Raw genomic sequence first — 115,343 nt, 5'->3', positions numbered from 1 at the left:
GGCGGCAAGGCCTCCGACCGCGAAGCCATCGTGCGCGCGCTTGAAAAAGCCGACTACCCCTCGGTGCGCGGCAGCTTCACTTACGGCAAGAACCACTATCCCATCCAGTCTTATTACCTGCGTGTCGTCGACAAGGACGGCAGCGGCCGCATTACCAACAAGCTGGTGGGCAAGGTGTTCGACAAGTACCAGGACGTCTACGTCGGCGAATGTAAGCTGTAGAGGGAAAGACCCACCCCCGAAGCGCTGCGCGCTTCCCCCTCAAGGGGGCATGCCTGCGGACCGGCGAAGCCGGCTCCGCGGCATCCGGGTCGGGTGACACCGCTGCATGCGCCGTGCCTGGTGCGCGGACGCGATGCGCAATCAGATGGCTCTATTGATTAGGCCGCGAACCAGGCCATCGGCACTTCGCGGCAGGGGGAAGTCTTCATGACGTTTACGCTGATCGTCGAGCAATTGCTGAACGGTCTGCAGTTTGGGTTGATGTTGTTTCTGATCGCGGCCGGGCTGACCCTGGTGTTCGGCATCATGGACATCATGAATCTGGCTCACGGCTCGCTCTACATGGCCGGCGCCTATGTCGCCGCCGAAACCATGCAGCGCACAGGTTCATTCACCGCTGCCGTCCTGGTGGCGGCAGTCGCCACCGGCATCGTCGGCGTGGTGCTGGAACTCACGCTGATCCGCCGCCTGGCGCTGCGCGACCACCTGGCCCAGGTGCTGGGCACCTATGCCGTCATCCTCATCGCCAACGATCTGGTCAAGATGATCTGGGGGCCGGCCCCCGTCATGCTGAACATGCCGGCCGCGCTGTCCGGCCCGGTCCGGCTGCTGCCCGATCTGCTCTATCCCGCCTACCGCCTGATGATCATCGTGTTCGGTGTGGCCGCCGCCGCGGGCCTGTACTGGTTCGTGACGCGCACCCGTGCGGGCGTGCTGGTGCGGGCAGGGGCGTCCAACCGCCAGATGGCCACCCTGATGGGCGTGCGCGTGCCGCTGCTGTTCCTGGGCGTATTCGTGCTGGGCGCCATGCTGGCCGCCGTGGCCGGCGCCTTGCTCGGCCCGATCACGTCGGTACAGGTGGGCATGGGCGAGGAAATCCTGATCCTGGTGCTGGTATGCATCGTGATCGGCGGCATCGGATCGATTCGCGGCGCCTTTGTCGGCGCACTGTTGGTGGGCATGGTGGATACGGCGGGGCGGGCCTTCCTGCCCATGCTGCTGCGCCAGGTCTTTTCCCCGGCCGTGGCCTCCAGCGTCGGACCGACGCTGGCCGCCATCGCCATTTATGTATTGATGGCGGCAGTGCTGGTGTTCCGGCCCTCCGGCTTGTTTCCGGCGCGGGGTTGAGCATGAAATCCATGATCTGGACCGTGGTCCTGCTGGCCGCGCTGGCCGTATTCCCCCTGGTCGCGCCGGCGTTGGGCCTGGACTTTTACATTTCCTTCGTGCGGCGCGTGCTGATCTATGCGCTGGCCGCGACCAGCCTGAACCTGATCCTGGGCTATGGCGGCATGGTGGCGCTGGGACACGCGGCGTTCTTCGGCGCGGGCGCGTACGCGGTCGGCATCCTGGCCATGTCGGGCGTGACGTCCGCCCTGATCGTCTGGCCCGTGGCCATGCTGCTGGCGGCGGTGCTGGCCTGCATCACGGGGGCGATTTCGCTGCGCACCCGCGGCGTGTACTTCATCATGATCACGCTGGCCTTCGCGCAGATGCTGTTCTACATCTTCATCTCGCTGCGGCAGTACGGCGGCGAGGACGGGCTGAACCTGCCGGGCTACTCCAGCCTGCCGGGCATCGACCTGGCCAATGACGTCAGCTTCTATTACCTGGTGCTGGCGCTGTTCGCGCTGATCATGTGGGTGTTCGGCCGCGTGGTGACCTCGCGCTTTGGCACCGCCCTGCAAGGCATACGCGAAAACGAATCGCGCATGGAATCCATGGGTTATCCGGTCTATCGCATCAAGCTGATGGCCTTCACGCTGAGCGGCGCGGTGGCCGGCCTGGCCGGCGCGTTGCTGGCCAACCATAATCTCTTCATCTCGCCCAGCCTGATGCACTGGACCCAGTCGGCCAACCTGCTGATCATGGTGCTGGTGGGCGGCATCGGCCTGCGCTATGGCGGCGTGGCGGGCGCCGTGGTCATGCTGACCCTGGAGGAAGTGCTGCGCCTGTGGACCGAATATTGGCACCTGCCCCTGGGCGTGCTGCTGCTGTGCGTGGTGTTCGGCGCGCCGCGCGGCCTGGTCGGGCTGTTCGGCCCCTTGTTCAGCGGCCGCGCCGCTGCCACCCAATCCGGCAAGGCGGGATCATGAACGCAGCTGTAACGCCGGCCCTGCAGGCCACGGGACTGGTGCGCCGCTTCGGCGCGCTGGTCGCCACCGACAATGTGTCGCTGTCCCTGAACCCGGGCGAGATCCATGCCCTCATCGGCCCCAATGGCGCGGGCAAGTCGACGCTGATCCATCTGCTGTCCGGCACGTTGACGGCTGACTCGGGCAAGCTGACGGTAGGCGGACGCGACGTCACCAGCATGAACGCCCATCAGCGAGTGGCTGCCGGGCTGTCGCGGTCGTACCAGATCACCAATATCTTCAAGCAATCCTCCGTGCTGGACAACCTGGTGCTGGCGGTGCAGGCGCATGCCGGCAGCAGCTTCCGCTTCTGGAAGCCGCGCGCCGCCGAATCGGCCCTGTACGAGCAGGCGCGCGAGCTGGCCCGGGAATGCGCCATCGACGCCAGCCTGCTGGAACGCCCGGCCGGCACCCTGCCGCACGGCGAACAGCGCAAGGTCGAATTCGCGCTGGCCCTGGCCGCACGGCCTGCCGTCCTGCTGCTGGACGAACCCATGGCGGGCATGGGGCCCGACGAAACCGTGCGCCTGACCGAATTGATCGAATCCATGCGGGGCCGAGCCGCCATGCTGCTGGTCGAACACGACATGCAGGCGGTGTTCCGCCTGGCCGACCGCCTGTCGGTGCTGGTCTACGGTCGCGTCATCGCGACCGGCACCCCCGACGAAATCCGCGCCAACCCGGAAGTGCGGCAAGCCTACCTGGGCGACGAGGAGACCGCGTGATGCTGACCATCGAATCCGCCAAGAGCGGTTACGGCGCCAGCCAGGTGCTGTTCGGCGTGGACCTGCAAATCGGCGCGGGTCAGGTCGTGACCTTGCTGGGCCGCAATGGCATGGGCAAGACCACGCTGCTGCGCACCTTGTTCGGCCAGTTGCCCCTGCGCGGCGGCAAGATCCAGTTCGCGGGCCAGGACATCAGCGGCTGGAGTCCGGACCGCATCGCCCGGGTCGGCATGGCCATCGTGCCGGAAGGGCGGCAGTGCTTCCCGAACCTGACGGTGCGCGAGCACCTGACGGCCTTCGTTGCCGCCCGCAACCCGGACATCGGCGAACCCTGGACGCCGGAGCGCGTTTTCGAACTCTTTCCCCGCCTGCACGAACGCGCCCGCAACATGGGTAACCAGCTCTCGGGCGGCGAACAGCAGATGCTGGCCATCGGCCGGGCGCTGGTCACCAATCCGCGGCTGCTGATCCTGGACGAGGCCACCGAAGGCCTGGCGCCCAAGATCCGCGAGGAAATCTGGAATTGCCTGGCGCGCCTGCGCCAGGCCGGGCAGACTATCCTGGTCATCGACAAATACGTCGAACGGCTGCTGAGCCTGGCGGACCGCCACGTGATCCTGGAGCGCGGCAAGGTGGTGTGGACCGGGGACTCCCAGGCCCTGGACGCCGATCGCGGCCTCTGGGAGCGCTATCTGGGCGTGTAGCAAGAAAGCTGCAATGTAAACAGGCAAACGCTGCCAGTCGTGAAATAAAAAGCAATAAATCGACATTTACATTGCAGTAGTGCAACTTAGGACGCCCGAGCGTCTTACAAGCGTTTGCTCCTGTTTCAATTGGATCCACTGTTCTCTACACTTGTCGCGCCGGACGTGCCTCGAGGGTACGCCTGCAACAGGCTCATGGCTGGACAAGCGGGGCAAGCGCGCGGCGAAACATCGTTACACAACGAAAGTCTGCCCATGCGTCCCCTTCACGCACGTTACGTCTTATCAGGCAGTAAGGAAGACTTTGCATGGCGAAATGGGGTTTGCGCAGAAAATCGTTGATGGCGCTGTTGCTGGCGTGCCTGGTTGCCCTGGCGCCGGCGGCCCTGATCGGCTGGCAGGTGCTGGACGGGGTCAGGGAGCACTTCGGACGGGCTTTCTCCGACAACTTCACGCAATTGAACCGCCAGCGCATCCTGGCGCCGGTGTCCCGTGAACTGGCCCTGTCGCAGCGGTTGGCGGATAGCGAGGTCACTCGCCGCTGGCTGCGGCACGAAAGCGATCCGGCCGCGCGCGAGCTGTTCTTTCGCGAAGCCGACGGCTACCGCCGCGATCTGCTGGGACGCGCCTACTTCATTGCCAGCGCCGCCTCGGGCAATTATTACTTCAACGACGACCAGCCCCTGTCCGAGACGCCGCGCTACACGCTGAGCAAAAGCGCTGCCGACGACGCCTGGTTCTACCTGACGCTGGCGTCGCCCGCCAAATACAACATCAACGTCAACCCGGACCTGAAGCTCAAGACCACCAAGGTCTGGATCAACGTCCAGGTGCGCGACGGCGACCGGGTCATCGGCCTGACCGGTTCCGGTCTGGACGTAGGCGGATTCCTGCGTGAATTCGTCAACAGCGGCCAGCCCGGGGTCACGCCCATCATCGTCGACGAGGAAGGCGCGATCCAGGCCCACATGGACGCCTCGCTCATTGCCTACAACTCGGGCGCGGGCGGCGCTGCCCGCGGCACGGTGTTCAACCTGCTGGACGGCGGCGAGGGCCGCGCCGAGCTGGCCGCGGCCATGAAGGCGGCGCGGACCGACCCGCAGTCGGTGCAATCCGCCTGGGTCAAGATGGACGGCATCCGGCAGCTGGTGTCCGTAGCCTACATGCCGGAACTGCATTGGCACGTGCTGACGGTGGTGGACCTGGGCGCGGCCCGGGTACTGGACACGGATTGGCTCTGGCCCGCGGCGATCGGCCTGGTGGTGCTGTTCGCGGCCATGTTGCTGTGCTTCGGCTACGCCATCGAGCGCCTGATGCTGCGCCCCTTGCGCCGCCTGCAGCAGTCGGCGCGCGCCATCGCCGACGGCAGCTACGACGTGCGCCTGCCTCCGGGCGGCCAGGACGAAATCGGCGACCTCAGCCGCGCGTTCGGCGTGATGGCGGACAAGGTGCGCCAGCACACGGCTGAACTCGAAACCAAGGTGCGCGAGCGCACCTCCGAACTCGAGGACGCCAATCGCGCCATGGCCGCCGCGCACAAGAAAATCGACGACTCCATCGATTACGCCAGCCTGATCCAGCGCGCCATTCTGCCGGATCGCCAGCTTACCCAGTCCCTGGGCGCGCATCATTTCGTGCTGTGGAAGCCGCGCGACGTGGTGGGCGGCGACTTCTACGTATTCCGCTCCGACGGCGCCAACTGCCTGCTGGGCATCATGGATTGCGCCGGCCACGGCGTGCCCGGCGCATTGATGACCATGCTGGCCCGCGCCGCCATAGATCTGGCGATCACCGAGGCCGGCCCGGCCGACCCCGCCGCCATTCTGACCCGCACCGACAACGCCATCCGCGCCATGCTTGCCGACGCGCAATTGCCCCGTGCGCTGGCCACGAACACGGATGCGGCCCTGGTTTATATTGACCGCCAGGGCGGCCGGTTGCGCTATGCGGGCGCCAAGATCAGCCTGTACGCGAGCAACGGCGAGGAACTGCGCGAGGTGCCCGGCGGCAAGCGGGCGCTGGGCGACAAGCGCACCGAGACCTACGAAAACATCGAACTGCGGATGGAGCCCGGCTGGACCTACTACCTGGTCACGGACGGGTTCCTGGACCAGGCGGGAGGCGAACACGGCTTTGGCTTTGGCAATACCCGGTTCGCGGAAATGCTCAAGACGCACGCGCGCCGGCCGTTAACCGAACAGGCGGCCGCCTTTACCCAGGCGCTGGCAGAGTACCAAGGCGGGCGGCCGCAGCGTGATGACATCACCTTGCTGTCGTTCCGTTTCGAATAAACGTTATCAGGGCGGTTACCCCCATGAATGCCTCCGATCTTTACGCATTGGGCGAACGGTTCAACCAGAATCGCACTCTGTTGTGCTTCAACGGACCGACTTCCCGCAGCCTGATCGAGGAAATCGGCAATGCGCTCAAGAACTATCTGAACGCGGAGCACGCGCGGCCGGCCGAGGCCATGGACGTTTTCTCCGTCTACATAGAGATGATCCAGAACATCCGCCAGTACGCCGCGCTGCATGACGACCTGGACGCCTCGGCCACCGTGGTGATCGGCCGCCGCGATGAAAGCCGCTACGTGGTGTCGGCGGGCAACCTGGTCAAGGCGGAGGACGGCGAGGCGCTGGTCGCCCGCATCCAGGAACTGGCCGCGCTGGACAAGGCGGCGCTGAAGGCCGAGTACAAGGCGCAGCTGCACAAGCCGCGCGCCCAGGGCGTCGCCTCGGGCGCCGGCCTGGGGCTGATCGATATCGCCCGCCGCGCTGGCGCGCCGCTGGAGGCCAGCCTGACGCCCGCCGCAGCGCCCGGGCAGGCCTTCTTCAGCCTGAGCGTCGTGATCTGAAGGCGTGCCGGGCCAAGAATATATTTGGAGCAACTAATGAACGATTTGAACATTCCCGGGACCCAGTCCACGCCCGCCATCACCGCCGACACCGCTGCCGGCGTGCTGGCGATGCGCGGCGACTCCTATCCCGAGAATTCCTTCGAGCTGTTCGGTCCCGTCATCGAATGGGTCGAAGCCTATCTGCTGAGCAGCGCCGCGCCCCTGAAGCTGGAGCTGGAACTGCTCTACCTGAACACCAGCAGCATCAAGTCCGTCATGGACATCTTCGATCTGCTGGAGGCTGCCCACAACAAGGGCCGCGAGGTCAGCGTCACCTGGTTCTACGACATGCGCAATGAGCGCGTCGGCGAACTGGCCGAGGAATTCAAGGAAGACTGCACGTTTCCCTTTTCCGTTGTCGGCCGCCAATGAAATCCGACGCCGCCCAGCTGGACAAGCGCATCGCCGAATTGCTGGCGGATCCGGTCTATCAGGGCCATCCGTTGCATGAAGCGCTGGACGCGCTCTGGCGGCATACGGCCGAACAGATGGCGCGCATCGAGCGCGTGACCCAACTGTCGGACGCCTACCAGAGCATGGCGCACGAACGCGAGCTGGGCCTATGCGACCGTTTCGACCGGCAACTGCGCCGGCTGACCCGCATCGCGCGCATCTCGGACCACTACCAGAACATGATGCGGGACCTGAACTCCGCATTGCAGGAAACCTCCAATCGCGATCCCTTGACCGGCCTCTTGAACCGGCGCGCCTTGATGGAAATGATCAAGCAGGAGGTCTTGCGCGTGTCTCGCGGCGGATCGACCTTCGTGGTGGCGATGCTGGACGTGGATCATTTCAAGTCGGTCAACGACCGCTATGGCCATGAAACAGGCGACCGCGCGCTGGTCGAGCTGGCCGGCGCGTTGGGCGACAACTTGCGCGAATACGATCTATGCGGCCGCTGGGGCGGCGAGGAATTCCTGGTGCTGCTGCCCAGCACCCAGCCCGAGGACGCCCAGCGCGTCATGGACCGGCTGGTGGGCGCGGTGCGCGCCTTGGCAATCACGGTGGGAGATGGCGTGTTGAGATTGACGGTCAGCATAGGCATGGCATATCACCAGTTGGGAGAAACTTTCTCTGAAACGCTCAGCCGTGCGGACCAGGCCTTGTACCTGGCCAAGCAGGACGGACGCGACCGCGTCGAACTCGGGTTTCCGAAGCGCAGATGAAACCGGATCAGCTGTTATCCGGCATGGAGCCCCATATGCTTGATTCTTATCCAGGCGTTACCGACGAGCGCCCTCAAGGCGCCGCGTGGCACTCCGCCACCTATCTGGCGTCCATGGATCGGGCGCTGCTGCTGTTCGATTTTGATCCGGCTGGCTCCTTGTTGAACGCCAACGCGAATTTTCTCGCCCTGGTCGGCCATGCCCGCGAAGAGGCCCTGGAGCTGCGCCATGACATGCTTTGCGACAGCATGGACGAAGGCAAGGGCATCGTCGGCGGCGAGCAGGTCTGGGCCCGGCTGCTGGGCGGCAAGCACTTCACCGGCACCTGCCGCTATCGCAAGAAGGACGGCGGCTTCGTCTGGATCGAAGCCACCTACATGCCCATCGCCGGCGAAGCCGGCGATGTCGTACGCATTTCCGTCATCTCCCGCAAATCCATCGCGGATGCCGACCGCCAGGAAGAGATCCGGCTCCTGTTGCTGGGCATCAACGAAACCGGCAATGCCGTCGCGGTGTCGGGCAAGGACGGCCGCATCCTCTACGTGAACGACGGCTTCCAGCGCATGCTGGGCTTTTCCCGCGGCGACGCCGTCAACCAGGAGCTGGGCGAACTGCTGGCCGGAGGCAGGCCGGACGGCGGCACGCGCGAAGAGCTGGGCCGCCGCATCGCCTGCCGCGAGGGCTACCACAAGGACGTGCTGGTCTACGATCGCGCCGGCCGCCCGCTGTGGGTGTCGGTGATGGCCAACTCCGTGTTCGACGAACGCGGCGCCCTGGTCAATATCGTGGACGTGCTGACGGACATCACGCCCACCAAGGTGCACGAAGTCTTGCAGCGCCGCGTGCTGCAAGCCATGGTCAATGAGGCCTCGGTGGTCGAGGTCATGAACATGGTGTGCCGCGAGGTCGAACGTCTGGCGCCCGAAGTCGCGGCCAGCGTCCTGCGGGTGGACGATGCCGGGCTGCTGCGGCCGCTGGCCGCGCCCAGCCTGCCGCAAGCCTACACCGACGCCTTGGACGGCGTGGCCATCGGGCCGCAGGCGGGCGCTTGCGGCACCTCTGCCTTCCTGGGCCGGCCGGTGATCGTGCCGGACATCTCCACCGATCCGCTGTGGGACGACTATCGACACCTGCCGCTGCCGGACGACGTGAAGGCCTGCTGGTCGTCGCCGATCAAGTCCAGCGATGGCCGGGTCATAGGCACCTTCGGTTTTTATTTCCGCGAGCGGCGTCTGCCCGACGATTTCCATCACCGGCTGGTGGACGTGTGCGTGTACTTGTGCGCGCTGGCGCTGGAGCGCGAGGAGGCCCGCGCGCGTATCCGCCAGTTGGCGTTCTATGACGAACTGACCGGCTTGCCCAACCGGAACCTGCTGCTGGCGCAGGCCGAGCAGGCCATCGCGCGCGCTGAACCCGAGCGCAAGCGTGTCGCCATTCTGTTCCTGGATCTGGATCGCTTCAAGCAGGTCAACGATACGCTGGGCCATCCCATAGGCGATGCGTTGCTGCGCGACGTGGCGCAGCGCTTGCGCCGCCTGGCGCGCGCGACCGACATCGTGGGCCGCTTGTCGGGCGACGAGTTCGTGATGCTGATGCCGGACTTTGAACACGGTCGACTGACGACGGCGGCGGAGCATGTGCTGGTCGCCTTGGCTCAGCCGTTCTCGGTGGGCGGCATCACGCTCAATCCCTCGGTCAGCATCGGCATCAGCGTGTTCCCCGAGAACGGACGCGACATGGATACGTTGCTGCGCCATGCCGACATGGCGATGTACCAGGCCAAGACGGCGGGGCGCAACCGCATCTCTTTCTTCAGCGCCGAAATGAACCGGCAGGCGCAGGAGCGCCTGGCGCTGGAGGCCGCCTTGCGCGATGCGCTGGAGGCGAAGGCTTTGCGGTTGCACTATCAACCGCAGGTGGGGTTGAAGAACGGTCAGCTGTACGGGGTCGAGGCGCTGGCGCGCTGGCGTCATCCGACGCTGGGCGATATCTCGCCGGCGCGCTTTGTGCCGCTGGCCGAGGAATGCGGGTTGATCGGCGACCTGGGCGACTGGGCGGTGCACGAGGCTTGTTCGCAGTTGGCGGTCTGGCGGGCGAAGGGCCTGCGGGTGCCGTCGGTGTCGGTGAACCTGTCTGCGACGAATTTCCACAATCTGAATCTGCCGCGGTTGATCGAGGCGACGCTGGCCGAGTTCGGGCTGGCGGCGGCGGATCTGATGCTGGAGATCACGGAAGGCGTGGTGCTGGATGCGACGGCGGGTACGTTGCGGACGATCGCGGAGCTGCATCGCTTGGGGGTGCGGTTGTCGATGGACGATTTCGGGACTGGCTATTCCAGCCTGGGGCATTTGCGGCGACTGATCGTGGATGAACTGAAGCTGGATCGCAGTTTCGTGCAGGGGCTGGAGAGCGATGACGCGGCTCGGGCGTTGACGAGCGCGGTGATTCGTATCGGCGAGAGCCTGAGTCTGCCTGTGGTGGCCGAGGGCGTCGAGAACGAAGAGCAGCGGCGGTTTTTGATCGAGCAGGGGTGTGCGGCGGGGCAGGGGTTCTTGTTTTCGCCGCCGTTGCCGGCTGCTGATCTTGAGGAGTGGCTGCGGGGGCGGCCGTAGGTTCTTTGGCTGCTGCTGCTTTCGCCGCTTCTGTGGTTTCTGTGGCTTCCGTTGGTTCTTAAGGCGCCAGTCGCTTCGGCGGCCTGGCGTGCGCGGGGCAACGATTGCGGTCCGGAGCGTTCGCTCCGGACTTCCCCTTCGTCATCGTCGTCCAGGCCTTCGGCCTTCCCTTCCGATTCCCTCGGGCTTATCGACGCCCCGCGCACGCCAGGCCGCCGAAGCGACTGGCTCGGCTGGTTGAATCTTTACGGGTGTTGGGGCGGGTGGTTTGCTTGGCGTTCTTGGCGCCGGTGGCGGATGGTGGAAGATCTTGCGGGGCCCGCCCCAGGTCGGCCGCGCGGGCGGCCGACCTGGGGCATACGCTTGGTATTGCGACTGCGACTGTGACTGCGGTCGCGGTTGCTGTCGCAGGCGCTGCGCGCTTGGCGCCACGGGCCGCCGTGTCTTGCCCGTGGCGCGCCTGCCTCTTACTTCGATGCCACCGTTTCCGGCGGCACCGGATTCTCCCAGCCGCCGCCAATTGCGCGGATCAGGCCTACGGCCGAGCGCGCTTGTTCGCCGCTGAGCTGCACGGCGACGCGTTGCTGCAGCAGGACGCTGCGGTCGGCTTCGATGACGTCCAGGTAGCTGATGGAGCCTTCGCGGTACTGCGTGTGCGAGAGCTTGGCGGCGCGGGCGGCTGCGTCGACGGCTGCGTCTTGCGCCTTGGTCTGGTCGGCCAGGATGCGCAGGTTGGCCAGGTTGTCTTCCACTTCGCGGAACGCGTTCAGCACGGTCTGGCGGTAGACGGCGACGTCTTCCTCGTAGACGGCGCGGGCGCGGTCCAGGCCGGCCTGGCGGCGGCCGCCGTCGAAGATGGGCATGGACAGCGCGGCGCCGACCAGCGGACCCAGCAGGAAGGTGCGGCTGGACCACTGGAACAGGTTGCCCAGGTCCGAGGACTCGTAGCCGAAGGCGCCGGTGATGTCCAGGCGCGGGAAGAACGCGGACTTGGCAGCGCCGATGCGGGCGTTGGCGGCGGCCATGGCGCGTTCGGCGGCGGCGATGTCGGGGCGGCGTTCCAGCAGCGTGGATGGCAGGCCGGCGGGGATCGACAGCGCGACCTTCTGGATGGGCTGCTCGGGCATGGCGAAGTCTGACGGGGCGCGGCCCAGCAGCACGGCCAGCGCGTGCTCGGAGGCGGCGCGGCGGCGGTCGATGCCCAGGGCTTCGGATTGCGCGCTGGCAAGTTCGGCCTTGGCGCGGGCCAGGTCGAGTTCGCTGATGTCGCCGGCGTCGTAGCGGCGCTGGATCAGTTGCAGGGTGTCGGTGCGCAGCTTGACCGTCTGGCGGTAGAGCTGCGATTCGGCGTCCTGTTCGCGCACCAGGAAGTAGGTGGTGGCGACGTCGGCCTGCAGGGCCAGCAGCACGGAACGGTACAGGGCCTCGCTTTGCTGGGCGTCGGCGCTGGCGGCGTCGTAGGTGGAGGCGACGCGGCCGAACAGGTCGGCTTCGTAGGAAACGGCGCCTTGGGCGCGCCAAGTCGTGACCGGGCTGGTCGAGGTGCCGTCGGGCAGGCCCTGCGACACGGCCGAGGGGCGCTGGCGGTTGGGGCCGAAGGCGGCGTCCAGGTTGGGGAAGAAGCCGGCGCGGGCTTCGCGTTGCAGCGCGCGCGATTGGGTCAGGCGGGCGGCGGCGGCCTGCAGGTTCTGGTTGGCCTTTTGGGCTTCTTCCTGCAGCTGGTTCAGCCCTTCGTCGCCGAACACTTTCCACCAGGCGCCGCGCAGCGCGTCTTCCGACGGTTCGGCGGTCTTCCAGGTGCCGGCCTCGGATGCGGGCAGGGCGGCTTCCTTGAAGGCCGCGGGCACCGCGGCCGAGGGGCGTTCGTAGGTGGGGCCCACCGCGCAGCCGGCCAGCACGAGCAGGACGGCAAGCAGGGCGGAACCGCGGGTCAGTCTTTTGATCATGATGACTATTCTCTTGTGGGCGCCTTCCGCCTAGGGGGCGGAAGGCGCTGTCTAGCTACTGTGGTGAGCCGGCTCAGGCGTGATGTTGCTGGGCGGGTTGCGCGTTCGGGGCCACGTGCGGGACGCACACGGGAGCCTCGTGCGGCGCGGCGGAGTGCAGCGTCTTGCCGCCCAGCGTGCGCAGCAGCACGTAGAACACGGGGGTCAGGAACAGGCCGAACAGGGTCACGCCCAGCATGCCGAAGAACACCGCGATGCCCATGGCCTGGCGCATTTCAGAACCCGCGCCCGAGGACAGCACCAGCGGCACCACGCCCATGATGAACGCGATGGACGTCATCAGGATGGGGCGCAGGCGCAGGCGGCTGGCCTCGATGGCGGCGTCCAGCGGACTGCGGCCGTTCATTTCCAGTTCGCGGGCGAATTCCACGATCAGGATCGCGTTCTTCGCCGACAGGCCCACCAGCACCATCAGGCCGATCTGCGTGAAGATGTTGTTGTCGTTGCCGGTCAGGTAGACGCCCGTCAGCGCGGCCAGGATGCTCATCGGCACGATCAGGATCACGGCCAGCGGCAGGGTCAGGCTTTCGTACAACGCGGCCAGCACCAGGAACACCAGCAGCACGCTGATCGGGAACACCCACAGGCCCGCGTTGCCCGCCAGGATCTGCTGGTAGGTCAGGTCGGTCCACTCCATCTTCATGCCGCGCGGCAGGGTCTCGGCGGCGATGCGCTCGGCCGCGGCCTGGGCCTGGTCGGACGAGTAGCCGGGCGCCGGACCGCCGTTGATGTCGGCGGCGGTGTAGCCGTTGTAGCGCACCACCATTTCCGGGCCGAAGGTCTGGTTGACGGTGACGAGCGAGGACAACGGCACCATTTCGCCGGCGACGTTGCGGGTCTTCAGTTGCAGGATGTCGTCGGCGTGCGCGCGGAATTGCGCGTCGGCTTGCGCCCGCACCTGGAAGACGCGGCCGAAACGGTTGAAGTCGTTGACATACATCGAGCCCAGGTAGATCTGCATGGTGTCGAAGACTTCCGTCACCGGCACGCCCAGTTGCTTGGCCTTGACGCGGTCCAGGTCCACGTCCAGCTGCGGCACGTTGATCTCATAGCTGGAGAAGGCGGGGCCCAGTTCCGGCGTCTGGCGCGCCTTTTCCAGGAAGGCTTGCTTGGCCTTGTCCAGTGCGGCGTAGCCGGCGGCGCTGCGGTCTTCGATCTGGAACTTGAAACCGCCCAGCGTGCCCAGGCCCATCACGGGCGGGGGCGGGAACACGGCGATGAACGAGTCCTGGATGGCCGCGAACTTCTGGTTGAGCGAGCCCGCGATGGCGTCGCCCGACAGCGCGGCGTTCTTGCGCTCTTCGAAGGGCTTGAGCATGACGAACACGATGCCGGCGCTCGAACTATTGGTGAAGCCGTTGATCGACAGGCCGGGGAAGGCGATGGTGCTCTGTACGCCGGGTTCCTTCAGGGCGATGTCGCTCATGCGGCGGATCACCGCGTCCGTGCGGTCCAGCGAGGCGCCGTTGGGCAGCTGCGTGAAGGCGATCAGGTACTGCTTGTCCTGCGCGGGCACGAAGCCGCCGGGCACCAGATAGGAGACGCCGACGGTGGCGGCCACCAGCACGGCGTACACGCCCATGGCGCTGGCCTTGCGGCGGATCACTTTGGTGACGCCCGTGCCGTACGACTCGGACGCGCGGCCGAACATATTGTTGAACCAGTTGAAGAAGCGGCCGAAGACGCGGTTCATGCCACGGGTCAGCCAGTCGGGCTTGTCGTGGTGGCTCTTGAGCAGGATGGCCGACAGCGCGGGCGACAGGGTCAGCGAGTTGAAGGCCGAGATCACCGTCGAGATGGCGATGGTCATGGCGAACTGCTTGTAGAACTGGCCGGTCAGGCCCGTCATGAAGGCCAGCGGCACGAACACCGCGCACAGCGTCAGCGCAATGGCGATGATGGGGCCGCTGACCTCACGCATGGCGCGATAGGTCGCGTCGCGCGGACTCAGGCCCGCGGCGATGTTGCGCTCCACGTTTTCCACCACCACGATGGCGTCGTCCACCACGATGCCGATGGCCAGCACCATGCCGAACAGCGACAGCGCGTTGATGGAATAGCCGAACATCAGCAGCAGGGCGAAGGTCCCCACGATGGACACGGGCACCGCCAGCAGCGGGATGATGGACGCGCGCCAGGTCTGCAGGAACAGGATCACCACCAGCACCACCAGGGCGATCGCTTCCAGCAGCGTGGTCACCACGGCTTTGATGCTGGCGCGCACGAATTGGGTGGGGTCGTATTCGATGCGGTATTCCACGCCCGGCGGGAAGTCCTGCGACAGCTCGGCCATGGCGGCGCGCACCTGGCTGGACACGTCCAGCGCGTTGGCGCCGGGCGACTGCATGATGCCCATGCCCACCGCCTGCTTGTTGTCCAGCAGCGACCGCAAGCCGTATTCCTGCGCGTCCAGTTCCACGCGGGCCACGTCCGACAGGTAGGTCACGGCGCCATCGGGCGAGGTCTTCAGGATGATGTCGCGGAATTCCTCTTCGGTCTGCAGGCGGCCGCGGGCATTCACGTTCAGTTGCAGCGGCACGTCGCCCAGCGTGGGGGACGCGCCGATGACGCCGGCGGCGACCTGCACGTTCTGTTCGCGGATGGCGGCGACCACTTCGCTCGCGGTCATGCCGCGCTGGGCGACTTTCTGCGGGTCCAGCCAGACGCGCATGGAATAGTTGCCCGAGCCCCACACCGTCACTTCGCCCACGCCGGTGATGCGGGCGAGGCGGTCCTTGACGTTCAGGATCGCGTAGTTGCGCAGGTAGGTGATGTCGTAGCGGTCATTGGGCGAGATCAGGTGCACCACCAGCGTCAGCGTGGGCGAGCTCTTGGCCGTGGTCACGCCCAGGCGCTGCACGTCCGGCGGCAGGCGCGGCAGCGCTTGCGACACGCGGTTCTGCACCAGCTGCTGCGCCTTGTCCGGGTCCACGCCCAGCTTGAAGTTGACCGTCAGGGTCAGGTTGCCGTCGCTGTTGGCCTGCGACTGCATGTACAGCATGTCCTCGACGCCGTTGATGGATTCCTCCAGCGGCGAGGCCACGGTTTCGGCGATGACCTTGGGGTTGGCGCCTGGATACTGCGCGCGCACGACCACGGACGGCGGCACCACTTCCGGATACTCGGAGATGGGCAGCTGGAACATGGCCAGCAGGCCCGCCAGCAGCACCAGGACCGACAGCACGCCGGCGAAGATCGGCCGGTCGATGAAGAATTTCGAGATATTCATGGACGTTCTCGTTAGACGCGCCGGCTCAGTTCAGGGTGGCCGAGGCGGTCTTGACCGGGTTGCGTTGGGCCGCAACCATGGGGACGACGGTGGGGGTCACGGCATCGCCGGGACGGATGCGCTGCAGGCCGTTGACGACGATGCGTTCGCCGGCGGCCAGGCCCGAATCGACCACGCGCAGGCCTTCCTGGTTGGCGCCCAGCTTGACCTGGCGGTAGACGGCATGGTTCTTGTCGTCCAGCACCAGCACGTAGCGCTTGTCCTGGTCGGTGCCGATGGCCTTTTCGTCGATCAGCACGGCCTGGCGCGGTTCGCTGCCGCCCAGGCGGACGCGGGCGTACAGGCCAGGCAGCAGCTGGCCGTCGGCGTTGTCGAACTCGGCGCGCACGCGGATCGTGCCGGAGGTGGTGTCCAGGCGGTTGTCCACGGACTGCACGACGCCGGTGCGCGAATAGCCTTCCTCGTTGGCCAGGCCCAGCTCCACCGGCACGGCGCCGGCGCGGCCGCCGCGCGCAGGGTTCACATAGCGCAGGAAGGTTTGTTCATCCACGTCGAACGATGCGTACATCTTGGACACCGACACCAGGCGGGTCAGCGGCACGGAGCCGGCGCCAGCCGCCACCACGTTGCCCACCGTGACCTCGGCGCGCGACACGCGGCCGTCCACCGGGGCTTCGATGCGGGTGTAGCCGAGGTTCAGCTTGGCATAGTCCAGCGCCGCCTGGGCGCCTTGCAGGTTGGCGGCGGCTTCGCGTGCGGCGTTCTGCTTTTCCTCGAAATCGCGGCGGGCGATGGCGTTGTCCGTCAGCAGGCGCTGGCCGCGGGCCAGTTCGCTGGCGGTATACGAGGCGCGGGCCTTCGCGGCGGTCAGGGCGGCGGCGGCGCGGTCCACCTCGGCCGCGTAGGGACGCGGGTCGATGGTGAAGAGCACGTCGCCCTTCTTGACGATGCTGCCGTCCTGGAAGTGCACGGCGGTCAGGGTGCCCGACACCAGGGGACGGATGTCGACGCGGTCGATGGCTTCCAGGCGGCCGGAGTAGCGCTGCCAGTCCACGATGGTCTTGTTCAGGACCTCGGCCACTTCGACTGGCGGCGCCGTGGGGGCAGTCTGCGCCTGCGCCGCATTGGCGCCAGCGGGAGCGCGGAAGAGGGCATAACCACCGCCAGCGGCGACGATGGCGGCAAAGACGGCGAGCACAGCAATACGATTGCGCGAAACCATGGTGTTTCCTTGAGAGATGATGGGGCGAAAGCGCGCTTGCCTGGATGAGCCTGGGGGCGGAGGCGGCTGCGGCGGCCTGGGGCAGGCCTGTCCTCGGGATCCGGCGGAAATGCTGCAATGCAACATGCAATGCTGCTGCGCATCCCAGGCAAAGGCGCCTGATCGGGGCGGGTCTTTGCGGGTGCCGGAATCTGAGGATAGGCTTGCCCTTTGATGGCGCCTGGCGGCAAGGGCACTTCAAGATGGTTTGCATTCTGAGCGGTTTAGGGGGTCGGATAAACCCTGATGTTTCGGCAACACTAGTCGTAAGGATCGACTAATCAACGCCGAAATCGGGTTATGCTCCGTCCACACCGACTATTTCCCCTAAAGGACACCGTCGCCATGGACCGTTTTCAGGCTATGCAGGTGTTTGTGCGCGTCGTGGACGCCAATAGCTTCACCCGGGCGGCCGACAGCCTCTCGCTTCCGCGCACCACCGTCACCACCATCATCCAGAACCTCGAACGCCTCTTGGGCGTGCGCCTGCTCAATCGCACCACGCGCCGTATCGGCCTGACGCCCGACGGCGCGGGCTATTACCAGCACTGCGTGCGCATTCTGGCCGACGTCGAGGAAACCGAGGCCTGCTTCCAGGAAGCGGCCCTGCGCCTGAAGGGCAGGCTGCGCATCGATGCCCCAACCTGCATCGGGCGGCTGATCCTGATCCCCTCATTGTGTGATTTCCACGACAAATACCCCGACGTGGAGCTGGTGCTGGGCCTGGGCGACCGCCCAGTCGACATGGTGCAGGAGGCCGTGGATTGCGTGATCCGCGCCGGCGACCTGGAGGATTCCAGCCTGGTCGCGCGCCGCATCGGCACGCTGCAGAGCGTGACCTGCGCCTCGCCCACCTATGTGGCGCGCCATGGCTTGCCGCAGAGCATCGACGAACTGCGCGACCATCACGCCGTGCACTATTTCTCCAGCCGTACCGGCCGCAATTGCGCCTGGGATTTCCGGGTCGACGGCAAGCACCAGGAAGTCGAAATGAAGGGCGTGGTGTCGGTGAACGAATCCGGCGCCTACCTGGATTGCGGGCTCAAGGGCTTCGGCTTGATCCAGACACCGCGTTACATGGCGCTGCCGCACCTGCAATCGGGCGAACTCATCGAGGTGCTGCCGCAATGGAAGCCCAGCCCCACCGCGATTTCGGTGCTGTATCCGCAAAGCCGCCAGCTGTCGCCCAAGGTGCGCGCCTTCACCGACTGGGCCGCTGAATTGTTCGCCAGCTGCCCGCTACTGAGCGGCCGCGACGAGACCGATCCGGCCGCGGCCAGCTGCAGCGTCTACGCCCGCGGGGCTGGCCAGGCGAACGCCGCGCCGTCCGCCGCGCCCAGGCCTGCGCTGGAGGAATACCTGCCGCCGCGCCGCCGTACCGCGCGCGAAGAGGCCGCGGAGTACGCGTTGTAAGCGCATGGCGTGGGGGGCGGATCCGCCCTCCACCTGGGGAATCACGGGAAACCCCGTAGTAAATACAGACCTTGCGTCCCTCGAATTGCATGAAACGTCTGTATAGTCCGACAGTCAAAGCCTACAACGTCCTTACTGTCGATCCGCTCCATGCAGCCTGTACTACCCGCTTACCTGATCGCCCGTTGGCTTTTGTTGCTCGTGCTGTTGGCGGGGGTGTACTTCCTCAGCGGTTTCCTGGTCCCCGCGCTCGCCGCACTCATCATCGGCCTGGCCAGCTGGCCCTTGTACCAGCGGCTGGTCGCGCGCTGCGGCGGCCGCAACGCGCTGGCAGCCTCGCTGGCGCTGCTGGTGGTGATCGTCGTGCTGATCGTGCCGATGTCGTTCGCGCTGTCCTACGCCATCAAGGAAGCCAGTACCTTCTTCGCCTGGGCCATCGCCGCCAACCGCCATGGCGTGGCCGTGCCCAACTGGATCACCTCCATGCCTGTAGTGGGCGAGCGCCTGAGCCAGTACTGGGAATCCTATATCGGCCAGCCCCATGCGCTGGGCGCCCTGGTCGAGGCCGTCAGCGGCGAGCATCTGGGCAATATCTACCGCATGGTCCTGGCGGCCACGGGCAATGTGTTCCAGTTGCTGCTGACCGTGCTGTTCATGCTGATCACGCTGTTCTTCGTCTACAAGGACGGCATCCGCATGGTGGCCCAGCTGGACGTGCTGGGCGAACGCATCCTGCCTGCCCGCTGGCAGCGCTTTTCGCGCGTGGTGCCGGCCACCATCAACTCTACCGTCACCGGCATGGGCCTGATCGCCCTGGGCGAGGGCGTGGTGCTGGGCATCGCCTACTGGGTGGCGGGCGTGCCGTCGCCCGTGCTGCTGGGCGTGGTCACCGGCTTCATGGCGCTGATACCCGGCGGCGCGCCGCTGTCGTTCACGCTGGTGTCGCTCTATCTGGTCGGCTCGGGCCATCTGGTGGCGGGCATCGCGCTGATGGTGTGGGGCAGCGTGGAACTCTTCATCGTCGACAAGACCCTGCGTCCGCGGCTGGTGGGCGGGCCGGTCAAGCTGCCTTTCCTGCCGACCTTCTTCGGGTTGGTGGGGGGCGTGAAGACGATGGGCATCGTCGGGCTGTTCGTCGGCCCCGTGCTGATGGCCCTGCTGGTGGCGGTGTGGCGCGAATGGGTGCACCATGAGGTGCAGGAACGCGATGCCGCCCGCATCAATCCTCCCGCCCAACCCCCTGCTGCTTGAATGCCATGTTGTTGCCTGATGACCAGATAGCCGTCCTGCGCGAGCAGGGCTTCGTGGTGGCGCGCCAGTTCGCCAGCCCGGAACAGGTGGCGGCGCTGCGCGCCGTTGCCGAACGCCATTTGCGCGACCACGTCGCGCCCATCGAATACGAAGCCGACCTGCGCTATCCCGGCGCGCCCGAGTCGCGCGCGGCCGAAGGCGGGCTGACCGTGCGGCGCCTGCTCGGCGCCTATGGCCGCGACCCCTTGTTCGCGCAATGGGCCGCCGATTCCCGCATCGGCCAGTGGCTGGGACGCTACTTCGGCGAAACGCCGGTGCTGTCCACCGTGCATCACAACTGCGTGATGACCAAGCATCCGGCCTATGGCAGCCTGACCGGCTGGCACCAGGACATCCGCTATTGGTCGTTTTCCGACACCGATCTGGTGTCCACCTGGCTGGCGCTGGGCCCGGAAACGCGCGCCAACGGCGGCCTGTCCTTCATCCCGGGTTCACACGCGGCCGCCTTCGCGCCGGAACAGTTCGACCAGCAGAAGTTCTTCCGCGACGACGCGCCCCAGAACGCCGCGTGGATCGCCCGCGCGGTCTGCCCCGAACTGCAGGCGGGCGACGTGGTGTTCTTCCATTGCCGCACCCTGCATGCCGCCCAGGGCAACGCCAGCGACCGCGTGAAGCTGTCGCTGGTGCATACCTACCATCCACAGTCCTGTCATCCGCTGCCGGGCACGCGCTCGGCCAGCCAGCCGGGCGTGCCGCTGACGGTCCCGGCCGCCTGATGCTCTGAGTCAGCGCCGCATTCTGCGGCGCTGTTCCTTTCTCGATCAGCCGCCACTGCGGCCCGTGCTGTCCGCCTGAAATCTCTCCGGGCGCGGCCCCGCATGCGCCGACTTTCCCGGTCCGGGTTCGTGTCCTGACGGGATCTTCCCCCCTTGATTGTCGACCACTGCGCCCGCTCGCTGGCGGGCTCGGCTGCGGGCGCTTTTTCCGGTGCTGAAAGGGCCTGCGCCAAAAAATGGGCCTAGTCCTATGTCTTGCCCGGATCGGAGAGGACTAGCCCGATGGGCGGCCTGCGCCGCGAAATCTACGATGCAGTTGTTGAGTACGCGAACTGAAAAGACCTGTCCCCAACGGTCCCTCAAGCACTAGCGCACGCAGCAAAGATCCGCCCGCAAAGGCGATTTCCCTCACCTCAAAACCCAACTCAAAAGACTCATCATGAAAAAGACCCTCCTGACCGCTGCTCTGGCCATCGCCGGCCTCGCCTCTTTCGCCAGCGCCCACGCCGCCGACGGCACCATCGAATTCACCGGCAACATCACCGCCAACACCTGCGTCATCAACGGCGGCAACGGCGGCGAGAACTTCACCGTGGCCCTGCCCACCGTGTCGGCCAAGACGCTGGAAACCGCAGGCGCCACCGCCGGCCGTACGCCGTTCAAGATCGCGCTGAGCAGCTGCACCTCCGACCAGCCGGTTTCGGTCCACTTCGAAGGCGGCCCCACCGTTTCGCAAACCACCGGCCGTCTGATCGTTGACGCCGGCGGCGCCGAGAAAGTCGAACTGGGCCTGCTGAACAACTCGTTCGGCGAAATCATGGCCGGCGCGGCCATCGGCCAGCAGAACTCGCAGACCGTGACGCTGTCCGGCGGCAAGGCTGACCTGGACTACTTCGTCGAGTACCACTCGCTGGGCAACGCCACCGCCGGCGCCGCCAACTCGCGCGTGCAGTACTCGATCTCCTACGAGTAATGCGCCGACTCGGCGGCTGCCTCCCCGGGGCCGCCGAGTCAGGTGTTTCCCTGCAAGCCGTCTCACCCCGCTCCCCGAGACGGCTTGGAAGGAAACCGACCATAGACGCAGCATCCACCACCAAGGGCTACATCATGAAAACTCTACGCCGCACCCTGATGGCCGCCGCAACGCTTGCCGCGGGCTGTTTTGCACTCCAGGCGCAGGCCAGCGTCGTTATTGCCAGCACGCGCGTGATCTATCCGGCGCAAGAACGCGAAGTCACCATCAAGCTGAGCAACGACGGCCGTACGCCTGCCCTGGTTCAGTCGTGGCTGGACGACGGCAGCATCACCGACGCGCCGGAAACGCTGAAGGTTCCTTTCGTGCTGACGCCCGCCATCTTCCGCGTGGATCCCGGCAAGGGGCAGACCCTGCGTCTGATCCACACCAAGGAATCGATGCCGCAGGATAAGGAAAGCATGTACTGGCTCAACGTGCTGGAAGTCCCGCCCAAGGCTCAGGCCGGCGAAGACGCCAATCGCCTGCAGCTTGCCTTTCGCACGCGCATCAAGGTGATGTATCGCCCGCAAGGCCTGCCGGGCCAGGCAGACGAGGCGCCGGCGCAGCTGCGTTGGGAGGTCGCTCCCGCCGCGGCCGGCAAAGGCTATGCGCTGAAAGCCAGCAATCCCACGCCCTATGTCGTGAACCTGGGCAAGATCAGCCTGCAGTCTGGCGGCCAGACCTTCGATGCCGGAGCCGGTTACGTCAAGCCGGGCGACTCCACGTTGTTTCCCCTCGCGGGAATGACATCGGCGCCGGCAGGCGGTGCCCAGGTCAAGTTCAACAGCATCAACGACTGGGGCGCGAACGTCGAAGGCTCCCTGCCGCTGATGTCGGGACCCGCGTCCTCCCTGCGCTAGGTCACCAGGCCGCGCAAGCGCGCGGCGCCCATCTCACCAAACTCCCTTAGTGATGGATGCCGGCAACGGCATCCGCGGGGAGAGTGTTGTCCAGCGTTTTCACCGAATCCACTCTTTCAGCTCCGCCGTCATGAAGAAAACCCTTTCAAAGCTCCTGCATACGCGAGATAGCGTCAGTCTGCGTCTGACCCCTCTTTGCGCGGCACTGCTGCTGGCCCTGGTTGCGCATGAGCGGGTGGCGCAGGCCGCCGAGGCCGACGCATCCGGAACGATGGTGGCTTCGGTGGAATTCGAGGATGCCTTCCTGATGGGCGGCTCGGGCCAGCGCACCGACCTGTCGCGCTTCGCCAAGGGAAACATGGCCGCGCCCGGCAACTATTCGGTGGACTTGTTCATCAACCAAAGCTATGTGGGCCGCGTCGATGTGCCGTTCGCGGCGGTTGCCGGCGAGGCGGCGGCGCAGCCCGTGTTCGACCGTCAGCTGTTGCAGCGCATCGGCGTCGACCTGGGCAAGCTGCCCGCCGAGGCGACCGCAAAGCTGGCGCAAGACGCCAGCCTGCGCCTGGACGAGATCGCCGCGGACGCCAGCAGCGATTTCGACTTCGGCGACCAGCGCCTGGACCTCAGCATTCCCCAGGCCGCCATGAGCCGCCACGCCCGCGGTTACGTCAGTCCGGAACTATGGGACTCAGGCGTCAACGCGGCCATGGTCGATTACGACTTCAACCTGTACAACTACCGCAACAAGGCGTTTGGCGGCACGCAGCGGCAGGGCTATCTGGGCTTGCGCGCGGGCGTCAACCTGGGTGATTGGCGTCTGCGCCACAACGGCTCCTATTCTTTCGATTCCCAGGGCCAGCGCCAGTACCAGAACATCTCGACTTACGCGCAGCGCGAGATCGTTGCGCTGTCGTCCCAACTCACCTTGGGCGAAGCCTATACCAGCGGCGAACTGTTCGAGTCCACGCCCTTCAAGGGCGTGCGCCTGGCCAGCGACGATCGCATGCTGCCCGACTCGATGCGCGGCTACGCGCCCGTGGTGCGCGGCATGGCCAACAGCAACGCGCGGGTCACCATCCGGCAGAACTCGGTCGTTATTTACGAAACCACGGTGGCGCCGGGGGCCTTTGAAATCACCGACCTGTACGCCACCGGCTACGGCGGAGACCTGGATGTGTCGGTGCAGGAAGCCGACGGCAGCGTGCGCAGGTTTTCGGTGCCCTACGCCGCCGTGCCGATGTCGCTGCGCCCGGGCGTGAGCCGCTATAGCGTGGTCGGCGGCGCCGTGCGCAACAAGCAATTGTCGAAAAGCCCGCATTTCCTGCAGGCTACCTACCAACGCGGCCTGTCCAATCTGGTCACGGGTTATGCCGGCGCCACGGTGGCGCAAAACTACACCTCGGTCTTGTTGGGCGGGGCCCTGAATACGTCGGCCGGAGCGTTCGGCCTGGACGCGACCCAGTCGCGCCTGTCGCAGGCAGACGCTACGCATACCGGCACCAGCATGCGCGCCAGCTATGCAAAGAACCTGCCCAACACTGGCACCAACGTCTCCATCGCGGCGTACCGCTATTCCACCAGCGGCTTCTACGGCCTGAACGAAGCCATGAATTCGCTCTACGGCTATGGCCAGTACCGTTATACCGGCAGCATGGTGCGCGAGCGCAACCGCGCCTCGATCATGCTGAGCCAGCAGTTGGGCGGGCAGCGCGGCAGCATCAACCTGACCGCCTCGGGCGTGGACCATTGGAACCGCGACGGCCGCGACGTGAACTACAGCATCGCCTATGCGAACCGGTACAAGACCGTGGGCTACAACATCAGCGTCCAGCGTCAGCGCGACAGCCGGCAGCAGATGGGCACCGCGGTCTACGCGACCATCAGCATTCCGCTGGGCAAGAGCAATCCGCTCAGCCTGTCGACCAATGCCGGACGCGACTCCGACGGCCGCTTGCGGGTGCAAAGCACGTTGTCCGGCTCCACGGGCGAGGACAATGATCTGTCCTACAGCCTTAGCGCCGACCATGCTTCCGGCGGTTCGGGTGACAGCATGAACGGCGGCAGCGCCAGCATGCTCTACCGCGCGCCGGTCGCCGAATTCACGGGCAGCGCAGGCGTGGGTACGGGCTATTCGCAAAGCTCGGTAGGCGTGCGCGGGGCGCTCGTCGCGCATCCGGGCGGCCTTACGCTGTCGCAGCCGCTTTCGGAAACCTTCGGCATCGTTGAAGCGCCCGACGCCGAAGGCGCACGTCTGCTCAATGCCTCGGGCGTGCGCGTCAACAGCCGTGGATATGCCGTCGTGCCGCATCTGACGCCGTATCGCATGAACACGGTGGAAATCGATCCCAAGGGGCTGTCCACCGATGTGGAACTGCAGGTCACCAGCCAGCAGGTGGCGCCGCGCGCCGGTGCGGTCGCGATGCTGCGGTACGCCACGGTCTCGGGGCGGTCGGCCATGCTGCAGGTGCTGAAAGCCGATGGCAAGCCGCTGCCGTTCGGCGCCAGCGTGGTGGATGAGCATGGTGTGGAAGTCGGTCTGGTCGGGCAGGCAAGCCGTGTACTGGCGCGCGGCCTGCAGGACCGCGGCCAATTGACCGTCAAGTGGGGCGAACTGCCTGGCGATGTATGCCGCATGGATTATGAACTTCCGGCCACGGAAAAAGGCATGGGTCCGGACAGCTATCGGCAGATCGAAACCCGCTGCAGCTAGATATCTCTCAATTTACCTTCGACCGGAATCGCAAGATGAATACGTTTCGAATACTGTTTTTGCTTGGCGCGACGTTGCTGTCGCTGGTCTACTCCCCCGCCAACGCTGCCGGCGATCAATTTCCGTGCGAGCAACCCCATTTTTTGGGGATCGTCCTTCCTGCCACGATCGAGCTTAATGCCGACGTGGGTGTCGGTCAGGTGATGTGGTCCGGTACGGTGGGCACCCGAGCGCTTATACCTGGTAGATGTGCGTCCGAAGAGTCTCCCCCGGGCGCTTTGCTTATCTACCTAGACGTATATGAACAGAATGGGGTCTTTAATACTGGCATTCCCGGGGTAGGCGCTCGCATCAAGTCCCGGTACAGGTCCTGCGTCTCCAATTATTGGCCGACGGAATGCGAGACCGTAGTGGAAGGGACCCCTCCGAAGGTAACGATCGAGTATGAACTGATCAAGACTGGGAATGTGGGTTCTGGATCCTTTGGGTGTTGCGAGGATATCGCCTTTTGGACCTTCGGAAGTACCCAGAACACCTATGCTCGGTTCCGGTACGCCGGGACGACCACCGTACGAGTGAGAAGGCCGCCGACTTGTTCCTTTTCGTCGAATGACACCATCCATACCTCGCTGGGCGTGGTTTCCAAGACGGTTTTCAAGGGTATCGGCTCGACGTCGGCTGAGCGCCCTTTCAAGATCGATCTGAGTTGCAAGGGAGGGGATGGCCTGAGCTCGCTGGATGTGTACGCCACGTTGACGGACGCCACCAAGCCAGGCAACCGCTCCAAGGTGCTGAACTTGTCGCCCGGGTCCGGCGCCACGGGCGTCGGGGTCGAAATATTGAATGGCACCACGGTGCTGGGATATGGCGCGGACTCGAACGTGCTTGGCAACCCTGGCCAATGGAAGGCAGGCACCGTGTCGCCCGGAGCCAGTGTCTTTTCCATCCCGTTGACGGCGCGCTACGTGCAAACCGACGAGGTCGTGACTGTCGGAACCGCCAATGCGCGGGCCACGTTCACGATGAGCTATCAGTAGCGGCGCCCCAGCCGCCACAACAGAATCGTCGCGATCAGGATCGCGGCGACATTGAACTGCATGGCGTTGGCAAAAGCGCTGGCATGACGTTCGGCCGCGCCCGCAGCGGCATGCGCATCGAGTGCGCCGGCGTACAGCATGCCCGCCGCCGACACGCCCAGCGCCGCGCCCACCTGCTGCAAGGTCGACACCACGCCGGCCGCCATGCCAGCGTGGCGGTCGTCGACGAAGCCCAGCGCCAGATTCACCAGCGGCGTGTTGACGGCGCCCTGGGCCGCGCCCAGCCACACCAGCGCCGGCAACAGCGACCACGGCGCCAGGCTCGCGCCGGCCGCGTCCACCTGCAGCATCAAGGTTGCCGTGGCGCCGCCATACAGCAGGGCGGCCAGTGCGATGGCGAGCGTGCCGAAGCGCGCCACCAGCCGCGGCGCCGCCATCGATCCGGCCACGAAGCCCACGCTGGCGGGGGCGAAGATCAGGCCGGCCGTCAGCGCGTCCAGGCCGAAGCCAGTCTGCACCAGCAGCGCATAGCAGAGGAACATGGCGCTGGCGGTGGAGAACACCAGCATGACCAGCAGACAACCCGCCGCGAAGCGCGGCTGCGCCAGCAAGGCCATGTCAACTAGCGGCGCGCCGCCGCGGGCCGCGACACGCCGCTGCATGCGCACGAACAGCGCCAGCGCGATCAGCGCCGCCACGCCGCAGGCCACCGTCCACACGGGCCAGCGGCGCGCGGGACCTTCTATCAGCGCCAGCAGCAGCAGGGCCAGTCCTGCGCCCACCAGCGCCGAACCGGGCCAGTCCATGCTGGCGGCCGAGGGCTCGCGCGATTCCGGGATATGGCGTGCCAGCCGCCACGCCAACAGGCCCAGCGGCACGTTGAGCAGGAAGATGCTGCGCCATGCCAGCCCGAACAGGTCGGCATGCACGATCCAGCCGCCCAGCACCTGTCCGGCGATGGCCGCCAGTCCCAGCGTCATGCCCAGCAAGCCGAAGGCGCGCTGCCGTTCCTGGCCCTGATAGCTGACTCGGATCAACGCATACACCTGCGGAAACAGCATGGCCGCGGCCATGCCTTGCAGGATGCGCGCGGCGATCAGCGTGTCGGCCGTGGGCGCCAGGCCGCACAGCGCCGAGGCCAGCGCAAACCCCGCCATGCCCAGCATGAACAGGCGCCGCCGGCCATGGCGGTCGCCCAGCCGGCTGCCCGCGATCAGCAGCACGCCATAGGCCAGCTCGTAGGCGGCGATGATGAAGCTGATCTGCGCGAAGCTGGCGGACAAGGTGGATTGCATGCTGGGAATGGCGACGTTCACCACGAACAGATCGAAGATCGTGATGAAGCCGCCAGACAGCAGCACGGCCAGGCCCAGGCGGCCCAAGGCGGGCTGCGGCGCGGCGTGCGCGCCAGGGCAGGGGAGTGTGGAAGAAGACATGGAAAGCGCCATCGGAGTCAGGATGGGCGCTATTCTGGAGAGGCTTTTAGCCTTATACAATTTAGCTGTTTATGCTATTACCAGGTGCAATGGACTCATGACCGCAACCGCAGCCCCCAAGCGCCTGGAGCGCACCCGCGCCGATCTGTCGGAATTTCTGCGGCTGCGCCGCGAACGGCTCAGTCCTGCCGAGCTGGGGCTGCCCGCGGGAGGCCGCCGGCGCACGCCGGGATTGCGGCGCGAGGAAGTGGCCGCGTTGGCCGGCGTGGGCCTGGCCTGGTACACCTGGTTCGAACAAGGGCGCAACATCAGCGTGTCGGCAGGCTTCCTGGAAAACCTGGCGCGCGTGCTGAAGCTGGACGCGGCCGAACGCCGTCATCTCTACCTGCTGGCGCACCAGCGTCCGCCATCGGAACCGGGGCGCACCTGGTGCACGGTGCCCGCACAGGTGCGCCGCCTGATGGACGACCTGCCCGCGCGCCCGGCCTACATCCTCAATCTGCGCTGGGACGTAGTGGCGTGGAATGCGGCCGCGGACCGCGTGTTCAATTTTTCAACGCAGGCGCCGGGCCGCAGGAACCTGTTGTGGATGCTGTTCGCGGATCCGGCGATGCGCGAACTGTTCGTGGACTGGCCAGCGCAAGCGCCCGCCATGCTGTCCACATTCCGGCGCGACTTCGCCAGCGCGGGCCAGGCGCCGGACGTCGGAGAGCTGGTGGATGAACTGGAGCGCGTATCGCCGGACTTCAAGAGCTGGTGGCGCGAACACGATGTGCACGGGTCCTGCATGGGCCTGCGCAGCCTCTGCCTGCCAGCCCTGGGCGCGCTGGCGTTCGAGCATTCCACCTTGTCGGTGGACGAGAGCCGGCACCTGCGGCTGGTGGTTTACGCGCCCGCGCCCGACGAACCCAAGGCGGCGGCGTTCGAGCGTTGGCTCGCGGGGCGCGTAGCGGCCCGATCCAAGCCCGCACGTGGCACCAGGGAATAGGCGCGCCGTGGGTCTACGGAGCCGTGGCGGGCGGCTCCTATAGTCGGGGCATCTTCATACCGCCGCGTCCTCGCGGATGCTTCCGCCGGCCATGTCCACCACTGCGCTTTCCCGCCGCCACGCCTTGCTGCTGCTGGGCGTGGTGGTGCTGGCCTGGGGCTTCACCTGGATCGTCAACAAGCTGCTGTTGCAGTACATGACGCCTATCTGGGCAGCGGCCGCGCGCAGCATCGCGGGCACCGTCGCATTGCTGTTGCTGGGTCTCGCGCTGCGCCGCGTGGCCCGGCCGGTCAAGGCCGACCTTCCGGTGATTTTCAGCGTGGGGCTGCTGCACATGGGGGCGTTTGCCGCGCTGGTCAGCCTGGGCATGCTGTACGTGCCGGCGGGCCGCTCGGCCGTGCTGGCCTACACCACGCCTTTGTGGGTGATACCGGGCGCCTGGCTGTTCCTGAGGGAGTCAGTGGGGCCAGCCCGGCGGGCCGGGCTGGCGCTGGGCCTCCTGGGGCTGGTTGTCATCTTCAATCCGCTGGCTTTTGACTGGACCAATCGCGATGCCCTGTTGGGCAATGGCCTGATCCTGCTGGCGGCGCTGTGCTGGGCGGCCAATATCGTCTACGTGCGCGCACACCGCTGGGTTACGCCGCCCTTCGAACTCGCGCTGTGGCAGGCCCTGTTGGCTTCGGCCGTACTGTCGGCCGTGGCGTACGCAACCGAAGGTCCGCCGCAAGTGGCGTGGAGCGCCGACCTGGCATGGCTGCTGGGCTATGCCGGTGTCTTCGGCATCGCGGTGGCGCACTGGGCTGCCGTGAATGTAAATCGTGCCTTGCCCGCGGGCGTGACTTCCGTCGGATTGTTGGGGGTACCCGTGTTCGGCTTGCTGTGCTCGGCCCTGTTCCTGCACGAGCCGGTCAGCGTTTCGCTGCTGTTGGGCATGGCGCTCATCGTGGGAGGGATCGCGGCAGGGGTGATCGAACGTCGCGCTTGACGGCCGGACTATCGCAGGTATATCGTAAGATATATGTCGTAAGATATAACTCGTACGATAGACACCGGAGGTAAACCATGCGTGACGCCCAATTCCTTACCGCATTCGTGCGCCGAGCCCGCCAGAAGCCGCAGGGCCGCCACGGTCATTCCCATTCCCATCATCCCCATGCGCACCATCGCCACCACGGCGAAGGCCATGGCCACCACCAGCGCCACGCCGCCGCGGGCGGGGACTGGTTCTCCGGTCCGGCCGACGAGCGCGGCGAAGGCGGCGGCTTCGGCGGCGGTTTCGGCGACGACGGCCGCGGCTGGACCCGCAGCCGCAAAGTCAGCGCCGACGACCTGCAGCTGATGCTGCTGGGCCTGCTGGAAAAGAATCCCAGCCATGGCTACGAGCTGATCAAGGCGCTGGGTGCGCTCAGCAACGGTTTCTACACGCCCAGCCCCGGCATGGTGTATCCCGCGCTGACCTACCTGGAAGAGCTGGGCTACGCCACCGTCGAGCAAGAGGGCGCGAAGAAGCGCTATCACCTGGCGGAACCGGGCCATGCGCACCTGGACGGCAATCGCGAACGCCTGGCGCTGATGTTCAACAAGCTCAAGCACGTGGCGCGCAAGATGGACTGGATGCGCCAGGCCTGGAGCGGCCAGCCGCGCAACGTCGGCCCCGAAGGCGAAGACACCGCCACCGGCTGGCTGCCGGAGTTCGTGGCCGCGCGCCAGGCGCTCAAGCGCGCGCTGCTGGACCGCACCGACGCCTCGCCCGCCGAGCAGCGGCGCATCGCGGCCATCCTGGCCCGCGCCACTGCCGACATCACGGAACAGAGCTGTTCCTGAAGACCTCATTCCTGGAGTATCCATGACCCGCAACGACCTGAATGTCGAACGCGTCCGCCACAACCTGAAGATGCGCACGCTGACCGTGGCCAGCGTCGAACGCGTCGCAGGCCTGATGGCCCGCGTCACCTTCACCGGCGACGAACTGCAGGACTTCGTGTCCGCCTCGTTCGACGACCACGTCAAACTGTTCTTTCCCGCCGATCCTTCCCTGCCGCCAGCGCTGCCGGCGGTGACACCGGACGGCATCAAGTTCCCGGAGGACATGCCCAAGCCCGCCGCCCGCGACTACACGCCGCGCTTTTTCGACGCGGCGCGCAAGGAGCTCGTCATCGACTTCGTGCTGCACGGCGACGGCCCCGCGTCCACCTGGGCCGAACAGGCCAAGCCGGGCCAGTTGCTGGGCATAGGCGGGCCGCGCGGCTCCTTCGTCGTACCCACGGGCTTCGACTGGCATGTGCTGATCGGAGATGAAACCGCCTTGCCCGCCATCGCCCGCCGACTGGAAGAGCTGCCGGCCAGCGCGCAGGCGCTGGTGCTGATCGAAGTGCCGGATGCTTCCAACGAAATCCCGCTGGCTACCGCAGCGCAAGCCTCGGTGCGCTGGCTGCACCGCAACGGCACCGCGGCGGGCTACAGCACCCTGTTGCTGGAAGCCGCGCGCGAGCTGACGCTGCCGCCGGGCGAAGGCTATGCCTGGGTGGCCGCGGAATCGGCCGCGGCCAAGGCCGTGCGGGAAATCATGGTTGCGCAGCACGGCGTCGACAAGAGCCGCATCCGTGCGGCCAGCTACTGGAAACGCGGCGCCGTGGCTGTGCACGAATCGCACGAAGGCTGAATCGTCGGCTGGCGATGGAGTAAAGATCTTCAGCCGCCGGCCAACGCCAGCAGATTGCGCACCCGCCCGCCCGCGCCTTCTTCGCGCACAGCCAGGCCCAGCACCGCGCGCGGCCAGTCCAGCGCGAAAGGGCGGTACACCACGCCGTCGGGGCGCAGATGGCGCAGCGATTCCGGTACGATGGCCACGCCCATGCCCGCCGCTACCAGGTTCACCGCCGACGACAGTTGCGGCGCGCGCTGGCCGATCTGCGGATTCAGTCCATGCTGGCGGCAGGCGGCCATGATGTCGGCGCTGAGTCCATAGCCGGATTTGCGCGAATACAGGATGAAGCGTTCCTGCTCCAGATCGGAGGGTGCCAGCCGCTTGCGCCGCGCCAGCGCGTGGCCCAGCGGCAGCGCCACCACCAGCGGTTCCTGCGCCAGTTGCGTGAATGCCAGGCCGCCGTCCAGCGCGAAGGGCGGGCGCACGAAGGCCGCGTCGATCGCGCCGCTGCGCAGTTGCGTCACCAGCGTTTCGCTATCGCCCTGCGACAGCGTCATCTCCACGTCCGGATAGCGCTGCCGGTACTGCCGTATCAGTTCCGTCACCACGCCGCTGAAGGACGCGGATTCCGTGAATCCCAATGTCAGTTCGCCGACTTCGCCGCGCGCGGCCCGCTGCGCCGTGCGCACGGCGGCGTCAGCCCGCTGCAGGATGTCTTGCGCGCAGACCAGGAAGGCGCGTCCGGCATCGTTCAGCGCAACGCCACGCCCGGTGCGATCGAACAGCGGCGTGCCGACTTCCTGCTCCAGTTGGCGGATCTGCTGCGACAGCGGCGGCTGCGCCATGCCCAGCTGCTCGGCCGCGCGTGTGAAGTGCTGGGCCTCGGCGGTGGCGACGAAGTAACGCAGGTGGCGCAGTTCCATATTGGTACTTTGAAAGTATTGATTATGAATTTTCCATATATTGGACATTCTATTGCGACGGGCCGATCATGCATACATCGACGACACCCGCAAAGGAATCCGCATGACTGCCCCCATCAAACCCAGCACCCTGTTGCGCCAGCGCCTGGCCCGCGACATCGTCGTGGCGCCCGGCGCCTATGACGGCATGTCGGCCCGGCTGGTGGCCGCGGCCGGCTTTTCCGCCGTCTACGCCAGCGGCGGCGCCATCGCGCGCGCAGCCGGCTATCCGGACATCGGCCTGCTCAGCTTCACCGAGGTCATGGACCGCGTGGAAAAGATCGTGGACGCCAGCGGCCTGCCGGTGGTGGCCGATGCCGACACCGGCTTTGGCGGTTCGGCCAACGTGGAGCGCACCGTGCGCATCATGGAACGCGCCGGCGTGGCGGCCTTCCATATCGAAGACCAGTCCTTCCCCAAGCGCTGCGGCCACCTGGACGACAAGAGCCTGGTGGACGCCGAGGAAATGTGCCGCAAGGTGCACATCGCGCGCCAGACGCTGAGCGACCCCGATGCGCTGGTGATCGCGCGCACCGACGCCATTGCGGTCGAAGGTTTCGAGGCCGCGCTTTCGCGCGCCGAGCGCTATCTGAAGGCGGGCGCGGACATGATCTTCGTGGAAGCGCCCGAGACGCTGGAGCAGATCCGCGCCATCGCCGAACGCCTGCCGGGCCTGAAGCTGATCAACATGTTCTACGGCGGCAAGACGCCGCTCACGCCGCTGGCCGACCTGGCGGCCATGGGCTACCGCCTGGCGATCATCCCATCGGACCTGCAGCGCGCCGCCATCCACGCCATGCAGGCCACGCTTGCGGCCATCAAGCAGACAGGCGACAGCAGCGCGCTGGCCGATCAGCTCACCAGCTTCAAGGAGCGGGAGGAGATCGTGCAGACGCGCCGCTACCTGGCGCTGGACACGCAGTAAGCGCGCGACGCTAGCGGGGGCAGCGGCTCGGCAGGCTCAGCGGCCACAGCCGCTGGTTGTGCGAGCCGTACAGCGTGCGCATGCCGCATTCCATTTCCACGCGCGCCACCTGTTTGCCGGAGGGATCGATGATCATCGATTGCTCCAGCGTGGATACCACCGCGCGGCCCTTGCTGAATGGCGCGACCACCCGGTAATCCGCGGCGATCGCGAGTTTGCCCTGCGCATCTACGTAGCCGTAGCCGCTATCGATGCCGACCGGCGCCAGGCCTTCGCGCAGCGGGCCCAGCGCGTCGAATGCCGGGCCGGACAGCGCGCCCTTGCCGTCCAGCGCGCGCATGCCGCGGTTGGACACGCGCGTTACCGCGCGCCCTTCGGAATAGGCTGACGCAAGACCCTCGACGGAAAGCCGCTTCTTGCCGTCCAGGCCGGTGTAGTCGGTCATCTCCCGGTTGCCCGCGTAGTAATGCCGCAGCAGCATGTCGGAGCCCAGCGGCCAGCGCCATTCGCCGGCGGGCAACGCGGTCACGGTCTTGCCCTGGTCGTCGATCAGGCGCGGACCGTCTTCGCCCGTCAGCAGGGCGCGGGCGGGGGCGCCGCGGAAGGCGCCGGCGACGGCCGAGGACGGCGCGATCTGCCATTGCCCCTGGCTGTCCAGATAGCCTTGGCGCGGCTGGCGGCGCAACACCGTCCAGTCGCCCATGCGCACGTAGTCCGCGTCTTCCATGTCCACCGCTTGCGAGCCGTCAGGCGCAATGGTCCAGCGGTGCTTGTCGTCGCTGGCTGCGATTGAGCCTTCGCTGTCCACGCCGACCGAGAGCTTGGGCCGGAAGGCGGTCAGCGCGCGGCCCTCGGCGTTGAAGACGGCGGTGGGACGTTCGTACTCTTCCTGCTGCGGGCCGGCCTGGCGCAGCTTCCAGATCTTGGCGGTGATGCGTTCCGCGCTGTGGTGGCTGGGCGGCACGATCCACTTGCCCTTAAGGTCGATGATCCCGACGCGATCCTGGCCCAGCGAGGCGACGGCCTGGCCGTCCTGGAAGAGGCCGATGTCCTGGAACGCGGGCGCGGCGATTTCCTTGCCGGCGACGAAGTCGTACAGGCCCCAGGGCGAGCCCTCGGCTGCGGTCTTGAGGAAACGGACCACGCCGGGGGCGACGATCTGCGCTTCGAAGAAGTCGCGGGGCAGGTCGTAGGTCTTGCCACTGCGGTCCAGCATGCGGCTCACGCCATCGGCGTAGGCCGGTGCGTAACCATGGCGGAACGGCCCGATGTGCTGCTGCGCGGGCAGATCCATGGGCTTGCCCACGGCATCGAGCAGCAGCAGGCCTGCGGCGGTCTGGGCTGCGTAGCGCAGCTGCTCCGCCTTGAGTCCGGCGGCTTCCGCATCCGCCTGCACGCCGTAATCCTCGTCGGATCCGTCCAGCGGGATGATGCTGCGCCAGGCCGGGTCGGAGGCAATGCCGCCGTCGGCCAGCAGCAGGCCGGCGCCGTCCTCGGTGCATTGGCAGTGGTCCTGGGCCAGCAGGCCCAGTGCGCTGCCGGGTATGTCCAGCGGCAGCTCCTTGAGCGAGCGGCTCTTGGCGGCTTCCACCGTTTCGGGCTTGAGCAGCAGGCGGCCTTCATCGTCCAGCACGTTGAGCAGTTCGCCTTCCTGCTTGAAGAGCCACAGCTTGCCCTGGCTGACCACCATCCTGCCGGTGTCCTTGAGCCAGGCGGGCGCCGTTTCGCCGTGCAGCCAGTTGCCCATCGGCGTCAACAGGCCAACCGGTACGCGGTCTTCGTTCGAGAACAGCACGTAGCCGTTCTGGTCTTCGGCCACGAACAGGCCCGCGCCCAGCGTCAGCGGCTCCGCGCGCCCCGGAACCAGCGCCATCTGCTTGCCGCCCGAGGGGTAGACGATGGCGTCGCCGTGGCGCTGCGATTCCTGCGCTTCGGCGGACTTGAGCGTAACGACGGGCTTGCCGCCGCTATCCAGCACCACATAGGAACCGCGGCCGAGCTCGGCGCTCCAGAATGCCTTGGTCACGGGCATCAGGCTGCGATAGCCCTGGTCAGCGCCCACGGGCTTGCCATCGAGGTCCAGCAGCAGCGCACCGCCGTCGGCATAGGCGACGGCCATCGAGCCGTCTTCGCCCGGCACCGAGATGTCCTGATAGTCGGGCTCGAGCACCCACTTCCAGTCCCGGTCCACCAGGCCGTACCGGCCTTCCTTGTTGGTGGCGATGTACAGGCCGTTGCCATAGGACTTGATGATGCTGACGCCGGCATCGCTGTAACGGCGTTCGCCGGTGCTGGAGCGGTACTCCGGCTTGTATTCCACCGTCGCCAGCGCCGGCACGCCCGCGCCCACGTGCAAGGACTGCACGCCTTCGTCCAACGGTGCGCCCACCGGCTGGCCCTTGCGGTCTATCAATAGATAGCGGCCGTCCAGTATGGCCACGGTCAGGCCGATCTCGGCGTAGTCCTGCACGGCGTCATAGCGCGGCGGCACCGCCATCCGGCCTTTGGTGTCGATGAAGCCCCACTTGCCTTTCCATTTCACCGCGGCCAGGCCGTGACGGAAATCGCCCACCGCTTCGAAGATGGGCGAAATCGCCAGCCGGCCGTTCTGGTCCAGGAAACCCCAGGCATGGCGGCGCAGCGAATGATCGCGCGGCACGCGGTCGATGTTCACCAGCGCGGAGGGCAGCAGCACTGCGGCGCGTTGGTCCGCCAGCGTGCGGATGCAGCCGTTGGCGTAGGGACTGATGTCGTCGTCGGCTGCGACGCTGTAGGGCTTTTCCTCGATGCAGTACGAGTATTGCGCATGCGCCGACAGGGACGCGCCCAGCGCGGCCAGGGCGCAGGCAAGGCGGGTGGTGCGTATCGCGCGTGACTTCATGGTTGTTTCGCTTTGGCGTTGTCGGGGGCGAGTTCGAACTTGTCGGCCACGGGGCAATCCATTTTCTGCTGCGGCCAGGTGATCCTGCCCTGGTCGTCCAGGATGGTCACCGTGTCGCATACCTCGGTGAACGTGGCGATGGGCACGCCCTTGGTATCGATGTACTGCGTGTTCCGGCCCTGGTGGTTGCTGCGGACCAGCGCGCGTTCTTCGCTGAAGTTTCCGGCCCAGGTAAAGACGGGCGGAATCGCATAGCGTCCCGTCAAGTCGATGTAGCCATATAGCGTGCCGGAATACTGCAGGCGGCGCGCCACCGCCAGGCCGTTGTTCAGCGGGCCCAGCGTGTCGAAGTGCGGTCCCACGATGCGCTTGCCGTTGGCATCGATGAAGCCGTGCCTGCCGTTGCCCGAGCGGCTGCGATAGGGGGCCACGCCTTCGTTGGCGCTGCGGTCTTCCACGCTGTAGGTGCCGTCGATGCGCGTGATCTCGCGGCCCTGCAGGTCCGTCATGATGCTGACGGAATTTTCCGAGTCGTGGAACACGATGCGCTGCATGGTTGCCAGCGGCGAGCCGTCGCCCAGCTTGCCCAGCACGGTCTTGCCGTCCTGGTCGATCACGCGGTAGTCGGAGCCGTTGTAGGCGCGCGCCAGCCCCTCGGGCTGCGCGAAGAAGGGATTGAACTCGCCGTAGATGGCGGGGACCTTCATGTTGCCGCGGGCATCGATGGCGCCCTCGCGGTCGTCATGTTCGATGTAGAGCCAGTGCTGGTAGAGCTCCGTGCGCTTGGCTCGGCCGTCGGAGACTCGCGTGGCGCCGCCCTTGGCGTCGAACAACATGGTTCCGCCGCCCGCCAGCGCGGCCAGGTAGCGTCCGTCCTTCAGGCGCTCAGGTTTGCCGGTCACGGGCTCGCTGGGCTTGCCGGTGCGCAGGTTCACCAGGCGGTAGGTGGTGTCGAAAGAGCTGCGGGAGCGTTGTCCGGGAGCGTTGTCCTCGACCAGCATGAGGCCGTTGCCCAGGTATTCGAGTTTGTACGAGCTGTCCTGCGTGGCGGGCACCACCCATTTGCCCTCGCGGTTCATGACGCCCCAGCGGTCCTGGTGCTGGACCTTGGTCCAATCGTCTTCGAACTTCTCCATGCTTTCGTACACCGGCTTGACGGCGGGCGCACCCTTGGCGACATTCCAGATGCCCCAGCGGTTCTCGCGGTTTTCGTCCGGCGCGCGGTACTGGATCAGTTCGCCGTCGAAATACCTGGCGCCGTCCAGTATCTCGGCAGGGACCGCGACGGCCTTGCCTCGGGCGTCGATCAACTGGTCGCCGTCGCTGCGGCTGCGCCCCGCGCCCGCCTGTGCGTAGCCGCCGCGGAACGGATGGATGACGCTGTAGCGCGGCTGCACAGCCCAGTTGCCGTCGGCGTCGATGGCGCCATACTTGCCGTTGGCGGCGCGCACCGGCAAGGGCATGGTCACGTCGTAGCTGGACATGTCCTCCCAGTCCGGGTTGGTCACGATCTTGCCCTTGGACGTCAGTATGCCGAGAGGCTGCGTGTAGTCCAGGGGCCGCAACAGGGCCAGCGGCAAGCTGTCCGCGAAGGCCCGGCCGTGTGCGGACTCGCGCGCGGAAAAGGCCCTGATGTCGTAGTCCTGCAGGCGTGCGACGGTGTCGGCGTCCAGCAGCGGCTTGCCTTCGCGCGTATAGATCTGCAGCAGGCCGCCGCCGGTGTCGGGCGCGGCATCCGCGCTTGTCGCTTGCGCGGCGGCGTCCACTGCGGCGGCGGCTACGTCCATTGCGGCAGGCGTGGCGACGTCGACGGCCACGGTCTCGGCTTCCGAGGCCGCGGCTGCCGCGGCGACCGCCTCCTGCGCCGCAACAGCGGCGTCGGCCGAGGCCTCCACCGCCTTTCCGGGACCGTCGTCAGGGACCGCGGCGGCGCCGGCCGCTGCGGCATCGGCTGCCACTGCCGCGGCCTCGGCCGCGTCGACCGCCATATCCACGGCGCGCGGCGGCAGGGAAGCCGTCACCCAGGCCTGCCCGTTGCTCAGCTGCACGCGGCCATGGCGCGCGTCTATCTTGCGGAAATTGCCGGCGGGATCGATCAGCAGCACGGCTTCGTCATCGATCATGACGCGCCAGCCCTCGCGTTCATCCAGGCCGATGTAATTGCCCTTGAATGCATGCTGGACGCCGAGCTTGGCGTTCAACAGCAGCGCCTTGCCCGCGCCTTTCTGCTTGACCAGCCATAGCCCAGGCCCCGCCAGTTGCACGTGCTCATAGCGCTGCTTGTGGATGGTCTTGCCGCGCGGATCCACGAACGTCCAGCCTGCGTCGCGGCTCACCGCCAGCACGTCGCCGTCGCGCAATGCGGGCTCGCGGGCGCGCAACACGTCCGGCGCGATCGCCCAGCGGGCCTGCTCGTCCAGCAGCCCCCACCAGCCGCTGTAGCGCGAATCGCGCAACTGGGCGGGCAGGTAGCCGCCGCTGGGCGCGGCCAGCGCCATGACGCCGGCAGGCAGCGTCGCCGCCTTGCCGGTTGCGGTATTGAACAGGCGCGGCGGCATGGGCATCTCCATCGATGCCAGCTTCTGCCCCCGCTGGAAGCCCCACGAGCGCGTGCCCAGCTCGAAGGTCTTGATGATGTTGCCCTTGCGGTCGATCAGCACATCGTGCCCGTCTTCCTCGGCCAGTGCGGAACCCTCGGCGTTAAAGCCCGTCGCCTCGGAAAAGCGCGGCTTGATCGCCCATTGCCCTTGCGTATCGATATAGCCCCATAGCCCATCCTGGTTCACGGCGGCCAGGCCGTTCTGAAAGGACTTGGCCTCCTGGAAGGACGGCGCGATGGCCATGCGGCCTCGCTTGTCGAGATAGCCCCAGCGGCCGGCGTCGTCATCGGCCGATCCGGTCAGCACGGCGGCCAGCCCTTCGTGGAAGGCCTGCTGGCATTCCAGGTTGGCGCCGTTGTATTCGTTGTAGCCAGGGGCGCACTGGTCGATCCAGTTGGACCTGGCCTGCGCCGCGCCGGGCACGGCGGGCAGGGCGGCCAGCGCCACGGCCAGCGCCAGGGGTTTGAGGGCGAGCGGGGTTTTCATTGTGCAGCGGCGCGGGCTGCAACCGCGCAAGCGTAAAGGCCGGGCTGGGCGTGCCACATGGTCGTATGCCTGCCAAGAATGATGGGAAAGGCAGCACTGTAACCAGCGTCAGCGGGCAATTGCGCGGCAAATGTAACTTTAGAAAACAAACCGTTAACAACACTGCCGCCGCTGTCCGGAAAGGGGCAGCGCTGGCATTCCCGCCATGCATGCAGCGGACAAAAAATAATCGGTTGATGCGCGCGTCCTGCGGCCCTGTAATGGACGCCGGTGCCTGCTCGCACGCAGGCGACGTTCCACTGCCGAGGTCCGCCATGCCCGTCCTGCGCAAGTCTTCACTGGATGCTTCTCAGCTATTGCTGCTGGTGCTGGCCGGCGGCGTCATCATGGGCCTGGCGCTGGGCGTGCGCCACGTGCAGGGCCTGTTCCTCCTGCCCGTCACGATGGACCGGGGCTGGAGCCGCGAGACCTTCGCCATGGCGCTGGCGGTGCAGAACCTGACCTGGGGCGTGGTCCAGCCCTTTACCGGCATGATTGCCGACCGCTACGGCTCGGCCAAGGTGATCGCGGGCGGGCTGGTGTTCTATGCGCTGGGGTTGGTAGGCATGGCGCATGCCACTACGCCCGCCGGGTTCCTGTGGACCGCCGGGGTATGCATAGGCATTGCGCTGTCCGGCACTGCATTTGCCGCGATCTACGGCGCGCTCAGCCGGCTGGTGGCCCCCGAGCGCCGCAGCTGGGCGCTGGGCGTGGCGGGCGCCGTGGGCGGCCTGGGCCAGTTCACCATGGTGCCGGCCGCCCAATGGCTGATCAGCGGCTGGGGCTGGATCGCGGCCCTGCTGTCGTTCGCGCTGGCGTTGGCCGTGCTGCTGCCCCTGGCTTGGCCGCTGCGGGAGTCTCCCGGCCGGGAGCAGGGCGCGTCCGCGGGCGAGGCGGGGCTGTCCATGTCCGCGGCCATACGCGAGGCCTTCGCCCAACCCGGCTTCTGGTTGCTGAACCTGGGTTTCCTGGCCTGCGGTTTCCAGCTGGCCTTCATCGGCACGCATTTGCCCGCCTACCTGATGGACAAAGGCCTGCGCGCGTCCGACGCGGTGGCGGCGTTGGCCATCATCGCGCTGACCAACGTCATGGGCACTTATGTCTGCGGCGTCCTGGGCGGACGCCACCGCCGCAAGTACCTGCTGGCCGGCATCTACCTGCTGCGCACGGCCGCCATCGCGCTGTTCGTGCTGCTGCCGCTGTCGTCGTGGACCGTATATGTGTTCGCGGCGGTCATGGGCTTTGTCTGGCTGGGCACGGTGCCGCTCACCAACGGGCTGATATCCCAGGTGTTCGGCGTGCGCTACATCACGACCCTGTTCGGCTTCGTGTTCTTCGGCCACCAGCTCGGTTCCTTCCTGGGCGTGTGGCTGGGCGGCGTGGTGTTCGAGGCCACGGGGTCCTACGACCTGATCTGGCTGGGCGCGATGGCGCTGGGCGTGCTGTCGGCGGCGCTGCATTGGCCGATAGACGACCGCGAGATTCCCCGCGTCCGCACCGCGGGCGCGCCCGGATAGCGGGTGGCCTACAGCGGCCGGTGCTGCGTGCCCGCGCCCATGGTGATGTGCAGCATGCGGCAGGGACCGGCCACCTTGAGCGTGTGCCAGATGCCCTTGGGGACCACATAGGCGTCGCCCGCCTGCATCCGCACGGCCTGCTCGCCCGTCGGCCATTCCAGCCGCAATTCCGCGGCGCCTTCGATCAGGCGCAAGACCTCGTCGGCCTGCGGGTGCATTTCCCATTGCGGCCAGTCCTTTTCGAAGGCGTATTCGGACACCAGCCAGCCGCGGCCGAACCGCTCCAGTTCCTCTTCGGGCTGCGACCAGAAGGCGTTGCCGCCTTCGACGGCACTACAGGCGCCTGAGGCGTCCAGCAGGAGATAGTGCGACGACAGATTGGTAGTCATGTTGCGCTTCCTGGGGTGAGGAGTGTCGGGCCAGTGTAAAGCGATATCATGTGCATCTTCATCGGCTATAACAGGAGAGGGCGATGCGCCAGGGATTCGACGGGGTCAGGCCCGCGTCCGAGTCTTCCATCGAGATCGGCTTCTTCTATGAAGGCCGGCATTGCGTCGAACGCATCCGGGCCAAGCCCACCGCCGCCAACCTCAAGCGCGCCGCCGACAGGCGGGCCGCCATTCTCGAGGCCATCGCGCGCGGCGAATTCGACTACGACGCCGAGTTTCCCAAGCGCGGCGGCGCGACCAAGCCACCACAGGGTTCCGCATGACGAGCGACAAGCAGCTGGACATCAACGATCTGACGCCGGACGCCTTCAGGGCCTACGGTTGGATGCTGGGCAAGCCCATGCCGGACGGCAATGGCGTGCCGCTGTTCTCCAATCCGGATACTGACTTCTGGCAGGAGCATCTGTTCAACACCGGCGCCGGCGGCGACGCCGAGCTGCTGTGGGTCAACTACCGCAGCCAGTCCTTTGAAATCTCCAGCCTGGAAAAGCATCTGCTGACGCAGCAGGCCATCGTGCCGCTGACGGGCGAGATCATCCAGGTCGTGGCGCGCAGCGCGGCTGACGGCAGTCCGGACCTGGCCACGCTCGCGGCATTCCGCGTGCCGCAGGGGCAGGGCGTCTGCATGCGCCCGGGCTGCTGGCACGCCACGCGCGTCACGGACGAGGAAGTCACCTGCCTGATGCTGACCCGCCGTTCCACCACAGTGGACCTGATCCAGCACCTGACCACGGATGCTTCCGCCAGCGAAAGCGCCATTGTCGCGATTCCGGTCCAACGGCTCGAAGCCCAGGCCCAGGCCGCCTAAACGCTGATCTTCGCCGCTAGTCGCGGCGTATTCCCGCTTACCGGCAGGCAGGCGGGATGGCAAACTGCCGCCTCCGGTCATAGCAACCCAAGAATTCCCCCATGAGTGAAGTATCGATCGAGGCGCTGAGACGAAATCTCGCAGCCAAGATAAAGCAGGCCACCCAAACACCCAATCCGCCGCCCACCCGCTGGCAGCGCCTGCGCCAGCGCTTCCTGACTCGCGATCCCAAGGCCCGCGGCCTGCGTGTCCTGACCGTGGTCACGCTGCTGTATCTCTACATCGAATTCAGCTTCAGCGCCTGGCTGCTGGACGTGATGTCTGAAAACGCCAGCAACCGCGTGGACACGGCCGAGGCATGGGGACGCCTGATTTCGGGCTTTGCCGTGGCCCTGCTGGTCTGGCCCGTCATTTTCGCGCGCACCCGCCGATGGCGGATCACGGTGCCGTTGTTGATCGTTGTGTCGCTGGCCATCATCACCGCGGTGTATCAGGGGGAGCGCAAGCTGATCGACTCCCTGGTGGACAGCTCCACCGCTGAAAGCCGCGCCGCCGCCGTTACTGGCGCCTTGCTGCGTCAAGGGCTGGCCACCGGCACCGTAAGCGCCAGCATGCTCGATGGGCTATGGGCCGACGAGAACGCACAGTCGGTGGCCGGCAAGGCTTTCGTGGGCGTGGTGTCCTACATGGCCGCGCAATCCGACGCGGCGCGCCGGCAGACCATGGCGATCGCGCCCGAGGTGGTGCGCGCCGTGATCGAACAGAACGTGGGCGGGCGGGACGCGGAGTACCAGCGTTTCGTCGACAGCCAGGAAGATATCCGCGGCCGCCACAAATACTTCTACGAGCGCGGCATCCAGAACCACCAGAAAGAACTGGCGCGAATCCCGGCGCGCGCCGAGCGCGATTGGGAACACTACCTGGACCGGCTGGACGCCAAGAACCGCAAGTGGGGCCGCGCCCGCCTGCGCGACCGCAGCGGCGAGCTGGTACCCGGCTTCGTGGCGCCGCGCGTGCGGGACGAAGTGCGCAAGATGGGGCTGGACGTGCCCGATTCCTGGCGCACCGGCGACAAAGCCTACTTCGTGCGCCTGGCGCAGCAGAAGTACCGCAAGCAGATGGACGAGGCGCTGCAACGCGAACTGGAAGGCATGCCGCCCAACCTGGGGCTGGAGGCGTTTGCCGCGCATCCGGTCGTGCAGAAGAAATGGCGCATAAGCCTGGGCTATCCGGACAAGGTGGCGCGCCTGACGCTGGCCGTGATCTCGGCGGACGAATTCAACAAGCGCTACTACCAGCCGGTGCTGGCCGGCCGCACCATGGACCGCCTGCAGGACTACCGCAGCCAGGCCCGCGACTACGGCGCCGGCGGCAAGCGCGAGGCCGAAGGAAAAAAGGCCTATGAAGCCATGATCGCGCCCGTGTTCGCCCTGACGCTGTCGCTGCTGGGCGCCCTGGTCCACATCGGCAAGACCAGCCTGCTGCTGGCGCAGCTTGCGAGCGGCTGGCGCTTCAGGAGTCCGCTGGTCAAGGCGGGGGCGCTATTGGCCGCGGTGCTGCTGGTCTGCCTGCTGGCGCGCGCGGCCATCAGCACGCCGCTGACCTCGCATCCCACCTACCAGGCGTGGACGCAAGCCGCGGGCGGGCAGCCGGTGTTGACGGCGGTGCTGGACACCATGATCAAGATGCAGTCGCTGGCCTACCCCGTGTTCGACGTGGCCAGGCAGGGGCTGGAATTCGTGGCGGGCAAGGCGTCCCGCTAGAGTGCGGAGCCACCCTCGCCGTCAATCCGCTTCGCTGTATTCGTAGCCCAGGCGGGCGAACAGCGGCCACTTGTTGCGGTAGTTGGCTGTCCAGCACATGCCGTAGTAGGCCTCGAATGGCTCTTCCACCTTGCGGACCTGGATCCGCGCGGCCGCCTCGGCGTCCGCGGGGCTGAAAGCCTGGCCCGGTGTCGGGTATAGATCGCCCTCCCATATCGGCTTGCCGCAGTGGGCGCAAAAGTTGGTCCATTGCCCTTGGTTGTCGGGGTTCTGGCGGTAGTGGGGAGACAGTGCCTGCATGGCCTGCGCCACCGCGGGCGACAGCAGCCCGGTCTGGGAAATCAGCGCGGGATCGGCAATATCCAGCCATTGCGGCGGGCTGAACAGCCACGTGCTGAAATCCGTGGGGCTCAGCCCGGGGCTGTCGGCATCGGCTTCGTCCAGCTCGATGTCGGCTTCCGTGCATTGATGGCCGGGCGGCACCGCCAGGGCGTGCACCGGCGTTTCTTCGCCGCAGCGCGTGCACGCATGCGTCGCCTGCAGCACGAAGTAAGAGGACGCGCGTATGTTCATCTGCGGGTATTCCGCGGCCGGATCTTGCGTATGCATGGGTTGGTGCTGTTCCTGTTCTGGCTCGCTGTTTCTTCTACATCGCCAGGAAATATGCCAGAATTCCCCGGACTTTACGCTTTGAATGCGATGCCGGCCGCATGGGCGTCGCCAACCTCACGCAGTGTTGTGTTGGAGCACCGGATGCGCGATAGCCAGAGTAGCACTGGATTTTCCTCCAAGGTCCGCGGCAGCGGTCCCGCGCTGATGGCGGCGCGCCTGATGGTCGCGGCCGCGCTGGCGGGCGGACTGGCGGGATGCGCCTTCAACTCCCATGATTCGAGCGGTTCGCAATCGGTAGGCATCGACGGCGTCACCGCGCAGCAGGCGCGCGCCATCGCCCGCGAAGCCTATCTCTACGGCACGCCCATGGTCGCAAGCTACCAGACCATGCATGCCTTCAGCATCGACAAGAACAACCCCCAGTACAAAGGTCCGTTCAATACGGTCAACAACGTCGCGCGCGTCTTCACGCCCGAAGACACCGCCTTCGTCACGCCCAACGCCGACACGCCGTACACCTTCGCGGTGCTGGACCTGCGCGCCGAACCCGTGGTCATCACCGTGCCCGCCATGGAGCCGCGCCGCTACTTCGTGCTGCAGCTGATGGACCTGTACACCTACAACTTCGCCTACATCGGCAGCCGCAGCACGGGCAATGGCGGCGGCCGGTTCCTGGTGGCCGGCCCGCGCTGGAAGGGCAAGGCGCCGGCAGGCATCACCAAGGTAATCCGGTCGGAGACCGATCTGGTCAATCTGGTCGGGCGCACCCAGCTCTTTAATGCGGGCGACCTGCCCAACGTCAAGCGCATCCAGTCACGCTACAAGATCCAGACGCTGTCCGCCTACCGCAAGCAGCGCGCGCCGGAACCGGCGCCGGCGGTGGACTGGATAGCGCCCGAGCCGCCCGCGCAGATGCGCAGTTCGCTGGAGTTCTACAACCAGCTTGCCTTCCTGCTGCAGTTCGCGCCGACCCATTCTTCGGAACAATCATTGCGCGAACGCTTTGCCAGCATCGGCCTGGAACCCGGCCGGGAGTTCGACTTCAACAGCATGAACCCCGCGTTGCGCCGCGCCTTGCAGGAAGGCATGCACGACGGCCAGAACGATATCGACAAGAACCGCGAGGCCCTGAATGGCAAGACCGATCGGCTCTTCGGGGACCGCAATACGCTGAAGAACGATTACCTCGCACGCGCCACCGGCACGCAGGTCGGCATCGGCGGCAACAGCCGCGAGGAAGCGCTCTATCCCGTGCTGGAAAACGACAGCACAGGCCAGCCGCTGGACGGCCGCAACAAATACACCTTGCGCTTCGCCCCGCGCAGCCTGCCGCCCGTCAACGCATTCTGGTCCATGACCATGTATCGCCTGCCCGAACAGCTGCTGGCGTCCAATCCGCTCAAGCGGTACCTGATCAATTCGTCCATGCTGCCGTCGCTCAAACGCGATCGCGATGGCGGCATCACGATCTACATCCAGTCGGAGTCGCCCGGCAAGGGCAAGGAGTCCAACTGGCTGCCCGCGCCGGCGGGGCCCTTCATGGTCACGTTGCGGTACTACTGGCCCAAGCCCGCGCTGCTGGAAGGAAAGTGGACTTCGCCGCAGATTGAACGGGCCAGACAGGCGCCGCAGGCGCGGTCCGCGCCTTCCCCGCTTCAGGTTCGACACTAGCGGCGGTCTGGGCTACAAGAAGGCCTCGCGCAGGCCGGCCATCGACGTCCGGCCGGGCGCAGTCGGGCAACCGACCACCCAGGGAGGCTCGCGCCGCATGAAGCGCAATTTCAATATTCACGACCTGCGCATTTTCTACGCGGTGGTCATGACCGGATCGACCCGGCAGGCCGCGCAGTCCATGCACCTGACGCAGCCGGCGGTCAGCCACGCGATATCCCGCCTGGAAGGCGCGACCGGCGTGCAGCTGTTTGACCGGTCCCACAAGACCTTGCGTCCGACCGAGGCCGGACAGTACCTGTACAGCGAGGCCAAGTTCGTGCTGGACGAGCTGGTCCGCATCGACGAGGCCCTGCACAGCATCGAACAATTCGGCGGGCGCGGCCTGCGCATCGCGTCTTCGCCCGCGCTGGCGCTGGGCTACGCGCCCGACGCGGTGCGGCGCTATCTGGACGCCAACGGCACCCGGCCTTTTTCCATCGACATCGAATCATCCGTGCAGGCCATCAGCGCGGTCGAAACCATGCGCGCGGACTTCGGCCTGGGCGCGGTGGAGCGCGACAGCGCCCGCCTGGCGTTCACGCCGTTTCTGCGCGCCGACGTCATGGCCATCGCGCATCGCGACCACCCCTTGGCCGGGCGCGACACCATCGCGGCGGCCGATATACCGCCAGACACCTATGTGAAGCCCTTGTGGTCCGACTATGTAGTGGCCCAGGGCGACATCGCGGATACGCTGCTGCTTAGCTCGGGCATGCGGGCGCACATGTCGCTGCTGCCCGGCACGGTGCGGGCGGTCCGGGGCATCAGCCTGGTCAATGCGCTCTCTGCCTGGGACATCGTGGCGGCCTATCCCGATCTGGTCGCCCGGCCCCTGGCGTCGCGGCAGTGGTTCGATTTCTACCTCATCACCCGCAAGGAAGAGCGCGGCCAGGACCTGGCCGAGCGGCTGCTGGACGCCCTGCGCGCCACGGCTCAGGACCGCCGCCAGGGCGTCTATGCGCATACGGTCCAGTTGCTGGAGTAGACGGCGGCCTTACTCCGCCGGCGGCTGCCAGGGCAGCGATTGCAGGTCGCCGTCTATGCTGATCGCCTGCCCGCTGATCATCGCTCCGAACGGGCTGGCCAGGAACAAAGCCATGTTGGCGATGTCGGCGGCCCGCACGAACTGCCGCAGGCTGACGCCGGCCAACTCCAGCCGGGTCTCTTCTTCCACGGTCAGGCCCATGTTCCGGGCACGCGCCTCGATCACGCGGTCGATCCGCGGCCCCGCCACCAGTCCGGGCAGCAGCGCGTTGACGCGGATGCCATGGCCGCCCAGTTCGACCGCGAGCGAACGCGTCAAGCCCACCACGCCCCATTTGGTCGCTGCGTAGGGCGTGCGCATGGGGATGCCCATGCGGCCCGCCACCGAACTGATGTTGATGATGCTGCCGCCGCCCGACGTACGCAGCGCCGGCAGCGCATGCCGCACCGTGTGGAATTGCGATGCCAGGTTGATGTCCAGCGTGGCGTCCAGTTCCTGCGGCTGGATGTCCGCGATCCCTGCCGTGGGGCCGGCGATGCCGGCGTTGTTGACCAGCACGTCCAGGCCGCCCAGCTGCGCCAGCGCTTCCTGCATATAGCGGTCGATCTCTTCGCGCCGGCTCACGTCGGCGCGCGACCAGGGGTGAGGGCAGGCCGCCAGCGCCTGCTCATCCACATCGCAGACGTGCACCTTGGCGCCGCGGTCCGCGAATGCGGCGGCGATTGCCGCGCCGATACCGGCGGCGCCCGCGGTCACGATGACGCGCTTGCCGGACAGATCCACGGGCAACGCGGAAATGTCCCCTGGAACAACGTTCTTCATAGTCATGCCAGATCCTTGCCGTTACGGCTCAGGGCTTCATCAAACGGCAGGTCGATTCCGCCGGCGAGGTATAGACCTGATCGCCCGGCACGCGGGCCACCAGCTTGTAGTAGTCCCAGGGCGCCTTCGACTCCGACGGGCTCTTCACCTGCATCAGGAACATGTCGTGCACCATCAGGCCGTCGGCGCGGATCTTTCCGTCCTTCACGAAGAAGTCATTGACCGGATTCGCCTTCAGCCATTTCATGATGGTGTCGCCATCGGTGCTCTTGGTGGCTTCCACTGCCTTCAGATAGGTCGTGGCGGCGGAATAGTCGCCGGCTTGCAGCATCGACGGCTTTTTCTTCATGGTGGCTTCGAAGCGCGCGGCCCACTTGCGCGAGGCGTCGTCCTGGTCCCAGTACCAGGCCGTGGTCAGATACATGTTCTGCGCGGCTTGCAGTCCCAGCGCGTGCACGTCCGTAATCAATACCAGCAGGCCCGCGATCTTCATCTTGGGCGTCAGGCCGAATTCATTGGCTGCCTTGACGGCATTGCTGGTGTCGCTGGCCGAGTTCGCCAGCCCCAGCACCGATGCGCCGGATGCCTGCGCCTGCAGGATGAAGGAAGAGAAATCCGCCGCGTTCAGCGGGTGCCGGACCCGCCCCTTGACGTTGCCGCCGTCGGCCTGCACCACCGCTGAGGCATCGCGCTCCAGCGCGTGTCCAAAGGCGTGGTCCACCGTCAGGAAGTACCAGTCCTTGTTGCCTTCCTTCATCATCGCGCGGGCCGTGCCGCGCGCCAGCGAAACCGTGTCGTACACATAGTGCACGGTGTAGGGCGTGCATTGCGAATTCGTCAGCTCGGAGGCGCCCGCGCTCACCACGAAGAACGGCGTCTTCTTTTCTTCGGCCACTTTCGCCATCGCCAGCGCTGCCGCGGAATTGGCGCCCGCAATCAGCATGTTCACGCCCTTCTGGTCCAGCCATTCGCGCGCCCTGGACGAGGCGATGTCGGCCCGGTTCTGGTGGTCTGCCACCAGCACCTCGACCTTTTTCCCCGCCACCACGCCGCCCAGGTCCGCCACCGCCATTTTGATCGCCTCTGCTCCGCCCGGGCCGTCGGCATCCGCCGACAGGCCGGACATGTCGGTGATGAAGCCGATGCGGATCACGCCGTCGTCGGCCTGCGCCATGCCGGCCGTCCCCAACAGCGTCGCGAGCGCGGCTGCGCACAATGTCTTTTTCATGTCTGTCTCCCCACTGAATGGATCTGGTTCAGAACGCGACGTTGTCGCGGCCCTTCAATTGCAGCGTTTCGCGCGCCTCGTCGGGCGTGGCAATCTGTAGCGAAAGGTCTTCCAGGATGCGGCGGATGCGCCGCACCTGGTCCGCGTTCGAGTGCGCCAATTCTCCCGGCCCGTCCCAAAGCGAGTCCTCCAGGCCCACGCGCACGTTGCCGCCCAGGGTGGCCGCCATGGTCGCCAGCGGCGTCTGCTTGCGTCCGGCGGCCAGCACCGACCAGATGTAGTCGTCGCCGAACAGGCGGTCCGCGGTGCGCTTCATCATCATTACGTCTTCGGGATGCGTGCCGATGCCGCCGCGTATGCCGAACACGGACTGGATCAGGAAGGGCGGCTTGAGCAGCTTGCGGTCGACGAAATGCGCCGCCGTATACAGGTGCCCGATGTCGTAGCACTCGATCTCGAAGCGTGTGCCGTTGTCGCCGCACGAGGTCAGGATGCGCTCGATGTCCTTGAAGGTGTTCTTGAAGATCAGGTCATTGCTGCCTTCGAGATACGGACGTTCCCAGGCGTGCTTGAACTCCTTGAATCGCTCCAGCAGTTCATACATGCCGAAGTTCATCGAACCCATGTTCAGCGAGGCCACCTCGGGCTTGAATTGCAGCGCGGGCGCCATGCGGTCGGCAAGCGGCAGCACGGGCGAGCCGCCCGTGGTGATGTTGATCACCACGTCCGAAGCGTTCTTGATGCGGGGCAGGAACTGCGCATACAGCGCGGGGTCCTGGGTAGGCTGCCCGGTATCGGGCTGGCGCGCATGCAGATGCACGATGGCGGCGCCGGCCTTGGCCGCATCCAACGCGGACTGCGCGATCTCATCGGGCGTGACGGGCAGATGGGGCGACATCGACGGCGTATGGACCGATCCGGTGATGGCGCAGGTAATGATGACCTTGTTCCTGGACTTTTTCATGGGCCTCGGGCTGCGCGCTTGCGCATGCGTTCTTGATGGTTTTCATGGCCCCGGTTGTCTCCTCCGGGTGTGGGCCATTCTGTCCCACGCCCGCGGCCCGTGTCACCTGAACAGAAATAATCAATTGATAGGATTTCCGGTGCTGCGGTGCAGCGACGCTGGACGCCAGCGCTGCGCGCCAGCCCTGACAGGACTACAATTTGCCTATGCCGGAACGCCCGTTCCGACGGCCATCCGATCACGCAGAAGCCGCCTCCCATGCTTGATATCCAGACCCTCCGCCCGCTGCGGGCCATGCAGCCCGGGCGCGGCCAGATCCGCCTGATGCAGGTGCCGGCATGAGCTACGTCCTGGCAGTGGATCTGGGTGGCACGCGCTTTCGCGCCGCGTTGGTGGACGATCGCGGCGGCATCGCGCATTCGTGCTTCATCGAAAGTCCGGCGCGTGCCAGCCCCGCCGCTCATCCTGGCTGGGACGAGATCGACGCCGATGCCTGGTGGAACGGGCTGCAAGCCCTGACCGATGCGCTGGGGGCGCAGGCGGACGCCGCTTTCAGTGCGGTAGAGGCCATCGCGATCTGCGGCGTCACGCGCACGCAGGTCTTCATCGATGCGCACGGCGCTGCCATCCGGCCGGCGATCACCTGGCGCGATACGCGCGCGGCGGCGGACGTGGGCGCGTGGCTCGCGTCCATGCCGTCCTCCCATCCCGAGCATGGACAGATCAACGCCTTCCATCCCTGGGCGCGCGTGGCCTGGCTGTTGCACGCAGAGCCAGAGCACGCGGCGCGGGTGCGGCTGGTGCTGGAACCCAAGGATTATCTGAATTTCCGCCTGACCGGACGCACCGTGAGCGACACCGTGTCGATGGCGCGCCTGGCGGCGGCCGCCACGGCCGGACCGGACTGCGCCGACCTGCTGACGGCGGTGGGGGCCAATCCGGCCTGGGTACCGCGTCTGCTCGATCCGCTGGAGGTCGTCGGCGTCGTGCAAAAGGGTCTATCGGGCGCGTTGGCGCGTCTGTCGGGACGTCCTGTCGTGGCTTGCGCCAACGACACCTGGGCGGCCGTGGCCGGCCTGGGCGCACTGCGGCCGGGTTACGCCTACAACATCTCCGGCACCACCGAAGTTTTCGGCGCCGTGGGCGCCGAGCCGGTGCAGGCGCAAGGCCTGATGACGGTGGACTGGGGCGGCGGACATCATCAGATCGGCGGGCCAGGCCAGAATGGCGCGGATACGGTGGCGTGGCTCTTGCCGCTGCTGGGCCGCCTGGGCGACGAAGGCATGGCCGGGGTGGGCGAGGCCATGGACGCCTTGCTCGATGCGCCGCGCGATCCGCAACCGGCGCTGTTCCTGCCCTATCTGCAAGGCGAACGGGTGCCGTATTGGGATCCGCACCTGCGCGGCGCTTTTCTGGGCTTGAACCGTCGCCACGGCCCCGGCGACTTGGCCTGGGCCGTGCTGGAAGGCGTGGCCTTTCTCAACCGCATCGTGCTGGAGCGCGCCGAAAGCGCGCTGGGCAGTCCCGTGGAAGAAATCCGCTTCGGCGGCGGCGCGGCGTCCAATGCCCAGTGGTGCCAGGTCAAGGCCGATATCTGCGAACGCGCTCTGGTGGTCGGCCAGGCCGAACAGCCCGGCGTACTGGGCGCGGCGGTCGCCGCCTGGACGGGCCTGGGACGCTACGGCAGCTTCGCGGCCGCCCAGGACGCGCTGGTGCGCGTGGCGCAACGCTATGAACCCCAGGCCGAGCGGGCGCACGCCTATCGCCGCATGTACCGCCAGTTCCGCGCCGCGGAAGCCGCGCTGGCGCCAGTATCGCGCGCGCTGGCCGGCATCGACATGGGCTGATGGCCCAGGTATAAACTACCTCGCCATCAGCGGGGCGCAGCGACGCGCCCACATAACAAGCAAAACGCAGCAAGGGTTGAGTCGATGCGCGGCATCCTGGAAAAGTACGGCACGGCAATCGCGGGATTGGTCCTGGTGGTTTTCTTCGCGTTGGCAGCCCCGAATTTCGCGGCGCCCAATAATCTTCTGAACATCGCCAAGGAAACCAGCTTCCTGGCCATCATTGCCATCGGCTTCACGCTGGCGCTGGTCACGGCCGAACTGGACCTGTCGGTGGCCGACGTCGCCAGCCTCGCGGCGGTCGTCACGGGCGCCCTGGTGCATACCGGCCAGCCGGTGCTCCTGGCCATAGGCGCGGGCCTGGGCGTAGGCCTGCTGTGCGGCCTCGTGAACGGCATCGCCGTCACGCGGCTGCGCGTGCCCTCGCTGATCGCGACGCTGGGCATGGCAGCCATGGCGCGCGGTTTCGCCTTCATGCTGACCGACGGCGTGTCCTATGTGGGCCGTTGGCCCGCCGCCTTCACCGACCTGGCGCGCGGCAAGCCCTTCGGCATTCCTGCCCTGGTGCTGTGGATGCTGGGCGCCGTGCTGCTGGCGTTCTTCCTGGTGAAATGGACCCGCACCGGGGCCCGCATGACCGCTACCGGCGAGGCCGGCGAATCCGCGCGGCTGGCCGGCATCAACATACGTGCCATGAAAAGCATAGGCCTGGCGCTTTCCGGCCTGTGCGCGGGACTGGCGGCCGTGCTGCTCACGTCCAGCCTGTCTTCGGCCGCGCCCAATATGGCTGGTGACTACTTCCTGTACGCCATCGCCGCGGTGCTGCTGGGCATGACCATGTTCAACCCCGGCCATGCCAACATACCCGGCACGCTGGTCGCCGCGCTGATCCTCAAGGTGCTGGGCAACGGCCTGGTCCTCATGGGTGCGCCGTATTACGTGCAGGACATCGTTCTGGGCTTCATCATCATCGCGTCCGTCGCGGTGTCATCGGCCGTGCTGAAGAAAGCGGCCTTCAAATTCTGATCGGAAGGGGAAGAGAACCATGCGTAAATCCTTGATGCGCAATCTGCTGTTGGCCGCGTTTTCGGTGCCGGCCCTGGCCATGGGCGCGGCGGCGCACGCCTTCGACGTGGGCATCGTCGCGTTCCAGATGTCTTCGGAAACCCACGCGCGCGTCGCCAACGCCGCTGCCGAAGCCGCCCGCTCCAAGGGCTGGACCGTGACCCAGCTGAACGCCGAAGGCTCGCTGCCCAAGCTGGCCGAACAGCTCGACACCCTGGTCAACAAGAAGGTCGACGCCATCGTCATCGCCATGGGCAAGCCCGTGGAAACCGACGCGCAGCTGCAGGCCGCCAAGGAGAAGGGCATACCCGTCGTCGGCGTGATGTCCGGCGCCAGCCCCCACATGCTGTTCGACGTCGAGGTCAACGAATACGCCACTGGCGCCCAGTCCGTCCTCTATATGCTGGGCAAGATGGGCTACCAGGGCAACATTCTGTCCGCCCGCTTCGACGGCAACTCCGGCACCCGCATCCGCGGCAAGATGCTGGACGCCGTCCTGACCGAGAACACCGCCGTCAAGGACCTGGCCAAGTTCAGCATGGCCCGCACCCAGAGCTGGCGCGACGATGTGCGCAACGGCATGCAGGCGCTGCTGCTGCGCCATCAGGGCCAGTTCAAGGGTATCTGGGCCTCGTTCGACGGCCAGGCCTATGTCATCGACGATCTGCTGCAGGCCCAGGGCATGAAAAAGGGCGACATCACGCTCGTGTCCGTCGACGGCAGCCCGGAGACCTACCGCCGTATCGCCGATCCCAACAGTCTCATCACCGCGACCATGATGATTCCCTTCGAGCAGATGGGCACCAAGGCCATCTACGCCATCGACCGGATCGTCGTAAAGAAGGAACCCAGGGAAAGCATCGCCGCCGGGCCCTACCTCTTCATGGACTCCGTCCTGGTCGACGCCAGCAATGTCCAGAAATTCCTGCAACCCGCCAAGTAAGAGCCAAGAGCCATGACCGCCGCGTTGTCGCTACGCCAGATCAAGAAGTCGTATGGCGCCGTCGAAGCCCTGAAGGGCGTGGACCTGGACGTGCCCCAGGGCAAGGTCATGGCCATCTGCGGCGACAACGGCGCGGGCAAGTCCACGCTCATCCGCATCATCTCAGGCGCGCAGGAACCCAGCGCCGGCGCGATGAGCCTGAACGGGCAGCAGGTCGCGTTCGGATCGCCCCACGACGCCCTGGTGCAAGGCATCGCCACCATCTACCAGGATCTGGCGCTGGCTCCGCGCTTGTCGATCTGGGAAAACATCTTCATGGGCGCCGAACTGGTGCGGCGCGTGGGGCCGCTCAGCATCCTGGATAAACGCCGCATGGCCGAGGATGCGCGCGGCTACCTGCAACGCCTGTCCGTGCCCATCGATGACATGGACCGGCCCGTGGAGCGCATGTCCGGCGGCCAGCGCCAGGCCGTCGCCATCGCCCGCGCCCTGCGCTGGGACGCCCGCGTCGTCATCATGGATGAACCCACCGCCGCGCTGGGCGTCAAGGAAACGGCGCTGGTTCTGAACCTGGTGCGCAAGCTGCGCGAAGAGGGCCGCACTGTGATCCTCATCAGCCACAACATGGCCGACGTGGTGGCGCTGGCGGACAGGGTGGCGATCCTGAAGAGCGGAACCAAGGTCATCGAGCGCGACGTGGCCGGGCTGGATGCGGACGCGTTGGCGCATATGGTGATGACGGGCAAAGAGTAAGGCCGCGCTTGGCCCCAGCGGCCATGCGAATGAAAAAGGCCGCCGCCAGCGATAGACCGGGCGGCGGCCTTTTTTTCATGTGGCGGCAGAGTCAGACCGGCGCTTCATCCGCGTTATAGCTGAACAGCCATTCATAGCGTTCACGCACGCGCGTTTCGTTCCACTCGCGGTCCACGTAGTCGGCGGCGCCTTGCGCGTGTGCCAGTGCCGGATTGTGGAAGCGCCGAGCGTTCTCGGCCGAACCGCGCACCACGCGAGATGCCCGTTCCACGCGCGCCGCTTCGTAGCGTTTGAATGCCTGGGGAACATCGTCCGGCTGCGCCTCCAATGCGCGCGCCAGTACATAGCCGTCCTCGATTGCCATCGCCGCGCCCGAGGCCAGCATGGGCAGCGTCGGATGGCAGGCGTCTCCCAGCAGCGTCACGCGGCCCTGCGACCACTCAGGCAGCGGTTCGCGCAGCATCAGCGCCCATTTGTAGGGTTCGTCCAGCGCCTGGATCAGTGTCTGCACATCCTCATGCCAGCCCGCGAAATCCCGCGCGCATTCCGCTACGCTACCGCGCTCGGTCCAGGACTCCACCTGCCAATCGTCGCGCTCCAGGATGCCCACGAAGTTCACCAGTTTTCCCTGCCGCAGCGGATAGTGGATGACGTGGGCGCCCGGGCCTACCCAGTTGCAGGCATAGGGCTCGCGCAGATGCGCGGGCAACTTTTCGGCCGGGATCACGCCGCGCCAGGCGACGGTGCCAGAAAACGCCGCGGCGTCCGCGCCGAACAGCGCGGCGCGCACGCGCGAGTGCACGCCGTCGGCGCCGATGAGCGCCGCGCCTTCGATTTTTTCGCCCGACTCCAGTACGGCGGTGACGCCTGTGTCGTCCTGCGTGAACCTGGTGACCTTGGCGCCCAGCGTGATGGCTCGCGGGTCATTGGCCTGCACCGCCTGCGCCAGAATCCGGTGCAGGTCGGCGCGATAGATCGTCAGGTACGGATAACCATAGCGGGCCACCGATTCCGCACCCAGGTCGAACAGTGGCCAGGTTCGTCCGCTGGACCACAAGCGGATACGCTTTCCGGCCGTTGGGCGTGCGACCTCCGTCAGGGCGTGTTCCAGACCCAGTTGATACAGCACGCGGTTGGCGTTGGCGCTAAGTTGGATGCCCGCGCCGACTTCGCGCAGCTCCTGTGCCTGCTCCAGCACGCGCACGCGCAAGCCGCGCCGCTGCAGGGCCAGCGCGGCGGTCAGGCCGCCCAGGCCGGCGCCGGCGATGAGATATAGGGGGGAAGCGTTGTGAGACATATGTTGCGGGGGTGTGGGTTAGTCAGGCTTGATGCCGGCTTGCTTGACGACCTGGGTCCATTTGTCCAGGTCCGTGCGGATCGATTGCGCGAATTGCTCCGGCGTATCGCCCACAGGCTCCAGGCCCAGGTCGGCCAGCTGGCGCTTGACCTCGGGATCGCGCGCTGCGGCGGCCAGCGCCTTGGTCAGGCGCTCGATCACCGGCTGCGGCGTGTGGGCGGGCGCCATGAGACCGAACCAGGAATAGGCTTCGAAAGGTTTGCCCAGCACTTCAGCCACGGTGGGAACGTTGGGCAGTTGCGGGTAGCGCTGCGCGCCGGTAACGGCATAGGCGCGCAGCTTCTGCGCCGCGATCTGCGGATACAGCAGAGTCACCGTGTCGAACAACAGATCAACTTGGCCCCCAAGCACGTCGCTGAGCGCCGGCGCGCCGCCGCGGTAAGGAATGTGCAGAATGTCCACGTTCGCGCTGCGATCGAACAGTTCGGCCGTGAGATGGCCGACCGAACCCGTGCCGGCCGAGGCCACCGTCAGCGGCTGGCGCCGAGCAAGGTCGAGCAGCGCCTTGAGGTCAGCACTGGGCAGGGCGGGGCGGCTCACCAGGATTAGCGGGCCGCGCACCGCCATGCCGATGGGGGTGAAGGAGGCGTTGGGGTCATAGTCCAGCTTGGGATAGAGCGCGGGCGCCACCACCATGCTGCTGGTGCCGCCCCATAGCAGCGTGTAGCCGTCAGGCTGTTCGCGCGTTACCGACGTGGTGCCCACCGAGCCGCCCGCGCCTGCACGGTTCTCCACGATGACCGGTTGGCCCAGCTGTTCGGCCATGGTCTTGCTGAAGAGGCGCGCGCTCGTGTCGGTCGGGCCACCGGGCGGAAATGGCACCACTAGCCTGATCGGCTTCTCGGGGAAGTCCGCAGCCTGGACGGCGGGCGCCGGCGCAAGGGCCGCGCACGCGATGGCGAATGCCGAGGCAATTCGCAGGGGGAATCGGAACATGCTTGTCTCCTGTAGGCGCATTTGCGCTTTTGTTCTGGGCCCATCCGGACGGAAGGCAGCGCATTTCGCAATTGCAACGCAAACGGATAAACAAGTAAAACTGCGTTATCTTGTCTATTAACAAAGAAGTTTTATTAATTATCTGGTAGTCCACGCGTGAATTTCTCCCTGCGCCAACTGCGCGGCTTCCTTGCCGTAGCCGAACATGCCAGCTTCACCAAGGCCGCGGCCCAACTGCACCTGACGCAGGCCGGCCTGAGCGCCATGGTGCGCGAATTCGAACAGAGCATAGGCAGCCGCCTGTTCGAACGCAGCACCCGCGCCGTGTTGCTCACCGATGCGGGACGAACGCTCCTGCCCGTCGCCCAGCGCATGGTCGATGAACTGGGCGGCACGCTGAGTCAACTGGCCGCCGCCAGTACGCCGCAGGCACGCGTGCTGCGCGTGGGCGTCACCCCGCTCATCGCCAGCAGCATCCTGCCGCAGGTGCTGCGCGCCTGCTCGGCAGCACAGCCGGAATGGCGTGTCGAAGTGGCCGACATGGACCGCAGCCTGATCCAACAGGGTGTCGAAGACGGAACCCTGGACGCCGGTTTCGGCGCCTTCTTCCAGAAGGCGGCTGGCCTGCGCCGCCGCGGGTTGTTCCCCGCCGAACTGGTGCTGGCGCAATCGGCCGAACATGCCGCCCGGACCCGCCGCGCTCCCTTGCCCTGGCAGCGGCTCGATCCCGCCAGTCTCATCGTGCTGCCTTCCAGCAACCCCATCCAGCAACTGATAGACCGGCACGTTCCTCGCATGCCCGATGTCGCGAACCTCCCGCCGCGCCGCGTCTACAGCCACCTGGAAACTATCCTGGCCATGGTCGAGTCCGGGCTGGGCCAAGCCGTCGTACCCTCGTTTGCCGCCTTGACCGGCACGCGCTGGCGCGTGCAGCTCCGGGCCCTTACGCCCCGCGTCGCGCTGGACTACGCCATCGTCACCCGCAGTGGCCGCCGTGACAGCGCCGGATTGACCGCGTTCGTGGACTGCCTGAGAGCGGCGGCCCAGATGCGCGAGCCATAAAGAAAGCCGCCGCCAGTTGCCTGGCGGCGGCTTTCTTTGAGACTGCTGCTGGACTTAGTCCTTGCGGCTGGTCACTTCAACCAGGTGGTAGCCGAACTGGGTCTTCACCGGACCCTGGACCTCGCCGACCGGGGCGCTGAACACCACGGTGTCGAATTCCTTGACCATCTGGCCCGGACCGAACGTACCCAGGTTGCCGCCGTCGCGCGAGGACGGGCAGCTGGAGTTTTCCTTGGCCAGCTGAGCGAAGTCGGCGCCGTTCTCGATGGCGGTCTTCAGTTCGTTGGCCTTGGCTTCGGTGGAGACGAGGATGTGGCGGGCGGAGGCTTGTGCCATTTGGGGCTCCTTGCGGACTTGAATTGGGGAGGGGGAGAGTAACGCATTCAGCGGACTGGCGCTGGCTAGGCTAGGGTAACTCGCGGATGATGAACCACTGACGACTGTTGTGTATCCCTTCAATACAAGACGTCCGGGGGCCAGCGTTCCGGAAATTTTGTCACATATCGATCGGCCACTTTGGCCTAGGAATATGTTTATACGGCAGGTTCCTCTGGTCCAGCGTCGCCGACCCCGGCGCATCCGCAAAGATCACATGCCGCGCTACTTTCGAGAACGACGCCTGGAAATGCTGCGCCGACTTCACCACGATCAGCGCCTTCTCCTCCAGCCGGCACCCCAACTGCGTGAACACATCGATATCCATGGCCTGGGCCCGCACCGTGATCAGCACGATCTCGATACCATCTGCTTCGACCAGGGCGGAATTCCCCACGACAGCCGGCGATCCGGACAACCCCGTCATGACCATGTCCGGCGTCAGCGCCTTGACCGTACACATCAAGTCCAGCGGTTCCCCTGACAGGGGGCTGATCTTGCCCCCGATGCGCAAGGGCAAGCGCGCGCCGACGCCAGCGCTGAAAGCGATGCGGACGGCGATGGGATCCCACATGGGGCCTATCGCCGCATTGCGCACGCCCCGTTCCAGCAGGCGGCGCAGCAGGAAGGTGGAGTCGCCCGCCCCCCCACCGCCGGGATTGTCAGCGGCATCGGCAATGACGATAGGCGTTGCGCCATATGCCAGAGCCTGGTCGATAGCTTCGTCCGGTTTGGGGTAGATGGGCGTCAACACTTCGCGCATGCCTATGAGCTCGTCGGCCAGGCGCCGCGCAAGCTGCTGGGCGGCCTGGGCGTTGCCGTCGGCATAGACCAGCAGCTTGGTCCCCATGTCGGGCACGTCGCCCCAGGCGAAGCTGTGCACCACGGAAATGGAGAGTATGCCGTCGCTGCCTTCCAGCGCGCTGATGCGGTCGATATAGCTGCGCGCCGGTTCCTGTGGCGTGCGGATGGTGACGACCATCTCGCAGTCGGCCACGGCGGCAACCGGGGCGATGCGCCGATCGACGATTGCCGCGCAGAAGTCCACCAGTTCCAGCGCGCGTTCGCGGATGTCGGTGTGGGGATATTCCTTGTAGGCGACCAGCATGTCGGCGTTCGCCACCATGGCGTCCGACAGATGGCAATGCGGATCCAGCTCCGCGCCCACGACAACCTCGGGGCCGACGATGCCGCGGACGCGCGCCAGCAGATCGCCTTCGCAGTCTTCGTAGCCGTCGGCCACCATGGCTCCATGCAGGCCCAGCACCACCATGTCGACGGGCAAGGCCTGTCGCAGGTCGCGCAGCAGTTCATCGCGCAAAGTCTCGTAGGCATGGCGCGTGGTAATGCCGCCGGGTTGGGCGCCGGCGGCCATGCCTTCGATCACGGTCCAGCCGTGTTGCGCGCCGCGCTGGCGCGCTGCCCACAGAGGTCCGCTGAAGATGGTCATCTCGGGAGGATGGGTGCCTGCGGGGTAGTAGCCCCGGTCGGCAAAATCATCCAGCGAGGTGGGCAGCGGAGCGAACGTATTGGTTTCCGTGGACAGCGAACCGGTGAAAACGCGCATGGTACGAGTGCTTAGTCTGCGGTGGCGCCAGAGGCCTTGACGACGTCGGCGTACTTGGCGATTTCGGAGGCGACGTGCTGGCGCAGTTCTTCCGTCGTGCCGCCGCCGGGCGTGGCGACCATGCCGGCGAGCTTCTCCTGGATTTCCTTCTCTGCCAGGATCGCGTTGACTTCCTTGTTCAGCTTTTCCACGATGCCGGCGGGCGTGCCGGCAGGCGTGAACAGCGCGTACCAGGACGTCATCTCGTAACCCTTGACGGTGGCGTCGATGGTGGGGATCTCGGGCGCAAAGGGCTGGACGGTAGCGCTGGTGACGCCCAGTGCGCGCAGCTTGCCGCCCTGGATGAGCTGCATGACCGAAGGCGCGGTGTCGAACATCACCTGGATGCGGCCGGCCATCAGGTCGGTGAGGGCGGGTGCGCTGCCCTTGTACTGCACGTGTTCCATTTCCACGCCCGTCATCATCTTGAACAGTTCAGCCGACAGGCGGGTCGACGAGCCTGCGCCGGACGAGGCGAAGAAAATGTTCTTGGGGTTGGCTTTGGCGTAGGTGATGAACTCCTGCACCGTCTTGGCCGGCACGGTGTTGTTCACCACCATGATGTTGGGAAAGCGCGTCAGCAGCGCCACCGGCGCGAAGTCCTTCTGGAAGTCGAAGGACAGTTCCTTGTACAGCGACACGTTGATGGTGCTGGCGTTCGAGCCCAGCAGGATGGTGTAGCCGTCGTTGGGCGAGCGCGCCACGGTCGCGGCGGCGATGTTGCTGGCGGCGCCGGGACGGTTCTCGACCACGAAGGTCTGGCCCAGCTTGTCCGACAGGCGGCCGGCGATCAGCCGCGCCACGGCGTCGGACGAGCCGCCCGGCGCGTAGCCGACCACGACCTTGACGGGCTTGCTCGGGTAGGCAGCTTCCGGCGAGGCGAAAGCGGCCTGTTGACTGAATACGCTCAGGGTTGCGGCAGCGAGGATCGAAGCGAAGAGTTTCATGCTTAAAGGCTCGAAATGGGCGTTACCTCGCATTGCCGCCGCCGCTGGCTTCCAGCTTGCGGCTCGCAACCGAGCGGATTTGAAAGTACGCGCATTATTCGCAATCGCAGCCCTGTAAATCAATGTAAGCTGCGAGGGATTTTGTTGCCAAAAAGGCAACGATTTAGAGAAATCGTAGAAAAAGGGGACAAGCATGGACGGAGGACTGAGCGCGCGGCGCCTGCAATACTTCTTCGAGGCGGTGACGACCGGATCGGTGCGCGGCGCCGCCGAGCGCCTGGGGGTGGAGCCTTCCATCGTCAGCCGTCAGATCCAGTTGCTGGAGACGGAGCTGGGCGTGGCGCTGCTGGAGCGCAAGGGCCGGGGCATCGTGCCCACCGACATGGCCTCGATTGTGATGGACCACTGCCGCGACCGGCAGGCCAGCGAGCAGGCCTTGCGGGCCCGGCTGGACGAGGTCAATGGTTTGCAACGCGGCGATATCCAGATCGTCACCAGCGAGGGCTTCGTCGATATCCTGATGAGCGGCGTGGTGGATGAATTCTGCCGGCAGCATCCTGGCGTGCGGGTTTCGCTGAAAGTGGCCGGCGCTTCCGACGCGGTGCGCGCCGTGGTGCACGACGACGCCCATATTGGCGTGGTGTTCGGCGCGCCGGCGGACCCCGGCATACGCGTGGTTCACACGCGCAACCATCCTCTGTGCGTGATCGCGTGGCCGGATCATCCGCTGGCGCGGCAGCGCAAGCGGCCGACGCTGAAGGACGTGGCGCGCTATCCGATTGCGCTGATGGGGCCGGGCTTCGGCTTGCGCCAGCTGATCGAGATGGCGGAACTATCGGAGAACATCGTGCTGTCGCCCAGCTTCATCGCCAACTCGGTGGTGACGCTCAAGCGCTATGTGGAAAGCCGCCTGGGGCTGACCTTCACGTCGGCGAACTCGGTGGTGAAGGAGGTGGCTCGGGGTGAGTTGGTGGCGCTGCGCACCACTAATCCCATCTTCGAGGCGGCGCAGACGCGCTTGATCGTGCGGGCGAATCGACCGTTGACCAGCGCGGCTAGAGGCATGCTGGAAAGAATCCAGGCATCGCCGCTGTTCCACGGCGCGAAGCCGTAGCGGGCGATGCCTGGCGTGGTCCTGCTGTGACTTTAACGCACCGGCCAGCCGTACATCAGCCCGCCATCGCGGTACGAAGCGTTCAGGCCGCGCGGCAGCTTCAGCGGGCTGCTGGGGCCGAGGTTCTTCTCAAAGCTCTCGCCGTAGTTGCCGATGTTCTTGATGATGTTGTAGGCCCACTTGTCGTCCACGCCCAGGTTCTTGCCCATGCCCGGCGTCACGCCCAGGAGGCGCTGCACGTTGGGGTTGGTGCTCTTGAGCATTTCGTCGACGTTCTTGGACGTGATGCCGTATTCCTCGGCTTCCAGCATGGCGAACATGGTCCAGCGCACGACGTTGAACCATTGTTCGTCGCCTTGGCGGACCATGGGGCCCAGCGGCTCCTTGGAGAAGTTCTCCGGCAGGATGTCGTACTTTTCCGGGTTCTCCAGGTTGCTGCGCGCCGCGGCTAGCTGCGACTTGTCGCCGGTGAAGGCGTCGCAACGGCCCACTGCGAAAGCGCGGATGATCTCGTCCAGGCGCTCGACGACCACGGGCTTGAAGACGATGTTCTGCGAGCGGAACCAGTCGGCCAGGTTCAGTTCGGTGGTGGTGCCGGGCTGCACGCAGACCGTGGCGCCGTCCAGCTCCTTGGCGCTTTTCACGTTCAGGGACTTGTTCACCATGATGCCCTGGCTGTCGTAGTAGTTCACGCCCACGCCGATCAGGCCCAGCGTGGTGTCGCGGGTCAGCGAGAGCGTGGTGTTGCGGGGCAGCACGTCGACTTCGCCGGACTGCAGGGCGGTGAAGCGTTGCAGCGCGCTGACCGCCATGATTTTGGCCTTGGAGGCGTCGCCGAACATGGTGATGGCCAGTGCGCGGCACAGGTCCACGTCCAGGCCGATCCAGCCGCCCTTGCTGTCGTTCACCGAGAAGCCGGCGACGCCGGTGGACACGCCGCATTGGACGAAGCCCTTGTTCTTGACCGCCTCGAAAGTCGCGCCAGCGTGGGCGGTCAAGGACGAAATGAGTAAGGCGGTGCCTGCCGCGGCCAGTTTGAGTGCTTTCATGGGTGTCTCCGCGCCATCCGGCGCATTTGTAGCGATCAGCCGAAGGCTGAGGTGCGGCGAATGGTAGCCAGCGGGCCGGAGCGGGAGTATCAGGGAATTCCCGTTAAATCCATGAGGCGGAATTTACGCGTCGCGAGCCGCCGGGAATAGCGCGGCATGCACGGCTTCAGGAGTGAAAGGCGCTTCGTAGAAGCGCAGCCCCGTCGCGTCGAATAGCGCATTGGCAATCGCCGCGGGGCCGGGAACCGACGCGGATTCGCCGGCGCCCATGGGCGGCTCGTCCTGGCGCGGCATCAGCAGCACGTCGATGGCAGGCAGGTTCTTGAAGCCGATGATGGGGTATCCGCCCCATTCCCGGCAGGCCACGCCGGCGTCGTCGAAAACGACCTTCTCCAACAGGCTGCGGCTTAGCGTCTGATTGACGTTGCCATGGATCTGGTGGCGGACGCCGTCGGGATTGACGACCATGCCGGTATCCTGGCCGACGACGATGCGCTCGACCTCAATGCGCCCGCTTGCCGGATCCACGCTCAGGTCGATGACCCATGCGGCCCAGGCGGCGCCGAAACCGGGGAACTTGCTATGCACGTAGCGCGCATAGGCGACGCCCCGGCCATGCAAGCGGCCATCGGCGCCGGGGCGGCCCCGGCTGCCTGGCGTCATCGGGCGCCACTGCGCGCGGGCGGCCGTGGCTTGCAGCAACGCGATGGCGCGCTGATCCTCCAGATGGCGCAGTCGGTACTCGACAGGATCAGCGCCGGCCGCGTGCGCCAGTTCGTCGATCATGCACTCATGGGCAAAGGAGTTGGGCAGGGCCGACACCCCGCGCAACCACGATGCGCGTACCAGCGGCGCCATGTCGTGGCAGACGATGCGCCGGTTGGGATAACGATAGGGCGGCGCGGCCGTGCGGTCGCCCATTTCGAGCGTGCGAGGTTCGGCGGGAATGGCGCCAGTCAGCAGCAGCGCCAGCAATGGCGCGTCGTTGGAGGGGTAGCGGACGCCGAAGTCATAGGCCAGCAGTTCGCCGTCGGCATCGATCGCGGCGCTCACGTCCATCAATTGGCCTGTGCCCTTGGGTTCCCACTGATGCTCCTGTTCGCGCGTGAGCTGTACGCGGACCGGGGCGCCGACGGCGATCGACAGCAGCGCTGCGTCGGCGCAGACGTCGTCCGCGCAGTTGCGGCCATAGCAGCCCGCGGCCTCCAGGCGGATCAGGTCTATCCGATCCTCGCCCAGCTTGAGCAAGCGGTTCAAGTCGGCGCGCAGCATGTGGGGATTCTGCGTGCCGGTCCAGACCGTCAGGCGGCCGCCGCTGAAGTCGGCGACAGCGCAAGACGGGCCGATGGAGGCATGCATTTGATAGGGCCAGACATAGCTGCGGCGCAGATGCGTGGCGGCGCGGGCGCAGGCCGTATCGATGTTGCCTTCCTCGATCAGCGGCCGGGCGGTCGATGGATTGGCGCGGATGGCTTGCTCGAGATCATCCAGGCGCGGCGCGGGCGGAACAGGCTTCCAGCGTACTTTCAGCGCACGCATGGCGGCGATCGCCTGTTCCTCGCGATCCGCGACCACGCCGATGAAATCGCCCTGCGCCACCACCTGCACGTTGCCCGGCAGGTGGGCGACGGAGTCGCGGTCCAGATCGGCCAGGCAACGGCCGATGAAGCTGCCGGCGTCGCGCCCCGGATGGGGAGGGCGGATCACGCGGCCATGGCGCATGCCGGGCACGCGCACGTCGTGCACGAAGCTGAGTTCGCCGGTGGCCTTGGCGGGAATGTCGACGCGGGCGACGCCCTGTCCCACGATCTTGTATTCGTGGGCGGGCTTGAGGCGGACCTCCTGGTCAGGGGGCGCCAGGAGCAGCCGTATGTGCTGGCCGCGCAGCAGCTGTCCATAGTGCAGCTGCCGCGGGTCGTTGGCGTCGGCGGGCCGGATGACGCCCTCGCGCACCCGCAAGGCATCGCGCGGGATGTCCCATTGCCGAGCCGCGAGCATCAGCAGATGTTCGCGGGCCTGGGCCGCGGCGCGTCGCAGCGGTACCGCCGATATCTGGATGCTGGCGCTGGCGATGGTGGGCCCCTGGTTCGGAGCGGCATTGGTGTGCCCCAGCACCATCTCCAGGCGCGACAAGGGAACCTCGAGTTCTTCCGCGACGATCTGGGCCAGCGAAGTGCGGATGCCGGTGCCCAGGTCCACGTGGCCGTTGAAGGCGAGCACGCGCCAGTCGGCGGACGCGGTGTCCTGGAATGGCTGGCCGCTGTCGCCCAGCAACGCAATGAAGATCTCCGGCGTAGCCTGGACATAGTCCGACGCGACACCGGGCTGGCCGGGCGCGGGGCGCGGCGGGGCCGTGGGTTCGCGCACGACCAGCAAGGCGTCGGTATGGGCGAGCAGCGCGCCAGGCATTTCTTCAGGTTGAGGCAGGTTCATGGGGCTGACAGAGTCCGGGCCGGTGGATGATTATGCCGGCATTACCGGACGCCAAGGGCTGGGCCGCCGTTCATGGCCGCGTGTCGGTTATCGCCTGGTCCATGGGCATGACGGCGGCGTACTTCTGCGCCATGTCGAACAGGTTGGCCTCGTGCGGCCCCAGCGCGCGGTCGCCGCAGCAATCGGACACGACCAGCGGCCGGAACCCCGCCTGCATGGCGTCCACCACGCTGGCCCGCACGCAGCCGCTGGTGACGCAGCCCGCAACCAGCAGGGTCTGAACGCCGCGCTGCGCCAGCCATGGCGCCAGCATGGTGCCGAAGAAGGCGGACGGGGTGCTCTTGCGCACCACATACTCGCCGGCGGCAGGGGCCAGTTCCGGCACGATGGCGCTGTTGTGGCTGTGTTCTTTCAGCGCCAGCATGGCCGGTACCTTCAGGCAGAAGATATTGCTGTCGGCATCGTCGTCCGAGAACACGATGCGGCTGTGCGCTACCGGCCAGCCTTGCGCGCGGGCGTGGGCCAACAGATGGCGCGTCTGCGAGATGGCTTCGGGGATGTTGCCGCCGCCCAGAACGGCCGGGTCGGCGAAGCCGTTGACGAAGTCGATGATCAGCAGCCCATAGGGGGCTTTGAGCGGCAGCGGAGTGCCGAAACCCTGCCGCGCATAAGCGGAGATGTCGCCGGCTGTGTCATCGATGCGGGCGGGTTGCTGGGGCGCGTTCATTTGAGCTCTCCTCGGCGCGCAGCGCGGGCCAGTCCCGGGGCATCCTGCACGACTCCGTTAATTACGACTGGCTGGCCGTCCAGGGCGACGCTGCAGCGGCGCATCGGGATGTCGATGTGGCAGGCGGTAGTGCGGCTGCCGCCAGCTTCGTTGTTGGGGCCCATGGACCACAGGAAATTGCCTTCGAAGGCGCGGGCGTCCATGCCGATATGGGCTTCCTTGTTGTAGTGGGCCAGCATGGACCACTGGGCGCGCGGCTGCAGGCCCCAGCCTATGTGGGATACGGCATAGGCCTCGGGATCTTCATACGCGGCCATGTATTCCTTGAGAATGTCGGCCTGCAGCCCGCCATTGATGCGGGTGACGTAGCCATTTTCGACCACGAGCTCGATCGGATCGGTCACGTAATCCTTCATAGGCAGCAGGATGTCTCCGCGGTCCAGTACTACGCGGCCTTGGCTATGGCCCTCGTTGGGCCAGGTCAGCACGAAGCCGCTGGGCCAATGATCCCAACGGCCGGGCTGGTCCACGAAACCATATTCGGAAATGGCGGGGAAGTCGCCCAACTGGCAGCGCAGATCGGTGCCGGCCGCCGACGTGATGTGCATCTGGCGCGATGCTTCGATCAGGCGGGCGGCGGCCTGCACGCGGGCGCGGTCCGCCTCGCTCGGCACCAGCCGGCACAGCACTTCGGGCGGCTCGATCGCCAGCAGGATCTTGGTGCCGGTCTGCAGGATCTCGTGTTGTTCGGGGGAGAACAGCAGCGTCATCAGGTCCAGCACCAGGTCGCTGGCGGTCAGCGCCGCGATGGCCGCGGCATTGCCGGTCAGTGGCGTAGCGCCCAGATACGCCAGGGCGTCGCGGCTGATGGACTTGTCGGCGTTGACGGGCGGCAGGTCCAGCCGGGTGACGCGCGCGCCCATGTCGGTGGCTGCGGCGATGGCGCAGCGTAGGGTCTGCGGATGCGTGTCGGCGCCGGTAAGCACGGTGACAATCTGGCCGGCTTCCAGCCGGGAGAGGGTGAGCACCTGTTTCCAGGCATGGATCAGATCGGTATCGCTGACGGACATGAGGGTTCCTTGAAGCGGCTGAATGGAGGCGTGCAGGTCCCGTGCGCGGTATCAGTCCACGGCGTGGCCAAGGAAATCGCCGAAGGCGGCGTAGAAGCCGGCTTCGTTGTCCCACGGAATCATGTGGCCGGCGCCCGACACCCGGACGTGCTGCGTCTGCGGCGCCAGGCCTTGCCATTCGGCGACGTCCTCATCGCTCACGACGCCGCCCCGTTCGGCGGTCATCAGCAGTAGGGGCAAGGCGATGCCAGGCAGGTCGGCGTGTATGTCGTCGCGGCCGAAATCCTCGAAGCTCTGGACGATGGCGGGTTCATGGCAGGTGTGCAGCCACTGGGCGCGCAACTGGCGTTGCGGTTCGGTCCAGGTCGGGCAGAACGCCCGCATGTCTTCGGCGGTCATGCCGCGCGTCGCTTGCCGGATGGAGTCCACGTACCACGCCAGGTTGGCGGGGTAGGCGCGGCGGCCCGGGCCCGAGACGGGCGGGTCGACGATGACCAGGCGCGCCAGCCCCTGCGGCTTCTTGCCCGCGGCGCGCACGGCGATGCGGCCGCCCATGGAATGGCCGACCAGCGCATAGCGCTCCAGTCCCAGCGCCTGCGCGAACCCCGTCACGTCGGCCGCTTGCGCGTCCAGGCCATAGTCCAGGTCAGGCCCGGACGCCGACAGCCCGCGTCCGCGCACGTCCAGCACATAGGTGTCGAATTGGCGGCCCAGGCGTTCGGCCACGAAGCCCCAGGTGACGGCGGGGCTGGTGATGCCGGGAATGATGATGACCGCGAGGCGTTCGGCGCGTTCGCCCTCAGGGCCGCCATAGCGCAGGTAGTGCTGGCGGATGCCATTCGCATGGACCTGGCCGCCGTAGAGATAGGTGCTGGAGTTCGTCGTCATGGGGGTGCCTTGAGAATCGGACCTAGGGTTTCCGATAAATTCAAAATAAAGTGTATACGCTCTATTCTTGCAAAGAGTGAGGCCGGTAGCCAACCTGGTTTTAGTAGTGGTTTTCACCTAATAAGGTGAAAAACATACGATATTTTTGATTTTGATTTTCGGAATTGCGAGCGAGTTGAGATTCTTGATATCAAAAAATAAAGCGTGTACTTCATAAATTTCCAACTCCAGCGCCTGGCGGCAGCATCTTCGTAAGCCGGCCGGCAACGCGTTCGCGCAATCACTTGTCCAGTCATTCATCATTCAGCAAGGAGTAGCCCCCGTGTCCAAATCCCCTCGTATCGCCATTGTTGGCGCCGGTCTTGGCGGCGCCGCAACCGCTGCGCTGCTGCTCAAGGAAGGACTGAACGTCCGTGTCTACGAGCAGGCGTCGGGGTTTTCGCGGCTAGGGGCTGGCATCCATGTGGGGCCGAACGTCATGAAGATCCTGCGGCGGATCGGCGTCGAAGATGCGCTGAATGCCCAAGGCTCCCACCCGGACTACTGGTATAGCCGCCATTGGGAGACGGGCGATATCCTGGCGCAGATCCCGCTGGGCGACTACGCCGTCAAGAACTACGGCGCGTCCTATCTCACCGTGCATCGGGGCGACTTCCACGCGCTGCTGATCGATGCCTTGCCGAAAAGCGCCGTCGCCTACGGCAAATCGCTGACCAAGGTCGAGGACCGGGGCGATGTGGTGGTGATGCACTTTGCCGACGGTACGTCCGAAGAGGCCGATATCGTGATCGGCGCCGACGGCGTGAACTCCCGCATCCGCGAAGAGTTGCTGGGGCCGGAACTGCCTAAGTACGCGGGCTATCTGGCGCACCGCGCGGTGTTCCCCACGCCGCCGGTCAAGAACGGCATGCTGCCCTTCGATTCCTGCGTCAAGTGGTGGAGCGACGACCGCCACATGATGGTCTATTTCGTGACAGGAAAGGCCGACGAGCTCTATTACGTGACCGGCGTGCCGGTAGAACACTGGGACTTGAACGACCGCTGGCTGCCCAGCAGCAAGGATGAAATGCGCGAGGCATTCAACGGCTGGCATCCCACGGTGCAGGCGCTGATCGACGCCACCGTCGAAGTGACCAAATGGTCGTTGCTGGAACGCGATCCGCTGCCGCTGTGGAGCCGCGGGCGCATGGTGCTGTTGGGCGACGCCTGCCATCCGATGAAGCCGCACATGGCGCAGGGCGCAGCCATGGCGATCGAGGACGGCGCAATGCTGGCGCGCTGCTTCCGGGAAGTAGGCGTAGATAAGCATGAACTGGCGTTTGCACTGTATGAGGCGAACCGCGCGGAACGCGCCAGCAAGGTGCAGCGCATTTCGCACGACAACACCTGGCTGCGCACCAATGAAGACCCTTCGTGGTGCTTCGGCTATGACGTGTTCAACGAACCGTTGGTCGAACCCAAGGCGCGAGCCGTGGCGTAAGGGTTTGCGCTGCGTGGGGAAAAATGGACTTGATCCCCGGCCTGCGTAGCGGCAACCTTCCTACCTTTCAAACTCAGCCACGTGCCACGCCCATGGGATCCACCGTCTATCCAAGCAGCGCCCCGCAGCCGATCCGTCTGATGGTGAATGGATGCGCGCACGATGTGCCGGCTGCGCCCGGCACGGCGCTGCTGCACGTGCTGCGCAATGATCTCGAACTCAATGGCCCGAAGTACGGCTGTGGCCTGGGTGAGTGCGGGGCCTGCACGGTGTTGATAGATGGCGTGGCGGCGCGGTCCTGCGTGATTCCGGTCAAGGCCGCGCTTGGACGTGCGGTCACCACGCTGGAGGGCCTGGGTACACGGCAACGGCCCGGGCCAACCCAGCAAGCTTTCATCGAGTGTCAGGCGGCGCAATGCGGTTACTGCCTGAACGGGATGATCATGACGGTGGAGGCGCTGCTGCGGCGCAATCCCTGCCCCACTGAAGCAGCATTGCGCAGCGAGTTGCACCACAACCTGTGCCGCTGCGGCACCCATGTAGAGATCATGCAGGCGGCCGTGCGCGCCGTGCAATTGCGCACGGCTGGCGTCGCGGACGATCCCGCCCCATGAGCGCGCACGTTTTCGGGGCCCCGCTGGCAAATGGCGGCCTGCCGACGGTTTTGCCCGCCGACGTATTGCATGGCATTGCGCTGCGGCCGCCTGAACTGGCGTGGGACGGCGTGCGCTACCGCGGGAGCCGGCTGCTGAGCGCGAGACTGGCAGAGGCCGGAGCCCTGGCTGGCGTGGTGGCGACGACGCAGCGTGCGCAGTTCATCGGCGTGGTTGCGGTGACCCTGCTGTATGCCCGGCAAGCCGCGGCAGAGTTGGCCCCCGTGTGGCAATCGGCTGATGCGGGCGAGATACCACGCATGTCCACGTCCGGCTCGGAGCAGATCCGTTACGGCTTGCGCCTGCCGTCGGCCGAGCCGCAAGCCGGCGTTCGCGTCACGGCTTGGAGCGTCGATGGGTATGCAGGCGTATGGCTGCCGGCGTGTGCGCCTGGCGTGCAGCATATTCTGCGGCGTGAGCTCGCGGCCTTGCTACAGCTGCCCGAGGCGGCGATACGGCTGAACATTGTTGACGCCAACGGTGCGACCGCAGTCCACCAGAACATGCCGCATCCGCTGGATCTGATGGATGCAGCTGCGGACGCTGCCTTGCTGTCGCAGGCCGTGGGCCGGCCTGTGTGCGTGGCCTGCCGCGCAGAGGCTGCGGACGAACTGGTGTTGCAAGCCCCTCAACCAGCGGTAGCGCCGGAACCTGCCTCGAACCCGCATGCAACGACGCCTGGCGTCGAGAGCACTCGCGATCAGCCCGCGATCCTGTGGGCGGACGCATCCTGGGCCATGCGCCCGAGCCTGGCGCGCTTGTTGAGCCAGCCCGGGCACGCGCGCGCGTCCGCCCAAGCGACGGTGCGCAGCGATTTCGCCGTGCAGGCCGGTACTCGGGCGGCGCTCCCCCTGCGCGCCAGCGTGGACGAGTTGAATGCGGCGCAAGTGTTTGCCCAGGAAAGCCTGTGGCATGAGCAGGCTTTGGCCCGCGGCGAGGAACCGCTCGCGTGGCGCCTGCGGCATTTGCCCGAAGGACCGGGGCTGGAACTCGCGCGCCAGGTGGTGGAGCGGGCGGAGCTGTCCAGGGACGACAACGACGCGCCGCGCATCGGCGCGTTGCGCGGCACAGGCTTCGCCACGGCGCAGGTGCAGTGCGAGGACGAGACGGGCGCCGCGCGGACGGTATGGAGCGCCTGGGTGGCCGAGGTCACCGTACAGCCTCTTACCGGTCAGGTCGATGTGACGCGGGTGGTCGCCGGGCATGACAGCCAGCACTTGCAGCAGGCCCAAGGCGCGCAGATACGTGCGGCGATCGAGCATCAGACGCCCCGGCTGCTGGCCAATGCCCGTCGCCTGCTGGCGGGGCCGCCAGTCTTCGATGACTGGCGCAGTCCAGCGCCGGATGCCGAAGACGAACAGCACGGCGCATTGAGCCTATACGAAGGACACGATGGCCTGTCGCGCCGTGATGCAACCGAGGACGGCGTGTTGGTCCAGGGACAATTGGGCATGGATGGCGTGGTTACGCTGCCCGCCGCAGCCGCCATTGCCAACGCCATCCAGGACGCAACGGGCGTGCGCCTGCGGCAGGCGCCTTTCGATTCCGAGCAGTTGCGGCTGGCGCTCGCCAGCCGTCGCCGCGAGCGCATGCGCAATCCGCTGAGGCGCGGCTGGGTCTGGCTGGCGGCAGGCATGGCGGGCGTCGCCGGCATGGCCGCCGCGCTCTGGCCTGTCAAACCGGCGCTGCCGTTGACGGCCGGTCCCGACGTGTCGCTGTATTCGTCACGCGCGATCGAGCGCGGTCGCCTGGTGGCGGCGGCGGGCGATTGCATTGCCTGCCACACCGCGCCGGGCGGCAAGGCCAATGCCGGCGGCCTGGCGCTGGACACGCCATTCGGCACGATCTACACCACCAATATCACGCCTGACAACGAGACAGGCATCGGCCGGTGGTCATACACGGCGTTCGAGCGCGCCATGCGCCAAGGCGTGCATCAGGACGGGCGCCAGCTGTACCCGGCCTTTCCGTACACGGCCTACGCCAAGCTGAGCGACGCCGACATGCAGGCGCTGTACGGCTATCTGATGTCGCAGCCCGCCGTGCGCGCCGAGCCGCCAAAGACGCAGCTGGCCTTCCCCTTCAGTTTCCGTCCCTTGCTGGCAGGCTGGAATGCGTTGTTTCACGACGCCACGCCGTTCACACCCGATGCGTCGCGCAGCGCGGAGTGGCTGCGGGGAGCCTATCTGGTGCAGGGGGCCGGACACTGCGCGGCATGCCACTCGCCGCGCAACCGCCTGGGGGCGGAAAAGACGGGCGTGCATTACCTGGCTGGCGGCGAGGCCGAGGGCTGGACCGCGCCCGCGCTGAACCAATTGGCTGCGGGCTCGCGGGCCTGGACGGGAGAGGAACTGTTCCAGTATCTGCGTACGGGGTACTCGCCCCGCCACGGTGTGGCGGCGGGTCCGATGGCGCCGGTGATCCAGGGGTTGGCCGAGCTGCCGGACAGCGACGTAAGGGCCATCACCACGTATTTGCTGGATCTGCCGCAAGCGGCGGGCTCTGCCGGGGCCAAAGCTGCTGAGGCCTCGCCGGTTCCCGCGCCGATCGCAGCCACGATCCAATCCCTACAGGGCCGGCGGGCAAACGGCGAACGCGTCTACCAGAACGCATGCGCGGTCTGCCACGAGGCAGGCAGCGGCCCGACGCTGTTTGGCGTGAAACCCCAATTGAACGCGAACACCAATCTGCACGCCGCTACGCCCGACAACCTGATCCAGGTGATTCTCAACGGCATCCAGAATCCGGCCAATGACGAGCTGGGCTACATGCCGGGATTCAAGGACAGCCTTGACGACAGACAGATCGCGGACCTGGTCGGTTATTTGCGGGAACGCCACGCGCCAGGGAAAGACGCCTGGCCAGACACGACGAACATGATTAGCAAGCTGCGCGAGCACGCGGAGCTGAACTAAAGGAAGCGCGGCCACAACGCGTGCGGCAGTTTGTGTTGATCACAACAAGGGGTTTCATCTATGTCAGCTTCATTGGTTTCAGTGGACAAGGCCATTTTGGTGGCCGGCGTCGGCAAGTTCCAGTATCGGCTATTCGTGATTTTTGGCCTGGTCTGGATGGCCGATGCCATGCAGGTGCTGTCGATCGGCTTCAGCGCGCCGTCGATCGCCAAGACCTTTGGCATTACGGTGCCGCAGGCACTGCAAAGCGGCACGTTCTTCTTCATCGGCATGCTGATTGGCGCGTTCGTGTTCGGACGCATGGCCGACCGCATTGGCCGCCGCCCTGTCCTGATGATTGCGGTGATCATCGACGCTTGCGCCGGCGTGGCGTCGGCCTTTGCGCCTGAATTCACCTGGCTGCTGTTCCTGCGCTTCCTGACCGGCATCGGCGTGGGCGGCACGCTACCGGTGGACTACACGATGATGGCCGAGTTCCTGCCCAGCGACCGCCGCGGCCGCTGGCTGGTGCTGCTGGAATCGTTCTGGGCCGTGGGCACCATTCTTCTCGCGCTGCTGGCGCTGGCGGCGACGTCGTGGGGCGACGATGCATGGCGCGTGATCTTCTTCGTGACCGGCCTGCCGGCGCTGGTCGGGGTGGCCTTGCGCTTCTATATCCCCGAATCTCCCATGTACTTGAACCGCAACGGCAAGTCGGACCGGGCGCGCAAGGTGCTGGAAAGGGTGGCGCGGGTCAACCGCCGCGATGTGGACATGCCCCACTTGCAGCCCGAAACGCCGGTGCATAAGTCCATGTTCGCGCTGTTCTCGGGCAACTATCGGCGCCGCAGTATCGGGCTGTTCCTTGCATGGGCGCTGATCTCCATCGCGTACTACGGCGTTTTCGTCTATCTGCCGGTGAAGCTCAGCACTGAAGGCTTCGCATTCATGCGCGGGCAGGAGTTCCTGGTGGTGCTGGCGCTGGTGCAACTGCCCGGCTTCGCGCTGTCCGCCTACGGCGTGGAGCGCTGGGGACGCAAGCCCACGCTGGTCGGATTCCTGTTGCTGAGCGCGGTGGGATGCATGCTGTACAGCCTGGGCACGTCGCCGTTCGTGGTGATCGGATCTACCCTGCTGATGAGTTTCTCGCTGCTGGGAACGTGGGGCGCCTTGTACGCGTTCACGCCGGAGGTGTATCCGACCGACCTGCGTGCCAGCGGCATGGGCATGGCGGGAGCCGTGGCGCGTTTCGGCGGACTTTTCGCGCCGGCCATCATCGCGCCCATCATGGCCAGCCACTTCACGCTGTCCTTGGCCGTGCTGTCCAGCATGCTGGTCGCAGGCGCCATCGCGATCTGGTCGGTCGACGTGGAATCGCGCAACCGCGCGCTGGACTGACCTTTGCCTGACGGACGGCGGCGAACAGTCAACCCTGTTCGTCGCCGTTCAGCATTTTCGTCAATAGATAGTTCAACGCCAGGCGTTCGGCAGGGTTCAGGTTGCCGTACGTGCTTTCCGTGATCTGCTTGGCGAACGGCTCCATCTGCTGCACCAGTTCCTGGCCGATGGGCGTCAGGTTGATGACGACTTTGCGGCGGTCGACGGGGTCATGGTCCACCTGGACCAGTTCACGCTGCTTGAGCCTGTCGACCACGCCGCGCACAGTGGCCTGGTCGATGACCGTGGCCTTGACCAGATCGGCCAGCGAGCTCGCGCCCTTGTCCCGCACCGAACACAGCACGACGAACTGCGCCGCGGTGAGTTGGGAATCGGGAATGTACTGCTGGAATAGGGCGGTATGTCGCTGGTACACGCGCCGCAGCAGGTGACCGACTTGATCAGAAAACAAATAGCCATCCGTATTGGACGAGGACTTGCCTTTTATATTGCGCATAAGCCTATCCGAAGCAATGCAATGAGCATCATGATTTTTGTCAACGGCACACGCATTGGACGTGCTGAACGTACGGACTGAGCACGGATTTTACTGTGATGCCGCCGGTTGGGCGTCCTTGCCGCCTCTATCCACATTGCAGCCAGGCGGCGACAATGGCAAGCATGGAATTTCCCATCGGGCCTGTACATGAACAATAGCGATGAGCCGCAGGGCGGCGGCGGCCGTCCCGATTCCTGGCGTTCATTCGCCTTTGCAAAAGCGCGCCTTTTGGGCGTGTGGCGCGAACTGATCCGGGTCAACGCCAGCGACCGGCCCTGGGAAATGCCCTTGGCCGCGGCCCTGTCCTCTGGGCTGCCCTTGCTGGTGGGTGCCTATTTCGGCCGCATGGACTACGGCCTGATGTCGAGCCTGGGCGGCATGGTGTTCCTAAGCCTGCCCAATTCCTCGCTACAGCACCGCATGATGATGCTGTTGGCGGCGTCCTTCGGCATGGTGGCCTGCTATGCGGTGGGCGCGCTGACGCAGTTCTGGCCTGCCGTCATGCTGGTGGCGTTGACCTTCATCGCCATGGTGGTGAACATGGTCTGCCGCTGCTACCGGCTGGGGCCGCCGGGCAGCCTGTTCTACATCATGGCGACTGCGATCGCGGCCTACACGCCGGGGAGCGTGGAAGAAATCCCCACACGCGTCGGCATGGTGGCCTTGGGCAGCCTGGTCGCGTGCCTGGTGGCGTTTGTGTATTCCCTGCACATGACGCGGGTCGCGCCGCCGCCGCCCGAAACCGCGTTGCCCAGGCCCACGTTCGATTTCGTGGTCTACGACTCCGTGATCATCGGCCTGTTCGTGGGTGTGTCCCTGTTGGTGGCCGAGTTGCTGCAACTGCCGCGCCCCTACTGGGTGCCCGTCAGCTGTTTGGCGATCATTCAGGGCGCGACCCTGATGGCGGCCTGGAACCGTCAGCTGCATCGCATCCTGGGCACCGCCGTGGGCTTGTGCGTGGCATGGGCCTTGTTGAGCCTGCCGCTGAACGTATGGACCTTGAGCCTGGTGATGATGGCGCTGTCGTTCGGCATAGAAACGCTGGTGGTGCGCCATTACGCCAGCGCCGTGGTGCTGATCACGCCCTTGACGATCTTCCTGGCCGAGGCGCCGCACCTGGGACAGGGCTATCCCGCGGCCGTCATCGAGGCTCGCTTCCTGGATACGGTGGTCGGCGCGTTCATCGGCGCCGTGGGCGCCGTGCTGCTGCACAACCAGCGCATCCGGCCGCGCCTGTCGCGCTGGATGCGGGCGGTGCTGCCCAAGCGCGTGAACTGAAAAGGGCTATCGAGCCGGCCGCTTGACCAGCACCACCAACGCGATGCCGAGCAGGATCAGCACCGACGCCGTCACCAGGATTCCGGTCACGGGCTCATCCAGGAAAAGGGTCCCGCCAAATGCCGTCAACACCGGCACGCTGAGCTGCACGGTGGCGGCGTGAGTCACTTTCAGGCCTTTGAGCGCCGCATACCAGAAGACATAGCCCAGGCCCGAGGTCACCGCGCCGGAAGCCACGGCATATGCCACGCCCGCAGCGTCGTAGTCCACGCGCGAGCTCAGCCCGTGCAGCAGGAATAGCAACAATGCGACAGGCGTGGCGCGGATGAAGTTGCCCGCCGTCGCCGACGCCGCGTCCCTGGCGCTGCGGCCCAGCAGCGAATAGGCGCCCCACGCGACGCCGGCCGCGATCATCAGCAAGGCGTGGAACAACGGCGGGGCGCTGACGCTGGGCAACATCAGGATCACCAGGCCCGCCACCGCCAGGCCTATGCCCAGCCCCTGCGTGATGCTCAGCCTCTCGCCGATGAAGAATCCATACAGGATCATGCTGATCTGGATCGACGCGAACAGCAGCAAGGCACCAGTTCCTGCCGGGATCTGGGTGTAGGCATAGGCGAAGGCCACGGCATAGGCCAGCAGCGCCAACGCACCATGCCAGTTGCCTTCCAGCGCCTTCGTCGGCTTGCGCAGGCGCAACACCAGCCACAGCACCAATGCGCCGGAAGCGATGCGGATGGCCACGAAGGTGGCTGGATCGATCGCGGTCTGCTTGAGCGCAAGGCGGCACAGCAGCGAGTTGCCGGCGAAGGCAAGCATGGAGAGCAGGGTGAGCGCGTACAGGCGGGGTGTCATGGCGCGGTGTTTCCCTTGGGCAGCGCTTCGGCGATCGTGTCCGGAAAAAGCGGGATGGAACGATGATCAGATCGTAGCGCGGAGTTTCGGCTGGCGGTTGGGATACGCGTGCGATTCGTCTCAGTGGGTACGTACTTTGGCCGAAGCTTTTGAGCTGAGGGCATGGGCGGCATGCTGCCACAGCGCGCCCACTGCCGCGGATTGCCGTCCAGCGGCAGAGCGCACCAGCCCGAACTCCCGGCGCGCCGCCGGGCTCAGCGGCAAGGCGCGCAACTGGCGCATGTCCGCGGGCAGCGTGGACTCGGGAACCACCGCGACCCCCATGCCCTCGCGCACCAACGCGCAGGCGCTGGCCCAATCGCGGACCGTAACGCGGATGTCGTTGAGCTCCAGCCCGGCCTTGCGCGCAAGGCTCAGGCCATTCACAGCACAGCCGCCGGTCGCCAGAATGAACGGCTCATCGGCCAAGTCGGCCAGCGCAATGCCCCGCGACGACGCGCGGCGGCTGAATGGGTGTGCGCCGGGCAGCAGCGCCATCCAGCGGTCGCGGCCCAGGATCAGGGCTTGCCTTTGCGTTGCGGGGTTCATCACCACGCCCAGATCGATGGCGCCGCGCGACAGCCAATCCTCGACCTCTTCATCCGTACCTTCCAAGGCTACCACCTCGATGCCGGGGTGGCGCTGCCGGAAGCTATGCAGCAGGGAGGGCAGCAGCGTCGAGATGACCGAAGGAAAGCTGCCCAGGCGGATGCGGCCCTGGCTCAGTCCCTGGCTGTCGTCGGCCAGGGCGCGGATGGACTCCAGGTGAGACAGCATCGCGCGGGCGTGATCGATGACCTGTTCGCCCAGCGCCGTTACCGCCACTTCCTTGCGGGAACGGGTGAAGACCTGGAGCCCCAGCGACGCTTCCAGCTGCGCAATGGCCTGGCTGGCGCCGGACTGGGTGATGCCCACGCGCTCGGCGGCGCGGGAGATGTTGCCTGTGTCGGCCGTCGCGACGAGCAGGCGCCAATGCCCCAGGTTCAACATATTAAGTAGCTGAGCTAATGATAAGAGAATGGAGCATTAATTTTACCTGTGTGTCGCGGCGCGAGAGACTGCTCCCCTGTTGTTCCCTGGAGATGTCATGAAACTCTACTACGCCCCGCATACCTGCTCGCTGTCGCCGCACATCGTCTTGCGCGAACTTGAATTGCCCTTCGAACTGGTCAAGGTGAACAACCAAACCAAGCAGACCGCGGACGGCCGCGATTTCAGCACCATCAATCCCAAAGGCTATGTCGCCGCGCTGGAGCTGGTAGATGGCGATGTGCTCACTGAAGGGCCGGCTATCGTCCAGTACCTGGCCGACCTGCGTCCTGGCATGCAGCTGGCGCCACCCAATGGCACGCGCGAACGCACGCGGCTGCAGGAATGGCTGAACTTCCTAACCAGCGAGATCCACGCAGGATCGGCGCCCTTGTTCCAGTCGGCCTTGCCCGAAGCCGCCAAGGCGCATTTCCGCGAACGGCTCTTCAAGCGCTTCGACTACCTGGACGGCACCCTGGCCGAAAGCACCTACTTGATGGGCGAGCAGTTCAGCGTGGCCGATGCCTATCTGTTTACCGTGCTGGGGTGGTGCAGGTTCTTCGCGATCGACCTGGATCGCTGGCCTTCCCTGGCGGCATACGCCGCGCGCATCGGAGAGCGCCCTGCGGTGCAGGCCGCGCTGCGCGCGGAGGCGCAGCGCTGAACGTCATACGGTCACGGCACCGGATGCCTCACGCTTGCTGGCGCGTGGCCGCCAGCACGATTTCACGCACGCACACGCCGTCAGGCTGTGCATAGGCGTAGTGGATGGCGTTGGCCACGTCCTCGGCGGCCAGCACCTTGCCGCCCATCTCGGCCTTCCAGGCCTCGTAGCCCGTCTTGATGTCCGCATCGGTGGTATGGCCCAGCAGCTCGGTTTCCACGGCGCCCGGCGCGATGGTGGTCACGCGCACGTTGTGCGCCGACAGTTCCTCGCGCAGGTTTTCCGAGAGGCCGTGCACGGCGAACTTGGTGCCCACGTAAGCCACGTGATTGGGAAAGGTCTTGCGCCCGGCCACTGAACTGATGTTGATGATGCTGCCGCGCTTGCGTTGGACCATGCCCGCCGCGACCGCATGCACGCCGTTCAGCACGCCTTTGACGTTCACGTCCAGCATCCGGTCCCATTGGTCCGGGTCCTGGCGCGTGATGTCGCCCAACAGCATGACGCCCGCATTGTTGATGAGCGCATCGGCCGGCCCGAAGCGCGCTTCGCCTTCCTGCACGGCGGCGGCCAGCGCGGCGCGGTCGGTCACGTCCACGGACAGCGCCAGGGTGTCGGGCAGGTTCAGCGCCTGCATTTTTTCCAGCCGGCGGGCCAGCAGCAGTAGCGGGTGGCCGTGAGCCGAGAACAGGCGGGCGGTGGCCAGGCCGATGCCGGAGCTGGCGCCCGTGATGATGACAAGGGGTTTTTTCAAGGTAGACATGGTGGATTCCTGATATCGGTTTTATGTATGCTTGAGTGATCGGAAATCATTCTATTCCCGGGGATTCTCCCTGAGAAATGGTTTATTCCTTTGGAAGAAATCGGAAAATCTTATGGATAGCCGCCAGCTCAAGGCCTTTGTCGCTGTCTTCGAAGAGCGCAACATCACGGCCGCCGCCCGTCGCCTGCACCTGAGCCAGCCGGCTCTGTCCGGCACGATCAAGAGCCTGGAGGACTTGCTGGGCACGCAATTGTTCGCACGCCAGGCGCGGGGCGTGGCCGTGACGGAGGACGCCCGCATCCTGTATCCACAGGCGCGGCGCATCCTGTCGCAGACGGACTCGATGACGCATCAGTTCCGCCATGGTTCGTCTGCGTCGCGCATCGAGATCGGCGTGGAGGCGGATATCGCAGGGCCGGACATCGCGGCCTTCATGCGCGCGGCACAGGAAGTCGTGCCGGGGCTTTTCGTGAATCTGCTTGAAGGATGCCAGGGCGATGCCCGACTGGCGACCGAAGACGAGCGTTGCGAGGACGAGCTGTTCTTGCCGCTGTCCGTCGACCCCTATGTGCTGGCCCTGCCCGCGGGCAGCGGCGCCGACGCGGCATTGCCGTGGGTTGTGTGCCCGAGCCACCCGACGCATCAGCGCCTGCTGCCCTTCTATGGCGCCGGTGCAAATACGCCGGCCGCGCACGCCGGATCGTTGCGCCTGGCCTTGGCGTTGACGGCCGCCGGCGCGGGCATGTGCGTGGCGCCGGAATCCCTCGCCCGCAGCCAGGCCGGCGTGGCGATCAGGCCGCTGGAAGGACTGGAGATGTCGCGGCGCATCGGACTTTGCTATGCAGTGCAATCGTTGGACAAGTCGGTGGTGGCAACGCTGGTGGAGCGGCTCGGGGATCCTGCGGTCCGGGCCAGGCATACAACATAGAGAAACCTTTCAACGCCATCGATAGGCTGGGCCAGCCTGCAACTTCACTCGTTAAGTTGTAGTCTTGCGCCTTTCGCCAATAAACATGGCCGCGCTGCGGCCGATCAGGGAGGAGATAACTATGACAACGCGATCCGGCGCCAAGCTGGGCAAGGCGGTACTGGGGATGACGCTGGCTGCCGTGGCGTTTACCGCATCGGTTTCCAATGCGCAGGCGGATGACTACCCTTCGCAGCCGATCAAGTTGATCGTGCCCTTCGCCGCCGGAGGCGGCAATGACGGGATTGCGCGTCTTCTGGGGCAGCTGCTGTCCGATGGCCTGAAGCAGCCCGTAGTGGTGGAGAACCGCCCCGGCGCAGGCGGCAAGCTGGGTGTGGAGCAGGGCCTGAAGGCAGCACCCGATGGCTACACCCTGACCTTGATTTCCAACAGCTATTCCGTCAACCCCAGCCTGTACAAGCTGCCGTTCGATCCGGTCGAGGACATGACCCCGATCGGCATGATCGCGCGTGCACCGTTCTTCGTATCGGTCAATCCCAGCGTGCCGGCGGACAGCCTCGGTGATCTGGTGGCTCTGGCCAAGAAGAAGCCCGGCGGGTTGACTTATGCATCGTCCGGCACGGGCGGCATATCGCATCTGGCGATGGAGGCCTTCTTGAAGACGGCCGGTATCACCATGGTCCATATCCCGTACAAAGGGTCCGCGCCGGCTCTGACGGACACGGTCTCAGGCCAGGTCAACGCGATGCTGACCACGGCCGGCTCGACCCTGCCTTACCGCGAGGACAAGCGCCTGAAGGTGCTGGCCGTGACCTTGCCGCAGCGCGTGTCCTCGGCGCCGGACATCCCGACGGTGCGCGAGGCTGGCGTGCCGTATGACGTGACGGTGTGGTACGGCATCATCGCGCCCAAGGGCGTGCCGCCGCAGGTGCAGGCCAAGCTGAACGCCGCGATCAATGCGGCTGTCGTGAAGCCCGAGATGGCCGATCGTTTGAAGGCGACCGGGGAAGAGGCTGCGCCGAGTAGCCCGCAGGATTTTCGCGATCAGATCGTGAAGGAGATTTCCTTGTGGGGCGATGTGGTGCGTGAGGCGGGTGTGACGGTTAATTGATTGTCTCGCGGGGAACTGGGCTCAGGACTGTCAGCACCCCAAGATTTTTTACAGCAGTCCGTGCCTAAGTTGGACATGAAAAAGCCGTTGACGGTAAACGTCAACGGCTTTTTGAATTCTGGTGCCCGAGGCCGGAATCGAACCGGCACGCCTTGCGGCGGGGGGATTTTGAGTCGGTGATTTACAGTGTTTCTACAGGGAAATAGGGCGAAATCTAGCGTAGATTGAAATAGGTAAAACCAGTTTCAAATCAGTAGGTTAGCGTATTTTAGCTGAATTGGTGAAAACTGGTCACTGTACTTGTACTGTACCGAAAATATGCTCCATGCATAGCGCCTGTACTTTGGACCGGCTCGGCGGATACTCGCTCTCCGGTGTGTGTCGGTACCCCGATTAGATACGTTAGCGGTGGAGATCGAGTCAGAACACGGTCATGGCACAGTACTTACTTCTGACCCTTCATTCATCAACAAACCTAGTGAGATATGACTTAGATAGCCTGCGTGCTTCGACAGGAGAATTGACAAGCTGCCGTGCGCACTCAGCAAACAGTTCTGTCGACGGAAGTTGTGATTCGCACAACTGTGTGAGGAGTGTGCGCGCGTCCGAAATCAAAGAGGTAAGCTTTTCATAAGTCAGAGCGTAGGAATCTGTTGCCGCCGCAGCCTTGGTGGCTACGCTCCTTGCATGGACGGACACGCGCTGGCAGTGCGCCCCTTTGTAGTGTTTTCGGAACCACTCTTCAGCCACGAGCAATTGCCCATGCTCCTCTTTTGTGAGGGCCTTTGTTCCGCTCTTACGACTTTTTGCTTCGATCACCCATGCTTCGGCGTCTGGCAGCAACCATAATACGTCTGGGCCTTGTCCGTTGGAGTCATGGCGTTCCGTCGAGATGCCGATCATCGTGCCAAGCTCTCCAAGTGCTTGTTCGAATTGATTGGCGGACGCTTCGGCATGTAGGTGAGAAATCACTTCCTCGAAGCGCTGGAGAAAACCCCGTCGCATGCGATAGCTGCTGATCGCATCCGCGATTGCGCTGGCCTGGGCGCCGGGAACGGGAAGTGCTTTATACGGGGAGGGGACCTTCGGTCGTACGAGGTTCCGATTGTTTGCGTAGGCCTCCCGCTGAAAATCCTCCGCGCGGTCCCGCTGCCCCCACTGATCCGCAACGCGTGCTGCAAATTGCTGCAACCATCCGCGCGTTTGAGCGTCCATGCTTTTCGATTCAGAGAGCATCCGCTCAATGCGGCTTAGGGATTTTTGATGGTAGCCGTCGTGCCAAAGGTTGAAAGCCTTGCGTTCGTCGGCAGCCTGAGAAAAACGTTCAGAATCAGCTTGCTCGGCCTCCACGTTTTCGGCCAGGGTTTCTGCGTGATATTCAACCCAATCGGAGTTACGGTCATAGCTTTTGCTAATAGTGCCAGCGAGCTCTTTAAGGCTATTCACCGCTTTGCTAACCGTCGATCCCATGTCAAGCTGGGCACGGGTCGCGCTGGTCAGCAGTTTGAAGTTGGCATCTTTAGCGACCCAACTCGCCAAGCTTGCGCCCATTAGTAGCACCACACAATGATCGCCGGAACCACGTGCGCCCCGACCAATCCCTTGTTCAATTCGTTGTGCAAGCATGCGAGAAATCGTGGCGCCGCCGTACAAGGCACTAGCGCGAAAGAGTTCGTAATCAGACGTTCCCGCCGGCAAACCATCCATGATCAATAGCCGACAAGAGTCTGCGGGCAAGTCGATTCCGTCGTAGCGACTAGCGAACACGACGGGCCCGCGCGACGATCCGTCTTGCAGACTGCTGACTTGCTCTTGAACTTCCTTCGAACCTTTAGCTACCGTTGCCACATCCGCCCATCGTTCCGCTGCTGCATCAGATGGAACAAGAACCACGGCGCCGCAATCCTTCTTCTCTGTCGTCCAGCTCAATAACTTGTCCGCTGCCTTCCGGGCATCGAACTTGAACGGCATGAGGTCCGGAATAAGGATCATGCGTTCGCTGATGCCCGCCAGGGACCTCGAGGTAAGCGCTTCATTAACTAACTTCGGGTCGGCGTCAAAGGTTCTAACTATCTCGCTGTCATCGGCAATGGTGGCGGACATGTAGATCCTCCGGGGCGCCTCGGAGAATGTGGGGAAGAGATTCACCAAAGGGAGCGCCGGTGTGATCGTAAATGCGTCCTTGCTGATCAACGCGTGGCATAGATGCAGATTGTCTCGTAGCAGAGGCCAAGTTAGAGCATACTTGCTCGCATCGGAGCGAAGTTGTTCACGCACCGCGTCGAGCTGGTCATTCCAGGCCGAATACGGTACCTCTAGCACGCCGTAGCTCAAACCGGACAACGTATCATCAAAGGTTCCGAGTCGATCCATGTCGCGAAACGCTTTGCGAAACAGCCCTGTCAGTTCCTTATAGCGTGCTCGCTCGTCCTCGGCTGTGACTTCAAGTGTGAAGGTGTCACGCACAACGGAAAATGCTACATGAGCATCATCGAGAATAATCGCAGCTGTTTTCAATGGGGGCTGCGCTCCTCCTCGGACGCCGAACTTGCTTAGCCCATTAAAAAGGGCTTTGTAAGTTGCGACCATGACAGCTTTCCCATTGACGAATTTGTCGTCGAGTGACACCCCCCTTTGATATGGAACCGCTGCGATTCCAAGCGATTTGGCTTTCTCAAGCGTCTGACTGACCAACTGTGTCGTCGGAGCCAAATAGAGAACCGGCTCGTTCGTCTCGTTAATGGTCGATTGCGCCATTAGTAGACCGACAAGCGTCTTGCCGCCACCAGTGTGGAGTTTCAAAACAATGTCGCGCTGTTTGCGCCGTTGGTACCATGTGTCCAATACTTCGGCTTGACTGGTATAGAGATCATTGATTCCGGGAGGCTTGGGCAGCCGACGGAATATCTCCAACGGTTCTGTCTGTGTTGCTTTCTTCTTCTGTGTTCTGAGCTGTGCGAAATCAACCATCGGTTTTTTTCCTCTTTGATCTGACTTGCGGCGATGCATCTGCTCCTTGCACCGCCACCGACACTGTCGCTTGCTCCCATGCTGTGCGGTCGGAAGACTGGGGTAAATGGGATGGCCGGCTGACGATGAGTACGTCGGCAACGCCTGGCACTGTGATGAGCGCATGGCGTGTGGTCTCATGTTCCTGGACACTGCAGGAGTCGTCATAGATGAACACTAATACCTGCCTGTAGCGCTCCGGCGACCTTAGATAGGGAACTATGTCCTCGAGCACCTGCTTCTCGATCTCCTTGAACTCTGTCGCCGATCTCGCAAACTTCACTTCGATGAGCAGCCCGAGGCTGGGAATACCTAAATCAGCACGATAGGTGGAGTGGCCGAACTTCGGTAGCGTGTCTTCGTCTTCCAGGTCGGGAAACATACTCCGAAGGATGATCCAGAGAATGTCCTGCACCTCACGCTCGCTGCGGATTAGCCAACGGACCGGCACTTTCAGATCAGCGGAATCCCAGCGCCAGCGGCGTAAGCTGCTTTCAAACTGGCCGAGGATGTGCGTCACCGTAGACGTAGATTGAAGCAGTGATCCGCTGCCGTCGGCGACTGCAGCTCTCAGCGCACGCCATAGTAACGCCGCCTGATGTGCTGACCGATGGCCCGTGAACTCCGCCAGTGCGCGTTCCACTAGCGCGGCGCGCAAATTCTGTCGCTGTTGCACATTGAGGAACGGTTCGGCTTCCGCATGGTCGCACCACCAGTCGACCGCCGCGCAGTAGTCGAGTGGTGCATGCAAGTCGAAATGTGGCCGGCCAATGCGAGCCCCCGCCAACTGAGCCGCGTAAGCAAGTAGAGGGTCAATACGAACAGTCGCCGCATTCGCGATTGCGCTTACGGCCCGAGCACACCAGGCGAGATACTGCGGGTTGCCATTGTGTAGCATGCGGGCGGCAAGGATAAGCCCGATCAAAACTGCCGGGTCATGTAGAGCGTCACCCTGTCTCGCTATGCTTGGATCTCGGGCACTCGCCCGCTGAAGACCTTCCTCAAGCAAAGTGCCGTATCGTAGCCCCGATTGATACGTGGCCGTGTACCCAAGCGCGGCGACACTGGGAAGACTCGAGGGGTCATAGCTTTTTTGAAGCCAGTTTTCATCGCAGTCCACGTCCCAAGTTACTTCGAGGCGTGGATCGCCGCCGACTATGTGTCGCGCTAGCAAGCCTTCGACGTTCCCTCTAATGTTCGCTGTCGTGATGTCCGACCTACATCGTTGAAGCAACTCTGAGAGTGGGCGTTCCATCATAAGAACCACCTGCTCTCTTTCAGTTTGGTGATCAAAATGTCTGGATTAAAGTTCTGAATCAGTCGGAGGTTGGCAAGCAAATCTACAACTAGATTAGGATAGGCGATAGAAACCGGGTGTGTCGAAGGCATAAATGTGCGCCATGACATGAAGGTCAGGTCAAAAACCTGTTTGGCAATGTAGTCGAGACTGCTGAATGTTGAATTGGGATGAACACTCACTAGCATGGGACTCGGACATCCCTGTAGATCGGTCTTCAGTTGCTGCGGCCCAGTAAGGGTAACCAGGGCCGCGCGTGGTCCAAGCGGGACGATCTGACCGCGCTCTGGCACGGCGATACCTTTGCGGGACTGCCGATATACGGCTCCCTGTGACGATGCGTCGAATAATTTCCAATCGTGATCTCCGCTGACCTGCACGAAGGCATACTCAACTTCGAATTCTCTGAGTTCATTGACTAGGCTTTCCACCGCCTGCGCCTCGGTTTCTTTGTAGCGCTTGAACGCCTGATGGAAGATGATGCGCAGTTTGTCACCTGCTCGCCAGCCGAAGCGCCGTTTTAGCTCATCCAGCGACACTCGCAAGGAGTTAAGCAGAGCCACCTGATACTGATCGGCTGTTGCCTCGGTCGTGGCATTGCCCAACAAATAGTTCCCGTCACCACTGAAGACTGTGGTAATTCCGACTAAGCGTTCACGCTCGGACAACCGGTCAAAGCCAATCCGGGCGCTGCCAATACCAACGACGATCTCGTGGACCAAACGCTGTTGCACCGATAGGGTCCACGGAATGCCCCCCAATTTTGCGTATAGGCCCAGCGCCAGATTATTCAGGCTATAGGCAACGTTGTTCTGCAGGATTGTCGATAAGCGCACTGCCTGGACTGGCACTCCTTGTGACATAAGCACCGCCTTGGCGGTGAAGTATGGACTCTGGGCCCCAAGGAGAAGGCGGTCCTCGTCCGTGATCACGACTAAGGCCACGTCGACGTTGCGTTGGACTGCGGCCAAAGCGGCCTGACGATATGCCGGTGCTTTTTCTCCTCCTCGAGTGTCAACCTCGACAAACTCGAAGTCTAGGCTCTGAAGGCGGTACTTGCGTACCATGCCTTGCTGCATGGGGGTGTTTCCATTTTGGGACGGTACGCCATCTCGCAACTGCGCGGCAAACCGCTGGACATGCCCCTTCTGGTCAATTGGAAACAACACTGCAACTCGGGGTTGTTTGTGTTCAAAGCTGTCCGCGTCGAAGGGGCCATTGGCATCGAGTTTGGGATCGACTGGCCACGGAACCGTGATAGAGCCACCAGGCCGAAGGCTGCACTGTGGAGTGTGTAACTTGCGTGAAAGTCCGACGCCGATGCCTTGGCTAACCTCGGTTAGATGCCCGTCTAGGGAGATCGATAACCCGACGCAGCAAGGAAGTTCACCTTGCAAGTCCTTGAATGTGCCAACGATCTGCTCGAGCCGCGCTAGTTGTTTCTGAGCCGCCGAAACTTCGTGCAAGCGGGGCAGCATTTGGCGCTGAAAGGCTTCATAGGCTGAGCCAAGAAGCTTACGTCCCACGCGCTCGAAGTTTAACCGGCTGGGCTCAACATGCGCCTGACTGAGGGCAACACGCTCTTGCCTAGCGTCGGCCAAGATGGCGTCGTCGCCGTCGATTCGCTCGATGCGACCGACAAGCCGACGATTAAACATTGGCAGGATATACGGGTCATCCACATCGTTCTCGCCTACCACGTACAACCCGACTGGATCGAGTCCGCGGTCAATTAGCTGCGCGACGCTGGGCATGATCAGCAACCTCGCGCCAAAGTTGACAAGGACGCCGTTGACGAAAGTGCCCTCCTGGGGTGCGAGCGGTCGCACATCAAAGGAATACTCGGGGAATACTGCGAATGTGTCTGCGCCTTTACCCGAGAGAAGGTTGGAATTCTCTCGTACGATCCTAACAGGTCTGACTCCTGAGATGCTCCGACCTCGAACGAAGAAGGACCGGAGCAAGGCCTGTCGCGCTAAGGCATTAGCGACTGAATGGTCGGCCGTTATGTCGAACTGGATGGTCTGCCCTTCGGTCTTCGCACCGCGTTCATAGGGGAAAAGAAGAATGTCGTCGCCAGCACGCAGAACAAAGTGGGTTCGGACCAGGCGATGACGGAGGGTACGGAGATGGTCGCTGCTCTGGTATTGAATGCGGAAACCAGAGAATCTCTGTGCCGAAAACGTGATCGGTAAGTGATTTAGCTGCATGTTTCCCTCGTCTCCTCTAAACCATATATGTGCCGGACCATTAACGGATGTAAGGCTATGCGCAGAGCTTCAGCGATCGCTTGGTTTATCGTAGGCCTCAGAAAATCCTGTGCGCTTTTAGCGGACCGATAAACCGGTGCTCAAAAGCGGTAGTCGTTGGGACTAGTAACGGGAGAATGCATACGAATGAATATGCCCCGCATGTGACAAAAACCGGCGACAGCCTATCCTGCACTAGTCCCCAAATCCTAAATTTCTTCGTCATGACGAAGACTTTGGGAGCGTTAACGCGTCAGCGCGCGGCTGCACAAACTCTTGCAGGCTGATCTGACTATCGATGAAACGCTGGGCGTGGGCCTCATCTGCTTCACTGAGCGAGAAACCTTCTAGACTGACGGAGGCCCGCGCGTAGTTAACAGCCGATTGGCGTCGACCGCGTTCGGCATCTGATATGGTTTTGTGGGGCTGTAACCCGCATTTATCTTCGCCAGCCATGGTGTCCCCTTGCTGTAGGTAACTCGATTTTACAAGAGGTGCGAGTATTTTGGTTTAGGTAGACGCAACCTCCAGGGCGCTGCGCTGAAATTGTCTTGTTTTACTTGCTATGGATCGCCTGTATTGGCCGCGTACTAGCCTGCGTCGTAGTTTCCAAAGAGGCTTTGCCTCTCTGGACTCTCCACCCTCGCCGGCGGGAGCCTCGGGGGCAGGGGTTGCGGGCCCTTGGCCCGGAACTCCTGCCCCCGGGCATAGCGTGGGGCGCTCCTGCCGCGTCAAGGGGCCGTGTCCTCGCCCTGTGGGCTGCGGGCCGCACCAACCCCTTGACCCGTCATCCGCTCGACGGCACTGCTACTGACGTCGTTCGGCCGGAAGAGGCGTCAAGGGCGGGACCGGAAGCCGCAGCCCGAAGCGCAGCGCAGGGAACGGGTGAGGATCCCGGGCGAAGCCTTCACCCTTTATGCCTCTGGGAGCCATGCAGCCTGTTGGCCGGGGGAGGAACAAGGCGAAGCCGCTGGGCCTGCCCCCGCGGCCAGTCCGGCAAGAACGGACGCGGGATGCAACCGAAGGGGTTGCCCAAGCGTAGCGCGGAGATATGTGCGCCCATGAATGAAAAGGCCTCGCTGATGGCGAGGCCGATGCGGACGCAACATGCACATCACTTACCGTTGACGGAGCCGCCCGTTGCCGGTCCCCAGTTCTTGCCCATGTTCTGCAAGACGTGTTGGCGATAGGCTGGGTTCCACATGGTGTTGCCTGCAATCATGTGGTTGGTTCGGCCAGCAGTAACCATCATGCCGGACTGCATATCGCGGCGAGTCGTCTTAGGATTCACCACGTTGCCAATGCCCTGCGCCATGCTCCTGAATGTCACAACGTCAAAGGCGATGCCGCCAGCCAGTCTCGCCCCTAAGCCACTCGTTTTTTTCTGCGCGAAAAAGATGATCAAGGCAAGAACGATGATCTGCACAAACGAGCTGATGGGATTGTCGGTGGTCGTACTTATTACCCTGTCGAACAGCGCCTTGAATAGCGCCACACCGACAGACACGACAACCATTGTGATGGCAATTTCAAGGATGTAGGCCAGTGCCTGCTCAAACCATTTGTCGAACCATTTTGCGGTGCCCGGGAACATTAACGCGGCGATAAACAGTGGTCCAAGACCAAGCATTATCCCCAAGCCGAGCTTTGCCATGACGATGGTCGCGGCCGCAGGCAAATGAATAAGAAACACTGCAATGGCCATCATGAGTGCATTCAGGGCATCCCAGAACATATGACCTAGTTCGTAGAACTCGCGCTTTGCGACTTTGCCTAGCATGTCGTAAGCCACGTTAAGCCCTTTGTCTGCCGAGTTGTCCAGCACCTGATAGATACTTGTCGCTTGAGCGTTAGACGTGGACATGATGTCGGCCAGGCCAGTCTCCAGGCCTTGAATGGCCGACACAACGGTGGCTGTGTAAGCATCAGCCGTCATGCAGAATGCGGTGATGATCAGGATCTTCATGCACTGCTTGATGAAGGTCTGAAACGGCGCTTCAACGGCGCCCGTGCTGATGGCATAGCCAGTCAAGGTGATGTACAGCGTGACGCCGGTCAGCATCAGCATTTGAAAGCCGAGGATGACGTTCGAAGCGGTTTCCGATACGAAGGTGTTCAGCATCGCATCGACGCTGCTGCCTATCCACTGGAACAAGGCGAATCCCATGCTATTGCCCTCCCTTGAGCGGATTGATAGGTGTCAGGTCGAAATAGCCTCGCTTGTCGACTGCCAGATGGTTTGCCGCAGTCTTCGCGTTGATGCAATTGGCGGACGCTGCGAGTTCGCCGGGACTGGCTTCGCATTTCGCGATCATCGCGTTGCGTTCGGGGGCATGCGTCTTGTACCAATCGACGGTTTGAACGGGGGTGTTGTCGCCGCAAGCTGCCAGCGTGAGCGCGATGAAGAAAGGGAAAATGATGTTTTTCATTTGTGCACCTCACGTGCGTTGATGATGTCGAGTGCGTGGGCCACTTCGGCGGCCTCAATGATGCGTAACGCTGCAAGGGTTCGCACGACGCTTTCGCGCATGCCGCCCCATGTCGGCTGTGTAAAGCGATTTGGCGCGTTTATCCAAACGATGCCGATGCACGCAATGGATGTGACGGCAGACAGGATGATGTTCATCCAAGGCGGCAACGGTTCTTCATCAATGAACGGCAGTGTGAATCCAAACCAACCCATAGCCGCGTAGTAGGCCGTGAAAGCAGCCATACCGATAGCCACGACATCAAGGGTTCTCATCAGCGGCGCACGCCGCAAAAGCTCTCGGTAATACTCAGGACTCAGGCCGCGAGCGCAAGCCCAGAAGCGATAGATGGCAAGGCATAGCGTTACCACTGGAACCAATGTGATTGCGTAGAACGGAGCCATGGTGTTCTCCTTAGCGTGCAAGCGGGTTGAAGACTTGAAGAGTGGGGTAGCCTCGTTGATCAACAATCTTTGCGTTGATCTCCTTCCGCCGTTGCTGCTGTAGTCGGTCTTCGGCTGCCGCGACCATCTGGTACATCTGTAGCTTGGTCTGCTCGTTCTGAATCATGGCCTGCTCGGCTGCGATGCGGCCTTGAAGTTCAGCAATGGCTTTCGGGTCCTGCGTCTGGTTGATCTGTTGCATCAACTGGTCGATTTGGCTAAGGCGGTTTTTCGCCGCGTCGTAGGCATCGAGCGCAAAGGCTTTGTCTTGCGCGCCTTTCACTGCCTGCGCTTCGCAGTTTGTGCGCTGCTCCAGCGAGGCAAAGCCGGTGCAGGCGTCATACACCTTGTTGTTGTCGTAGATAGATTCAGCGCGCCCGCTCAGTCCGGCATAGCCGCCTGATTTCACGCTGTCATAGACGTCTTGCCAGTCTTGCGGCAGGTAGTCCCGCAGTTGCGGGTTGTTGAACAGTTCGCCCATGCCACGCGCGCCAGTGACCGCAGCGTATTGCTGCTTCATCTGGTCGATCTGGCTGATCATCTGGTCGTATTGCATCTTCCACTTCGCCATCGTTTCTATCTGGTTTTCCACGCTCTTGGCGATGGAAGCGCCATCTGTCACGGGGATTTGTGCGAAGGCGGCCGACGACGCGGCAATGCCGACGGCCAGAATGCAAGAGGCTGATAGTTTCTTCATGTTCGCCACTCCTGAGAGGTTGAGGGCGAACGTAGGACCGTGCTGTCCGGTCTGTCGGTCTGTTTAGGGACCGCGCCCAGTACGACAAAGCGTTCTTGGGGCGACTAAGCGGCCGATCTGCTCTCGGCGGTCGGAACCCTTCTTTTCGGGTCGGCACCCGGTACGCTGGGCGTCCTTGGGGCGGTGCAACGTTCGTTGTGATTAAAGGTACAACCGAAGTTGATTGTACTTACGGTTAATGCAAAGTAGTTTCCCGATTACGGCCACCACATGCGACGGTCAATGATGATGCGGTCCGACAGATACGAGATGTTCGCCAGTTCCGCCAAGGCCATTTCTACTGTTCGGAACCGGTACGGTTGGCCCTTGTCGTCCGTGATCGGGTGTTCTGTAGTGCCGTCCTGCACGGCCAAGGCAAAGCCCTTCCAGTAATGCGCATACAGAATGACCTGCACATCACCGGTGCGCGCTGGATCATCGCAGTAGTCTTGCAAGGCGTCGTAGCGTAAAGCCATCTTATGGTCCTTCTTCCGCAATCAATCAACGGCTCAGGTCGCCTTTGCCTGAGTGGTTGATCTTCTCCAGTTGCTGGGCGTCCTTGGTCACCTCTGTGCTGCTCTGGCTACGCTGTGGGACCTGTAGCGCCCTGTCCTGCGAGGGATCAAGGAACCGGACAATTTCCATGGCAAGCGATTTGTCCTCTATGTCACCAGCAGCCAAGGCTTTCGCAATGTGCCCGTAGCCATTCCTGATGGCACGTGAAACACCGGAAGGCGTGCATCGTTCCCGCTCGGCCGCTTTGGTGCTCTTGCCACGCTTGGCGGCATGTCGCGTCGCCTGCTTGACCGTAGTGTGCGTGTTAGACCGTGCCCTACGCGGTGTGGCGTTGGCCTCGATGCCTTGTTCGCGCAGCGCCTCGGCGAAGCGTTCCCTCCATCGTTGCAGGTCCGCCTTTCGTGGGTTGAGCCGGCAGCCGTCGAGACCGAGCGCCTTAACGCAAAGGTGGCCGTGGGGATGGGCTTCATCGTCATGGATGGCGAATACATACGCGTGGTTGGCGCCGAATTCCGTTTTCGCGAATGCACGGATAGCGTCATTGACCGCGCGTCGGTCGGTGCCGGGTGGCATGGATAGCACGATATTGAACGTTTCGCGGCGCGAGCCGTTATCAGGCAACCCGTACTGGCCGCTTTTCCATTCGTCGCGCACGTCCTGCACTGCCTCACGGCCAAGGATGATTTCACCGTCTTCGTTCTCCAACGCTACCAGGCCGTTGCGCGATATGTAGTCGAGGTGTGCTTTCACCTGCGCGATGCCTTTGCCGCCGCCGGAGATCTTCACCATGACTTCGGGCGCTTTGCGAGTGGTGAGCATCAACTTGTCACGGACCCGAGCGCTGCCGGTCAGCAGTAGAGGCGTAGAGGGTGGCGAAGTGCGTGATCGCGTCACCGTGCGCTTTACGCCTTGGCTGGTGACGGGCTTGGTATAGATGCGTTCGCCCCAGTCCTTCAAAATTCCATCAATGACCAGACTCATTCCAGCCTCCAGCGGTCAATGTTGGCGCGCATGATGTCTGCCACCCGCGCGGTGTGGGTTTTGATATGACGGGCCAGTGTGTCGATACGCTCAGCGGTCACCACCGTCTCCAGCGCCCGTCCCGCGTTCATATGCCTGGCGATCTGGTTCAGGTTGCGGCCGATGGCAAGCAGCCTCGAATTCGATTCGCCCAGCGTTCGCAGCTCCGTCATGCCGAACTGTGGTTCGCCGCTGAGATTGGCCCGTATCAGGTGGATGACCCAGCGATTGGCGGACATGCCCTGCTGCAAGGCCAGTGCTTCGATACGGGCATATTCCGTCTCAGTCAGGCGGAGTTCCAAGCGGCGACGCGAAGTATCGGGCTGCTCATGTGTTGATGGAGTGGGCGCAGTGTCCGTTGCCGAACCGTTGAGAAGGCGGACAATGACCTGCCGCAGGCCGTCGCTGGGCGTGCTGCCTTGTCGAAGACAAAGTGCCTGCCAACGCCGCTTCAGATCACCATCCAGGCGGATGCTGAGTGTGGTCTTGCGCGTCATTTCGGCATCCTCGTATGCAGCTCCAGTTGGGCTTTGATTTCTTGAAGCCGGGCTTGGGATTCAGCTTTGCTGAGTGGTGCTGATTCCGAAGCACGCGACATATCTTGGGTCGCGGCCAGGCGTTCCCTTCTGGTTGCTATCGGGATGCCAGCAGACGGCACGAATCCCCCTGTGCGGTGGCGTTCAAGGATTCCTTTGAAATAGGCGACCTTTGTCTTTCTGATGGTTCCGGGCGTCTTGATGGCTCCGTCCAGCTCGTCAAGCAATGCTTGCGCATCAACTGATTGGACGTCGGTCAGCAAGTTTTGGATCGACAGTTTCTCAGCGGGGACCAGCGCGGTAGGGTACTGAAGACCGTCGTCGGTTCTCGTTGTAGTAGTAGGGTTATAGATAGGGTTAGTGTTAGTAGTAGTGTTACCCGGCCCCCTGTCCATACCCTGGAGATAGGCTGTCGCTGGGGTATGCCCGTTGCTAATTGATTGATTTCTATGGATGTCTTTTGGTTCGGCCGGAATGGACGTCCGGCCGTCGTCGGGTCCCGCATAGGGTGTCGATAGCCTATAAGGACCGTATCCAAGGGCTTTGGCTACCGTATTGCGCAGCGGATCCTCGGTAGGCAGTCGATCGATAAAGTCATTCACGTAAGCGTCACGCCAGCCTCGGGGCAGTGCCGCTATTTGCTCGAGTGTCTTTTTCCTAAGGGTCGTTGCCACTGCCATCTTGGCAGAGTTGTGGTCCCACCAATCTTTGATCCAGATGTAATTTGCCTGCGCGTCAAAATCCAAGATGCCAGCCTCGATGAGACGACGCATCACTGGCATCAGTTGTGAATCGGGGTCCCAGCCCATTTCCGAAGCCGCAACGCGAATGACGATTTCATACGCGCCGATGACATTGCTGAATGGCGAGGTTAGGAAGTAGAACAGCGCATAGCGGTCTTCGACCGTGCAGCCTGACAGGCGATTTGAGCGCCATATCTGGTCGTTGATGGTTCTTTGCCGACTCATGCGCGCGGCCCTCGCGTAGCGACCTCTGCGGGCGTGGTTTCATCGTCTGCCGGCTGTTCCAGACTCAGGGCTTCTGTGACCTGCAACGTCCGAAAATAAACGCGGCGGCCGACCCGCAGCATGGCTGGTTTCAGCTTGCGCGAAAAGTCGGTATCGGTATAAAGCGCAACGCGGACACCATCGGGAGATCGGCCTAGCAAGGTGGCGACGTCAACGATGCTCATCAACGGTCCAAACCGTCCCAACAAATATTCCCCAGTAGTCATTCATATGCCTCACAAGTTCACCGTAGGTAATGCCAGTCTTTACCGTGAAGGCATGGATGTCAAACTTAAGTAATTGATTTTAAAGACCAAAATAGGGTGTCAACGAAAGCCAAGGTTAGGCATCGCCAAATGCCAAGATATGGCACATTGGTTTTCTTGTGATGAAGTTATCAAGCAAAATGAATCTGGAAATCAAGGGGTTAGGCGCGATCAGGAAGGCGCTCTGATTTCGACGTTTGAGACGTCGGTGGACAAGGAAAAATTTTGTGGAAAATTACCAACGATGTGAGCGTGCTCACGCTGTTGGCTCGCATGCGAAGTGATGACACTAGGATCAGCGGATTGCGTGTCACGCTACCGTGAGAGCCAAGTATCATGACCGGTATGCAGGACAAGTCGTTAGGGAGCTATATGGAATCTTGGAATGACGCCCGGTAATGTCCGAGTCCGGCGCTTTCAATTGAATGCCAACGGCCGTGATTTTGCGGTGGGTGACATCCATGGTCATTTCGGTCGGCTTGAGGTCGCGTTGGCCGCCGCAAAGTTCTCGCCAGAAAAGGACCGATTGTTTTCCGTAGGGGACCTTGTGGACCGAGGCCCTGAATCGGCCGATGTTCTGAAATGGCTGGAGCGCCCGTGGTTTCACTCGATCTGTGGGAATCACGACCTGATGGCATGGCGACGGGCGATGGGCGATCCGATTCCGAACGTCGATCATCGCGTCCACGGCGGTGGATGGTTGGATGCCTGCGTTGGTGAGGTTCGTGAACGCATTGCGGCCAGCTTGAGCGCCTTGCCGCTGGCTATCGAGGTGGAAACGCCGAGTGGCGTGGTCGGTATGGTTCACGCCGACTTCCCCTATGACGATTGGCAGGCTATTCACGGCGCTATCTTCAGTCCAGAGGACGAGGATGCCTGCCTATGGTCCGTAGATCGTTATCGAATGCAGTACTCCCAGCCTGTCCGCAATGTACGTGCGGTAGTCCATGGACATATGACGCTACGCAAGGCTGCGCAGCTTGGCAACGTTTACTACATCGATACAGGTGGATGGCAGGACGCAGGGAGGTTTACGTTGCTGGACTTGCATACGCTTAAGTCGTGGCCACGCTAATTTCATTCTGCCACCTCTGAAATACATGGCGCGGCCTTTAAAGGCCCGACATACGGGCAGATCAGAGAAGTAATCTGATAGGGCGAAGAAAAGGTGCATCGCCGATTTCCGGGAAGGCTTCTCGTCTTACGTTTTCGAGATTGCGCAATAGCAGTCAGCACGAAGGCCTGATGATCTTGCGCGCCACTTGGTCGCCGCGTAGGCGGGGATGATTCGCCCAGAAAGACATACGGCCGAGTTCGGCCAGGAGCGGTCAGCCATGGCACTCTTCCGAGCGACGGTTTCAGACTGAAAGCGGAAGTTCACCAACGACTAGTTCTCGGAAGGCTAGTGGCGGACGGCAAATCCAGCCAACAGCTCCTCGGGGATTCAGGAAGTAAAAATCTGGTCGTTGGGGAGCATTTCATGTTTTCCGTCAAGCGTGGGCTGAGGCCGCCGGGATTTCTTACTGCCTCACGTTGTGCAATCAACGCAGCTCAGGCGTTTAAAACGCTTGGCTGATCCGCCCATCTTGGGAATGCGATTTTGAGCCGCTCGACCGTGTGACGCCACTTTGGCGTAGTCGGCTGGCAAACTGTGTTCTGATTGCCGAAGAGGCCCAGTTCGCTCACCGCTCTGGTCTCGGGAACTGTGTCTAGCCACCGAACCCGAACAAAATACTCAGCAAGCTCCGGATCATTGGCAGTGAGGCGGTACTTGTCGGAATGCTTGAGCGCAAGCAAAGCAGGTTGCTCACCGCTCTCCGTCTGCACCTTGAAATCCTTGGCTGGCTGTACTGATTCCAGTACAACTCCGACCCCAACATAGCCCTTTTTGGGAATCTTCACCCAGACCCGGTCCCCTGGCGACAGGAGCTTCAATGTCTGGCTGTACCAGCTGCCACCGCCACCGCTGATGTAGCCGAAGCGTTGAGCATCCTCCCAGTTGCGAGAAGTGGCATCGCCGAAGGACACATAGAACTCACCGTTCCACGGTTCCTTGTCACCCTTAGTCTTGGTTGTGGATGCCACGTTGGCCTGGGTCTCGCCGGGGTCGATGAGCCAGGCCCGACTTAACAGCTTGTCTGCACCATGCTCGAAGACCTGGAAGAAGACAACGTTGATGGCGATGTCCCGGGCGTTCAAGTAGCCGATGATGCGCTCAGTGGATGGGTCGAGCTCCGCCGCCACGATGATGATCTGATGAGACTGGTTTAGCGTCTCTTCGTCGAGCTCCACGCCGAAGCGTTCCTGAAACGCGACGTCCAGAGTCTTACCGCCCGAGTACCGCTGGAAGATCTGCGCCACGCGGTCCGGTGTCAGCTGTTCAACCCACGAGGCGTAGTCAAGAGCTTGGGCAATGATCTCGCGCGGCGTGCGGTCGCGCTTGAGCTCAATGAGCACCAGCGATGCGTCCGGGGCAATGGCCAGCAGGTCGACGCGCCCACCGTGTGAGGTGATCTCTTGACGGCCGATCAGCATCCACTCGCTGGACAGGATGCGTGGGTCGCGAACAATCATATCCTCGAGCTGCTGCTCGCTGGCCAATCGGCTAGAAACTAGTTGCGCTGGCTGCTCGCCGACTCGCCAGATGGCGTGTTGTATAGGCATGGTGAGATCGCAGGCTTAAGCAATGAGCCGTTGAAGGGCAGGCTTGTTGCTAAAGCGGATGCACCATTTCGCGACAGCCGAAAGTTCGGATTCTGGCTTGGTGAGGGACGTGATCTCGCACGCTGTGGCCTTGACTTCCTGCCGCGCGGCAGCCGAAGTCGCCACGTTTTCTAGCGCTTTCTGATACTTGTCGAGTAACTTGGCAGTCTTTTGCCAGACCTTTCTCCGCTCCTCCGCCAAGACCTGATGCTCGGTTAGCTTCAGCCGGTCCACGGTTCGCTTCACCCGTACGTAGTCCCATCGCGATACGCCCGGCGCTGGCACTGCTTTGCCCTCCTCATCGAAGGCTAATAGAGTCACGTCATGAGCGTTTGTCGGATCAAGAAAGTGCGGCACTTCGTCGCCCTCGCAGCGTTTCGTGTGGCTCGAGCACGGCGAGCCACGGCGCAAAGGAAACCAGGGCCCCTTTTTTCTATTGGGGACAGTTCCGGCGATACGGAGGTTCACGTAGTCGAAAGCAAGCCACCAATATCCGTCACGTACAGGTCCCCGAGTATTTCTGGCAGCCTTTTTCGGACGGAAGTGTTCAACATCGAGATGCGAAGCGATGTCTCGCGCCTCCGTAAACCAGCACTTGCCACCGGACAGGGCCAACAACCAAGGCTTCAGCTTGCTCCAGTGGCCGCTGTTCTCGTCGATTAGCTCGTTGCGCTCCTTGATCCTCCCTACAGCGTCGAGCTTGGCAAGTTCCCCAACCAGCCGTGCAGACTCAGCCAGCCAGGCGTCCCAATCAGCTTTCGTCCAACGCACGTTCGCAGGCAAATCCGCATCCGTTGGCAACTTGTTGTCTAGGTCGATAAAGATCATGCGCGGCCCTCCTCACGCAAGATCTCATCGATGATCTCGTCGGCAATGCGGTTCTGCTCTGCTTGTTCCTCCGGTGACAAGGTGGGCTTCCTGAATCTGCGGTGCTCCGCCATCTTGCGCACGAACAGCGCGTAGTCAGGATCCCTGAAATCCGCCGTCGAGAAGCCCAGATCCGACAGCTCGGCCGACAGACGAGTCAGCTCAGCATCCTCCTCTGCGGTTCGGCGTTGTTTGACGTAAAGCTCGTTGCGTCGGAACAGGCGGCGCTCGGTCTCGATGTCCAGCGTGGACGACAGGCCAAACAGCTCGCTCTTGAGCAGCCCCGTCACACCCATGCCCTGCGGGTGTTCGTCTGGAATTTCCACCACGGTGTGGTCCGCCTTCCGGCGCAGGATGTGCACCTGCTCGCGTTTGAGGCTGCCGATCATCATCGGGTCGTGGGTGGTGATCAGCACCCACGACGCGCCTTGAATCAAGGCTTCGCCGTCCTGGTGCAGCACGCCTTCAATATCGTCGAAGTACCGCAACTTCCAGATCGGGTTCAAGTGCGTGTCCGGCTCGTCCAGCAGGAACAGGCAGTGGTCTTCGCGGGTGATGCGCATCAGGCCCAGCACGGTGAGCATCTGCAGCTCGCCTTCTGAAAGCTGGGTGAAGCTGACCTTGCCGTCGTGTCCATCCTTGCCATCCACGCGTTTCTTGACGGTGATGCGCACTTCTTCGATCAGGTCGCCGATATAGGCGCCCTCGGCGTAGCGGAAGAAGCTGTCGGGGCCGCCAACCAGGCGGCCCAGCTCCTGCAACTTGGCCTGGTTGGGCACATACAGGTAGAGCTGGCGCTGTTTCTCGGTGCGCCCCCGAAAGTCGATCTGCTGGGTCAATTCCTGCTCGATGGGCGCCCAGGCCACTTGCCACAAATATTCCAGAAACTCGCTCACTACGCTGCCGCGTGCGAACCAGAAGCGCGGGTCGCCCTCGTTCAGCTCGACCTCGTCGAACTTGCCATTCCGGCGTTTCTCGCGCAGCCGGTACGGCTCCTTCAACACGAACAGGGCCGACTCCAGCGACTCAATGTGCAGGTGCTTAAGCACCTTCTGGAACACGAGGTCATTCGACAGCAGGCAGGCCAGCAACACCAGCTGGCTGTGGCCGCCGCGGCAATAGAACAGGCGGCGCAGGCGGTCGTCTCCGACCTGCTTCATTCTCGTCTCGCGCCGCTGCTTGGCCTCTTCGATGGTACGGATGTCCGCCTCGGTGCCCTTGAAGTTGGTCAGCACCTGTTCCGGCAAAACCTCGTCGGTAGTGATGTCCTGCAGCCGGTTGAAGCGCTTCTGATGGTCCTGGAACAGCGCCTCGATGCGCTCGTTGCGCCCCGAGTAGTAGGCGAACACGTGCGAGGGCAGTAGGCGCGGGCCGCGGCGCTCGTCGTGTGGCGTCTTGTCGGGCGGATCGTTCTTGTTTAGGTAGTCCTGGCTGACCCGGTCGCCATCGACCCACACGAATGGTCTGCGCTGTTTGCCCAGATCAGCCTGGATGCGCACCAGGTGCCCACGGATCTCGTATTCCAGCGTATAGTCGAACGCGGCGTCCCGGTCCAGGTCTATGTCGCGGAAGATGGTGATCAGCGCCTCGATCAGGTTCGACTTGCCTGTGCCGTTCTGGCCGATCAGCGCGTGGCTGCGGATGGCCTTAGGGGCCGTCGTGCTGTCAGCGCACGGCCGGGGTTCGAGATGGGTGGCGAAGTCGATGACCAGGCCACGCAGGTTGCGGAAGTTCGGGATCGCCAGGTACCGCAACTGCATGCTCAAGCCTCCTGTTTGATCTTCATCTTGGCGACCAGCGCCCCTTCGGGATACGTCCTGGGACCCTGCGGCGCTTTCTTACCTAACTCATAAGACGGGTCTTCAATCCAGCCATGTGCGACCTCGGTCTTGAGCTGAGCATAAAAGGCGTCAATCTCTCCTCCAAAGCGTTGCCACAGGTCACGAGACGACATCACGCCTTGGTTTCGAGCCAGCAAGATGGCCAGTGGCGCAAGGTCCTTGACGTCTGGCAACGTGCCCAAGCGCAGCGGCGCGATCAGTTCAGTTTTCGGTGCTTTCACGGCTTCCTCATTTTTTTCAACGTTGATGCCTGTGAGGCTGGCGACAACAGAGCTTGCAAGCAGCGCCGACAAGGCGCTTTTCTTGTCGATCTGATCACGCCAGGTGTTGCACAGGGCAGTCAATTCGGCCAGGTTTTTGAGAATCCGCCGCTGCTCGTCCAGCGGTGGAACCGGCAAGGGAAATCCTCGCAGTTGCGTCATGTTGATCGACGCGAGGTTGGTCGTTTGCTTGGAGGCGCCCGCAAAGTAATCCCGCCCAACGCCTGAGTTGAAGACCAGTTCCACCCATTCGTTCAGGAGGTGATCGCTAGACACTCGGGCCTTGAATACATGGTTCTGGTGAAGGCAGTTTTGAACGCCACCGCGCCAGATTGCTGTACGTCCGACCTTGTCCCAATCACCGCCTTCGGTGATGAGCAGATCGCCTTCATGCACGACGTACTTCGTCAGCTCGTCTTCGGCGATTTCAATCGACTTAAGACTCGTGAGCTTGAAGTAACCGCGCTGCACGTTGGCAACTGAGAGGTAGGGACATACCAAGGTCTTCCTCCCACGGAAATTTCGTCCCTTTGTCACGCCCCCGATGACCACAGCCACCTCGTCAAACGCGGTGACCGCCCAATGCTCGGGATAGCTGACAACGTTCTCAACTTGGTCAACCAATTTCTGCCGTCGCATGAGGCCAGCGGTCATGTACTCCGCACGCAACACAGAGCTGTCTGACTTAATTCGCTCCACGTCCACTGGTGCTGAGGAAGCCGTTGCCAAAAGCCCACGGACAGCCAGATTTTTCAGTTCGGCAACCACATCTTCGACGTCACTGGGCTCGAACACCAAGCTCCCAAAGTGGGCTTGCAGGCGGGTCCAGCTCTCTTGCAGTTCGTGCGGGCTTTCGGCGCTGGCCAGGGCCCGAAGGGTGGACCGGCGCAGCGCGTTTTGCAGCTTGCGCCGGTCTTGGTGCTGCTTCTCCAACCGATCGCACAGCGCCATCAGTTCATCGACCTTGGCAACGATGCGTGCTTGCTCGCCTTTGGGCGGCAAGGGCATAGCGCACAGCGCAAAGTAGTCCGTCGTCAAGCGTTTCTGCCCAGCTGTGCCTGTCATGCTGGCCTGGCCTCTGACGCGGAACAGTGGGGAGCGCAGGAACAAATAGACGTAGGCCGGATTCACGTCCTCGGTGATGGGACGGAAGACATGAAACTCCGTGGAGCCAGCGCCAATGCCGTGCTGAAGGCCAGTCACCCTGGCCGCTTTACCGTTCTCAAAGCAGGGCGTGATCTTTGCGATCAATACATCACCGTTGGCGAAGTGTGTGTAACCCTTGCTGATCGCGCCCCATCGGGTCACTTCGCCACCGAGAAGTTGTCCGTGTTTTTCAGACACAGCGGCCATCGGGACGAAGGTAGCGGCGTGATCTTCCTCTGCATCGTTACGCGGATTGATCTCACCCAAGTCCAACAGTCGACTCCAGCACCAGCTCTCAGGCAAAGCTATGCCAGGCGCCATAAGGGTTTCAGACTCGAGCTTTGCAGTTCGTTTGAAGCGCTTCTCGCGAATCAACTGTTGTTTGATCTGAGCGACGCGTTCCAAGACGAGTGAAGCATCACCCTCTTCCGTTTGTTGGGGGGCCAGCCTCCCGGTGACGGCGAACTGGTAAATCAACTCACGAAGACGTTCGATCCCACCGGGCGCATTTGCCATATGGCCGAACTCGGCCAGAAACTTCTGCGCGTCCATCAGGCCTCGTCCCCGCTGCGGTGGTCCAGCCGCGAGCGCGGCCGGGCAATAGCTTCGTGCAGCTTGGCCTGCAGCACTTCTTCCTTGGAAGGTAGGGCGCCGCTCATGCCTGGGACTCCTCCGCATCGTCCTCGGCGTTGAAGTGGTGCGCTAGCGCGCCGGCCAGTTCGGTCTTGAGGCTGTTCTCAGTTTCCTGAATCTGGCCGAGCAGCTTTTTGTATTCCAGCAGCAGTTCGTCAGGATCGTCGTTTCCACCTGTTGGCGCCTTGGGGTTTTTCTCGTCGAGGTTGTAGATGGGCCAGTAGATGCGGTCGCCAGCGGCCTGGGCGTCACGGGCTTGCAGGCGCAGACCTTCGGCTTGCGGGCGCAGCGCTTCTATTTCATCTTCGGCCGCCTTGCGCTGCTGCGGATCGGTCACGCCTTTGATGGATTCGCGCAGGGCGCGCATCTGGCCTTCCACCGCGCTGGCCTGGTTGTTCAGCGCCTCGGCGCGGGTCCAGTGGGGCTGGGCGACGGCCTCGGCCTTCTCTCGCTTGGCCTTGAAGTCGACCTTCCAGGCGCGTTCGTTTTCTTCCCGGTCGGCGAAGCCGTTGGCCTCGCTGCCCCACCAGCCTTGCAGCGGTCTGAACTCCTCAATTCGGATGGGCTTGGTCTTGCTGTAGCTCTTGTAGCCCGGTGGGTAGGGATGTTCGTAGAACCAGATGGTGTCTGTGTGGAAACGCTCGGTGCCATCGTCCACCTGCTCGCCCTTGGTGAAAAAGAGCAGGTTGGTCTTGATGGTGGTGTAGGGCGCGAACACGCCTTTGGGCAGGCGCACGATGGTGTGGAGGTGGCAGTCGCGCAGCAGCATGCGCTTGAGCGTGCCCTTGATGCCGTCGCCAAACAGAAAGCCGTCGGGCAGCACCACGGCGGCGCGGCCTTTTTCCTTGAGCAGCTTTTTGACGATGAGGGCCATGAACATGTCGGCCGTCTCGCGGGTGCGCAGGTCGGCCGGGTAGTCGCTGCCCACGCCGTCGTCTTCATAGCCGCCAAAGGGTGGGTTGGTGATGATGCAGTCCACCTTGTCGTGCACGCGCCATTCGTTCCAGCCCACCCCCAGGGTGTTCTTGCGCTCGATCTGGCTGGGTACGTCGATGCCGTGCAGCAGCATGTTGGTGGTGCACAGCAGGTGGGGGAGCTGCTTCTTTTCAATACCGCGGATGAGGTCTTCGATGGCGGCTTGGTCTGCTGCCCCGGATCTGCCGGTGATCTGGTGGCGGAAGTGGTCGATGGCCGCAGTCAAAAAACCGCCTGTGCCGCAGGCCGGGTCCATGACGGTTTCACGCTTGGCCAGGCTGGGATTCAGGCGGTTGGCCATGAACTGGGTGATGGCGCGGGGCGTGTAGAACTCACCCGCGTTGCCGGCGCCGCGCAGGTCGTTGAGCAACTGCTCGTACACATCGCCCAGGTTGGCGCGGACGGTGAAGTCGTCAAAATTGATGGCCTCTTCAAGCTTCTCGATCACGGCGAGCAGCTGGGTGCCGGACTTCATGTAGTTGTTGGCGTCTTCAAAGACGCTGCGGATCACCTGGTACCGCGCTCTGGACTTGGCATCTGCATTGGCGGCAATGCTCAGATCTTTAAGCAAGGGGAACAACTGATTGTTGACGAAGCCAATGATCTCACTGGCTGCGATCTGCGGCTTTTTCTTGCCGTCGGAGTCGGTAACGTACGCCGCCCAGTTGCGCCAGCGCAGCTCGCTGGGCAAAGGTGACTTGTATTTTTTCCCCTCGGCCTTGGCGTCGTCTTCCCACTCTTGCTCGCGCTGGTCGAAGACCTTGAGGAAGAGCATCCAGGTGAGCTGGCCCAGGCGCTGAGCGTCGCCGTCGACGCCGTCGTCCTTGCGCATGATGTCCTGAATGGACTTGATGGTGCTGCTGAGGTTCATGTCGGTTTGTGGTTCTATTCGCCTGCCGTTAGTGGTCAGGCCTGCTTCTTGTTGTATTTTACGTCGTACAGGGCTTGTTCAAGTGCCTGAACCGCCTGGGTGTATTGGTCCACGCCGCCAAAGATGCCGCGGCGGATTTGGGTTTTGCTGCCGAATTGGTCGAACGGCGGCAGCTCCAACACCTTGGCGTCTTCGATGTCCTGCACGCCGTGGTCAGCGAACTTGTCAAGCAAGGCGTCCAGCACCGCGCGGGCCTGTTCACCATACCGGCCGAACACGTCGCGCTTCTTGACGTTGTTGGCGCGCTCGCGCCGGGTCAGCGGCTTCTGGTCGAACGCGACATGGGCCACCAGGTCGAACACATCCAGCTCGGCGCCATTCGGTACGGCCTGCTGTAAGACCTCCAGCGGGACGCCATGGTTCGCCAGCTCTTCCAGCACGGCCTGCTTGCGTTCGGCGCTGTTCCACCGGCGAAGGAAGTCGGTCATGCTCCCGAACTCGGCCTGTAGCGCCCTCTTGATGTCGTCCTTGAGCAACACGCGGTAGTCCTCAGTGATCAGCTTGCCGTCGGCATCGAGGTATTGCGAACGCTCGACCGCGATGCGCACATTCACGTCGTCGATGACGTACTTGACGCGACCTTCGCCACCGCCGCCGGTGGCGACGCCGAGTGGTGTGAGCTCCTCACCGGACTTGCCGAGCCAAGGGGGCGGAGGATCGGGCTCGCCAGCACTGGGTGGAGCATCGGGCGGGACCACCGGCTCATCGTCCTTGGGCTCGTAGATCACCACGGGCTCACCGTCGAAATCCGGATCGGCGAACAGGCGCGTAGCGCCCTTGAAGTCCATGATGGTGAAGTACAGCTTCTGGTAGTCTTCGCGCAGCCGCGTACCGCGGCCGATGATCTGCTTGAACTCGGTCATCGAATTGATGTTTTGGTCCAGCACAATTAGCTTGCAGGTCTTGGCGTCCACCCCTGTGGTCAGCAGCTTCGACGTGGTCGCGATGACGGGGTACGGCTCGTCGTTGTCGATGAAGTACGACAGCTGCGCCTTACCCTCGTTGTCATCGCCTGTGATGCGCATGACGTAGCGGCGGTTGCTGGCGGCAGCCGGAATGATCTTGACCAACTCCTGGCGCATGCGTTCGGCATGGTCTTGGTCGTCGCAGAACACGATGGTCTTGGCCATCGGATCGGTGGCTGTCAGGTACTCCCAAACTTTACGCGCCACCAGTCGGGTGCGTTTCTCGAGCACCAGATTGCGGTCGAAGTCCTTGACGGTGTACTGTCGCTGCTCGACGGACTGGCCCAGCTTGTCGACTTTGCCCTTCTCCGGTGTGTAGCCGACGGCATCCACGTCGGTCGCGATGCGGATGACCTTGTAGGGTGCGAGAAAGCCGTCCTCGATGCCTTGCTTCAGCGAGTAGGTGTAGACCGGATCGCCGAAATAGGTGACGTTGCTCACCTCCTTGGTCTCCTTCGGGGTGGCAGTCAGGCCCAGGTGCGTAGCGGTACTAAAGTAGTCCAGCACGTCCCGCCAGGCCGAATCGTCGGCAGCGCTGCCACGATGGCACTCGTCAATGACCACCAGATCAAAGAAATCAGCAGGGAACTGCCGGTAGATCTGCTTCCATTCTTCGCGCCCGGTCACGGCTTGGTACAACGCAAGGTACACCTCGTAGTTCTTCTTGACCTTACGGTTGACTACCTTGTGCATCACCTCACCGAACGGGGCGAAGTCCTGCTGCATCGTCTGGTCCACCAGGATGTTCCTGTCTGCCAAGAAGAGGATCCGCTTCTTGGCCTTGGCCTTCCAAAGTCGCCAAATGATCTGAAAGGCGGTGTAGGTCTTGCCCGTACCCGTGGCCATGACCAACAACACGCGCTGCTGGCCTTTTGCGATCGCTTCGATGGCGCGGTTGATGGCAACACGTTGGTAGTAGCGCGGCTCTCGGCCACCGCCGTCGGCGTGAAACGGTTGTTCCACAAGTTTGACTGCCGACGGCTCAACGAGACCTCGCCACTGTTGATACAGCGGCCAAAGCTCATCGGGTGAAGGGAAGGCAGAAAGCGGAACCTCGCGTTCGATTGGCTGCGTCAAACCAGTGCGGTCATGCAGAAGGAACGCTTCACCATTGCTGCTAATGGCGAACGGCGCATCCAGCATCTCCGCATACGCCAAAGCCTGCTGCATACCGTGGCCGACGGAGAACCTGGCCTGCTTGGCTTCAACAACCGCAATCGGAATGTTGGGACGCGCATAGAGCACGAAGTCCGCACGCTTCGGTCCGCCTTTGGCGTCTGGGTTAGCTACACGCGCTGCCAACTTTCCGCGGACCATGACGCGGCCATCCGTAAGCTTCACCTCCTCACGAAATTGGTGCTGCTGCCATCCTGCGTTCCGAATAGCCGGCGTGACGAACTTGGTGCAAATGTCTCGTTCGCTCAGTTCCCTTTTGTTCACTTGCGCTCCAGGTAAGACAGATCGAGGTTTTCGCAGCCACTGTTCTCGCATGTCATGGGCTTACTCCAAAAGCACCAAGAACTTCGTCGCAATCGCCTCAGGTCGAATCGCGCGGCTACCTTCAACGCGATGCAAGCGAACCAGGCCATGGGCTTGCAGGTTCTTCAGGGTTCTGGACAGGTTGCTTGGTGCTCGACCGGACAACTTAGCCAGTTCCGCAACTGTCTGCGGTTGCGCCAAACTCATCGTCTTTAAGAGCTGTCTGTTTTCGTCCGAGAGGACGCCAACTAACTGCCGCCATGTGTCGAACCACACGGTCGGCCCCTCAGTGAGAACACTCCCGTCAGACGAGTATTTGTTACGGATACCGATGATTGTGCGCATTCAGCAGTTCCAAATTGATGCGGAATCATATCAGGCGAAGATAACTTTTAACGGATGGCCGACGTCGGATCGATAAATTTTGGGTGAGCAACCTCTCTTGCATCGAGCACGGCACGACTTATGACAAGAGTCCATGTCAGTCGCTGCTGTTCACGATGTGATGCGGCTTGCGCTTAGGCGGTCTGGCATCGAGCTGCGGGACGGCGATGGTCCTAGTTCACACCTGACTCCGAGCGACTGCTTCCAGCAAGTCGAATTAGGCCTACCTAGAGCCGCAATCGCTGCATTGCAGCCGATCAAACTGTCTCGCCAAACCGCCGTAATGGGTCGTTCTGCGACCCCCATCTACCCCGCAGATCGGCATAGAGCCAAAGAAAAGGCCCTTCACTCAATAGGTGAAAGGCCTTTCGTTTTAGAACTGACTCAGGGTTGTTTATCCGCGCTTGAACAGGCGTTCGTGCATCCATCCATCGTTGGTCAGAACGACGGCCGCTTTACCCTGTATATCTCCCTGAGTCTGTTCCGCAAAATTCTTGTAATTGGCACGCATGCCTTCCGATTTGGCCCAGTCATCTGCACCTTCTACCTTGTAGCGGTAGTTCACCTGCGACAGCTTTACGCCCATCATGTCGCTGGGTTCAGTGAAGTTGCTCACTTCCACAACGGTGTACTTGCCGGTGCAGAAGGCATCTTGTCCAGCCATCGTATTGGCACCATTGGCGACGAGGAATTTCTTGCCGGTGTCAGTGACTTGGTACTCGGTGGCCGGCTCCATCTTGTTGCCAAACATGGCTTTGACTTCGGTGTCTCGCTTCGTCAGCAGCCCGGCATCGACCAGCGCGTCGGCGCGCTTCTTGCTCTGGCCGCCCAGCATGTCTTGATTCGCCAGGGTGAACGGCAAGCCCTTTGCAGGAATCGCAGCGCACAGGCCCTTCTGAGTATCTAGGTATGCCTGTATGGCCTTGCTGAAGTTGCTCTTGTTGGCGTCCTTGGCGCTGCCGCACGCGGCAAGGGTAAAAGCAAGGCTGCTGATGGCGACGATCTTGATAGCGGTATGCAAAACTAGCTTCCTCCGTAGGTTAAGACAATCGGTTATTCATTATGGCAACGCGATGGATCGATTATGCGGTGTTCTCTGTTTGGGAGTCGGTCTCACTCCGTTGTTTAGAAGTGGACGGCGCGCGACGCACGAGGCGGTCCAGCTTCTGCACCAGGTCTTCGGCCCGCAGGTGCGTATAGCGCTTGAGCATCTGCATCGACTTGTGGCCGCTGATGGCCGACACCTCTTGATCGCTCAAGCCGGCTTCCACGAACCGGCTGACAGCCTCGTGTCGCAGGTCGTGAAAGCGGAAGTCTTCAAGGCCCGCCGCCCGCTTGGCATCGGTCCATGCTTTGTCGAACAGGTAGGGGCGTCGTATGCCATCCCGGCCGGGTTCGCCGAAGAACACCAGTTCGGTTTCGGCTGGGCGCACGGGGTTGGCAAGGGCCTCGGTGAACACGCGCGTTGCCTCGGCAGTCAGAGGAACGGTGCGGGGAGAAGAGTTCTTGGTGTGCTCCAGCCGCACGACGCGCCGCTCGATGTCCACTTGCCGAATACGCAGCGTCGCAATCTCGGACAGCCGCATGCCGGTTTGAACGGCAATGCGGACGATCCATCCGAACATCGGGTTCGAGTGCTTATCGACGGCTTGCAGCAGCCTGGTCTGTTCTTCGGGAGTCAATCGCCGGTTGCGGCCCGAGCCGGGGGCAGGGCGACGAATGTTGGACACGGGATTGAAGGGCAGGCCCATGCCCCATTCTTTGATCGCGACGGTGAACAGGTGGCCCAACAGGGCCAGTTCCAAGCGTACGGTGTTGTTACTGCGAGGCCGTAGCTTGCCATTCTTGTCCGGGTCGCCGGCCAGTCGCATGTCACGGAACTGCGCCACGATCTCGGCGTTCAGGGCGGCCAGCGAGTACTTGCCAAGATGGCGGATGATGACCTGCGCCTTCTTGTGTTCGCCGGCTTGGGTCGAGGCTCGCTTGGTGGGCGTGACTTCCTTGAGATAGCGGGTCAGCGCCGCTTCGACGGTCATGCGCTCGGCCGGCGCGCGCTGGATGTATACGCCGCGCACCATTTCGTCTTCGGTACGGCGCGCCCAGTCTTCGGCGTCGCGCTTGGTACGGAACGTCTTGGCCGTGGCCGGCCAGCCGGTCTTACGAATGAGGGCTTTCCAAGTGCCCGAGGAAGTCTTAACAATCGTAGCCATGAGTACTCCGTATGGGGCTAGCGCCGCATCACTGTACCGAAACTGTACCTGACCACAATTTTAGGAAAATCCCCCGGTGCGGGGCTTGTACTGCGAAATCTTCTAACGGCTTGAATTAGCAGAAGATTTAGAGATGGTGCCCGGGGCCGGAATCGAACCGGCACGCCTTGCGGCGGGGGATTTTGAGTCCCCTGCGTCTACCAATTTCACCACCCGGGCTAGGAGGTCGCGGACACGTTCAGATGACGGTCGCGGGAGAAGCGAAGACGGCGATTATATGCGGTCTGGGAAAAATTGTCAGGCGGCCCTGGATCCAGCCATCTGACGGGGGCCAGTCCCTCCGCACACAGGCGCAGGCCGGGACGGGCTTTCCGAGGAATTCGCAGCCTTACTTCTTCTCAGGCAAAAACCAGTTCATCACCAGCGCGCAGATGCCGCCGGTGGCGACGCCCGACTCCAGCACGTTCTTCACGGCATGGGGCAGGTGCGACAGGATTTCCGGCACTTGCGACACGCCCAGGCCCAGGGCCAGGGACACGGCGATGATCAGCAGGGCGCGGCGGTCCAGGTGGATGCCGGCCAGGATGTTGATGCCGGACGCGGCGACCGCGCCGAACATGACCATGGCGGCGCCGCCCAGGACGGGTTCGGGCACGGCCTGCAGGATGCCGGCCACGGCCGGGAACAGGCCCAGCAGGATCAGCATGCCGGCGATCCATACGCCGACGTGGCGGCTGGCGATGCCGGTCAGCTGGATCACACCGTTGTTCTGCGCGAAGACCGAGCTGGGGAAGGTGTTGAAGACCCCGGCCAGGAGCGAATTCGCGCCGTTGACCAGGACGCCGCCCTTGATGCGCTGCATCCACAGCGGGCCTTCGACGGGCTGCTTGGAGACCTTGCTGGTGGCGGTGACGTCGCCGATGGCTTCCAGGGACGTGACCAGGTAGATGATCAGCATGGGCACGAACAGCGCCCACGAGAAACCCAGGCCGAAGTGCAGCGGGGTGGGGATCTGGAACAGGGCGGCTTCGCGGGCGCCGGTGAAGTCCAGGCGGCCCATGTAGGCGGCTGCGATGTAGCCGACGGCCAGCGCCAGCACCAGGGCGGTGCTGCGCACCCACACGACCGGCACGCGGTTCAGCAGGATGATGGTGCCCAGGACCAGGCCGGACAGCGTCAGGTTCTCGGCGCTGGCGAAGGTGCCGTTGCCCATGGCGCTGTAGCCGCCGCCCATGCTGATGAGGCCGACCTTGATCAGCGTCAGGCCGATCAGCAGCACCACGATGCCGGTGACCAGCGGGGTGATCAGGCGCTTGACGAAGGGCAGGATGCGGCTGATGCCCATTTCAACGAAGGAGCCGGCGATGACCACGCCGAAGATGGCGGCCATGACGGCTTCGACCGGGGTGCCTTGCTTGACCATGACCGAGCCGCCAGCGATCAGCGGGCCGACGAAGTTGAAACTGGTGCCCTGCACGATCAGCAGTCCGGCGCCCAGGGGGCCGAAGCGCTTGCACTGGACGTAGGTGGCGATGCCGGAGATGACCAGCGACATGGACACGATCAGGGTGGTGTCGCGGGTGCTCACGCCCAGGGCCTGGCAGATCAGCAGGCCGGGGGTGACGATGGGAACCAGGATGGCCAGCAGGTGCTGCAGGGCGGCGACAAAGGCCACGGGAGGCGCGGGACGGTCGTCGGGGCCGTAGACCAGGTCAGGGCTGGGGTCGGCGTCGGATGAGCCGTGGGGGGCGGGTTGGGTCAGGGAGGCGGGTTGCATGGCGGATGGGCCGGCCAGGGATGGGTAGGGGAGGAAAGTGCGGGATTTTAGCGGGGAAGGCCCCGTGCCGTCCGGGGACGGACCGGGAGGGGGGCGCAGGCGCGGGCCGGGATCTCCGCCGCTGGTTAGAATCCCTGGTCGCCAATCAACGGCAGGTCAGCCCCGCCACTCCATGCAAAAACGCGCCAAATGGGCCTTGATCACGCTGGTTCTGATCATCGCCGCGCTGCCGATGTTCCTGCTGTTCTGGTTGATGGACGGCGACGACTTCGCGGCCGTCGACCGTGGGCAGTCTTACGGCAACAGTATCTATAAGAATTATCAGGGCGGCGTTTACGCCGCTGTCCCCAGCAACGGCTATTACCGCATGGACGAGGCCGATCCAGCCAGTTTCACGGCCTTCGATACCGGGGCGTTCGACGGCAGGCAGGCGGCCAGGGACCAGCGGCACGTGTACTGCGGCAACCAGGTCCTGCCGGACATGAAGCCGGCGTCGGCACGCTACCTGGGCAACAGCTATTTCAGCGACGGCGCGGTTACGGTTTTCTGTTCGATGCACAGTGTGCGCAACGAGGAACTGGGCATGCTGGACGAGTTCTGGCAGAAGATCCAGTACCGGGCGGACGCCGGCCCCAAGCCGCAGACCTACCTGTATCCGTTCGTCGTCCTGCCGGCCAGCGCCCGGCCCTACCGGCCGTTGCTGGACCGCGAGCTGGCCACCGACGATGTACGCGTGTACTACCGCGGCCGCGAAATGCCGCAGGCGGCGCCGGCTTCGCTGCGCCGCCTGCCTGCAGGCCGGGATGGCGACGTGCGTTCCAGCGACGATTTCTTCGCCGATGGCCGCCGCGTCTATTTCCACGAACAGTTGCTGCCGCTGTCGGATGATCCCGCGCTGTACACCTTCATGGTGGGCGACCTGTACCGCCAGCCCTATCTGCAAGACCCCCGCGACGGCATGGTGTATGTGGGCGCGCAGCCCTTCGACGCGGCGCATGCGCCGTACCGCCTGCTCAACGAGCACGGCCGGCATGTGTACCAGGCGCTGTTCCGCAGCAAGGACGGTATCTTTTTCTACAACACGCAGACGCGGCAGGTGGAACGGGCGGGTGACGACCCGTTGGCTTCGGGCACATACACCGCGCTGTCGCCATACGTGTACACGGATGGCAAACAGACGTTGTTCCTGCAGGCGCAGGAAGTTTGGGCCCGCAACTCGCGGGGCGGGGGCGGCGGGCTGGTGTCCCGTTCCACGCTGGTCAACCAGCTGGCGGATGCGCCGGCTGGGGAATGGATCAAGCGCGGCGTGGTTTATCACAACTTCGGCACGGTCTGGCAGAAGGGAGAGAAGCTCTATTACCTGGATGAGCTTGGACCCTCGCAGCTGATTTCCCATTCGATCTATCAGATCATGGACCGCGGCGCGGCGGATTTCCTGCTGAGTTCGCAAGAAACACGGCAGATCACGGCTGCCGACATACGCAAGCTGGTCCGGGCCGGCAAGCTGGCGGTGCCGCAGTATGAAGCCGTGCTGGAAGCGAAGACACGTTACCGCAAGGTGTTCTCGATTTTCTGAGGCGCTGCCGCCACTCCCCAAAAGGGGAGGCTAGAACCTGCGGGGGTTTTTTTGCCCGCCCTTGAAAGTGCGCCATTGGCCCCCACATCAGTAGGGTTTCCCGGCGGCCGCGCGGGCCAGATGTCCCGGCAGCCAATAACCGTCCCTAATTTTTACCTAGCCACGTAGAACTATGAGCCAAACCGCCACGCCTTCCACGTCCGAAACCCTGGGGTTCCAGGCAGAGGTGAAGCAGCTGCTGCACCTGATGATCCATTCGCTGTACAGCAACAAGGAAATCTTCCTGCGCGAGCTGGTGTCGAACGCATCGGATGCCTGCGACAAGCTGCGCTTCGAGGCCATCGACCAGCCCGAACTGCTGGAAGGCAATGGCGAACTGGCCATCACGGTCAGCTACGACAAGGCCGCCCGCACCATCACGATTTCCGACAACGGCATTGGCCTGTCGCGTGAAGAAGCCGTGGCCAACCTGGGCACGATCGCGCGCTCCGGCACGCGGGAATTCTTCTCGCAGTTGACCGGCGACAAGCAGAAGGACGCGCAGCTGATCGGCCAGTTCGGCGTGGGCTTCTATTCGTCGTTCATCGTGGCCGACAAGGTCACGGTGGTCAGCCGCCGCGCCGGCGCCACGGACGCGATCCAGTGGGAATCCGACGGCCAGGGCGAATTCACCATCGCCGCTGCCGAGAAGGCCAAGCGCGGCACGGACGTGACATTGCACCTGCGCGCCGACGAAGACGAATTGCTCAACGGCTGGAAGCTGCGCGAGATCCTGCGCCGCTACTCGGACCACATCTCCCTGCCCATCCGCATGGCCAAGGAAGAGTGGGACCAGGAAAAAGGCGAGCAGGTCAAGACCGAAGAACTGGAAACGGTGAACCAGGCCAACGCGCTGTGGGCCCGCAGCAAGTCGGACGTCACGGAAGAGCAGTATCGCGAGTTCTACAAGACGGTGTCGCACGACTACGACGACCCGCTGGCCTGGACCCACAACCGCGTCGAAGGCCGCAGCGAATACACGCAGCTGCTGTACGTGCCCAAGCATGCGCCCATGGACATGTGGGACCGCGACGGCCGCCACGGCGTGAAGCTGTACGTCAAGCGCGTCTTCATCATGGACGACGCCGACCAGCTGCTGCCGTCGTACCTGCGCTTCGTGCGCGGCGTGATCGACTCGGCCGACCTGCCGCTGAACGTGTCGCGTGAAATCCTGCAGGAAAGCCGCGACGTGCGCGCCATCCGCGAAGGTTCGGCCAAGCGCATCCTGTCGCTGCTGGAAGACATGGCGGAGAACAAGCCGGAAGACTACGCCACGTTCTGGTCGGAGTTCGGCCAGGTGCTGAAGGAAGGCGCGGGCGAGGACTCGGCCAACCTGGAACGCATCGCCAAGCTCATGCGTTTCGCCTCGACCCACACGGGCGACCAGGCCCAGACCGTGTCGTTCGCCGACTACGTGTCGCGCATGAAGGAAGGCCAGGACAAGATCTACTACGTCACGGCGGATACCTTCGCCGCGGCCAGCAACAGCCCGCATCTGGAAATCTTCCGCAAGAAGGGCATCGAAGTCCTGCTGCTGTCGGACCGCGTGGACGAATGGATGCTGTCCTATCTGCGTGAATTCGACGGCAAGTCGCTGGTGTCGGTGGCCAAGGGCGGCCTGGACCTGGCCGAGCTGGCTGACGAGGAAGAAAAGAAGCACCAGGCCGAAGTGGCCGAGGACTTCAAGCCGCTGGTCGAGCGCCTGCAGAAGACGTTGGAAGACCAGGTCAAGGAAGTGCGCGTGACGCTGCGCCTGGTGGACTCGCCGGCGTGCGTGGTGGTGGGCCAGAACGAACTCAGCCCGCACCTGCTGCGCATGCTCAAGGCCGCCGGCCAGGAAGCGCCCAACGTCAAGCCGGTGCTGGAAATCAACCCGGAGCACCCGCTGCTGGCCCGCATCCGCGCTGCCGAAGACGGCGAATTCGACCAGTGGGCGCGCCTGCTGCTTGATCAGGCGCTGCTGGCCGAAGGCGCGCAGATCGCCGACCCGGCCGCGTTCGTGAAGCGCTTGAATGCGTTGCTGCTGAAGTAAGCGGCGCATCCGCTTGAAGAAAGAAAGGCGCCCCTTGGCGCCTTTTTTCTTTTGGGAGACGTTTCACAAGCAGTGATTAAAAAATTACCGATCGGTAATTTCGTACAAAAAATCCGCTTGGATAGAAAAAATTATTCCCGTTCGGTAATTTTTTGGCCGTAGAAAAATGTGCTGCGGCAAATTTTTCCCGCTCGGTAATTTTTTTCCTACGCCAATCAAATTTTTATCCTAAAATTACCGATCGGTAATTTTGGAGGCGGCCATGCCCTCGCAAGATATTCCTGCCGAGCTCGCAGGCGGGGCCGGCGTAACGATCCGCACATCGACCGA

Annotated in this window: 95 protein-coding genes and 1 tRNA gene (2 of these 96 only partly in view); 46 read left to right on the top strand and 50 right to left on the bottom strand. The window is 63.9% G+C overall.

Annotated features, from left to right (window positions below):
- The 10 genes from IB259_RS16180 to IB259_RS16135 form a co-directional block, all read left to right on the top strand.
- Positions 1-222, top strand: partial view of an ABC transporter substrate-binding protein gene (locus IB259_RS16180; protein WP_054459234.1) — the 3' end only. Its footprint begins 942 nt before the window's first position; the window shows 222 of its 1,164 coding nt (coding positions 943-1,164); the start codon falls outside the window, past its left edge; it ends in the stop codon at positions 220-222.
- Positions 223-429: 207 nt separating this feature from the next.
- On the top strand, positions 430-1,350 hold the full coding sequence (locus IB259_RS16175) for a branched-chain amino acid ABC transporter permease (protein WP_013391329.1): 921 nt from the start codon (positions 430-432) through the stop codon (positions 1,348-1,350).
- A gap of 2 nt (positions 1,351-1,352) precedes the next feature.
- Positions 1,353-2,318 (top strand): branched-chain amino acid ABC transporter permease, encoded by a 966-nt coding sequence (locus IB259_RS16170; protein ID WP_054459232.1) that lies wholly within the window; start codon positions 1,353-1,355, stop codon positions 2,316-2,318.
- Positions 2,315-3,082 carry an ABC transporter ATP-binding protein gene (locus IB259_RS16165; protein WP_054459230.1) on the top strand — a complete coding sequence of 256 codons (768 nt, stop codon included), beginning with the start codon at positions 2,315-2,317 and terminating at the stop codon, positions 3,080-3,082. The genes IB259_RS16170 and IB259_RS16165 overlap by 4 nt, the downstream gene beginning before the upstream one ends.
- Positions 3,082-3,786: an ABC transporter ATP-binding protein gene (locus IB259_RS16160; RefSeq protein WP_059373986.1), complete on the top strand. Its 705-nt coding sequence runs from the start codon at positions 3,082-3,084 to the stop codon at positions 3,784-3,786. The genes IB259_RS16165 and IB259_RS16160 overlap by 1 nt, the downstream gene beginning before the upstream one ends.
- Positions 3,787-4,094: 308 nt before the next feature.
- Positions 4,095-6,077, top strand: coding sequence for a biofilm regulation protein phosphatase SiaA (siaA, locus tag IB259_RS16155; RefSeq protein WP_225596867.1), 1,983 nt, complete (start codon positions 4,095-4,097; stop codon positions 6,075-6,077).
- Positions 6,078-6,100: 23 nt separating this feature from the next.
- Positions 6,101-6,640 carry a biofilm regulation protein kinase SiaB gene (gene siaB, locus IB259_RS16150; RefSeq protein ID WP_054459227.1) on the top strand — a complete coding sequence of 180 codons (540 nt, stop codon included), beginning with the start codon at positions 6,101-6,103 and terminating at the stop codon, positions 6,638-6,640.
- 36 nt (positions 6,641-6,676) lie between these two features.
- On the top strand, positions 6,677-7,054 hold the full coding sequence (gene siaC, locus IB259_RS16145; RefSeq protein ID WP_054459225.1) for a biofilm regulation phosphoprotein SiaC: 378 nt from the start codon (positions 6,677-6,679) through the stop codon (positions 7,052-7,054).
- A complete protein-coding gene (gene siaD / locus IB259_RS16140; protein WP_054459223.1) occupies positions 7,051-7,851 on the top strand; it encodes a biofilm regulation diguanylate cyclase SiaD in 801 nt (266 codons plus the stop codon). The genes siaC and siaD overlap by 4 nt, the downstream gene beginning before the upstream one ends.
- A gap of 35 nt (positions 7,852-7,886) precedes the next feature.
- Positions 7,887-10,463 carry an EAL domain-containing protein gene (locus tag IB259_RS16135; protein ID WP_054459221.1) on the top strand — a complete coding sequence of 859 codons (2,577 nt, stop codon included), beginning with the start codon at positions 7,887-7,889 and terminating at the stop codon, positions 10,461-10,463.
- A 467-nt stretch (positions 10,464-10,930) separates the two neighbouring features.
- On the opposite strand, the gene IB259_RS16130 is transcribed toward IB259_RS16135, so the two are convergent.
- From IB259_RS16130 to IB259_RS16120, 3 genes are all read right to left on the bottom strand, one after another.
- Positions 10,931-12,409, bottom strand: coding sequence for an efflux transporter outer membrane subunit (locus IB259_RS16130; RefSeq protein ID WP_054458788.1), 1,479 nt, complete (start codon positions 12,407-12,409; stop codon positions 10,931-10,933).
- 73 nt (positions 12,410-12,482) lie between these two features.
- Complete coding sequence (locus IB259_RS16125; RefSeq protein WP_054458791.1) at positions 12,483-15,698, bottom strand: efflux RND transporter permease subunit; 3,216 nt, start codon at positions 15,696-15,698, stop codon at positions 12,483-12,485.
- Positions 15,699-15,723: 25 nt separating this feature from the next.
- Positions 15,724-16,920 carry an efflux RND transporter periplasmic adaptor subunit gene (locus IB259_RS16120; protein ID WP_054458793.1) on the bottom strand — a complete coding sequence of 399 codons (1,197 nt, stop codon included), beginning with the start codon at positions 16,918-16,920 and terminating at the stop codon, positions 15,724-15,726.
- 384 nt (positions 16,921-17,304) lie between these two features.
- Between IB259_RS16120 and IB259_RS16115 the strand changes: the two genes are divergently transcribed.
- From IB259_RS16115 to IB259_RS31240, 7 genes are all read left to right on the top strand, one after another.
- Positions 17,305-18,372 carry a LysR family transcriptional regulator gene (locus IB259_RS16115; RefSeq protein ID WP_054458795.1) on the top strand — a complete coding sequence of 356 codons (1,068 nt, stop codon included), beginning with the start codon at positions 17,305-17,307 and terminating at the stop codon, positions 18,370-18,372.
- Positions 18,373-18,522: 150 nt separating this feature from the next.
- Positions 18,523-19,623 carry an AI-2E family transporter gene (locus tag IB259_RS16110; protein WP_054458797.1) on the top strand — a complete coding sequence of 367 codons (1,101 nt, stop codon included), beginning with the start codon at positions 18,523-18,525 and terminating at the stop codon, positions 19,621-19,623.
- A gap of 5 nt (positions 19,624-19,628) precedes the next feature.
- Positions 19,629-20,399 (top strand): phytanoyl-CoA dioxygenase family protein, encoded by a 771-nt coding sequence (locus IB259_RS16105; RefSeq protein WP_156337480.1) that lies wholly within the window; start codon positions 19,629-19,631, stop codon positions 20,397-20,399.
- 439 nt (positions 20,400-20,838) lie between these two features.
- Positions 20,839-21,372: a fimbrial protein gene (locus tag IB259_RS16100; RefSeq protein WP_125470324.1), complete on the top strand. Its 534-nt coding sequence runs from the start codon at positions 20,839-20,841 to the stop codon at positions 21,370-21,372.
- 134 nt (positions 21,373-21,506) lie between these two features.
- On the top strand, positions 21,507-22,274 hold the full coding sequence (locus IB259_RS16095; protein WP_175180464.1) for a molecular chaperone: 768 nt from the start codon (positions 21,507-21,509) through the stop codon (positions 22,272-22,274).
- A 130-nt stretch (positions 22,275-22,404) separates the two neighbouring features.
- Positions 22,405-24,984, top strand: coding sequence for a fimbria/pilus outer membrane usher protein (locus IB259_RS16090; protein ID WP_192329591.1), 2,580 nt, complete (start codon positions 22,405-22,407; stop codon positions 24,982-24,984).
- Positions 24,985-25,559: 575 nt separating this feature from the next.
- Positions 25,560-26,021: a fimbrial protein gene (locus IB259_RS31240; RefSeq protein ID WP_158598578.1), complete on the top strand. Its 462-nt coding sequence runs from the start codon at positions 25,560-25,562 to the stop codon at positions 26,019-26,021.
- Here the strand turns inward: IB259_RS31240 and IB259_RS16080 are convergent.
- Entirely contained in the window at positions 26,015-27,457 is a 1,443-nt protein-coding gene (locus IB259_RS16080) for an MFS transporter (protein ID WP_225591287.1), read from the bottom strand. The genes IB259_RS31240 and IB259_RS16080 overlap by 7 nt on opposite strands.
- Before the next feature lie 97 nt (positions 27,458-27,554).
- Here IB259_RS16080 and IB259_RS16075 point away from each other — a divergent pair, with 97 nt between their 5' ends.
- From IB259_RS16075 to IB259_RS16060, 4 genes are all read left to right on the top strand, one after another.
- Entirely contained in the window at positions 27,555-28,445 is an 891-nt protein-coding gene (locus tag IB259_RS16075) for a helix-turn-helix transcriptional regulator (RefSeq protein ID WP_125470317.1), read from the top strand.
- Positions 28,446-28,536: 91 nt separating this feature from the next.
- A complete protein-coding gene (locus IB259_RS16070; protein ID WP_192329587.1) occupies positions 28,537-29,430 on the top strand; it encodes a DMT family transporter in 894 nt (297 codons plus the stop codon).
- Positions 29,431-29,507: 77 nt separating this feature from the next.
- Positions 29,508-30,269, top strand: a complete 762-nt coding sequence (locus IB259_RS31010) for a PadR family transcriptional regulator (protein ID WP_225596866.1) — start codon at positions 29,508-29,510, stop codon at positions 30,267-30,269.
- Between the two features lie 22 nt (positions 30,270-30,291).
- A complete protein-coding gene (locus IB259_RS16060) occupies positions 30,292-31,107 on the top strand; it encodes a siderophore-interacting protein (protein ID WP_054458815.1) in 816 nt (271 codons plus the stop codon).
- A 29-nt stretch (positions 31,108-31,136) separates the two neighbouring features.
- On the opposite strand, the gene IB259_RS16055 is transcribed toward IB259_RS16060, so the two are convergent.
- A complete protein-coding gene (locus IB259_RS16055) occupies positions 31,137-32,015 on the bottom strand; it encodes a LysR family transcriptional regulator (RefSeq protein ID WP_125470313.1) in 879 nt (292 codons plus the stop codon).
- A gap of 103 nt (positions 32,016-32,118) precedes the next feature.
- On the opposite strand from IB259_RS16055, the gene IB259_RS16050 reads away from it, so the two are divergent.
- Positions 32,119-32,979: an oxaloacetate decarboxylase gene (locus tag IB259_RS16050; RefSeq protein ID WP_192329585.1), complete on the top strand. Its 861-nt coding sequence runs from the start codon at positions 32,119-32,121 to the stop codon at positions 32,977-32,979.
- A 10-nt stretch (positions 32,980-32,989) separates the two neighbouring features.
- On the opposite strand, the gene IB259_RS16045 is transcribed toward IB259_RS16050, so the two are convergent.
- Together IB259_RS16045 and IB259_RS16040 are read right to left on the bottom strand one after the other, a co-directional pair.
- On the bottom strand, positions 32,990-35,860 hold the full coding sequence (locus IB259_RS16045; protein WP_192329583.1) for a WG repeat-containing protein: 2,871 nt from the start codon (positions 35,858-35,860) through the stop codon (positions 32,990-32,992).
- Positions 35,857-38,946: a WG repeat-containing protein gene (locus tag IB259_RS16040; RefSeq protein WP_192329581.1), complete on the bottom strand. Its 3,090-nt coding sequence runs from the start codon at positions 38,944-38,946 to the stop codon at positions 35,857-35,859. The genes IB259_RS16045 and IB259_RS16040 overlap by 4 nt, the downstream gene beginning before the upstream one ends.
- A 314-nt stretch (positions 38,947-39,260) precedes the next feature.
- Between IB259_RS16040 and IB259_RS16035 the strand changes: the two genes are divergently transcribed.
- Positions 39,261-40,502 (top strand): MFS transporter, encoded by a 1,242-nt coding sequence (locus IB259_RS16035; protein WP_192329579.1) that lies wholly within the window; start codon positions 39,261-39,263, stop codon positions 40,500-40,502.
- Between the two features lie 8 nt (positions 40,503-40,510).
- Here the strand turns inward: IB259_RS16035 and IB259_RS16030 are convergent, their stop codons facing one another.
- The gene (locus IB259_RS16030) at positions 40,511-40,891 is read right to left on the bottom strand and encodes a cupin domain-containing protein (protein ID WP_054458825.1); all 381 of its coding nucleotides are present in this window, start codon (positions 40,889-40,891) and stop codon (positions 40,511-40,513) included.
- An 83-nt stretch (positions 40,892-40,974) separates the two neighbouring features.
- Between IB259_RS16030 and IB259_RS16025 the strand changes: the two genes are divergently transcribed.
- The 3 genes from IB259_RS16025 to IB259_RS16015 all read left to right on the top strand — a co-directional run bounded on the left by IB259_RS16025 (position 40,975) and on the right by IB259_RS16015 (position 43,522).
- Positions 40,975-41,214 (top strand): Arm DNA-binding domain-containing protein, encoded by a 240-nt coding sequence (locus IB259_RS16025; RefSeq protein ID WP_054458828.1) that lies wholly within the window; start codon positions 40,975-40,977, stop codon positions 41,212-41,214.
- Complete coding sequence (locus IB259_RS16020; protein ID WP_054458830.1) at positions 41,211-41,759, top strand: ureidoglycolate lyase; 549 nt, start codon at positions 41,211-41,213, stop codon at positions 41,757-41,759. The genes IB259_RS16025 and IB259_RS16020 overlap by 4 nt, the downstream gene beginning before the upstream one ends.
- Before the next feature lie 101 nt (positions 41,760-41,860).
- Positions 41,861-43,522, top strand: coding sequence for a hypothetical protein (locus tag IB259_RS16015; RefSeq protein WP_192329577.1), 1,662 nt, complete (start codon positions 41,861-41,863; stop codon positions 43,520-43,522).
- A gap of 21 nt (positions 43,523-43,543) precedes the next feature.
- Here the strand turns inward: IB259_RS16015 and IB259_RS16010 are convergent, their stop codons facing one another.
- Positions 43,544-44,131 carry a hypothetical protein gene (locus IB259_RS16010; protein WP_192329575.1) on the bottom strand — a complete coding sequence of 196 codons (588 nt, stop codon included), beginning with the start codon at positions 44,129-44,131 and terminating at the stop codon, positions 43,544-43,546.
- 144 nt (positions 44,132-44,275) lie between these two features.
- Between IB259_RS16010 and IB259_RS16005 the strand changes: the two genes are divergently transcribed.
- Positions 44,276-45,805, top strand: a complete 1,530-nt coding sequence (locus IB259_RS16005; RefSeq protein WP_054458837.1) for a DUF1254 domain-containing protein — start codon at positions 44,276-44,278, stop codon at positions 45,803-45,805.
- Positions 45,806-45,902: 97 nt separating this feature from the next.
- Positions 45,903-46,832 (top strand): LysR family transcriptional regulator, encoded by a 930-nt coding sequence (locus tag IB259_RS16000; protein WP_054458840.1) that lies wholly within the window; start codon positions 45,903-45,905, stop codon positions 46,830-46,832.
- 9 nt (positions 46,833-46,841) lie between these two features.
- Here the strand turns inward: IB259_RS16000 and IB259_RS15995 are convergent, their stop codons facing one another.
- From IB259_RS15995 to IB259_RS15985, 3 genes are read right to left on the bottom strand one after another with little or no spacing between them, the layout of a single operon-like run.
- Positions 46,842-47,660, bottom strand: a complete 819-nt coding sequence (locus IB259_RS15995; RefSeq protein WP_054458842.1) for an SDR family oxidoreductase — start codon at positions 47,658-47,660, stop codon at positions 46,842-46,844.
- 22 nt (positions 47,661-47,682) lie between these two features.
- Positions 47,683-48,882 (bottom strand): ABC transporter substrate-binding protein, encoded by a 1,200-nt coding sequence (locus tag IB259_RS15990; RefSeq protein WP_054458845.1) that lies wholly within the window; start codon positions 48,880-48,882, stop codon positions 47,683-47,685.
- A gap of 28 nt (positions 48,883-48,910) precedes the next feature.
- Positions 48,911-49,846 (bottom strand): 3-keto-5-aminohexanoate cleavage protein, encoded by a 936-nt coding sequence (locus IB259_RS15985; protein WP_054458847.1) that lies wholly within the window; start codon positions 49,844-49,846, stop codon positions 48,911-48,913.
- A gap of 338 nt (positions 49,847-50,184) precedes the next feature.
- On the opposite strand from IB259_RS15985, the gene IB259_RS15980 reads away from it, so the two are divergent.
- The 4 genes from IB259_RS15980 (at position 50,185) to IB259_RS15965 (ending at position 54,454) form a co-directional block, all read left to right on the top strand.
- Positions 50,185-51,693, top strand: coding sequence for an FGGY-family carbohydrate kinase (locus tag IB259_RS15980; RefSeq protein ID WP_192329573.1), 1,509 nt, complete (start codon positions 50,185-50,187; stop codon positions 51,691-51,693).
- Between the two features lie 84 nt (positions 51,694-51,777).
- Positions 51,778-52,719: an ABC transporter permease gene (locus tag IB259_RS15975; protein ID WP_054458851.1), complete on the top strand. Its 942-nt coding sequence runs from the start codon at positions 51,778-51,780 to the stop codon at positions 52,717-52,719.
- Positions 52,720-52,738: 19 nt separating this feature from the next.
- Positions 52,739-53,701 carry a substrate-binding domain-containing protein gene (locus IB259_RS15970; protein WP_175212723.1) on the top strand — a complete coding sequence of 321 codons (963 nt, stop codon included), beginning with the start codon at positions 52,739-52,741 and terminating at the stop codon, positions 53,699-53,701.
- 12 nt (positions 53,702-53,713) lie between these two features.
- The gene (locus tag IB259_RS15965) at positions 53,714-54,454 is read left to right on the top strand and encodes an ATP-binding cassette domain-containing protein (RefSeq protein WP_054458855.1); all 741 of its coding nucleotides are present in this window, start codon (positions 53,714-53,716) and stop codon (positions 54,452-54,454) included.
- A gap of 91 nt (positions 54,455-54,545) precedes the next feature.
- Here the strand turns inward: IB259_RS15965 and IB259_RS15960 are convergent, their stop codons facing one another.
- Both IB259_RS15960 and IB259_RS15955 read right to left on the bottom strand, forming a co-directional pair.
- The gene (locus IB259_RS15960; protein ID WP_054458857.1) at positions 54,546-55,751 is read right to left on the bottom strand and encodes an FAD-dependent monooxygenase; all 1,206 of its coding nucleotides are present in this window, start codon (positions 55,749-55,751) and stop codon (positions 54,546-54,548) included.
- Between the two features lie 18 nt (positions 55,752-55,769).
- Positions 55,770-56,747: a tripartite tricarboxylate transporter substrate binding protein gene (locus tag IB259_RS15955; protein WP_119451698.1), complete on the bottom strand. Its 978-nt coding sequence runs from the start codon at positions 56,745-56,747 to the stop codon at positions 55,770-55,772.
- Positions 56,748-56,903: 156 nt separating this feature from the next.
- Here IB259_RS15955 and IB259_RS15950 point away from each other — a divergent pair, with 156 nt between their 5' ends.
- Positions 56,904-57,809: a LysR family transcriptional regulator gene (locus tag IB259_RS15950; protein ID WP_119451699.1), complete on the top strand. Its 906-nt coding sequence runs from the start codon at positions 56,904-56,906 to the stop codon at positions 57,807-57,809.
- A gap of 54 nt (positions 57,810-57,863) precedes the next feature.
- On the opposite strand, the gene IB259_RS15945 is transcribed toward IB259_RS15950, so the two are convergent.
- From IB259_RS15945 to IB259_RS15935, 3 genes are all read right to left on the bottom strand, one after another.
- Complete coding sequence (locus IB259_RS15945; RefSeq protein ID WP_006385706.1) at positions 57,864-58,145, bottom strand: peptidylprolyl isomerase; 282 nt, start codon at positions 58,143-58,145, stop codon at positions 57,864-57,866.
- 160 nt (positions 58,146-58,305) lie between these two features.
- Complete coding sequence (locus IB259_RS15940; RefSeq protein WP_192329571.1) at positions 58,306-59,751, bottom strand: M81 family metallopeptidase; 1,446 nt, start codon at positions 59,749-59,751, stop codon at positions 58,306-58,308.
- A gap of 11 nt (positions 59,752-59,762) precedes the next feature.
- Entirely contained in the window at positions 59,763-60,737 is a 975-nt protein-coding gene (locus IB259_RS15935; RefSeq protein ID WP_054458863.1) for a tripartite tricarboxylate transporter substrate binding protein, read from the bottom strand.
- 193 nt (positions 60,738-60,930) lie between these two features.
- On the opposite strand from IB259_RS15935, the gene IB259_RS15930 reads away from it, so the two are divergent.
- Positions 60,931-61,851, top strand: a complete 921-nt coding sequence (locus IB259_RS15930; protein WP_119451701.1) for a LysR family transcriptional regulator — start codon at positions 60,931-60,933, stop codon at positions 61,849-61,851.
- A 32-nt stretch (positions 61,852-61,883) separates the two neighbouring features.
- Here IB259_RS15930 and IB259_RS15925 read toward each other — a convergent pair whose 3' ends face one another.
- The 5 genes from IB259_RS15925 to IB259_RS15905 form a co-directional block, all read right to left on the bottom strand.
- Positions 61,884-62,900 carry an amino acid ABC transporter substrate-binding protein gene (locus IB259_RS15925; protein ID WP_054458869.1) on the bottom strand — a complete coding sequence of 339 codons (1,017 nt, stop codon included), beginning with the start codon at positions 62,898-62,900 and terminating at the stop codon, positions 61,884-61,886.
- A 123-nt stretch (positions 62,901-63,023) separates the two neighbouring features.
- Positions 63,024-65,333: a molybdopterin cofactor-binding domain-containing protein gene (locus tag IB259_RS15920; protein ID WP_192329569.1), complete on the bottom strand. Its 2,310-nt coding sequence runs from the start codon at positions 65,331-65,333 to the stop codon at positions 63,024-63,026.
- Positions 65,334-65,403: 70 nt separating this feature from the next.
- Positions 65,404-66,060 carry an isochorismatase family protein gene (locus IB259_RS15915; protein WP_054458873.1) on the bottom strand — a complete coding sequence of 219 codons (657 nt, stop codon included), beginning with the start codon at positions 66,058-66,060 and terminating at the stop codon, positions 65,404-65,406.
- A complete protein-coding gene (locus IB259_RS15910; protein WP_119451703.1) occupies positions 66,057-67,130 on the bottom strand; it encodes a 2,5-dihydroxypyridine 5,6-dioxygenase in 1,074 nt (357 codons plus the stop codon). Before IB259_RS15910 ends, IB259_RS15915 begins: the two co-directional genes overlap by 4 nt.
- Positions 67,131-67,181: 51 nt before the next feature.
- Complete coding sequence (locus IB259_RS15905; protein WP_192329567.1) at positions 67,182-68,018, bottom strand: alpha/beta fold hydrolase; 837 nt, start codon at positions 68,016-68,018, stop codon at positions 67,182-67,184.
- Between the two features lie 322 nt (positions 68,019-68,340).
- Here IB259_RS15905 and IB259_RS15900 point away from each other — a divergent pair, with 322 nt between their 5' ends.
- From IB259_RS15900 to IB259_RS15885, 4 genes are all read left to right on the top strand, one after another.
- Positions 68,341-69,498 carry an FAD-dependent monooxygenase gene (locus IB259_RS15900; RefSeq protein ID WP_054458878.1) on the top strand — a complete coding sequence of 386 codons (1,158 nt, stop codon included), beginning with the start codon at positions 68,341-68,343 and terminating at the stop codon, positions 69,496-69,498.
- A 92-nt stretch (positions 69,499-69,590) separates the two neighbouring features.
- Positions 69,591-70,112 carry a (2Fe-2S)-binding protein gene (locus IB259_RS15895; RefSeq protein ID WP_192329666.1) on the top strand — a complete coding sequence of 174 codons (522 nt, stop codon included), beginning with the start codon at positions 69,591-69,593 and terminating at the stop codon, positions 70,110-70,112.
- The gene (locus IB259_RS15890; RefSeq protein WP_192329565.1) at positions 70,109-73,066 is read left to right on the top strand and encodes a cytochrome c; all 2,958 of its coding nucleotides are present in this window, start codon (positions 70,109-70,111) and stop codon (positions 73,064-73,066) included. The genes IB259_RS15895 and IB259_RS15890 overlap by 4 nt, the downstream gene beginning before the upstream one ends.
- Before the next feature lie 60 nt (positions 73,067-73,126).
- Entirely contained in the window at positions 73,127-74,443 is a 1,317-nt protein-coding gene (locus tag IB259_RS15885) for an MFS transporter (protein ID WP_119451707.1), read from the top strand.
- A gap of 28 nt (positions 74,444-74,471) precedes the next feature.
- Here IB259_RS15885 and IB259_RS15880 read toward each other — a convergent pair whose 3' ends face one another.
- Positions 74,472-74,939, bottom strand: a complete 468-nt coding sequence (locus IB259_RS15880) for a MarR family winged helix-turn-helix transcriptional regulator (RefSeq protein WP_054458885.1) — start codon at positions 74,937-74,939, stop codon at positions 74,472-74,474.
- 189 nt (positions 74,940-75,128) lie between these two features.
- On the opposite strand from IB259_RS15880, the gene IB259_RS15875 reads away from it, so the two are divergent.
- Positions 75,129-76,259, top strand: a complete 1,131-nt coding sequence (locus IB259_RS15875) for an FUSC family protein (RefSeq protein WP_054458887.1) — start codon at positions 75,129-75,131, stop codon at positions 76,257-76,259.
- Positions 76,260-76,265: 6 nt separating this feature from the next.
- Here IB259_RS15875 and IB259_RS15870 read toward each other — a convergent pair whose 3' ends face one another.
- Together IB259_RS15870 and IB259_RS15865 are read right to left on the bottom strand one after the other, a co-directional pair.
- A complete protein-coding gene (locus IB259_RS15870) occupies positions 76,266-77,114 on the bottom strand; it encodes a DMT family transporter (RefSeq protein ID WP_192329563.1) in 849 nt (282 codons plus the stop codon).
- 120 nt (positions 77,115-77,234) lie between these two features.
- Positions 77,235-78,143 carry a LysR family transcriptional regulator gene (locus IB259_RS15865; protein ID WP_192329561.1) on the bottom strand — a complete coding sequence of 303 codons (909 nt, stop codon included), beginning with the start codon at positions 78,141-78,143 and terminating at the stop codon, positions 77,235-77,237.
- A 97-nt stretch (positions 78,144-78,240) separates the two neighbouring features.
- Between IB259_RS15865 and gstA the strand changes: the two genes are divergently transcribed.
- Complete coding sequence (gene gstA / locus IB259_RS15860; RefSeq protein ID WP_192329559.1) at positions 78,241-78,846, top strand: glutathione transferase GstA; 606 nt, start codon at positions 78,241-78,243, stop codon at positions 78,844-78,846.
- A 28-nt stretch (positions 78,847-78,874) separates the two neighbouring features.
- On the opposite strand, the gene IB259_RS15855 is transcribed toward gstA, so the two are convergent.
- Entirely contained in the window at positions 78,875-79,609 is a 735-nt protein-coding gene (locus IB259_RS15855) for an SDR family oxidoreductase (protein ID WP_054458895.1), read from the bottom strand.
- A gap of 112 nt (positions 79,610-79,721) precedes the next feature.
- On the opposite strand from IB259_RS15855, the gene IB259_RS15850 reads away from it, so the two are divergent.
- Together IB259_RS15850 and IB259_RS15845 are read left to right on the top strand one after the other, a co-directional pair.
- Positions 79,722-80,537: a LysR family transcriptional regulator gene (locus IB259_RS15850; protein ID WP_192329557.1), complete on the top strand. Its 816-nt coding sequence runs from the start codon at positions 79,722-79,724 to the stop codon at positions 80,535-80,537.
- 121 nt (positions 80,538-80,658) lie between these two features.
- Positions 80,659-81,648 carry a tripartite tricarboxylate transporter substrate binding protein gene (locus IB259_RS15845; RefSeq protein WP_192329555.1) on the top strand — a complete coding sequence of 330 codons (990 nt, stop codon included), beginning with the start codon at positions 80,659-80,661 and terminating at the stop codon, positions 81,646-81,648.
- Positions 81,649-82,107: 459 nt separating this feature from the next.
- Here IB259_RS15845 and IB259_RS15840 read toward each other — a convergent pair whose 3' ends face one another.
- The 13 genes from IB259_RS15840 to IB259_RS15780 form a co-directional block, all read right to left on the bottom strand.
- Entirely contained in the window at positions 82,108-84,618 is a 2,511-nt protein-coding gene (locus tag IB259_RS15840) for a DEAD/DEAH box helicase (protein ID WP_192329553.1), read from the bottom strand.
- The gene (locus tag IB259_RS15835; protein WP_192329551.1) at positions 84,611-85,582 is read right to left on the bottom strand and encodes a hypothetical protein; all 972 of its coding nucleotides are present in this window, start codon (positions 85,580-85,582) and stop codon (positions 84,611-84,613) included. Before IB259_RS15835 ends, IB259_RS15840 begins: the two co-directional genes overlap by 8 nt.
- A 329-nt stretch (positions 85,583-85,911) precedes the next feature.
- Entirely contained in the window at positions 85,912-88,164 is a 2,253-nt protein-coding gene (locus tag IB259_RS15830) for a Piwi domain-containing protein (protein ID WP_192329549.1), read from the bottom strand.
- A 261-nt stretch (positions 88,165-88,425) separates the two neighbouring features.
- The gene (locus tag IB259_RS15825) at positions 88,426-88,659 is read right to left on the bottom strand and encodes an antitoxin VbhA family protein (protein WP_192329547.1); all 234 of its coding nucleotides are present in this window, start codon (positions 88,657-88,659) and stop codon (positions 88,426-88,428) included.
- 658 nt (positions 88,660-89,317) lie between these two features.
- Positions 89,318-90,370, bottom strand: coding sequence for a type IV secretion system protein (locus IB259_RS15820; RefSeq protein WP_192329545.1), 1,053 nt, complete (start codon positions 90,368-90,370; stop codon positions 89,318-89,320).
- Between the two features lies 1 nt (position 90,371).
- On the bottom strand, positions 90,372-90,632 hold the full coding sequence (locus tag IB259_RS15815; RefSeq protein ID WP_192329543.1) for an EexN family lipoprotein: 261 nt from the start codon (positions 90,630-90,632) through the stop codon (positions 90,372-90,374).
- Positions 90,629-91,075, bottom strand: a complete 447-nt coding sequence (locus tag IB259_RS15810; protein ID WP_192329541.1) for a hypothetical protein — start codon at positions 91,073-91,075, stop codon at positions 90,629-90,631. The genes IB259_RS15815 and IB259_RS15810 overlap by 4 nt, the downstream gene beginning before the upstream one ends.
- A 10-nt stretch (positions 91,076-91,085) precedes the next feature.
- Positions 91,086-91,811: a P-type DNA transfer protein VirB5 gene (gene virB5, locus IB259_RS15805; protein ID WP_192329539.1), complete on the bottom strand. Its 726-nt coding sequence runs from the start codon at positions 91,809-91,811 to the stop codon at positions 91,086-91,088.
- A 257-nt stretch (positions 91,812-92,068) separates the two neighbouring features.
- The gene (locus IB259_RS15800) at positions 92,069-92,326 is read right to left on the bottom strand and encodes a hypothetical protein (protein ID WP_225596865.1); all 258 of its coding nucleotides are present in this window, start codon (positions 92,324-92,326) and stop codon (positions 92,069-92,071) included.
- 25 nt (positions 92,327-92,351) lie between these two features.
- The gene (locus tag IB259_RS15795; protein ID WP_192329535.1) at positions 92,352-93,347 is read right to left on the bottom strand and encodes a relaxase/mobilization nuclease domain-containing protein; all 996 of its coding nucleotides are present in this window, start codon (positions 93,345-93,347) and stop codon (positions 92,352-92,354) included.
- Positions 93,344-93,883 carry a plasmid mobilization relaxosome protein MobC gene (gene mobC / locus IB259_RS15790; RefSeq protein ID WP_192329533.1) on the bottom strand — a complete coding sequence of 180 codons (540 nt, stop codon included), beginning with the start codon at positions 93,881-93,883 and terminating at the stop codon, positions 93,344-93,346. The genes IB259_RS15795 and mobC overlap by 4 nt, the downstream gene beginning before the upstream one ends.
- Positions 93,880-94,890, bottom strand: coding sequence for a hypothetical protein (locus IB259_RS15785; protein WP_192329531.1), 1,011 nt, complete (start codon positions 94,888-94,890; stop codon positions 93,880-93,882). Before IB259_RS15785 ends, mobC begins: the two co-directional genes overlap by 4 nt.
- The gene (locus IB259_RS15780) at positions 94,887-95,114 is read right to left on the bottom strand and encodes a hypothetical protein (RefSeq protein ID WP_225596864.1); all 228 of its coding nucleotides are present in this window, start codon (positions 95,112-95,114) and stop codon (positions 94,887-94,889) included. Before IB259_RS15780 ends, IB259_RS15785 begins: the two co-directional genes overlap by 4 nt.
- Before the next feature lie 466 nt (positions 95,115-95,580).
- Between IB259_RS15780 and IB259_RS15775 the strand changes: the two genes are divergently transcribed.
- Positions 95,581-96,270 (top strand): metallophosphoesterase, encoded by a 690-nt coding sequence (locus IB259_RS15775; protein ID WP_192329528.1) that lies wholly within the window; start codon positions 95,581-95,583, stop codon positions 96,268-96,270.
- A gap of 476 nt (positions 96,271-96,746) precedes the next feature.
- On the opposite strand, the gene IB259_RS15770 is transcribed toward IB259_RS15775, so the two are convergent.
- The 11 genes from IB259_RS15770 to IB259_RS15720 all read right to left on the bottom strand — a co-directional run bounded on the left by IB259_RS15770 (position 96,747) and on the right by IB259_RS15720 (position 111,366).
- The gene (locus IB259_RS15770; RefSeq protein WP_192329526.1) at positions 96,747-97,859 is read right to left on the bottom strand and encodes an endonuclease NucS domain-containing protein; all 1,113 of its coding nucleotides are present in this window, start codon (positions 97,857-97,859) and stop codon (positions 96,747-96,749) included.
- A 15-nt stretch (positions 97,860-97,874) separates the two neighbouring features.
- On the bottom strand, positions 97,875-98,726 hold the full coding sequence (locus tag IB259_RS15765; protein WP_192329524.1) for a hypothetical protein: 852 nt from the start codon (positions 98,724-98,726) through the stop codon (positions 97,875-97,877).
- A complete protein-coding gene (locus IB259_RS15760) occupies positions 98,723-100,525 on the bottom strand; it encodes an AAA family ATPase (RefSeq protein ID WP_192329522.1) in 1,803 nt (600 codons plus the stop codon). The genes IB259_RS15765 and IB259_RS15760 overlap by 4 nt, the downstream gene beginning before the upstream one ends.
- Before the next feature lie 2 nt (positions 100,526-100,527).
- Positions 100,528-102,564, bottom strand: coding sequence for a restriction endonuclease subunit S (locus tag IB259_RS15755; protein ID WP_192329520.1), 2,037 nt, complete (start codon positions 102,562-102,564; stop codon positions 100,528-100,530).
- Positions 102,565-102,667: 103 nt separating this feature from the next.
- A complete protein-coding gene (locus tag IB259_RS15750) occupies positions 102,668-104,491 on the bottom strand; it encodes an N-6 DNA methylase (RefSeq protein ID WP_192329518.1) in 1,824 nt (607 codons plus the stop codon).
- A gap of 35 nt (positions 104,492-104,526) precedes the next feature.
- Positions 104,527-106,956: an EcoAI/FtnUII family type I restriction enzme subunit R gene (gene hsdR, locus IB259_RS15745; RefSeq protein WP_192329516.1), complete on the bottom strand. Its 2,430-nt coding sequence runs from the start codon at positions 106,954-106,956 to the stop codon at positions 104,527-104,529.
- Positions 106,957-107,016: 60 nt separating this feature from the next.
- The gene (locus tag IB259_RS15740) at positions 107,017-107,340 is read right to left on the bottom strand and encodes a MarR family transcriptional regulator (protein ID WP_192329514.1); all 324 of its coding nucleotides are present in this window, start codon (positions 107,338-107,340) and stop codon (positions 107,017-107,019) included.
- Between the two features lie 433 nt (positions 107,341-107,773).
- Positions 107,774-108,400, bottom strand: a complete 627-nt coding sequence (locus IB259_RS15735) for a hypothetical protein (RefSeq protein WP_192329512.1) — start codon at positions 108,398-108,400, stop codon at positions 107,774-107,776.
- A gap of 61 nt (positions 108,401-108,461) precedes the next feature.
- Positions 108,462-109,589: a site-specific integrase gene (locus tag IB259_RS15730; protein WP_192329511.1), complete on the bottom strand. Its 1,128-nt coding sequence runs from the start codon at positions 109,587-109,589 to the stop codon at positions 108,462-108,464.
- Positions 109,590-109,723: 134 nt separating this feature from the next.
- A tRNA-Leu gene (locus tag IB259_RS15725) sits at positions 109,724-109,808 on the bottom strand.
- A 169-nt stretch (positions 109,809-109,977) separates the two neighbouring features.
- Positions 109,978-111,366: a uracil-xanthine permease family protein gene (locus tag IB259_RS15720; protein WP_054459298.1), complete on the bottom strand. Its 1,389-nt coding sequence runs from the start codon at positions 111,364-111,366 to the stop codon at positions 109,978-109,980.
- Between the two features lie 172 nt (positions 111,367-111,538).
- On the opposite strand from IB259_RS15720, the gene IB259_RS15715 reads away from it, so the two are divergent.
- The 3 genes from IB259_RS15715 to IB259_RS15705 all read left to right on the top strand — a co-directional run.
- Positions 111,539-112,942, top strand: coding sequence for a DKNYY domain-containing protein (locus tag IB259_RS15715; RefSeq protein ID WP_175212706.1), 1,404 nt, complete (start codon positions 111,539-111,541; stop codon positions 112,940-112,942).
- Between the two features lie 172 nt (positions 112,943-113,114).
- Positions 113,115-115,013 (top strand): molecular chaperone HtpG, encoded by a 1,899-nt coding sequence (gene htpG, locus IB259_RS15710; protein WP_192329509.1) that lies wholly within the window; start codon positions 113,115-113,117, stop codon positions 115,011-115,013.
- Positions 115,014-115,275: 262 nt separating this feature from the next.
- Positions 115,276-115,343, top strand: partial view of a helix-turn-helix domain-containing protein gene (locus tag IB259_RS15705; protein ID WP_119450477.1) — the start only. Its footprint extends 202 nt past the window's final position; the window shows 68 of its 270 coding nt (coding positions 1-68); it begins with the start codon at positions 115,276-115,278; its stop codon lies beyond the right edge, outside the window.

It is taken from the genome of Achromobacter sp. ACM04, from assembly GCF_014851465.1.
Classification (GTDB): domain Bacteria; phylum Pseudomonadota; class Gammaproteobacteria; order Burkholderiales; family Burkholderiaceae_B; genus Achromobacter; species Achromobacter aegrifaciens.
The sequence above is the reverse complement of the archived record's forward strand: the minus strand, read 5'-3'. Positions and strand labels throughout refer to the sequence as shown.

Excerpts from the sequence above, each read along its gene's own strand:
- IB259_RS16060 (WP_054458815.1), top strand. The coding sequence starts at position 30,292 with ATGACCCGCAACGACCTGAATGTCGAACGCGTCCGCCACAACCTGAAG.
- siaB (WP_054459227.1), top strand. The coding sequence starts at position 6,101 with ATGAATGCCTCCGATCTTTACGCATTGGGCGAACGGTTCAACCAGAAT.
- IB259_RS16095 (WP_175180464.1), top strand. The coding sequence starts at position 21,507 with ATGAAAACTCTACGCCGCACCCTGATGGCCGCCGCAACGCTTGCCGCG.
- IB259_RS15930 (WP_119451701.1), top strand. The coding sequence starts at position 60,931 with ATGGACGGAGGACTGAGCGCGCGGCGCCTGCAATACTTCTTCGAGGCG.
- IB259_RS16105 (WP_156337480.1), top strand. The coding sequence starts at position 19,629 with ATGTTGTTGCCTGATGACCAGATAGCCGTCCTGCGCGAGCAGGGCTTC.
- IB259_RS15980 (WP_192329573.1), top strand. The coding sequence starts at position 50,185 with ATGAGCTACGTCCTGGCAGTGGATCTGGGTGGCACGCGCTTTCGCGCC.
- IB259_RS15765 (WP_192329524.1), bottom strand. The coding sequence starts at position 98,726 with ATGATCTTTATCGACCTAGACAACAAGTTGCCAACGGATGCGGATTTG.
- IB259_RS15975 (WP_054458851.1), top strand. The coding sequence starts at position 51,778 with ATGCGCGGCATCCTGGAAAAGTACGGCACGGCAATCGCGGGATTGGTC.
- IB259_RS15780 (WP_225596864.1), bottom strand. The coding sequence starts at position 95,114 with ATGAGCATCGTTGACGTCGCCACCTTGCTAGGCCGATCTCCCGATGGT.
- IB259_RS16090 (WP_192329591.1), top strand. The coding sequence starts at position 22,405 with ATGAAGAAAACCCTTTCAAAGCTCCTGCATACGCGAGATAGCGTCAGT.
- IB259_RS15830 (WP_192329549.1), bottom strand. The coding sequence starts at position 88,164 with ATGCAGCTAAATCACTTACCGATCACGTTTTCGGCACAGAGATTCTCT.
- IB259_RS31010 (WP_225596866.1), top strand. The coding sequence starts at position 29,508 with ATGCGTGACGCCCAATTCCTTACCGCATTCGTGCGCCGAGCCCGCCAG.
- IB259_RS16055 (WP_125470313.1), bottom strand. The coding sequence starts at position 32,015 with ATGGAACTGCGCCACCTGCGTTACTTCGTCGCCACCGCCGAGGCCCAG.
- IB259_RS15845 (WP_192329555.1), top strand. The coding sequence starts at position 80,659 with ATGACAACGCGATCCGGCGCCAAGCTGGGCAAGGCGGTACTGGGGATG.
- siaC (WP_054459225.1), top strand. The coding sequence starts at position 6,677 with ATGAACGATTTGAACATTCCCGGGACCCAGTCCACGCCCGCCATCACC.
- virB5 (WP_192329539.1), bottom strand. The coding sequence starts at position 91,811 with ATGAAGAAACTATCAGCCTCTTGCATTCTGGCCGTCGGCATTGCCGCG.
- IB259_RS16020 (WP_054458830.1), top strand. The coding sequence starts at position 41,211 with ATGACGAGCGACAAGCAGCTGGACATCAACGATCTGACGCCGGACGCC.
- IB259_RS15955 (WP_119451698.1), bottom strand. The coding sequence starts at position 56,747 with ATGTTCCGATTCCCCCTGCGAATTGCCTCGGCATTCGCCATCGCGTGC.
- IB259_RS16125 (WP_054458791.1), bottom strand. The coding sequence starts at position 15,698 with ATGAATATCTCGAAATTCTTCATCGACCGGCCGATCTTCGCCGGCGTG.
- IB259_RS15935 (WP_054458863.1), bottom strand. The coding sequence starts at position 60,737 with ATGAAACTCTTCGCTTCGATCCTCGCTGCCGCAACCCTGAGCGTATTC.
- IB259_RS15915 (WP_054458873.1), bottom strand. The coding sequence starts at position 66,060 with ATGAACGCGCCCCAGCAACCCGCCCGCATCGATGACACAGCCGGCGAC.
- IB259_RS15910 (WP_119451703.1), bottom strand. The coding sequence starts at position 67,130 with ATGTCCGTCAGCGATACCGATCTGATCCATGCCTGGAAACAGGTGCTC.
- IB259_RS16000 (WP_054458840.1), top strand. The coding sequence starts at position 45,903 with ATGAAGCGCAATTTCAATATTCACGACCTGCGCATTTTCTACGCGGTG.
- IB259_RS15770 (WP_192329526.1), bottom strand. The coding sequence starts at position 97,859 with ATGCCTATACAACACGCCATCTGGCGAGTCGGCGAGCAGCCAGCGCAA.
- IB259_RS16110 (WP_054458797.1), top strand. The coding sequence starts at position 18,523 with ATGCAGCCTGTACTACCCGCTTACCTGATCGCCCGTTGGCTTTTGTTG.
- IB259_RS16040 (WP_192329581.1), bottom strand. The coding sequence starts at position 38,946 with ATGAAAACCCCGCTCGCCCTCAAACCCCTGGCGCTGGCCGTGGCGCTG.
- IB259_RS15925 (WP_054458869.1), bottom strand. The coding sequence starts at position 62,900 with ATGAAAGCACTCAAACTGGCCGCGGCAGGCACCGCCTTACTCATTTCG.
- IB259_RS15965 (WP_054458855.1), top strand. The coding sequence starts at position 53,714 with ATGACCGCCGCGTTGTCGCTACGCCAGATCAAGAAGTCGTATGGCGCC.
- IB259_RS15970 (WP_175212723.1), top strand. The coding sequence starts at position 52,739 with ATGCGTAAATCCTTGATGCGCAATCTGCTGTTGGCCGCGTTTTCGGTG.
- IB259_RS15800 (WP_225596865.1), bottom strand. The coding sequence starts at position 92,326 with ATGGCTTTACGCTACGACGCCTTGCAAGACTACTGCGATGATCCAGCG.
- IB259_RS16010 (WP_192329575.1), bottom strand. The coding sequence starts at position 44,131 with ATGCATACGCAAGATCCGGCCGCGGAATACCCGCAGATGAACATACGC.
- IB259_RS15825 (WP_192329547.1), bottom strand. The coding sequence starts at position 88,659 with ATGGCTGGCGAAGATAAATGCGGGTTACAGCCCCACAAAACCATATCA.
- IB259_RS16175 (WP_013391329.1), top strand. The coding sequence starts at position 430 with ATGACGTTTACGCTGATCGTCGAGCAATTGCTGAACGGTCTGCAGTTT.
- IB259_RS16130 (WP_054458788.1), bottom strand. The coding sequence starts at position 12,409 with ATGATCAAAAGACTGACCCGCGGTTCCGCCCTGCTTGCCGTCCTGCTC.
- IB259_RS15785 (WP_192329531.1), bottom strand. The coding sequence starts at position 94,890 with ATGAGTCGGCAAAGAACCATCAACGACCAGATATGGCGCTCAAATCGC.
- IB259_RS16170 (WP_054459232.1), top strand. The coding sequence starts at position 1,353 with ATGAAATCCATGATCTGGACCGTGGTCCTGCTGGCCGCGCTGGCCGTA.
- IB259_RS15905 (WP_192329567.1), bottom strand. The coding sequence starts at position 68,018 with ATGACGACGAACTCCAGCACCTATCTCTACGGCGGCCAGGTCCATGCG.
- IB259_RS15720 (WP_054459298.1), bottom strand. The coding sequence starts at position 111,366 with ATGCAACCCGCCTCCCTGACCCAACCCGCCCCCCACGGCTCATCCGAC.
- IB259_RS16120 (WP_054458793.1), bottom strand. The coding sequence starts at position 16,920 with ATGGTTTCGCGCAATCGTATTGCTGTGCTCGCCGTCTTTGCCGCCATC.
- IB259_RS15740 (WP_192329514.1), bottom strand. The coding sequence starts at position 107,340 with ATGCGCACAATCATCGGTATCCGTAACAAATACTCGTCTGACGGGAGT.
- IB259_RS15760 (WP_192329522.1), bottom strand. The coding sequence starts at position 100,525 with ATGCAGTTGCGGTACCTGGCGATCCCGAACTTCCGCAACCTGCGTGGC.
- IB259_RS15920 (WP_192329569.1), bottom strand. The coding sequence starts at position 65,333 with ATGAACCTGCCTCAACCTGAAGAAATGCCTGGCGCGCTGCTCGCCCAT.
- siaD (WP_054459223.1), top strand. The coding sequence starts at position 7,051 with ATGAAATCCGACGCCGCCCAGCTGGACAAGCGCATCGCCGAATTGCTG.
- IB259_RS16070 (WP_192329587.1), top strand. The coding sequence starts at position 28,537 with ATGTCCACCACTGCGCTTTCCCGCCGCCACGCCTTGCTGCTGCTGGGC.
- IB259_RS16100 (WP_125470324.1), top strand. The coding sequence starts at position 20,839 with ATGAAAAAGACCCTCCTGACCGCTGCTCTGGCCATCGCCGGCCTCGCC.
- IB259_RS15885 (WP_119451707.1), top strand. The coding sequence starts at position 73,127 with ATGTCAGCTTCATTGGTTTCAGTGGACAAGGCCATTTTGGTGGCCGGC.
- IB259_RS16045 (WP_192329583.1), bottom strand. The coding sequence starts at position 35,860 with ATGAAGTCACGCGCGATACGCACCACCCGCCTTGCCTGCGCCCTGGCC.
- IB259_RS15960 (WP_054458857.1), bottom strand. The coding sequence starts at position 55,751 with ATGTCTCACAACGCTTCCCCCCTATATCTCATCGCCGGCGCCGGCCTG.
- IB259_RS16005 (WP_054458837.1), top strand. The coding sequence starts at position 44,276 with ATGCGCGATAGCCAGAGTAGCACTGGATTTTCCTCCAAGGTCCGCGGC.
- IB259_RS15840 (WP_192329553.1), bottom strand. The coding sequence starts at position 84,618 with ATGGTTGATTTCGCACAGCTCAGAACACAGAAGAAGAAAGCAACACAG.
- IB259_RS15815 (WP_192329543.1), bottom strand. The coding sequence starts at position 90,632 with ATGAAAAACATCATTTTCCCTTTCTTCATCGCGCTCACGCTGGCAGCT.
- IB259_RS15730 (WP_192329511.1), bottom strand. The coding sequence starts at position 109,589 with ATGGCTACGATTGTTAAGACTTCCTCGGGCACTTGGAAAGCCCTCATT.
- IB259_RS16075 (WP_125470317.1), top strand. The coding sequence starts at position 27,555 with ATGACCGCAACCGCAGCCCCCAAGCGCCTGGAGCGCACCCGCGCCGAT.
- IB259_RS15875 (WP_054458887.1), top strand. The coding sequence starts at position 75,129 with ATGAACAATAGCGATGAGCCGCAGGGCGGCGGCGGCCGTCCCGATTCC.
- IB259_RS15775 (WP_192329528.1), top strand. The coding sequence starts at position 95,581 with ATGACGCCCGGTAATGTCCGAGTCCGGCGCTTTCAATTGAATGCCAAC.
- IB259_RS16160 (WP_059373986.1), top strand. The coding sequence starts at position 3,082 with ATGCTGACCATCGAATCCGCCAAGAGCGGTTACGGCGCCAGCCAGGTG.
- IB259_RS15995 (WP_054458842.1), bottom strand. The coding sequence starts at position 47,660 with ATGACTATGAAGAACGTTGTTCCAGGGGACATTTCCGCGTTGCCCGTG.
- IB259_RS15870 (WP_192329563.1), bottom strand. The coding sequence starts at position 77,114 with ATGACACCCCGCCTGTACGCGCTCACCCTGCTCTCCATGCTTGCCTTC.
- IB259_RS15890 (WP_192329565.1), top strand. The coding sequence starts at position 70,109 with ATGAGCGCGCACGTTTTCGGGGCCCCGCTGGCAAATGGCGGCCTGCCG.
- IB259_RS15985 (WP_054458847.1), bottom strand. The coding sequence starts at position 49,846 with ATGAAAAAGTCCAGGAACAAGGTCATCATTACCTGCGCCATCACCGGA.
- IB259_RS15865 (WP_192329561.1), bottom strand. The coding sequence starts at position 78,143 with ATGTTGAACCTGGGGCATTGGCGCCTGCTCGTCGCGACGGCCGACACA.
- IB259_RS15750 (WP_192329518.1), bottom strand. The coding sequence starts at position 104,491 with ATGAACCTCAGCAGCACCATCAAGTCCATTCAGGACATCATGCGCAAG.
- IB259_RS15795 (WP_192329535.1), bottom strand. The coding sequence starts at position 93,347 with ATGAGTCTGGTCATTGATGGAATTTTGAAGGACTGGGGCGAACGCATC.
- IB259_RS16165 (WP_054459230.1), top strand. The coding sequence starts at position 2,315 with ATGAACGCAGCTGTAACGCCGGCCCTGCAGGCCACGGGACTGGTGCGC.
- mobC (WP_192329533.1), bottom strand. The coding sequence starts at position 93,883 with ATGACGCGCAAGACCACACTCAGCATCCGCCTGGATGGTGATCTGAAG.
- IB259_RS16050 (WP_192329585.1), top strand. The coding sequence starts at position 32,119 with ATGACTGCCCCCATCAAACCCAGCACCCTGTTGCGCCAGCGCCTGGCC.
- htpG (WP_192329509.1), top strand. The coding sequence starts at position 113,115 with ATGAGCCAAACCGCCACGCCTTCCACGTCCGAAACCCTGGGGTTCCAG.
- IB259_RS15895 (WP_192329666.1), top strand. The coding sequence starts at position 69,591 with ATGGGATCCACCGTCTATCCAAGCAGCGCCCCGCAGCCGATCCGTCTG.
- IB259_RS16035 (WP_192329579.1), top strand. The coding sequence starts at position 39,261 with ATGCCCGTCCTGCGCAAGTCTTCACTGGATGCTTCTCAGCTATTGCTG.
- IB259_RS16115 (WP_054458795.1), top strand. The coding sequence starts at position 17,305 with ATGGACCGTTTTCAGGCTATGCAGGTGTTTGTGCGCGTCGTGGACGCC.
- IB259_RS15855 (WP_054458895.1), bottom strand. The coding sequence starts at position 79,609 with ATGTCTACCTTGAAAAAACCCCTTGTCATCATCACGGGCGCCAGCTCC.
- gstA (WP_192329559.1), top strand. The coding sequence starts at position 78,241 with ATGAAACTCTACTACGCCCCGCATACCTGCTCGCTGTCGCCGCACATC.
- IB259_RS16135 (WP_054459221.1), top strand. The coding sequence starts at position 7,887 with ATGCTTGATTCTTATCCAGGCGTTACCGACGAGCGCCCTCAAGGCGCC.
- IB259_RS15940 (WP_192329571.1), bottom strand. The coding sequence starts at position 59,751 with ATGCGCGTTTTCACCGGTTCGCTGTCCACGGAAACCAATACGTTCGCT.
- IB259_RS15820 (WP_192329545.1), bottom strand. The coding sequence starts at position 90,370 with ATGGGATTCGCCTTGTTCCAGTGGATAGGCAGCAGCGTCGATGCGATG.
- IB259_RS15715 (WP_175212706.1), top strand. The coding sequence starts at position 111,539 with ATGCAAAAACGCGCCAAATGGGCCTTGATCACGCTGGTTCTGATCATC.
- IB259_RS15850 (WP_192329557.1), top strand. The coding sequence starts at position 79,722 with ATGGATAGCCGCCAGCTCAAGGCCTTTGTCGCTGTCTTCGAAGAGCGC.
- IB259_RS15945 (WP_006385706.1), bottom strand. The coding sequence starts at position 58,145 with ATGGCACAAGCCTCCGCCCGCCACATCCTCGTCTCCACCGAAGCCAAG.
- IB259_RS15810 (WP_192329541.1), bottom strand. The coding sequence starts at position 91,075 with ATGGCTCCGTTCTACGCAATCACATTGGTTCCAGTGGTAACGCTATGC.
- IB259_RS16080 (WP_225591287.1), bottom strand. The coding sequence starts at position 27,457 with ATGTCTTCTTCCACACTCCCCTGCCCTGGCGCGCACGCCGCGCCGCAG.
- siaA (WP_225596867.1), top strand. The coding sequence starts at position 4,095 with ATGGCGAAATGGGGTTTGCGCAGAAAATCGTTGATGGCGCTGTTGCTG.
- IB259_RS16030 (WP_054458825.1), bottom strand. The coding sequence starts at position 40,891 with ATGACTACCAATCTGTCGTCGCACTATCTCCTGCTGGACGCCTCAGGC.
- IB259_RS16025 (WP_054458828.1), top strand. The coding sequence starts at position 40,975 with ATGCGCCAGGGATTCGACGGGGTCAGGCCCGCGTCCGAGTCTTCCATC.
- IB259_RS15755 (WP_192329520.1), bottom strand. The coding sequence starts at position 102,564 with ATGGACGCGCAGAAGTTTCTGGCCGAGTTCGGCCATATGGCAAATGCG.
- IB259_RS16015 (WP_192329577.1), top strand. The coding sequence starts at position 41,861 with ATGAGTGAAGTATCGATCGAGGCGCTGAGACGAAATCTCGCAGCCAAG.
- IB259_RS15880 (WP_054458885.1), bottom strand. The coding sequence starts at position 74,939 with ATGCGCAATATAAAAGGCAAGTCCTCGTCCAATACGGATGGCTATTTG.
- IB259_RS15990 (WP_054458845.1), bottom strand. The coding sequence starts at position 48,882 with ATGAAAAAGACATTGTGCGCAGCCGCGCTCGCGACGCTGTTGGGGACG.